The sequence below is a fragment of the Actinoallomurus acanthiterrae genome (assembly GCF_054775715.1).
On record NZ_BAAHCO010000001.1, the window covers coordinates 3,498,295 to 3,611,956 of the forward strand.

General features: G+C 71.0%; 107 protein-coding genes and 1 pseudogene (2 of these 108 running past the window's edge). 66 read left to right on the forward strand and 42 right to left on the reverse strand.

What is annotated here, in order from left to right; all coding sequences use genetic code 11:
- A protein-coding gene (locus ACYVF7_RS17060) for a sensor histidine kinase (protein WP_460340959.1) crosses the window boundary here: on the forward strand, positions 1-682 show its 3' portion. Its footprint begins 452 nt before the window's first position; 682 of the gene's 1,134 nt are visible here — the last part of the coding sequence; its start codon lies beyond the left edge, outside the window; the stop codon is at positions 680-682.
- 36 nt (positions 683-718) lie between these two features.
- Here the strand turns inward: ACYVF7_RS17060 and ACYVF7_RS17065 are convergent, their stop codons facing one another.
- Positions 719-3,520 (reverse strand): ABC transporter substrate-binding protein, encoded by a 2,802-nt coding sequence (locus ACYVF7_RS17065; protein ID WP_460340962.1) that lies wholly within the window; start codon positions 3,518-3,520, stop codon positions 719-721.
- A gap of 31 nt (positions 3,521-3,551) precedes the next feature.
- On the reverse strand, positions 3,552-5,138 hold the full coding sequence (locus ACYVF7_RS17070; RefSeq protein ID WP_460340965.1) for a serine/threonine-protein kinase: 1,587 nt from the start codon (positions 5,136-5,138) through the stop codon (positions 3,552-3,554).
- A 331-nt stretch (positions 5,139-5,469) separates the two neighbouring features.
- Here ACYVF7_RS17070 and ACYVF7_RS17075 point away from each other — a divergent pair, with 331 nt between their 5' ends.
- Positions 5,470-5,766 (forward strand): DUF4193 domain-containing protein, encoded by a 297-nt coding sequence (locus tag ACYVF7_RS17075; protein ID WP_460340967.1) that lies wholly within the window; start codon positions 5,470-5,472, stop codon positions 5,764-5,766.
- A gap of 16 nt (positions 5,767-5,782) precedes the next feature.
- On the forward strand, positions 5,783-6,583 hold the full coding sequence (locus tag ACYVF7_RS17080; RefSeq protein ID WP_460340970.1) for a hypothetical protein: 801 nt from the start codon (positions 5,783-5,785) through the stop codon (positions 6,581-6,583).
- A 333-nt stretch (positions 6,584-6,916) separates the two neighbouring features.
- On the opposite strand, the gene ACYVF7_RS17085 is transcribed toward ACYVF7_RS17080, so the two are convergent.
- A complete protein-coding gene (locus tag ACYVF7_RS17085; RefSeq protein ID WP_460340972.1) occupies positions 6,917-7,228 on the reverse strand; it encodes a DUF4235 domain-containing protein in 312 nt (103 codons plus the stop codon).
- A gap of 119 nt (positions 7,229-7,347) precedes the next feature.
- On the opposite strand from ACYVF7_RS17085, the gene valS reads away from it, so the two are divergent.
- The gene (valS, locus tag ACYVF7_RS17090) at positions 7,348-9,873 is read left to right on the forward strand and encodes a valine--tRNA ligase (RefSeq protein WP_460340974.1); all 2,526 of its coding nucleotides are present in this window, start codon (positions 7,348-7,350) and stop codon (positions 9,871-9,873) included.
- On the opposite strand, the gene ACYVF7_RS17095 is transcribed toward valS, so the two are convergent.
- Genes ACYVF7_RS17095 through ACYVF7_RS17120 form a run of 6 tightly spaced genes read right to left on the reverse strand, consistent with a single transcriptional unit; the run spans position 9,870 to position 12,837 of the window.
- Positions 9,870-10,424: a hypothetical protein gene (locus ACYVF7_RS17095; RefSeq protein WP_460340976.1), complete on the reverse strand. Its 555-nt coding sequence runs from the start codon at positions 10,422-10,424 to the stop codon at positions 9,870-9,872. The genes valS and ACYVF7_RS17095 overlap by 4 nt on opposite strands.
- An 18-nt stretch (positions 10,425-10,442) precedes the next feature.
- Positions 10,443-10,622 carry a hypothetical protein gene (locus ACYVF7_RS17100; protein WP_360890454.1) on the reverse strand — a complete coding sequence of 60 codons (180 nt, stop codon included), beginning with the start codon at positions 10,620-10,622 and terminating at the stop codon, positions 10,443-10,445.
- On the reverse strand, positions 10,606-11,160 hold the full coding sequence (locus tag ACYVF7_RS17105) for a hypothetical protein (RefSeq protein ID WP_460340979.1): 555 nt from the start codon (positions 11,158-11,160) through the stop codon (positions 10,606-10,608). Before ACYVF7_RS17105 ends, ACYVF7_RS17100 begins: the two co-directional genes overlap by 17 nt.
- A 29-nt stretch (positions 11,161-11,189) precedes the next feature.
- Positions 11,190-11,708, reverse strand: a complete 519-nt coding sequence (locus tag ACYVF7_RS17110) for a hypothetical protein (RefSeq protein WP_460340982.1) — start codon at positions 11,706-11,708, stop codon at positions 11,190-11,192.
- Complete coding sequence (locus ACYVF7_RS17115; RefSeq protein WP_460340985.1) at positions 11,705-12,241, reverse strand: MauE/DoxX family redox-associated membrane protein; 537 nt, start codon at positions 12,239-12,241, stop codon at positions 11,705-11,707. The genes ACYVF7_RS17110 and ACYVF7_RS17115 overlap by 4 nt, the downstream gene beginning before the upstream one ends.
- Positions 12,241-12,837 (reverse strand): hypothetical protein, encoded by a 597-nt coding sequence (locus ACYVF7_RS17120; protein WP_460340988.1) that lies wholly within the window; start codon positions 12,835-12,837, stop codon positions 12,241-12,243. Before ACYVF7_RS17120 ends, ACYVF7_RS17115 begins: the two co-directional genes overlap by 1 nt.
- Positions 12,838-13,155: 318 nt before the next feature.
- Here ACYVF7_RS17120 and ACYVF7_RS17125 point away from each other — a divergent pair, with 318 nt between their 5' ends.
- From ACYVF7_RS17125 to ACYVF7_RS17145, 5 genes are all read left to right on the forward strand, one after another.
- Positions 13,156-14,493: an AI-2E family transporter gene (locus ACYVF7_RS17125; protein ID WP_460340990.1), complete on the forward strand. Its 1,338-nt coding sequence runs from the start codon at positions 13,156-13,158 to the stop codon at positions 14,491-14,493.
- 110 nt (positions 14,494-14,603) lie between these two features.
- On the forward strand, positions 14,604-15,101 hold the full coding sequence (gene dut, locus ACYVF7_RS17130) for a dUTP diphosphatase (protein WP_460340993.1): 498 nt from the start codon (positions 14,604-14,606) through the stop codon (positions 15,099-15,101).
- A gap of 3 nt (positions 15,102-15,104) precedes the next feature.
- A complete protein-coding gene (locus ACYVF7_RS17135) occupies positions 15,105-15,929 on the forward strand; it encodes a DUF3710 domain-containing protein (RefSeq protein WP_460340996.1) in 825 nt (274 codons plus the stop codon).
- Between the two features lie 117 nt (positions 15,930-16,046).
- Complete coding sequence (locus ACYVF7_RS17140) at positions 16,047-16,649, forward strand: Uma2 family endonuclease (RefSeq protein ID WP_460340999.1); 603 nt, start codon at positions 16,047-16,049, stop codon at positions 16,647-16,649.
- A 45-nt stretch (positions 16,650-16,694) separates the two neighbouring features.
- On the forward strand, positions 16,695-17,147 hold the full coding sequence (locus tag ACYVF7_RS17145) for a VOC family protein (protein WP_460341002.1): 453 nt from the start codon (positions 16,695-16,697) through the stop codon (positions 17,145-17,147).
- A gap of 38 nt (positions 17,148-17,185) precedes the next feature.
- On the opposite strand, the gene sigJ is transcribed toward ACYVF7_RS17145, so the two are convergent.
- Positions 17,186-18,079 carry an RNA polymerase sigma factor SigJ gene (gene sigJ / locus ACYVF7_RS17150; protein WP_460341005.1) on the reverse strand — a complete coding sequence of 298 codons (894 nt, stop codon included), beginning with the start codon at positions 18,077-18,079 and terminating at the stop codon, positions 17,186-17,188.
- Between the two features lie 133 nt (positions 18,080-18,212).
- Here sigJ and ACYVF7_RS17155 point away from each other — a divergent pair, with 133 nt between their 5' ends.
- The 12 genes and pseudogenes from ACYVF7_RS17155 (at position 18,213) to ACYVF7_RS17210 (ending at position 34,428) form a co-directional block, all read left to right on the forward strand.
- Positions 18,213-20,384: an MMPL family transporter gene (locus ACYVF7_RS17155; protein ID WP_460341008.1), complete on the forward strand. Its 2,172-nt coding sequence runs from the start codon at positions 18,213-18,215 to the stop codon at positions 20,382-20,384.
- Positions 20,385-20,524: 140 nt separating this feature from the next.
- Positions 20,525-21,426 (forward strand): annotated as a pseudogene (locus ACYVF7_RS17160) (dihydroxy-acid dehydratase domain-containing protein); the annotation flags it as partial.
- A gap of 147 nt (positions 21,427-21,573) precedes the next feature.
- On the forward strand, positions 21,574-22,167 hold the full coding sequence (locus ACYVF7_RS17165; RefSeq protein WP_460357961.1) for a hypothetical protein: 594 nt from the start codon (positions 21,574-21,576) through the stop codon (positions 22,165-22,167).
- A 602-nt stretch (positions 22,168-22,769) separates the two neighbouring features.
- Positions 22,770-23,180, forward strand: coding sequence for a hypothetical protein (locus ACYVF7_RS17170; RefSeq protein WP_460341011.1), 411 nt, complete (start codon positions 22,770-22,772; stop codon positions 23,178-23,180).
- A gap of 153 nt (positions 23,181-23,333) precedes the next feature.
- A complete protein-coding gene (gene kdpF / locus ACYVF7_RS17175; RefSeq protein WP_460341014.1) occupies positions 23,334-23,423 on the forward strand; it encodes a K(+)-transporting ATPase subunit F in 90 nt (29 codons plus the stop codon).
- Positions 23,423-25,084, forward strand: a complete 1,662-nt coding sequence (kdpA, locus tag ACYVF7_RS17180; protein WP_460341017.1) for a potassium-transporting ATPase subunit KdpA — start codon at positions 23,423-23,425, stop codon at positions 25,082-25,084. The genes kdpF and kdpA overlap by 1 nt, the downstream gene beginning before the upstream one ends.
- Positions 25,084-27,267, forward strand: a complete 2,184-nt coding sequence (gene kdpB, locus ACYVF7_RS17185) for a potassium-transporting ATPase subunit KdpB (RefSeq protein ID WP_460341020.1) — start codon at positions 25,084-25,086, stop codon at positions 27,265-27,267. The genes kdpA and kdpB overlap by 1 nt, the downstream gene beginning before the upstream one ends.
- Position 27,268: 1 nt before the next feature.
- Complete coding sequence (locus ACYVF7_RS17190) at positions 27,269-28,192, forward strand: potassium-transporting ATPase subunit C (RefSeq protein WP_460341023.1); 924 nt, start codon at positions 27,269-27,271, stop codon at positions 28,190-28,192.
- Between the two features lie 75 nt (positions 28,193-28,267).
- A complete protein-coding gene (locus tag ACYVF7_RS17195) occupies positions 28,268-30,874 on the forward strand; it encodes an ATP-binding protein (protein WP_460341026.1) in 2,607 nt (868 codons plus the stop codon).
- Positions 30,871-31,536, forward strand: coding sequence for a response regulator (locus ACYVF7_RS17200; RefSeq protein WP_460341029.1), 666 nt, complete (start codon positions 30,871-30,873; stop codon positions 31,534-31,536). The genes ACYVF7_RS17195 and ACYVF7_RS17200 overlap by 4 nt, the downstream gene beginning before the upstream one ends.
- Positions 31,537-31,547: 11 nt before the next feature.
- Complete coding sequence (locus ACYVF7_RS17205; RefSeq protein ID WP_460341032.1) at positions 31,548-33,383, forward strand: APC family permease; 1,836 nt, start codon at positions 31,548-31,550, stop codon at positions 33,381-33,383.
- Between the two features lie 49 nt (positions 33,384-33,432).
- Complete coding sequence (locus ACYVF7_RS17210; RefSeq protein WP_460341035.1) at positions 33,433-34,428, forward strand: sodium:calcium antiporter; 996 nt, start codon at positions 33,433-33,435, stop codon at positions 34,426-34,428.
- Positions 34,429-34,438: 10 nt separating this feature from the next.
- On the opposite strand, the gene ACYVF7_RS17215 is transcribed toward ACYVF7_RS17210, so the two are convergent.
- The 3 genes from ACYVF7_RS17215 to ACYVF7_RS17225 all read right to left on the reverse strand — a co-directional run bounded on the left by ACYVF7_RS17215 (position 34,439) and on the right by ACYVF7_RS17225 (position 36,930).
- Positions 34,439-35,185: a DUF4118 domain-containing protein gene (locus tag ACYVF7_RS17215; protein WP_460341038.1), complete on the reverse strand. Its 747-nt coding sequence runs from the start codon at positions 35,183-35,185 to the stop codon at positions 34,439-34,441.
- A 195-nt stretch (positions 35,186-35,380) separates the two neighbouring features.
- The gene (locus ACYVF7_RS17220) at positions 35,381-36,088 is read right to left on the reverse strand and encodes a MerR family transcriptional regulator (protein WP_460341041.1); all 708 of its coding nucleotides are present in this window, start codon (positions 36,086-36,088) and stop codon (positions 35,381-35,383) included.
- Positions 36,089-36,111: 23 nt separating this feature from the next.
- Entirely contained in the window at positions 36,112-36,930 is an 819-nt protein-coding gene (locus ACYVF7_RS17225; RefSeq protein WP_460341044.1) for an alpha/beta fold hydrolase, read from the reverse strand.
- Positions 36,931-37,119: 189 nt separating this feature from the next.
- Between ACYVF7_RS17225 and ACYVF7_RS17230 the strand changes: the two genes are divergently transcribed.
- The 3 genes from ACYVF7_RS17230 to lysA all read left to right on the forward strand — a co-directional run bounded on the left by ACYVF7_RS17230 (position 37,120) and on the right by lysA (position 39,037).
- On the forward strand, positions 37,120-37,443 hold the full coding sequence (locus ACYVF7_RS17230; protein WP_460341047.1) for an SAV_915 family protein: 324 nt from the start codon (positions 37,120-37,122) through the stop codon (positions 37,441-37,443).
- On the forward strand, positions 37,440-37,700 hold the full coding sequence (locus ACYVF7_RS17235; RefSeq protein ID WP_460341049.1) for an Lrp/AsnC ligand binding domain-containing protein: 261 nt from the start codon (positions 37,440-37,442) through the stop codon (positions 37,698-37,700). Before ACYVF7_RS17230 ends, ACYVF7_RS17235 begins: the two co-directional genes overlap by 4 nt.
- A 251-nt stretch (positions 37,701-37,951) precedes the next feature.
- Positions 37,952-39,037: a diaminopimelate decarboxylase gene (lysA, locus tag ACYVF7_RS17240; protein WP_460341052.1), complete on the forward strand. Its 1,086-nt coding sequence runs from the start codon at positions 37,952-37,954 to the stop codon at positions 39,035-39,037.
- A gap of 88 nt (positions 39,038-39,125) precedes the next feature.
- On the opposite strand, the gene ACYVF7_RS17245 is transcribed toward lysA, so the two are convergent.
- The 4 genes from ACYVF7_RS17245 to ACYVF7_RS17260 form a co-directional block, all read right to left on the reverse strand.
- A complete protein-coding gene (locus ACYVF7_RS17245) occupies positions 39,126-39,260 on the reverse strand; it encodes a hypothetical protein (RefSeq protein ID WP_460341055.1) in 135 nt (44 codons plus the stop codon).
- A gap of 72 nt (positions 39,261-39,332) precedes the next feature.
- Positions 39,333-39,929, reverse strand: coding sequence for an alpha/beta fold hydrolase (locus ACYVF7_RS17250; protein ID WP_460341058.1), 597 nt, complete (start codon positions 39,927-39,929; stop codon positions 39,333-39,335).
- Positions 39,930-40,190: 261 nt separating this feature from the next.
- Entirely contained in the window at positions 40,191-40,403 is a 213-nt protein-coding gene (locus ACYVF7_RS17255; RefSeq protein ID WP_460341061.1) for a hypothetical protein, read from the reverse strand.
- Positions 40,404-40,557: 154 nt separating this feature from the next.
- Positions 40,558-40,887: a PadR family transcriptional regulator gene (locus ACYVF7_RS17260; protein ID WP_460341064.1), complete on the reverse strand. Its 330-nt coding sequence runs from the start codon at positions 40,885-40,887 to the stop codon at positions 40,558-40,560.
- 511 nt (positions 40,888-41,398) lie between these two features.
- Between ACYVF7_RS17260 and ACYVF7_RS17265 the strand changes: the two genes are divergently transcribed.
- Both ACYVF7_RS17265 and ACYVF7_RS17270 read left to right on the forward strand, forming a co-directional pair.
- A complete protein-coding gene (locus ACYVF7_RS17265) occupies positions 41,399-41,851 on the forward strand; it encodes a YbaB/EbfC family nucleoid-associated protein (protein ID WP_460341067.1) in 453 nt (150 codons plus the stop codon).
- Positions 41,852-41,886: 35 nt separating this feature from the next.
- The gene (locus ACYVF7_RS17270) at positions 41,887-42,483 is read left to right on the forward strand and encodes a hypothetical protein (RefSeq protein WP_460341070.1); all 597 of its coding nucleotides are present in this window, start codon (positions 41,887-41,889) and stop codon (positions 42,481-42,483) included.
- A 24-nt stretch (positions 42,484-42,507) separates the two neighbouring features.
- On the opposite strand, the gene ACYVF7_RS17275 is transcribed toward ACYVF7_RS17270, so the two are convergent.
- The 4 genes from ACYVF7_RS17275 to ACYVF7_RS17290 all read right to left on the reverse strand — a co-directional run bounded on the left by ACYVF7_RS17275 (position 42,508) and on the right by ACYVF7_RS17290 (position 46,699).
- Positions 42,508-43,386 carry a hypothetical protein gene (locus tag ACYVF7_RS17275; RefSeq protein ID WP_460341073.1) on the reverse strand — a complete coding sequence of 293 codons (879 nt, stop codon included), beginning with the start codon at positions 43,384-43,386 and terminating at the stop codon, positions 42,508-42,510.
- Positions 43,387-43,408: 22 nt separating this feature from the next.
- Complete coding sequence (locus tag ACYVF7_RS17280; RefSeq protein WP_460341076.1) at positions 43,409-43,735, reverse strand: hypothetical protein; 327 nt, start codon at positions 43,733-43,735, stop codon at positions 43,409-43,411.
- A gap of 153 nt (positions 43,736-43,888) precedes the next feature.
- The gene (locus ACYVF7_RS17285) at positions 43,889-45,376 is read right to left on the reverse strand and encodes a hypothetical protein (RefSeq protein ID WP_460341079.1); all 1,488 of its coding nucleotides are present in this window, start codon (positions 45,374-45,376) and stop codon (positions 43,889-43,891) included.
- A 141-nt stretch (positions 45,377-45,517) separates the two neighbouring features.
- Positions 45,518-46,699, reverse strand: a complete 1,182-nt coding sequence (locus ACYVF7_RS17290) for a YeiH family protein (protein ID WP_460341082.1) — start codon at positions 46,697-46,699, stop codon at positions 45,518-45,520.
- A gap of 71 nt (positions 46,700-46,770) precedes the next feature.
- On the opposite strand from ACYVF7_RS17290, the gene ACYVF7_RS17295 reads away from it, so the two are divergent.
- The 3 genes from ACYVF7_RS17295 to ACYVF7_RS17305 all read left to right on the forward strand — a co-directional run bounded on the left by ACYVF7_RS17295 (position 46,771) and on the right by ACYVF7_RS17305 (position 51,024).
- Positions 46,771-47,661: a LysR substrate-binding domain-containing protein gene (locus tag ACYVF7_RS17295; RefSeq protein WP_460341085.1), complete on the forward strand. Its 891-nt coding sequence runs from the start codon at positions 46,771-46,773 to the stop codon at positions 47,659-47,661.
- A 160-nt stretch (positions 47,662-47,821) separates the two neighbouring features.
- Positions 47,822-50,353: a DUF4118 domain-containing protein gene (locus ACYVF7_RS17300; protein WP_460341088.1), complete on the forward strand. Its 2,532-nt coding sequence runs from the start codon at positions 47,822-47,824 to the stop codon at positions 50,351-50,353.
- Positions 50,350-51,024 (forward strand): response regulator, encoded by a 675-nt coding sequence (locus ACYVF7_RS17305; RefSeq protein ID WP_460341090.1) that lies wholly within the window; start codon positions 50,350-50,352, stop codon positions 51,022-51,024. The genes ACYVF7_RS17300 and ACYVF7_RS17305 overlap by 4 nt, the downstream gene beginning before the upstream one ends.
- Before the next feature lie 20 nt (positions 51,025-51,044).
- Here the strand turns inward: ACYVF7_RS17305 and ACYVF7_RS17310 are convergent, their stop codons facing one another.
- Positions 51,045-51,551: a GNAT family N-acetyltransferase gene (locus ACYVF7_RS17310; RefSeq protein WP_460341092.1), complete on the reverse strand. Its 507-nt coding sequence runs from the start codon at positions 51,549-51,551 to the stop codon at positions 51,045-51,047.
- Between the two features lie 144 nt (positions 51,552-51,695).
- On the opposite strand from ACYVF7_RS17310, the gene ACYVF7_RS17315 reads away from it, so the two are divergent.
- From ACYVF7_RS17315 to ACYVF7_RS17325, 3 genes are read left to right on the forward strand one after another with little or no spacing between them, the layout of a single operon-like run.
- Complete coding sequence (locus ACYVF7_RS17315; RefSeq protein WP_460341095.1) at positions 51,696-53,684, forward strand: APC family permease; 1,989 nt, start codon at positions 51,696-51,698, stop codon at positions 53,682-53,684.
- Positions 53,685-53,739: 55 nt separating this feature from the next.
- A complete protein-coding gene (locus tag ACYVF7_RS17320) occupies positions 53,740-54,147 on the forward strand; it encodes an OB-fold nucleic acid binding domain-containing protein (RefSeq protein ID WP_460341098.1) in 408 nt (135 codons plus the stop codon).
- A complete protein-coding gene (locus tag ACYVF7_RS17325; protein WP_460341100.1) occupies positions 54,144-54,920 on the forward strand; it encodes a DUF3159 domain-containing protein in 777 nt (258 codons plus the stop codon). The genes ACYVF7_RS17320 and ACYVF7_RS17325 overlap by 4 nt, the downstream gene beginning before the upstream one ends.
- Positions 54,921-55,173: 253 nt before the next feature.
- On the opposite strand, the gene ACYVF7_RS17330 is transcribed toward ACYVF7_RS17325, so the two are convergent.
- Together ACYVF7_RS17330 and ACYVF7_RS17335 are read right to left on the reverse strand one after the other, a co-directional pair.
- Positions 55,174-55,833 (reverse strand): potassium channel family protein, encoded by a 660-nt coding sequence (locus ACYVF7_RS17330; RefSeq protein ID WP_460341103.1) that lies wholly within the window; start codon positions 55,831-55,833, stop codon positions 55,174-55,176.
- A complete protein-coding gene (locus tag ACYVF7_RS17335; RefSeq protein ID WP_460341106.1) occupies positions 55,833-56,501 on the reverse strand; it encodes a potassium channel family protein in 669 nt (222 codons plus the stop codon). Before ACYVF7_RS17335 ends, ACYVF7_RS17330 begins: the two co-directional genes overlap by 1 nt.
- Positions 56,502-56,672: 171 nt before the next feature.
- Between ACYVF7_RS17335 and ACYVF7_RS17340 the strand changes: the two genes are divergently transcribed.
- Together ACYVF7_RS17340 and ACYVF7_RS17345 are read left to right on the forward strand one after the other, a co-directional pair.
- A complete protein-coding gene (locus tag ACYVF7_RS17340) occupies positions 56,673-58,712 on the forward strand; it encodes an APC family permease (protein ID WP_460341108.1) in 2,040 nt (679 codons plus the stop codon).
- The gene (locus ACYVF7_RS17345) at positions 58,699-60,003 is read left to right on the forward strand and encodes a class I SAM-dependent RNA methyltransferase (protein ID WP_460341111.1); all 1,305 of its coding nucleotides are present in this window, start codon (positions 58,699-58,701) and stop codon (positions 60,001-60,003) included. Before ACYVF7_RS17340 ends, ACYVF7_RS17345 begins: the two co-directional genes overlap by 14 nt.
- Before the next feature lie 81 nt (positions 60,004-60,084).
- Here the strand turns inward: ACYVF7_RS17345 and ACYVF7_RS17350 are convergent, their stop codons facing one another.
- A complete protein-coding gene (locus ACYVF7_RS17350) occupies positions 60,085-60,198 on the reverse strand; it encodes a DUF397 domain-containing protein (protein ID WP_460341114.1) in 114 nt (37 codons plus the stop codon).
- 446 nt (positions 60,199-60,644) lie between these two features.
- On the opposite strand from ACYVF7_RS17350, the gene ACYVF7_RS17355 reads away from it, so the two are divergent.
- The 4 genes from ACYVF7_RS17355 (at position 60,645) to ACYVF7_RS17370 (ending at position 62,511) form a co-directional block, all read left to right on the forward strand.
- Positions 60,645-60,878 carry a hypothetical protein gene (locus ACYVF7_RS17355; protein ID WP_460341117.1) on the forward strand — a complete coding sequence of 78 codons (234 nt, stop codon included), beginning with the start codon at positions 60,645-60,647 and terminating at the stop codon, positions 60,876-60,878.
- Between the two features lie 201 nt (positions 60,879-61,079).
- Complete coding sequence (locus ACYVF7_RS17360; protein ID WP_460341120.1) at positions 61,080-61,352, forward strand: hypothetical protein; 273 nt, start codon at positions 61,080-61,082, stop codon at positions 61,350-61,352.
- Positions 61,353-61,512: 160 nt separating this feature from the next.
- Complete coding sequence (locus ACYVF7_RS17365; RefSeq protein WP_460341123.1) at positions 61,513-61,923, forward strand: PaaI family thioesterase; 411 nt, start codon at positions 61,513-61,515, stop codon at positions 61,921-61,923.
- 216 nt (positions 61,924-62,139) lie between these two features.
- Positions 62,140-62,511 (forward strand): hypothetical protein, encoded by a 372-nt coding sequence (locus tag ACYVF7_RS17370; RefSeq protein ID WP_460341125.1) that lies wholly within the window; start codon positions 62,140-62,142, stop codon positions 62,509-62,511.
- 376 nt (positions 62,512-62,887) lie between these two features.
- Here ACYVF7_RS17370 and ACYVF7_RS17375 read toward each other — a convergent pair whose 3' ends face one another.
- The gene (locus tag ACYVF7_RS17375) at positions 62,888-63,106 is read right to left on the reverse strand and encodes a hypothetical protein (protein ID WP_460341128.1); all 219 of its coding nucleotides are present in this window, start codon (positions 63,104-63,106) and stop codon (positions 62,888-62,890) included.
- A gap of 195 nt (positions 63,107-63,301) precedes the next feature.
- On the opposite strand from ACYVF7_RS17375, the gene ACYVF7_RS17380 reads away from it, so the two are divergent.
- The 6 genes from ACYVF7_RS17380 to ACYVF7_RS17405 all read left to right on the forward strand — a co-directional run bounded on the left by ACYVF7_RS17380 (position 63,302) and on the right by ACYVF7_RS17405 (position 72,560).
- Positions 63,302-65,296 (forward strand): hypothetical protein, encoded by a 1,995-nt coding sequence (locus tag ACYVF7_RS17380; protein WP_460341130.1) that lies wholly within the window; start codon positions 63,302-63,304, stop codon positions 65,294-65,296.
- Positions 65,297-65,332: 36 nt separating this feature from the next.
- Positions 65,333-66,262, forward strand: coding sequence for an LLM class F420-dependent oxidoreductase (locus ACYVF7_RS17385; protein ID WP_460357963.1), 930 nt, complete (start codon positions 65,333-65,335; stop codon positions 66,260-66,262).
- A 67-nt stretch (positions 66,263-66,329) separates the two neighbouring features.
- Positions 66,330-68,024: a serine/threonine-protein kinase gene (locus ACYVF7_RS17390; RefSeq protein WP_460341133.1), complete on the forward strand. Its 1,695-nt coding sequence runs from the start codon at positions 66,330-66,332 to the stop codon at positions 68,022-68,024.
- A gap of 77 nt (positions 68,025-68,101) precedes the next feature.
- On the forward strand, positions 68,102-68,449 hold the full coding sequence (locus ACYVF7_RS17395; protein ID WP_460341136.1) for a hypothetical protein: 348 nt from the start codon (positions 68,102-68,104) through the stop codon (positions 68,447-68,449).
- On the forward strand, positions 68,440-69,873 hold the full coding sequence (locus tag ACYVF7_RS17400) for a 3' terminal RNA ribose 2'-O-methyltransferase Hen1 (protein WP_460341139.1): 1,434 nt from the start codon (positions 68,440-68,442) through the stop codon (positions 69,871-69,873). The genes ACYVF7_RS17395 and ACYVF7_RS17400 overlap by 10 nt, the downstream gene beginning before the upstream one ends.
- Entirely contained in the window at positions 69,870-72,560 is a 2,691-nt protein-coding gene (locus tag ACYVF7_RS17405; RefSeq protein ID WP_460341141.1) for a polynucleotide kinase-phosphatase, read from the forward strand. The genes ACYVF7_RS17400 and ACYVF7_RS17405 overlap by 4 nt, the downstream gene beginning before the upstream one ends.
- 93 nt (positions 72,561-72,653) lie before the next feature.
- Here the strand turns inward: ACYVF7_RS17405 and ACYVF7_RS17410 are convergent, their stop codons facing one another.
- Positions 72,654-72,902 carry a helix-turn-helix domain-containing protein gene (locus ACYVF7_RS17410; protein WP_460357966.1) on the reverse strand — a complete coding sequence of 83 codons (249 nt, stop codon included), beginning with the start codon at positions 72,900-72,902 and terminating at the stop codon, positions 72,654-72,656.
- On the opposite strand from ACYVF7_RS17410, the gene ACYVF7_RS17415 reads away from it, so the two are divergent.
- Entirely contained in the window at positions 72,792-73,115 is a 324-nt protein-coding gene (locus tag ACYVF7_RS17415) for a zinc-binding dehydrogenase (RefSeq protein ID WP_460357969.1), read from the forward strand. The two genes, ACYVF7_RS17410 and ACYVF7_RS17415, sit on opposite strands and share 111 nt — an antisense overlap.
- A gap of 325 nt (positions 73,116-73,440) precedes the next feature.
- On the forward strand, positions 73,441-74,601 hold the full coding sequence (locus ACYVF7_RS17420) for a GDSL-type esterase/lipase family protein (protein ID WP_460341144.1): 1,161 nt from the start codon (positions 73,441-73,443) through the stop codon (positions 74,599-74,601).
- Positions 74,602-74,653: 52 nt separating this feature from the next.
- Here ACYVF7_RS17420 and gndA read toward each other — a convergent pair whose 3' ends face one another.
- Positions 74,654-76,078 (reverse strand): NADP-dependent phosphogluconate dehydrogenase, encoded by a 1,425-nt coding sequence (gene gndA, locus ACYVF7_RS17425; RefSeq protein ID WP_460341146.1) that lies wholly within the window; start codon positions 76,076-76,078, stop codon positions 74,654-74,656.
- A gap of 865 nt (positions 76,079-76,943) precedes the next feature.
- Between gndA and ACYVF7_RS17430 the strand changes: the two genes are divergently transcribed.
- The 4 genes from ACYVF7_RS17430 to ACYVF7_RS17445 all read left to right on the forward strand — a co-directional run bounded on the left by ACYVF7_RS17430 (position 76,944) and on the right by ACYVF7_RS17445 (position 81,432).
- Positions 76,944-78,035: a sugar ABC transporter substrate-binding protein gene (locus tag ACYVF7_RS17430; protein WP_460341149.1), complete on the forward strand. Its 1,092-nt coding sequence runs from the start codon at positions 76,944-76,946 to the stop codon at positions 78,033-78,035.
- A 63-nt stretch (positions 78,036-78,098) separates the two neighbouring features.
- The gene (locus tag ACYVF7_RS17435; RefSeq protein ID WP_460341152.1) at positions 78,099-78,884 is read left to right on the forward strand and encodes an ATP-binding cassette domain-containing protein; all 786 of its coding nucleotides are present in this window, start codon (positions 78,099-78,101) and stop codon (positions 78,882-78,884) included.
- A 9-nt stretch (positions 78,885-78,893) separates the two neighbouring features.
- Entirely contained in the window at positions 78,894-80,213 is a 1,320-nt protein-coding gene (locus tag ACYVF7_RS17440) for a sugar ABC transporter permease (RefSeq protein WP_460341154.1), read from the forward strand.
- A gap of 16 nt (positions 80,214-80,229) precedes the next feature.
- Positions 80,230-81,432, forward strand: a complete 1,203-nt coding sequence (locus ACYVF7_RS17445) for an ROK family protein (protein WP_460341157.1) — start codon at positions 80,230-80,232, stop codon at positions 81,430-81,432.
- Position 81,433: 1 nt separating this feature from the next.
- On the opposite strand, the gene ACYVF7_RS17450 is transcribed toward ACYVF7_RS17445, so the two are convergent.
- Positions 81,434-83,281 carry a serine/threonine-protein kinase gene (locus tag ACYVF7_RS17450; RefSeq protein ID WP_460341159.1) on the reverse strand — a complete coding sequence of 616 codons (1,848 nt, stop codon included), beginning with the start codon at positions 83,279-83,281 and terminating at the stop codon, positions 81,434-81,436.
- 366 nt (positions 83,282-83,647) lie between these two features.
- On the opposite strand from ACYVF7_RS17450, the gene ACYVF7_RS17455 reads away from it, so the two are divergent.
- From ACYVF7_RS17455 to ACYVF7_RS17465, 3 genes are all read left to right on the forward strand, one after another.
- Complete coding sequence (locus ACYVF7_RS17455; RefSeq protein WP_460341162.1) at positions 83,648-83,788, forward strand: hypothetical protein; 141 nt, start codon at positions 83,648-83,650, stop codon at positions 83,786-83,788.
- Positions 83,785-84,141 carry a hypothetical protein gene (locus ACYVF7_RS17460; RefSeq protein WP_460341165.1) on the forward strand — a complete coding sequence of 119 codons (357 nt, stop codon included), beginning with the start codon at positions 83,785-83,787 and terminating at the stop codon, positions 84,139-84,141. The genes ACYVF7_RS17455 and ACYVF7_RS17460 overlap by 4 nt, the downstream gene beginning before the upstream one ends.
- Before the next feature lie 124 nt (positions 84,142-84,265).
- Positions 84,266-86,260, forward strand: coding sequence for a hypothetical protein (locus ACYVF7_RS17465; RefSeq protein ID WP_460341167.1), 1,995 nt, complete (start codon positions 84,266-84,268; stop codon positions 86,258-86,260).
- A 188-nt stretch (positions 86,261-86,448) separates the two neighbouring features.
- Here the strand turns inward: ACYVF7_RS17465 and ACYVF7_RS17470 are convergent, their stop codons facing one another.
- Complete coding sequence (locus ACYVF7_RS17470) at positions 86,449-86,835, reverse strand: DUF1707 SHOCT-like domain-containing protein (RefSeq protein WP_460341170.1); 387 nt, start codon at positions 86,833-86,835, stop codon at positions 86,449-86,451.
- A 28-nt stretch (positions 86,836-86,863) separates the two neighbouring features.
- Positions 86,864-87,463 (reverse strand): PadR family transcriptional regulator, encoded by a 600-nt coding sequence (locus ACYVF7_RS17475; RefSeq protein WP_460341173.1) that lies wholly within the window; start codon positions 87,461-87,463, stop codon positions 86,864-86,866.
- Between the two features lie 275 nt (positions 87,464-87,738).
- Here ACYVF7_RS17475 and acnA point away from each other — a divergent pair, with 275 nt between their 5' ends.
- Complete coding sequence (acnA, locus tag ACYVF7_RS17480; protein WP_460341176.1) at positions 87,739-90,453, forward strand: aconitate hydratase AcnA; 2,715 nt, start codon at positions 87,739-87,741, stop codon at positions 90,451-90,453.
- Between the two features lie 46 nt (positions 90,454-90,499).
- Here the strand turns inward: acnA and ACYVF7_RS17485 are convergent, their stop codons facing one another.
- Both ACYVF7_RS17485 and ACYVF7_RS17490 read right to left on the reverse strand, forming a co-directional pair.
- Positions 90,500-90,841: a type II toxin-antitoxin system PemK/MazF family toxin gene (locus ACYVF7_RS17485; protein WP_460341178.1), complete on the reverse strand. Its 342-nt coding sequence runs from the start codon at positions 90,839-90,841 to the stop codon at positions 90,500-90,502.
- Positions 90,835-91,107 carry a ribbon-helix-helix protein, CopG family gene (locus tag ACYVF7_RS17490; protein WP_460341181.1) on the reverse strand — a complete coding sequence of 91 codons (273 nt, stop codon included), beginning with the start codon at positions 91,105-91,107 and terminating at the stop codon, positions 90,835-90,837. The genes ACYVF7_RS17485 and ACYVF7_RS17490 overlap by 7 nt, the downstream gene beginning before the upstream one ends.
- Positions 91,108-91,124: 17 nt before the next feature.
- Here ACYVF7_RS17490 and ACYVF7_RS17495 point away from each other — a divergent pair, with 17 nt between their 5' ends.
- Both ACYVF7_RS17495 and mug read left to right on the forward strand, forming a co-directional pair.
- Complete coding sequence (locus ACYVF7_RS17495; protein ID WP_460341184.1) at positions 91,125-91,406, forward strand: alpha/beta fold hydrolase; 282 nt, start codon at positions 91,125-91,127, stop codon at positions 91,404-91,406.
- Positions 91,407-91,462: 56 nt separating this feature from the next.
- Positions 91,463-91,999, forward strand: coding sequence for a G/U mismatch-specific DNA glycosylase (gene mug, locus ACYVF7_RS17500; protein ID WP_460341187.1), 537 nt, complete (start codon positions 91,463-91,465; stop codon positions 91,997-91,999).
- 10 nt (positions 92,000-92,009) lie between these two features.
- Here mug and ACYVF7_RS17505 read toward each other — a convergent pair whose 3' ends face one another.
- Positions 92,010-92,654, reverse strand: coding sequence for an SDR family NAD(P)-dependent oxidoreductase (locus tag ACYVF7_RS17505; RefSeq protein ID WP_460341189.1), 645 nt, complete (start codon positions 92,652-92,654; stop codon positions 92,010-92,012).
- A gap of 86 nt (positions 92,655-92,740) precedes the next feature.
- On the opposite strand from ACYVF7_RS17505, the gene ACYVF7_RS17510 reads away from it, so the two are divergent.
- Positions 92,741-93,145: a MerR family transcriptional regulator gene (locus tag ACYVF7_RS17510; RefSeq protein WP_460341192.1), complete on the forward strand. Its 405-nt coding sequence runs from the start codon at positions 92,741-92,743 to the stop codon at positions 93,143-93,145.
- Positions 93,146-93,209: 64 nt separating this feature from the next.
- On the opposite strand, the gene idi is transcribed toward ACYVF7_RS17510, so the two are convergent.
- Positions 93,210-93,782, reverse strand: coding sequence for an isopentenyl-diphosphate Delta-isomerase (idi, locus tag ACYVF7_RS17515; protein ID WP_460341195.1), 573 nt, complete (start codon positions 93,780-93,782; stop codon positions 93,210-93,212).
- A 121-nt stretch (positions 93,783-93,903) separates the two neighbouring features.
- Between idi and dxs the strand changes: the two genes are divergently transcribed.
- The 4 genes from dxs to ACYVF7_RS17535 all read left to right on the forward strand — a co-directional run bounded on the left by dxs (position 93,904) and on the right by ACYVF7_RS17535 (position 99,880).
- Positions 93,904-95,805 carry a 1-deoxy-D-xylulose-5-phosphate synthase gene (gene dxs, locus ACYVF7_RS17520; protein WP_460341198.1) on the forward strand — a complete coding sequence of 634 codons (1,902 nt, stop codon included), beginning with the start codon at positions 93,904-93,906 and terminating at the stop codon, positions 95,803-95,805.
- A gap of 66 nt (positions 95,806-95,871) precedes the next feature.
- On the forward strand, positions 95,872-97,353 hold the full coding sequence (locus tag ACYVF7_RS17525; protein WP_460341201.1) for an amino acid permease: 1,482 nt from the start codon (positions 95,872-95,874) through the stop codon (positions 97,351-97,353).
- A 126-nt stretch (positions 97,354-97,479) separates the two neighbouring features.
- A complete protein-coding gene (locus ACYVF7_RS17530) occupies positions 97,480-98,760 on the forward strand; it encodes a ferredoxin--NADP reductase domain-containing protein (protein ID WP_460341203.1) in 1,281 nt (426 codons plus the stop codon).
- A 304-nt stretch (positions 98,761-99,064) separates the two neighbouring features.
- Complete coding sequence (locus tag ACYVF7_RS17535; protein ID WP_460341206.1) at positions 99,065-99,880, forward strand: glycoside hydrolase family 16 protein; 816 nt, start codon at positions 99,065-99,067, stop codon at positions 99,878-99,880.
- A 182-nt stretch (positions 99,881-100,062) separates the two neighbouring features.
- On the opposite strand, the gene ACYVF7_RS17540 is transcribed toward ACYVF7_RS17535, so the two are convergent.
- Positions 100,063-100,377: an ATP-binding protein gene (locus tag ACYVF7_RS17540; protein ID WP_460358630.1), complete on the reverse strand. Its 315-nt coding sequence runs from the start codon at positions 100,375-100,377 to the stop codon at positions 100,063-100,065.
- Between ACYVF7_RS17540 and ACYVF7_RS17545 the strand changes: the two genes are divergently transcribed.
- Positions 100,279-100,974: a DUF5753 domain-containing protein gene (locus tag ACYVF7_RS17545; RefSeq protein ID WP_460357971.1), complete on the forward strand. Its 696-nt coding sequence runs from the start codon at positions 100,279-100,281 to the stop codon at positions 100,972-100,974. The genes ACYVF7_RS17540 and ACYVF7_RS17545 overlap by 99 nt on opposite strands.
- 90 nt (positions 100,975-101,064) lie before the next feature.
- Here ACYVF7_RS17545 and ACYVF7_RS17550 read toward each other — a convergent pair whose 3' ends face one another.
- From ACYVF7_RS17550 to efeU, 5 genes are all read right to left on the reverse strand, one after another.
- Complete coding sequence (locus tag ACYVF7_RS17550; RefSeq protein ID WP_460341209.1) at positions 101,065-101,514, reverse strand: hypothetical protein; 450 nt, start codon at positions 101,512-101,514, stop codon at positions 101,065-101,067.
- A 96-nt stretch (positions 101,515-101,610) separates the two neighbouring features.
- Positions 101,611-103,701, reverse strand: a complete 2,091-nt coding sequence (locus ACYVF7_RS17555) for a 3-hydroxyacyl-CoA dehydrogenase NAD-binding domain-containing protein (protein WP_460341212.1) — start codon at positions 103,699-103,701, stop codon at positions 101,611-101,613.
- Positions 103,698-104,900 (reverse strand): thiolase family protein, encoded by a 1,203-nt coding sequence (locus tag ACYVF7_RS17560; RefSeq protein ID WP_460341215.1) that lies wholly within the window; start codon positions 104,898-104,900, stop codon positions 103,698-103,700. Before ACYVF7_RS17560 ends, ACYVF7_RS17555 begins: the two co-directional genes overlap by 4 nt.
- 148 nt (positions 104,901-105,048) lie before the next feature.
- On the reverse strand, positions 105,049-106,251 hold the full coding sequence (locus tag ACYVF7_RS17565; protein ID WP_460341218.1) for an FAD-dependent oxidoreductase: 1,203 nt from the start codon (positions 106,249-106,251) through the stop codon (positions 105,049-105,051).
- Between the two features lie 153 nt (positions 106,252-106,404).
- Complete coding sequence (gene efeU / locus ACYVF7_RS17570) at positions 106,405-107,262, reverse strand: iron uptake transporter permease EfeU (protein ID WP_460341221.1); 858 nt, start codon at positions 107,260-107,262, stop codon at positions 106,405-106,407.
- A 202-nt stretch (positions 107,263-107,464) separates the two neighbouring features.
- Here efeU and ACYVF7_RS17575 point away from each other — a divergent pair, with 202 nt between their 5' ends.
- The 4 genes from ACYVF7_RS17575 (at position 107,465) to ACYVF7_RS17590 (ending at position 113,509) form a co-directional block, all read left to right on the forward strand.
- Positions 107,465-108,280: a polysaccharide deacetylase family protein gene (locus tag ACYVF7_RS17575; RefSeq protein ID WP_460341223.1), complete on the forward strand. Its 816-nt coding sequence runs from the start codon at positions 107,465-107,467 to the stop codon at positions 108,278-108,280.
- Positions 108,281-108,960: 680 nt separating this feature from the next.
- Positions 108,961-111,156 (forward strand): S53 family peptidase, encoded by a 2,196-nt coding sequence (locus ACYVF7_RS17580; protein WP_460341225.1) that lies wholly within the window; start codon positions 108,961-108,963, stop codon positions 111,154-111,156.
- 243 nt (positions 111,157-111,399) lie between these two features.
- Positions 111,400-112,824: a sensor histidine kinase gene (locus ACYVF7_RS17585; protein ID WP_460341227.1), complete on the forward strand. Its 1,425-nt coding sequence runs from the start codon at positions 111,400-111,402 to the stop codon at positions 112,822-112,824.
- Between the two features lie 40 nt (positions 112,825-112,864).
- Entirely contained in the window at positions 112,865-113,509 is a 645-nt protein-coding gene (locus ACYVF7_RS17590; RefSeq protein WP_460341230.1) for a LuxR C-terminal-related transcriptional regulator, read from the forward strand.
- Positions 113,510-113,587: 78 nt separating this feature from the next.
- Here ACYVF7_RS17590 and ACYVF7_RS17595 read toward each other — a convergent pair whose 3' ends face one another.
- Positions 113,588-113,662, reverse strand: the final stretch of a protein-coding gene (locus ACYVF7_RS17595; RefSeq protein WP_460341232.1) for a GNAT family N-acetyltransferase. Its footprint extends 414 nt past the window's final position; the window shows 75 of its 489 coding nt (coding positions 415-489); its start codon lies off the right edge, out of view; it ends in the stop codon at positions 113,588-113,590.

The following is a 113,662-nucleotide window of genomic DNA, read 5'->3' on the forward strand; positions in this document are numbered from 1 at the left end:
CCGGCTCAGCCAGGCGTTCGACACGCAGCGGCGGTTCGTCAGCAACGCCTCGCACGAGCTGCGCACACCGCTCGCCATCAACCGGACCCTCCTCGAGGTCGCCGTCACCGACCCCGAGGCGTCGGACGACATGAAGACGGTCGGCAAGACCCTCCTGGCCAACAACGCCCGGCACGAGCGGCTGATCGAGGGACTGCTCCTGCTGGCGCGCAGCGAGCGGGAGCTGACCACCCGCACGCCGGTCGACCTGGGCGAGGTCGCCTCGACCGTGCTGAAGACGTCGGTCCGGGGGGACCGGCCCGACATCGAGGTCAAGTCGGAGCTGACGGACGCGCCCACGATCGGCGATCCGGTCCTGCTCGAGCACCTGGTGTCGAACCTCGTGGACAACGCGATCCGCCACAACGTCGACGACGGCACGGTGGTCATCCGCACGGGGGTCCTGGACGGCTGGCCCACCTGCCAGGTGGAGAACACCGGTCCGGTGGTGCCGGCGTACGACGTGCAGAGCCTGTTCGAGCCGTTCCGCCGGCTCAACACCGACCGGATCGAGTCGTCCAAGGGCTCCGGACTGGGCCTGTCCATCGTGCGCTCGGTGGTCTCCGCGCACGGCGGGACGGTCATCGCCACGCCGCGCGAGGACGGCGGCCTCATCGTGACCGTCCGCCTCCCGCACGCCTGACCTGATCTCCGTCCCTGGGGCCCGTACGCGGGGTCCTCACTTATGGGCCGTCGCGGTGAGCACCGGGAACCCGGTGTAGTCGAGGTCCATGCCGACGAAGGCCGTGGTGTCGGCGACCCGGTACTGCGTGTGGGAGTACAGCGGGATGACGGCCATGTCGTCGAGCGCGACCTTCTCGGCCGCCTGGAGCCGCTGGGTCCGCTGGGTCGGGTCGTTGGTGGCCCGGGCGGTGTTCAGGGCCGAGTCGAACGCCTGACTGCTGTACCGGGCGTAGTTGGTGCCCGAGATGTCGCCGTTGTTCTTGCGCTGGATGTTGTCGCTGGACAGCAGCGCGTCGAGGACGCTCTCGGCCGAGGGGTAGTCGGCGGCCCAGGAGAGCCGGTACAGGCCCGCGGCGTCCTTGCTGGACATGTCCGGGTAGAACTTGGTCGAGTTCAGCCTCTTCACCTGAACGTTCCACCCGAGCACCTGCTTCAGCTGGTTCTGCACGAGCGTCACCAGCTGGGTGTAGGTGGGCAGGTCGGTGGAGGTGAAGGTGACATTCGAGCCCGGGGGCAGGCCCGCCTGCTGCGCCAGCTGCTTGGCCTTTGTGGGGTCGTAGGCGCAGGCGGTGCAGCCGTTGACGTAGGCGCCGGGGACCGCGGGCGGCACCAGGGACGTCGCGGGTTCGTAGCCCTGGTTGAGGGCGGTGGCCAGGGCCTTCCGGTCGAGGGCGTAGGAGACGGCGAGCCGCGCCTCCTTCTTGTTCATCGGTGCCTTGTCCGTGATCGGCGTGAGGTACGTCATCGTGCTGGATGCGGCGGTGACGAGCTTGTGATCCGCGGAGTGCAGGGAGCGCGCCGTGTTGATCGTCGAGCCCTCGACCTCGACCCAGTCGTACACCCCGCGGCCGAAGTCCGTGAGCGACTGGTCGAGGCTGGAGACGAAGGTGGCGTCGACCCGGTCGAGCTTCGGCTTGGTGAAGGCGTAGGAGTCGTTCCGTACGAGGGACAGCCGGGAGTTCGCGGTGTACTGGCTCACCTTGAACGGGCCGTTGCCGATCGGCTGGTTGTTGTACGTGGTGTTCTTCACGTCCCCGGCGGAGGCCGGGACCGGCGCGAACGGAGGGGTGGCCACCCGCATGGCGAAGTCGCAGTCGGCCTTGCTCAGGGTCACCCGGAGCCCGTAGGTCCCCTGCTGCACGACGCCGGACATGGAGGTGCTCTTGCCCGACGCCACGTCCGAGTAGCCCTGGATCACCGTCATCAGGTAGCCCATGCCCTGGCCGCGCGCGGCGCGGTTCCAGCCGCGGACGAAGGCGGCGGCGTCGACGGGCGAACCGTCGCTGAACGTCGTGCCCTGCTTGATCGCGAAGTCCCACTGCGTGCAGCCGGAGTTGGGCGTCATCTTCGTGGCCAGCGCCTGCGCGACCGAGCCGTTCGGCTGGATCGTGGTGAGGCCGGTGAAGAGGTTCTCGGCCGCGAACACGTCTGAGGTGAGCACGGCGTTCGACGGATCGATGGCCGCCGGGGAGAACATCGCCATCCGGAAGGTGCCGCCCACCCGGCCGGTCGGGCTCGGCGTCGGCTTCTGGTGGTGCCGGTTGAGCAGCTCGGTCGTCGCCACGGCGCCCGTCGCGATGAGCAGCACCGCGCCCGCGGCGATCGAGGCCACGACGCCGGGCCGGGTCCGCCGCCGCCCGGCGGGCACCGTCTGCTGCGGGTACGGCAGGGACGCCGGGTTCGTCCCGTAGGGGTCGTACGGCGTCGGAGGGCCGTACGGGCCGGGCGGAGGCGTGTCGCCCCCCGGAGCGCGGCCGTACGGTGGCGTGTCGCCTCCGTACGGGTTCGACGGCACGTCGTTCCGGTACGCCTCAGGCGGTGGCGTGTCGCCCCCGTAGGGATTCGAGGGCATGTCGTTGCGGTAGGTCCCGGGCGGCGGCGTGTCGCCCGCCGGGGCGTACGGGGCCAGGGAAGCGCCCTCGGCCGCCACCTGGGCGCCTTCCTGCAGGATCGTCGTCGGCGCGGGCGTCCCCGCGCCCGGCAGGACGACGCCCTCGTGGCTGAGCAGGCGCAGGAGGATCTGCTGGGCGGTGGGCCGCCGGTTCGGGTCCTTCCACAGGCACGCCGTGACGATCTCCCGCAGCGGGCCCATGAGCATCCCGAGGTACGGCTCCTGGTGCAGGATCCGGTGCATCACGGCGGGGATGGAGTCCTGGCCGAACGCCGGATTGCCGGTCGCGGCGAACACGATCGTGCAGCCCCACGCGAACACGTCCGTCGCCGGGCCGACGACGTGCCCGGAGATCTGCTCGGGCGACATGTACGACGGCGTGCCCACGGCCGTGCTCGACAGCGTGCCGGTGGCGTCGAGGGCCCGGGCGATACCGAAGTCGATCACCCGCGGCCCGTCCGCGGCGATCAGCACGTTGGACGGCTTGAAATCACGGTGGACGATGCCGGCCTCGTGGATGGCGGCGAGCGCGGTGACCGTGCCGATGGCCAGGCGCTGCAGGGCCTCGCCCGTACGCGGCCCCTCGCGGTCGACGACCTGGCGCAGCGACGGGCCGTCGATGAACTCGCTCACGAGGTAGGGCGTGTCGCCCTCGACGTCGGCGTCGAGGATGCGCGCCGTGCAGAACGGCGCGACCCGCTTGGCGCTGGCCAGCTCACCGGCGAACCGGGCCCGCACCTTCGCGTCCCCGCTGAACTGCGCGTGCAGGAGCTTGACGGCGACCTGTTCGCCGTCCGGCGCCTGGCCGAGATAGACGACCCCCTGACCGCCCTCGCCGAGGCGGCCGGTGAGGGCGTACGAGCCCACGCGCTCTGGGTCGTTCGCCCGAAGGGGGCTTCCGGGCATGGGCGTCCTCCCTGGGACTGGTCAGGGGTCGTTAATCCTTGGTAAGGGTTCCGGAGGCGAGTACGGCTCCGCCGGCGGTCTGGCTCATCTGCCACGTCATCGACGAGCCGTTGAGGGTCAGGGTCACGTACGACGGGGACAGGCACTGGCTCGACCCGTACGACGTCAGCGTCTGCTGGAACGTCACCTGCTTCTTGTCGTCCGAGATCTGGGCGCTGTTGAGCTCACCCGAGCAGGTGTCGTACTTGACGTTGCCCTCCTTGAGGATCTGATAGAGGGTCAGGTCGATGCCGCGCGACTGGCTGGTGCCGAACGCCACGGTGCTGGTGGGCGCGGCCCTGCCGGACCAGCCGCCTTCGAAGCCCTCCGGCAGACGGTCGCTCTTGGCCTTGTTGAGGAGACCCGCGCCGATCGCGATCGGCAGGCCGACCACCAGGATGAGCGCCACGACACAGCCGAGGCCGATGAAGATCGGGGCGTTGGTGTTCTTCTTCTGCGGCGCGGGCGGGACGTACCGCGCGCCCTGCGGATGCGTCGGCCGCCCCTGGTTCTGCCACGGGGGCGGGGTCTGCGGACCCGGCCGCATCATCGGGTTCGGCGACGCGGGGCCCGGGTGCATCATCGGGTTGGGTGTGTTCGGGCCCGGCGGCATCATCGGCGGCGGCGTGGAGGGGCCGGGATGCATCGGCGGCATCGCGGGCGGCGGGGTGATGATCTGCGGGGGAGGGGGCAGCTGCGCGGCGATCTGGGTGCCCTTGTCGAGCAGGTCCTGCCGGTCGGCGGCCGGGCCCGGCGTCGCGCCGACCTGGCCCAGCAGGCGCAGCAGGAGTTGGTGCGCGGCCGGGCGGCGGCGAGGGTTCTTGTCCAGGGCGGCGCCGACCAGCTCGCGCATGATCCCCTGCAGCCGGGACAGGTCCGGCTCCTGGTTGAGGATCCGGTTGATGATCACCGGGAGCGTCTCCGCCTCGAACGGCGATCGCCCCGTCGCGGCGAAGACCATCGTCGCGCCCCACGCGAAGATGTCCACCGAAGGGGTCAGCGGCTCACCGGTGAGCTGCTCCGGGGCGAGGTATCCCGGCGTGCCCACGACCATGCCGGTCGCCGTGACCGAGCTCTGCTGGGAGTCGACGGACCGGGCGATGCCGAAGTCGACCACGCGCGGGCCGTCGGAGGCCAGCAGCACGTTGTTCGGCTTGAAATCACGGTGGACGATGCCGGCCTCGTGGATGGCCGCGAGCGCCGTCGCGGTCCCGATGGCCAGGCGCTCGAGAGCGGCCCCCTCGAAGGGCCCCTCCTGGAGCACCACGTCGTACAGCGGCGGCCCGTCGATGAACTCGCTGATGATGTACGGCGGCCGGCCGGTCAGGTCGTAGTCCAGGACCTGCGCCGTGCAGAACGGCGAGACCTTCTGCGCCGCCTCCGCCTCGCGGGCGAACCGCGTTCGGGCGGAGGTGTCGGAGTTCATCTGCTCGTGCAGAAGCTTGATCGCCACGGAGTCACCCGAGGGCGACCGGCCGAGAAAGACCGCGCCCTGACCGCCCTCCCCGAGCCGTCCGACGACCTGGTACCGCCCCAGTGTTGTCGGATCGCCCGGCTCCAGAGGAGCGGCATCCGGCATGTGTGACCCCATCAGAAACCCTTATCCTGTGCACCCGCCAGGTCCGTACAGGCGGGAAACCATATCGCGTTACCTGTGACGTTCGTCGTCAACATCCGGTTCAGGGCAAAGACCATCACCGCTTCACCGGTAGGCGGTGTGATTTATGCCACATCGGACAACTCGGATGAGCGGTGAGAGGAGTCACGGTGTGATGCGACGCGCCTTGCGTGTTCGGGGTGAAAACCCGTGACAGAATTTCCCGCCCGGATCGGGCACAAGATGGGCCTCCCGAGCGTTAGACCCGCGCGACGGGGCGCATAACAAGGACCGAGGGGGATGGAGACAGAAGATGGCCACCGACTACGACAGCCCACGCAAGACTGACGACGACCTCAACGAGGACAGCCTGCAGGAACTTCAGGCACGTCGGGCGGACAAGAGCACGGGCGTCATCGACGAGGACCTGGACGCCGGTGAGGTCACCGAGCTGCCGGGCGCGGACCTGTCGAACGAGGAGCTCAGCCTCCGCGTTCTGCCGCGCCAGGCGGACGAGTTCACCTGCGCCCGCTGCTTCCTCGTGCACCACCGCAGTCAACTGGCGGAGGAGAGGAAAGGCCAGTTGATCTGCCGCGAGTGCGCCGCCTGACGCCGGGTCGTCACCCGTGTCCGAGGGAGAGCTCGCCCGCTGGAATGACGGTGACGACCGGCTCGGCCAGGAGATGGCGGAGCTGGTCGGCCGGTTGTCCGACGACGACGTCGACCGCGAGACCCGCGGCCGTCTGCTCGGTCGGCTCGCCCGCCTTTTGGCGGCGAGCGCGCGCCGGGCAGGGGCCGCGGGCGTCGCGCGGGGACGTTGGCTCACCGACGTGGTCGCGGACATCGCGCCCCGCATTCCCGTCCGTGACCTTGAGACCCTGCGCGCCCACCACAACGGTCTGACGGGGGAGGCACTCGCCGACTCCGTGATGCGCGCGGCACAGCGCGCCACGACCGGGGTCGGCGCGGCCGGTGGCGCACTTGCCGCCATCGAGTTCACCGCGCCGCCGCTCCTGCTGTCCGCGCCCGCCCAGATCGTCGCCGAGACCGTCGTCGTCGCGACGATCGAGGTCAAGCTGATCGCCGAGCTGCACGAGGTGTACGGCGTTCAGGTCCCCGGCAGCGGCACGGCGCGCGGCGCCGTGTTCCTCCAGCTGTGGGCCCAGCAGCGCGGCTTCGACCCGCTCAAGCCCGGCAGCGTCACCGCGGCGCTCGGCGTGGCCGCCAAGACCGGCCTGCGCAAGCGCCTCATGCGCACGCTCGGCCGACATCTCACCACGATGGGCCCCTTCCTGACCGGCGCCGTCGCCGGCGGCGCCCTCAACCGCGCAGCCACCAAGCGGCTGTCCGACAGCGTCCGCAAGGACCTGCGCCGCACCGTCGGCGAGCCCTCACCCCGGCCGCCGATCGACGAGCCTCCGGCCTGACGACTCGCCCGACGGACCGCGAAGGCGGTAGCGGGCACCCCCTCGGACCCCCTCGGCCCCTCGCCTTCACCGCTCGCGAAGGCGGGAGCGGGCACCCCCTCGGCCCCGCGCCTTCACCGCTCGTGCATCTCTGCCTTGGCCTCTTCGCGCGCCGGTATCCGCCCAGGTCTCCCACGCCCGTGGCCGGTTCCGGTCTCGCGCCAACGGCGAGGCATCGCCATGGATCGCCCGCCGTCGCGGCGCTCAGCGTCCGGTCTGACGCCCTTCCACGTCCTGGAACGTAATCAGGCGCCCCCGGGAGAGTCCGTGGGGCGCCGGACCGGCCTTACGGCTTCAGGAAGTGGCGCTCTTGGCCTTGTCGACCGCCGAGCGCAGCGCGGACGGCAGCTCGCCCGTGCTCTTGTGCCAGCGGTTGGCCGCCGCGCGGGTGGCCAGCAGCCGTGCGACCTCCATGCCGACGCCCATGACGACGGCCCAGCCGATCGCCTCCGTCAGCGCGACCTCCGGGGACTCCGGGTTGGTCGGGGGCTCCTTGCCGGTGGCCCGCTTCCACCCGACCGTGATGGCCTTGCGGGCCACGAACCCGGCCCCGAAGGCCGCCGCGCCGGCGACCAGCCGCCAGCCCAGCTCTCCCTTGTCCGGCATGCGTTCTTCCTTTCCAGCGTTACCCGTGTGATTTCCGGGGCGTACGTAGTTGAGACCCTCTCACAGGCGATCACCTGACATGGATCGACTCCGCCGTCGTGCCCAATACCATTGGCGCCATGACAGAGCAGCCACGCCCGCCGGAGAAGCCCACCCTCGACGGTCTCGAGGAAAAATGGGCCGTACTCTGGGCCGAGCGCGGCACTTATCGCTTCGACCGGTCGAAGGCGCGTTCGGAGATCTACTCGATCGACACGCCGCCGCCGACGGTCAGCGGCTCCCTGCACGTCGGTCACGTCTTCTCCTACACCCACACCGACACGATCGCCCGCTTTCAGCGCATGCGCGGCCGCGAGGTCTTCTATCCCATCGGCTGGGACGACAACGGCCTGCCCACCGAGCGCCGCGTGCAGAACTACTTCGGCGTCCGATGTGACCCCTCTCTGCCCTACGATCCGGACTTCGAACCGCCGGAGAAGCCCGGCCGGCAGATTCCCGTCTCGCGGCGCAACTTCGTCGAGCTGTGCGACCGGCTGACCGAGATCGACGAGAAGGCCTTCGAGGACGTCTGGCGCCGTGTCGGGCTGTCGGTCGACTGGTCCCTGCTCTACACCACGATCGGCGCGCCGGCCCGCGCCGCCGCGCAGCGGGCGTTCCTGCGCAACCTGGCGCGCGGCGAGGCGTACGTCTCGGAGGCCCCGACCCTGTGGGACGTCACGTTCCGCACGGCCGTGGCCCAGGCCGAGCTGGAGGACCGCGAGCAGCCCGGCGCCTTCCACCGGATCCGCTTTCACGGCTCCGGCGGGCGCCCGATCTACATCGAGACCACCCGGCCGGAGCTGCTGCCCGCCTGCGTCGCGCTGGTCGCCCACCCGGACGACGAGCGCTACCGCGAGCTGTTCGGCACGACCGCGCGGACCCCGCTGTTCGGCGTCGAGGTGCCGATCGTCGCGCACCACCTCGCCGAGCCCGACAAGGGGTCCGGCATCGCGATGATCTGTACGTTCGGCGACCTCACCGACGTCATCTGGTGGCGTGAGCTCGACCTCCCGACGCGGGCCATCATCGACTGGAACGGCCGGATCCTGCCCGACGCGCCCGCCGGCGTCGCCCCGGAGCCGTACGCCGAGCTCGCCGGGCTGACCGCCCAGGCCGCCCGCGAGCGCGTCGTCGAGCTGCTGCGCGAGTCCGGCGACCTCGACGGCGAGCCGCGGCCGATCACCCGCCCGGTGAAGTTCTACGAGAAGGGCAGCAAGCCCCTCGAGATCGTCACCACCCGGCAGTGGTACATCCGCAACGGCGGGCGCGACCCGGAGCTGCGCGAGCGGCTGCTCGCCCGCGGCGCCGAGCTGTCCTGGCACCCCGCGTACATGAAGGCGCGGTACGACAACTGGGTCGAGGGGCTGGCCGGAGACTGGCTGATCTCCCGGCAGCGGTTCTTCGGCGTGCCGATCCCGGTCTGGTACCCCCTCGACGACGAGGGGGAGCCGATCCACGACCGGCCGATCACGCCCGCCGAGGACGCCCTTCCGGTCGACCCGTCCTCCGACACCCCGCCGGGCTTCACCGAGGACCAGCGCAGCAAGCCGCAGGGCTTCGTCGCCGACCCCGACGTCATGGACACCTGGGCCACATCGTCCCTAACCCCGCAGATCGCCGGTGGCTGGGAGCGCGACCCGGACCTCTTCGCCCGGGTGTTCCCGTTCGACCTGCGGCCGCAGGCGCACGACATCATCCGCACCTGGCTGTTCTCCACCGTCGTACGGTCCCACCTGGAGCACGACTCCCTCCCGTGGACCGACACCGCGCTGTCCGGGTGGATCCTCGACCCGGACCGCAAGAAGATGTCCAAGTCCAAGGGCAACGTCGTCACGCCGATGGACCTGCTGGTCCAGCACGGCTCCGACGCGGTGCGCTACTGGGCGGCCAACGGCCGGCTCGGCACGGACACCGCGTTCGACGTCGGCCAGATCAAGGTCGGCCGCCGGCTCGCCATCAAGATCCTCAACGCCTCGAAGTTCGTGCTCGGCCTCGGCGACGTGCCGTCCGGCGCGGCGGTGACCGAGCCGCTGGACCTGTCGATGCTGGCGACGCTGGCCGAGACCGTCCGCGAGGCCACGGCCGCGTTCGAGGCGTACGACTACACCCGTGCCCTCGAGCGCACCGAGCGGTTCTTCTGGGACCTGTGCGACGACTACCTCGAGCTGGTCAAGGCGCGGGCGTACGGCGCGTCGGACGGCGAGCCGGACCAGGGGGCGATCTCGGCGCGGGCGGCGCTGCGCGAGGCGCTGTCGGCCGTGCTGCGGCTGTTCGCGCCGATCCTGCCCTACGTCACCGAAGAGGTCTGGTCGTGGTGGCAGGACGGCTCGGTGCACCGCGCGGCGTGGCCCTTCGCCGACGCGCTGCCCGCCGGCGGTGACGCGACGGTGCTCGCGGCCACCTCCGACGTCCTCCGGCAGGTCCGCAAGGCCAAGTCGACGGCGAAGGTCTCGATGCGCGCCGACGTCGAGCGGGCCGCGGTCCGCGGCGCGGACGTCGGGCACCTGGCAGTGGCCGACCTGCGCGCGGCCGGGCGCATCGCAGACCTCGCGCTGGAGGCGGCGCCCCAGGAGGGCTTCACCGTCGACGTGAGCCTGGCGTCCTAGAAGAAGAGCAGTACCAGGGCGACCAGGACCACGACGCCGATCGCGTTGGTCAGGATCGGCATCCGGGTGATCCGGCGGTCGTCCCACTCGTCGTTCCGGCTGGCGTAGCGGGCGGTCGCGGTGACCGCCCGCCCCACGCCGAAGCCCGTGCCGGTGAGGATCGTCGCGAGCGGTCCCTGGTGCGCGAGCACGAGCCCCAGCGCGACGACGTACGGCGCGCTCGCGGAGACGTACGTGCGCACCCCGGTGCCCAGTTCGAAGCCGAACTGCAGGGAGCCCAGCCTGATCCGGCGCTGCAGGACCTCCCGGGGGATCTGCCGGGCGTTCTGCGGGAGCGGAACACGGATCCAGCCCGCCTCGCGCGCGACACCCGCCACCGCGATCGCCATGATCGCTGCGATCCGGACGGCCCGGGGCAGCGGCTCCGCGAAGCCGGACAGGAGCCACAGCACGGTCGCGCTGAGCGTGCCCCCGAGGAGGAGACCGAGGGAGAAGACGGCGAGGACCTCGCCCTGCCGTACGTGGGCCCGCCAACCTGGCGAGAACAGCACGAAATCGCTGTTGCGCGTTCAAACGGAGCCGGACAGGGAGTATCCGGCCAGCGCGCCGACCGACGCCCAGCTCAGCACCGTGTGCTGCGCGGCCGCCGCCGCGACGGCCAGGAGGGCCAGCGCGGCGAACGGCAGCAGCGGCTCGGTCAGCCCCCGGCGCAGGCGGCCGGCGGGCCGGGTCTCAGCTGTTGCAGGCAAGGGCCCACCGGCAGACCGACTTGTACCAGTGCCCGGCGGCGCTCTTCTTCCAGCCGTCGTGGCAGCGCCAGGTGACGGACTTCGCGCAGTTGCCGCACTTGTGGGCGTACGCCCAGATCCAGCCGTCGTACTTGCCCGCGTAGCACTGGTTGGGCCGCAGCTTGAACTTGCCCGGATCGGAGACGCCGGAGCGGTGGAACCCCTTGTACGTGCCGCTCGTGCGGCACGCGCTGGCCACCACGACGCTCGGTCCGCAGCCGGGTGAGCAGTCGAACGGCCCGGCATAGGCCGGGCACTTGCCGTAGATGTCGTAGTAGCCGCTGGACTTGAGGGTGTAACCGTCGGCGAGCGCCTTGCGCGCCGGGGTGAACACCCCGAGCGCGGACAGGCCGACGGTCGTGCCGGCGGCCAGCGCGCCGCCCAGCATGGACCGGCGCGCCACACCTTCGGCCGTCGCGTGCGGCACCCGCCGGACGGCCCGTGGGGCGCCTTCGGGCCGCGGCCCGCTCAGCGTGGGAATCTCGTCGAGTTCGAACATCGGGCATCCTCCCCGTTTCATCTCACCCGCTAAGCCGGCGACGGCGTCGGCTCATCGAGGCCGGCGACGCGGCCGCCGGCCTGCACGATCAGCGCGTGCAGCGTGCGCACCGAGCCGACCGGCTCGGCGGTGCGGATCCGCCCGTCCGAGCCGACGAGCACGGCGTACGGCGTCGCGGGGACCTGGTACTCCTGGAACAACTCGCCCTGGCCGGCGAAGACCAGCATGTGGTCCGGCGGCGCGACGGCCGGTGCGCCGCCACGGAACAGCGCGCGGATCGGCGGTGCGCCGGTCAGGCCGCAGGCTTCCTCGAAGACGTCCTGGCAGGCCGGGCACTCGTCGCTGAGGAACAGCAGCAGGGCCGGTCGGCCCGGCTCTGCCGCGAGCCGGTCGATGCCCGGCGCTGGCATCCCCGTGGTCGGGCCGACTTCGGGGGTCCGCGGTCCGCGGGTCAGGTGGTGCACCTGGCGGACCAGGCCGGCCACCACCAGGGCGAGCAGTGCGAGGGCCGCCCAGGTCACCAGGAGCGCGGTGGTCTCGAAGCTCATCCGGCGGGGCTCCTCTCGGGATCGGACAGGGCCGGCGGCAGCGACCACAGCAGGGCCGCGAACACGACGGACGACAGGCCCACGATCGTGACGTGGACACCGTGGGAGGCGACGGCCGAGCCCGCACCGGCCGACGCCGTCACGGACGCCAGTGCGAGGGCCGCGGCACGCCCCGCCACCCACCCGCTCATCGGGGTGTCGTCGGCCGCGCAACCGCACGGCACGTTCGGCCTTGTACGCAGGACGTACAACCCGTAGACCGCGTACGCCGCGAACAGCAGGCCGCTGCCGGTCGCCCCGAGCTCCAGCGCCCGGGGCCGCCCGGCCAGCAGCGCGTAGCCGGTGACCGCCCCGAGCATGCCCTCCAGGGCGCCGACCGCGATGGCCGCCGGCCACACCAGCGGGCCCGGCACGGTGCGGTGCGCCGTCAGCGCCGTGGGCAGGGCGCGCGGATGCAGCAGGTGCCCGGCGAACCCCGCCAGCAGGATGAGCGCGACCGTCCCGGCCGCCACGCCGGCCAGCATCTCGGCCATCAGGCGACGGTCTCGACGCGCAGACCGCCGAGACGGTTCGCCACCTTCACGGCGTGCTCGGCCTCGTGCGGCAGCACGGTGACCATGGCGGACGGGGTGGCGAGCAGGAAGTACGTCGTGTCGTCGTCGAGCGTGTCCCGGAACAGCTCACCGCTCGGCACGCGAGCGCCGGACCACGCCGGGAGCCGCCGCGCCGTCGTCTTGGTGAGCGCGGTGATCTCCAGCAGGCCGAGCCCCGGGATCTCCTTGGCCACGTCGGCCGGCTCGGCGATGCCCGCCCGTTTCGGATTACGGGAGGCGACGGTGATGCCATCGCCGTGCTCGGTGATCTTTAGAAGCTGGAAAAGACGCACGGCGTCGGCGGCCCGGGCGCTGTACATCGGAATGAACATTGAGAAATTGCGGCCCTGCCATATCGCGGCGAGGAGATGGTCTTCGAGACCGACGCGCTCGTCATAATGAGTCACGCGCGTGGCCCGGAGGGTGCCGCCCTGAACGGAGAATTCATCGTCGAAGTGTCGGATGCCGAGATCTTGGGCCCACGAGGCCGCAGCGCCGTGGTCGCCGGAGGTCAGCTCGTAGATCCTCCCGTCCACGGCGAACCGTGATACCGACGTGAAAGGGAGGGTAAGGTCCAGATCGCCCGAGATCTGGAATCGATAGCCGTCCAATGCTCTATGCACTACGTCGTGCGCCATGCCGCAAACCTTCCCCGTTCGACCTTCCCACCCAAACGAAGGTCGTGACGGAAAACAAACTAAGCTCATTCCGGCCCGTTGGCGAGATACCGGAGCCGGGATGCCCGAATGTGGCCAAGCCCTCGTGCTTGCGAACGCATCGGGTCATGAAGACGTCGTGTGGGTGACGAGTCGAGGACTACCGTCCGGGTAGGGCGTCGTCGTCGGAGGAGAACAGTGAGCGATCGGGATCCGGGAATGCCAGGGGCGCTGGCGACCGCCGCGGCGTTCTGCTGGCGGCTGATCGTCGTCGGGGTCGTGGTGTACGCGGTCGTGCGCATCCTCGACATGCTGCGGCTGGTCGTACTGCCGTGCGCGATCGCCATTCTGCTGTGCGCCCTGCTGTACCCGGTCACCCACCGGCTGCGGCGGTGGATGCCGTCACTCGCCGCGACCTGGCTCACGATGCTGCTCGCGCTGGGCGTGCTCGGCGGCGTGGGCACCTTCGTCGGCATCCAGGCCAACGACCAGTTCCCGCACCTGGTCAACCGGATCCAGCGGACGGCCACCGACGTCCAGCACTGGCTCGTCACCGGGCCGCTGCACCTGAAGAACTCCCAGCTCCAGTCGGCCGTGGACCAGATCCTCGAACAGATCCAGCAGCAGCGCGGCAAGCTGGTGAGCACGGCCTTCACCGGCGCCACCGTCGCGGGAGAGCTGCTGGCGTCGATCGTCTTCCTGTTCTTCGTCACGTTCTTCCTGCTGAAGGACGGCCCCGGGATCTGGCGGTGGCTCATCAGCGGGACCGGACGCCACCGCGAGCGCCTCGACCGGGCCGGCCGCGCGGCGTGGGAGACGCTGTCGCAGTACGTCCACGGCACGGTGATCGTCGCCCTCATCCACTCGATCGTCATCGCCGTCACCCTGGTGATCATGGGTGTGCCGCTCGTCGCGCCGCTCGCCGTGATCGTGTTCTTCGGGAGCTTCATCCCGATCGTCGGCATCCTGGTCGCCGGGGCGCTGGCCGTGCTCGTCGTCTTCAGCTTCAAGGGCTTCGTCGCTGCGCTGATCTTCCTCGGCATCCTGGTCCTCGAGCAGCAGCTCGAGGGCCACGTCCTCCAGCCGCTCGTCGTCGGCCGGTGGGTGCGCTTCCACCCGCTGGGCATCATCATCGCCATCTCGGTCGGTGCGGTCGTCGGCGGCATCCCCGGCGCCGCCGTGGCCGTGCCCACGGCGGCGGTGATCTACCGGGCCTGGCAGGCGCTCCGCGGCTCGGACGAGCCCGCCCCGGCCGAGGAGCCCGCCCGCGCCCCGCTCCTGGCCGGCCGCCGGAAGGACGCCACACCGGACAGCACGTCCTCCGACGGCGCGCCGCCGGACGGATCGCCGGCGGGGTCCGGGTCGGCGATGCCGGACGGCGGAGCCGCGGCGGAGGACCCGGGGCCGGTGACGCCGGATGGCGGAGCGGCGGGGGACGACCCGTCCGCGGGGCCGGGGCCGGCGGTGCGGGGCGGCGGAGCCTCGGAGGACGATCCGCCGGCGGAGCGGACGCCGGACGGCGACCGGCCGGACTAAGCCGCCTCCGGGCCGTGCTCACCGGCGTGAGGCCGTGCAGGCGGTAGTGTCACGCCCTGTGACGCGCGCCGAGGCGCGCGCCGCCATCAGATCGTGACGAGGTGGAGCACTTGACTGTGGACGTTCTCATCCAGCGGCTGGATCCCGGCCTGCCCGCGCCGTCGTACGCCCACCCCGGTGACGCGGGCGCGGATCTGGTCACCACCGTGGACGTCGAGCTGCCGCCGGGTGCCCGCGCGATGGTGCCGACCGGGGTCGCGATCGCCCTTCCCGACGGCTACGCGGCCTTCGTGCACCCGCGCTCCGGTCTGGCGGCTAGATTGGGATTGACGATCGTCAATGCGCCCGGCACCGTCGACGCGGGCTACCGGGGAGAGATCAAGGTCACCCTGCTGAACACCGACACCGAGCACACCGTGCGGCTCACGCGCGGCGACCGCATCGCGCAGCTGGTCATCCAGCGCGTCGAGCGGGCCGTCTTCCATGAGGTCCAGGCACTGCCCGGATCCGCGCGCGGAGACGGTGGTTTCGGGTCCACGGGCGGGTACGCAGGAGCCGTGGAGGGTCGCGCCGCGAACGCGGCCGTACAGCACAGCGAAGGAGCGTGAGTCGTGTTTCGACGCCGTCGTCGGGACGAGGAGCCCGAGAAGAACCTCGAGCCGACCGACGAGGAGACCGTCGCGGCCGAGGAATCCGAGGAGTCCGGATCCGAGGAGGAGCAGGAGGAGCGCGCGGCAGTGTCCCACGGCGGCCCCTGGGACGCCGAGGCGGACGGGATCCCCGAGGTGGAGCGTGTCGACTTCGGCGCGATCCAGGTGCCCATCGGGGAGAACATCGAGATCCAGCTGAACATCGACGGGGTGGAGGAGGACGCCGAGGGCAACCCCGTCGGCGGCCAGTTCGTCGCCGTCACCGTCGTCTACGGTGAGAGCGGCCTGCAGGTCCAGCCGTTCGCCGCGCCGAAGAAGAGCGGGATCTGGGACGAGCTCCGCCAGGAGATCGCCGAGGAGATCAAGCAGGCCCAGGGCGAGACCCAGGAGGCCGAGGGGCCGTTCGGCACCGAGCTGCACGCCATGGTCCCGGTCGCCATCCCGGAGGAGATGCTCGACCAGGTGCCGCCGGAGATCGCCGAGCAGGGCTTCGGCTGGCAGCCGGTGCGGTTCCTGGGCGTGGACGGCCCTCGCTGGTTCCTGCGCGGTGTCCTGCAGGGCGCCGCTCTTCAGGACGAGGAGCAGGCCCGGCTCATGGAGGAGATCTTCTCCAACATCGTGGTCGTACGCGGTGACTCCCCGATGCCGCCCCGCGAGCTGCTCGAGCTGACCCTGCCCGCCGAGGCGCAGCAGGCGATGGCCGAGCAGGCCGGCGAGGAGGAGGGGGACGAAAGGTCCCCGTTCAACCCTTTTGAGCGCGGGCCAGAGATCACCGAGGTCCGCTGACCGACCTCGAATCCCGCCCCTGGCACACGGCCCGGGGCGGGATTTCGTGTTTTCCGCACTGTGAACACTTCAATGCATAGAGTGACGCTTCGTGACGTGTACGGAGGTGATCCACCGATGACTGAGGCACCTGCCAGGCCGCCCGCTCACTACCGGACGAGCTGGACGATCGAAGAGCTGCTCGCCCTGCCGGAGAACGGCATGCGCCAAGAGCTCATCGCCGGGAGACGCGTGGAATCCCCCAACCCCCCGAACCCGCACCAGTGGGCCGCCAAGCAGCTGATGTTCATTCTCGACGACGCAGTGCCTCGCGAGTATGAGGCGGTCCACGCGACGGATGTGCGGATCGGGCCGGACCTTCTCGTCCCGGATGTGCTCGTGGCGACGTCGGAGGAGCTCTGCGCCCCGGACGGCCGGTACCTCGAGCCCAAGGACATTCTTCTGGTCGCGGAGATCCTCGATTCGGGCGACGCCGGCTTCGAACGGGCGTGGAAGCCGCAGCGCTACGCCGACGGCGGCATTCCGTACTACATGGAGCTGGAGCTTTCCCGCCTTCCACGGGTACGGGTCTACGAACTGCGCGGCCGAGGGTACGCCGAGGTGGCCGACGCCCACGCGGGGGAGACGCTCAAGCTGCCGGAGCCGTTCGCACTGAGCTTCGACCCCGCCCGGCTGGTCGGAGGGAGGCGCGGCGTGGACCGGGAACGGACGGGTTCGTAGCCTGAGGGGGACGGTCACGTTCGCCACGGTGCTCGGGAGGACCCTATGGGGACGGCTCTGACGCAGGCTCGCTGGACGCATGTCGCGCTGCCGACGGGGGATCTCGACAAGGCGATCGAGTTCTACACGGCGCTGACGCCTCTCGTGGTGGTCGAGCGGTTCAGGGACGACGTCGGCGAGAGCGCGTGGCTGTCCAACGACAAGCAGGTCGAGACGCCGTTCGTGCTCGTGCTCGTGTCGTTCAATGCGGACAAGGGCTCCAGACTGGGGCTGCTGGCCCCGTTCGCGCACCTGGGCATCGAGGTGCCCCGGCGGGAGGACGTCGACGCGCTCGCCGACCGTGCCCGCGAGCTCGGATGCCTGCACTGGGAGCCGCGCGACATGCCCGGCCCGGTCGGCTACATCTGCGCCCTCAAGGACCCCGACGGCAACGTCGTCGAGATCTCCCACAACCAGAAGGTCTTCGAGACCGTACGACGGCTGTGGGGCGACGCCTGACCGGGGACGATCCCCGTCCGGGCCGGTGGACGTAGCCGCTAACGCGCCTCCGTGGCCAACCCCAGGGCGTCGGCCACGCCCGTCAGCTTCGCCGGATTGATCAGGCCGTAGATGTTCCGTACCAGGCCGTCCTCGGGACTCACCTCGATGACCCCGACGGCGAACAGCCGGTCGCCGTCGACCAGCGCCACCGCAGGCTCGCCGTTCAGGGTGAGATGGCGGATGTCGAGGTCGGCGGGGAGCTCCGAGGCGACCGCCGCGAGCAGCCGGCCGACCTTGTCGCGTCCCAGGACGGGGCGGTGCGCCGCCCGGTGCGTGCCGCCGCCGTCGGTCCACAGCGTGACGTCGGGGGCGAGCACCTCCAGCAGCGCGGTCAGGTCCCCGCCGGCCGCGGCGGCCAGGAACCGCTCGGTCACCTTCCGCCGTACGGCGGGTGCGGGCGAGTAGCGGGGGCGGCGGGCGTGTACGTGCTCGCGGGCGCGGTGCGCGAGCTGGCGTACGGCGGCCGGGCTGCGGCCGAGCATCTCGGCGATCTCGGCGTGTTCGTAGCCGAACGACTCCCGGAGCACGAAGACGGCCCGTTCCAGGGGAGAGAGCGTCTCCAGGACGACGAGCAGCCCAAGAGACACGGTGTCGGCCCGTACGACGTCGTCGGCGGTGTCCGTGACCACCGGCTCGGGCAGCCACGGTCCCACGTACGCCTCGTGCCGGGCCCGCCGCAGCCGGGACAGCGCCGCGTTGACGGCGATGCGCGCGAGGTAGGCCCGTACGTCACCGATGTGCTCTCCCCGCGCCGAGCTCCACGACAGCCACGTCTCCTGCAGCACGTCCTCCGTGTCGGAGACGGTGCCGAGCAGGTTGTAGACGATCGCGAAGAGCATCTCCCGATGCCGGGCGAACTCGGCCGTCGCCGCGTCGAGCGGGTCGCTCATCCGCGCACCTCCTTTCGGTCCAGCCTGTAGGACGCGCGGGACGGCCTGGATGTGACATCGGTCTCCCCATGTCACATCGGCAGCCCCTTCTTTCTCCTACGTGCGGACCGCATCACCAGAGGAGAAAGAACAGATGCTGAAGAGACTCGCGGGCACGGTCCTGCGGCGGCGCCGGGCGGTGCTCGTCGTGGCACTGGTGCTGGCACTGATCGGCGGGGTGGCGGCGGCCACGCTGTTCGAGCGGACGAAGGGCGGCGGGTTCGACGATCCGGGCGCCGAGTCGGGCCGTGCGGCGACGGCGCTGCGCGACGTGTTCGGGCAGGGGCGGCCGAACCTCGTGCTGCTGGTGACCGCCGCGGGTGGCGTCGACGCACGGGACGCCGCCGGCGCGGCGCTCGGCCGGCGGCTCGCGGCCGAGCCGGGGGTCGCGAACGTCACCTCCTACTGGAACTCCGGGCACGCGCCGCAGCTGCGCGGCGCCAAGGGCGACAAGGCGCTCGTCCTGGCGACGATCAACGGTGACGACACGGCCGTCGACAAGCGCGTGGCCCGGCTGGCGGAGCGTTACGCGGGCACCAGCGACGGGCTGGAGGTGAAGGTCGGCGGGTACGCGATGCTTCAGCACGAGATGAACCGGCAGAGCCAGAAGGACGCCGAGACCGGCGAGATGATCGTCTTCCCGGTGACGCTCGTGGCGCTCGTGCTCGTCTTCGGCAGCGTCGTGGCCGCGCTGCTGCCGTTGGCCGTCGCGTTCGTGACCATGCTGCTCGGTATGGGGCTGATGTGGGCGCTGGCGAGCGTCACCGATCTGTCGGTCCTGGCGGTGAACGCAGTGACGCTGCTCGGCCTCGGTCTGGCGATCGACTACAGCCTGCTGATCGTCAGCCGGTACCGGGAGGAACTGGGGCGGGGGCGCGAACCCCGTGAGGCCATCCGCGCGACGATGACCTCCGCCGGGCGGACCGTGGCGTTCTCGGCGATCACGGTCGCCGTCGCTCTGGGCGGCCTGGCGCTGTTCCCGCTGATGGCGGTGCGGTCGCTGGCGTACGCCGGCGTGACGACGGCGCTGCTCGCCGCGGCCGTCTCGCTCACCGTCCTGCCCGCGCTGCTGGCGGTCTTCGGGGCGCGCGTCGGCCCGGGTCGTGGTCCGGTCCGGGCCGACGGGGCGGGCTTCTGGCATCGTCTGGCCTCGTTCGTCATGCGGCGTCCGGTGCCGATCGCGACGGCCGTCACGGCGGCCCTGCTGCTGCTCGGCTCCCCGTTCCTCGGCATCAAGCTCGGCTTCCCGGACGAACGGGTCATGCCGGCCTCGTCGTCGGCCCGTCAGGTCGCGACCGCGGTGCGGAGCGAGTTCGGGTCGGCCGAGCAGGACGCCCTCCAGGTCGTCGTGGCGCGTCCGTCCCGCGACCGGACCGCGCTCGCCTCGTACGCCGTCAGGCTGTCGCGGCTGCCGAACGTGGTCCGGGTGGACACGCTCACCGGGGGGTACGCCCGCGGTGCCCAGGTCTCTCCGGGGCGCCCGGGGTTCGCCGCCGGCGGGTCCGTCTACCTGTCCGTGGTGCCGGGGTCCGGCGACGCCGGTCGTCTCGTGCGGGACGTTCGCGCGGTCCCGGCGCCGTTCGGCGTCATGGTCGGCGGAACCGCGGCGGTGAACGTCGACGCCACGGCCGCGCTGCGGGACCGCCTGCCGTACGCGGTCGGTGCGGTGGCGCTGGTCATGGTCGTGCTGCTGTTCCTCCTGACGGGGAGCCTCGTGCTGCCGCTGCTCGCCCTCGTCCTCAGCGCGCTGAGCATGACCGCGACCTTCGGGGCGCTGGTCTGGATCTTCCAGGACGGCCACCTGAACGGGCTGCTGGGCGGGTTCGTCGTCACCGGCGACATCGCGGCGACGATTCCGGTGATGCTCTTCGCGCTCGCCTTCGGCCTGGCGATGGACTATCAGGTGTTCCTGCTCTCGCGGATCCGGGAGGAGTACGAGCGCGGCGGCTCGGCCACCGCGGCCGTCGCCGTCGGCCTCGAGCGCATCGGCCGCATCGTGACCGCCGCGGCGGTGCTGATCTCGCTCGTGTTCCTCGCCTTCACCGCGTCGGGCATCACGTACATGAAGGCGTTCGGGGTGGGGCTGCCGCTGGCGGTGCTGATGGACGCCACGCTCATCCGGGGTGCGCTGCTCCCCGCCGCCATGCGCCTCGGCGGGCGCGCCACCTGGTGGGCCCCCGGTCCGCTGCGCCGCCTGCACGCCCGGTTCGGCCTCCGGGAGGAGGCGGAGCGGCCCGTACCCCGGATTCCCGTGTCCGCCGAGTGAGATGGCCCACGGCGGTGGCGGCGGGACATGTGATTCCCTTCACTGGAGACACTCGTTCGAAGGATGGAATCTTGTCCGATCTGCGCAGCTCCCAGTGGTATTCGGGTCAGGACCGCAACGCCTACATCCACCGGGCCTGGATGCGCCGGGGCCTGCCGGGCCATGCCTTCGAGGGACGCCCGCAGATCGCCATCGCCAACACCGCCTCGGACCTGACCCCCTGCAACAGCCACCTGGACGAGGTGGCCGAGAGCGTCAAGCAGGGGGTGTGGGAGGCCGGGGGCGTCCCGCTGAACCTGCCCGTCGTCTCCCTCGGCGAGACACAGCTGCGGCCGACCGCGATGCTGTGGCGCAACATGGCCGCGATGGCCACCGAGGAGATGCTGCGCGGCAACCCCGTCGACGGCGTGGTCCTGCTCGGCGGGTGCGACAAGACGATCCCGTCCCTGCTGATGGCGGCGGCGTCGGTCGGCCTGCCCGCCGTGGTCGTGCCAGGTGGGCCGATGCTGTCCGGCACGTTCCGCGGGGTGCCGCTGGGCTGCGGCACCGACGTCTGGCGGCTCAGCGAGGAGGTACGCGCCGGGGAGCTGTCCGAGCGGGACTTCCTGGAGTCCGAGTCCTGCATGATCCGCAGCCGGGGTCACTGCAACACGATGGGCACCGCGTCCACGATGGGCCTGCTCGCCGAGGCGCTCGGCACCACCGTGCCCGGCACGGCGGGCCTGCCCGCCCCGGACAGCCGCCTGCTCGCCCGGTCGCACGAGACCGGCCGGCTGGCCGTGGAGATGGTCCGCGAGGGACGCCTGCCCGGCGACGTGCTGTCGGCCGGATCGTTCCGCAACGCGATCGTCGCGCTCGCCGCCCTCGGCGGGTCCACCAACGCGGTCGTCCACCTGCTGGCGATCGCCGGCTCGGCGTCCCGCTCACCCTGGACGACTTCGACCGGATCGGCGCGGAGGTGCCGCTGCTCGTCGACCTCCAGCCCGCCGGCCGGTTCCTGATGGAGGACTTCCACCGCGCGGGCGGGCTGCACGCCGTCCTCCGTCAGGTCCAGGACCTCCTCGACCCGGCCGCGCTCACCGTCACCGGCCGCCCGCTCGTCGATCACCTCGACGGCGCCGACATCTGGGACCCGGAGGTCATCCGCACCAGGGAGGCGCCCCTGCAGGCCGCCGCCGGGATCGCCGTCCTGCGCGGCAACCTCGCGCCCGACGGCGCCATCATCAAGCCCGCGGCGGCCTCCCCGCACCTGATGCGCCACCGTGGGCGTGCCGTGGTGTTCGACTCGATCGAGAATCTGCACGCCCGCCTCGACGACCCGGACCTGGACGTCGACGCCGACTCCGTGCTCGTGCTGCGCGGCTGCGGCCCGAAGGGCTACCCCGGCATGCCGGAGGTCTCGAACATGCCGCTGCCCGAGAAGCTGCTCAAGCAGGGCGTCCGCGACATGGTCCGCGTCTGCGACGGCCGCATGAGCGGCACGGCGTACGGCACGGTCGTCCTGCACGTCGCGCCCGAGGCGGCGGCGGGCGGCCCGCTGGACCGGGTCCGGACCGGCGACCCGATCGTCCTGGACGTCGAGAACCGCCGCATCGACGTCGACATCCCGCACGAGGAGCTCGACCGGCGGGAACCCTCGAAAGCCCTGCTGGACGGGCTGGCCCGGCCGCGCCGTGGCTGGGAGCGGCTGTACGTCGACACCGTGATGGGCGCGGACACCGGCGCCGATCTCGACTTCCTCGTCGGCTCTTCGGGCGACGCCGTCGCCCGCGAGTCGCACTGACGGGTTCCCCGGATTCCGTCGCCCAGGCCGATGGGAGGAGGCCTCCGACCGCAGGCTTTCCGGAGGGGAGAACCTGTGGCCGGAGGCCTTTTCGGGGAAGGGGCGCCTACGGCCGTCCCCGTCATCCGACGCGCATGACGCGTTTCCGGGCGGGCAGGGAGCGGCGGGTCGGGAACGGTGCGGCCGGCGACGCCCCCGCAGTGGTCGACCACGGACGTGTCGATTGAGGCGTCTCCGAGTCCAATACCGGTCGGGCTGGAAGACAAGCCCCTTGACGTCGCCGTAACGGGGACACGGCGGCTCTTAACGCCTTCCTAACGCGGCCACCGCCGTACGACCGGTCGCGCGTCCGCATGACGCGAGGATCGTCGGACCTGCCCTGCGGCCGGTGCCGCGACGGCGGCGGTGGACCGGAGAAGACACGCGCCGAACTCGCCGTTCCGGCGGGTCGTTAGGGATGCGTTAAGGCGCGGAGGGGGCGCGCTAAGGCTCCGTCAATGAGGGCCGAAACCCCTCAAACGAGGCGTTTACTCCTGCCGTAAGCCCCCTGACACAGGGGGGAACCGGCGGGCATGCCGCCGGGCATGCCTGAGGAGGATGCGATGACGCGCCTGGAGATCTCCGCCTGGTCACTGGCCGGCGGGAGCGCCTGCGTCTTCGCGTTGGCCGTCGTGCTGGCCGGTCTGCCGTGGCAGGCCGCGTGCGCGGCGGTCGCCGTGGTCGTCGCGGCCTGGGCGTGGCGCAGCCGGATCATCGTCGGCACCGCGATCGGCGCAATCGCATGGCTGTGCGTCACCGGCTTCGACGTCGACCGGCTCGGACACATCGAGGTCACGGGAAGTGACGACCTCCTCCGGGCCGCGGTGCTCGTCTTCACCGGAGCCCTGGCGGCCATCGTCCACGCGGTGGTCGATGCCAGACGCCGTTATCGGCGAGCCGACCCGGTCTGGGTCGACTTCCACTTCCACGATTCCGGCCTTGAGCGAACGGACCGCGGGGGACCGACGGCCTGATCGAGTCCGCGCCCCCGGCGGCGCCCGGCGAGACGGGGTCGTCCCCGTAGATCGAATAGAGGAACCGAAACAAATGGCTGACCTGGTGTACATCCTGCTGACAGTGGCGATCTTCGCCCTGTTCGGCCTGGTCGTGAAGGCGGTCGAGCGGCTTTGAGCCTGGAGAACGTGGTCGGACTGATCCTGTCCGTCCTCCTGATCGTCTTCCTCGCGGCCGCCCTACTGTTCCCGGAGCGTTTTTGATGAGCATGACGGTCGCGGGGGTCCTGTTCACGGGATCCCTCGTGCTCGCTCTGGCCCTGGCCTACCGGCCGCTGGGCGACTACATGTACCGGGTGTACTCCGGTACGAAGCACTCGAGGGTCGAACGCGTCGTCTACCGGCTGATCGGGGCCCACCCGGAGGCCGAGCAGACGTGGGGCTCCTACGCCCGGAGCGTGCTGGCGTTCTCCGCGGTGTCCGTGCTGTTCCTGTACGGATTCCAGCGGTTGCAGAACCACCTCATGCTCAGCCTGGGTTTCAAGCCGGTGATGACGCACCAGGCGTGGAACACCGCGATCAGCTTCACCACCAACACCAACTGGCAGTCGTACTCGGGTGAGTCGACGATGGGCCACCTGGTGCAGATGGCCGGCCTGGCCGTGCAGAACTTCGTCTCCGCGGCCGTCGGCATCGCCGTCGCGATCGCGCTCGTCCGCGGCTTCGCCCGCAAGAAGACCGAGCACCTCGGCAACTTCTGGGTGGACCTGGTCCGCGGCACCCTGCGGATCCTGCTGCCCGTCGCCTTCGTCGGCGCGATCATCCTGATCATCGGCGGTGCGGTGCAGAACTTCCACGACCCGCACACGATCCAGACCCTGGCCGGCGCGAAGCAGTCGATCACCGGCGGTCCGGTGGCCAGCCAGGAGGTCATCAAGGAGTTCGGCACCAACGGCGGCGGGTTCTACAACGCGAATTCGTCGCACCCGTTCGAGAACCCGACGGTGTGGACCAACTGGCTGGAGATCTTCCTCCTGCTGGTGGTCAGCTTCAGCCTCCCCCGGACGTTCGGCCGGATGGTCGGCAACAACAAGCAGGGCTACGCGATCGTCGCGGTGATGGCCTCCCTCGCCATCATCAGCGTGACGCTGCTGTCCTTCTTCCAGCTCGCCCACCACGGCACGGTGCCGACCGCCATCGGCTCCTCCATGGAGGGCGTGGAGACGCGGTTCGGCGTGGCGAACTCCGCGACGTTCGCGGACGCCACGACCCTGACCTCGACCGGCGCGGTGGATTCGTTCCACGACAGCTACACCAGCCTCGGCGGCATGATGACGATGTTCAACATGATGCTCGGCGAGGTCGCGCCCGGCGGGACGGGCTCCGGCCTGTACGGCATGCTGGTCCTCGCGGTGATCACGGTGTTCGTCGCCGGGCTGATGGTCGGCCGTACGCCCGAGTACCTGGGCAAGAAGATCAGCAGCCGTGAAATCAAGTTCGCGGCGACCTACTTCCTGATCACCCCGATCTGCGTGCTCGTGGGCACCGCTTTCGCGATGGCACTGCCCGGTGAGCGGGCGGGCATGGCGAACAGCGGCCCGCACGGGCTCGGCGAGGTGCTGTACGCGTTCACGTCGGCGTCCAACAACAACGGGTCGGCGTTCGGCGGGATCACGGTCAACACGACCTGGTACGACACCGCGTTGGGCCTCGCGATGGTGTTCGGGCGGTTCCTGCCGATGATCTTCGTGTTGGGTCTGGCCGGGTCTCTCGCCCGCCAGGGGCACACCCCCGCGTCGGAGGGCACCCTGCCCACCCACCGTCCGCAGTTCGTCGGCATGGTCGCCGGCGTGACGGTGGTCCTCGTCGCCCTGACGTTCCTCCCGGCGCTCGCGCTCGGGCCGTTGGCCGAAGGAATCCACTGATGTCCGCACAGGTCACTGAAGCTCCCTCCAAGGCTCCGGAGCCGCCGAAGCCATCGGGCGGCCGTGTCCAGGGCGGTCTCCTGGATCCCAAGCAGCTGCTCACGTCGCTGCCGGACGCCGCCAAGAAGCTGGATCCGCGCACGATGTGGCGCAACCCGGTCATGTTCATCGTCGAGATCGGCGCCGTATGGTCGACGATCCTGGCGTTCGCCGAGCCCAGCTGGTTCGCCTGGCTGATCGTGGCCTGGCTCTGGTTGACCGTGATCTTCGCCAACCTGGCGGAGGCGGTCGCCGAGGGCCGGGGCAAGGCCCAGGCCGACACGCTGCGTAAGGCCAAGACCGACACGATGGCCCGCCGCCTGATCGACTGGACGGCCGGGAGCCCGATCCGGGAGGAGTCGGTGCCCGCGCCGCAGCTCCAGCAGGGCGACCACGTGATCGTCGAGGCCGGGCAGATCATCCCCGGCGACGGGGACGTCGTCGAGGGCATCGCCAGCGTCGACGAGTCGGCCATCACCGGGGAGTCGGCACCGGTCATCCGCGAGTCCGGTGGTGACCGGTCCGCGGTCACCGGCGGCACCAAGGTGCTGTCCGACCAGATCATCGTCAAGATCACCCAGAAGCCCGGCGAGAGCTTCATCGACAAGATGATCGCGTTGGTCGAGGGCGCCAACCGGCAGAAGACCCCGAATGAGATCGCCCTCAACATCCTGCTCGCCTCGCTGACGATCATCTTCGTGATGGCGGTCGCGACGCTGCAGCCGCTGGCGATCTTCTCCAAGGCGAACCAGCCCGGCGTGGCGGACTCGCTCGCGCTGAACATGCACGGCGTCACCGGCATCGTCATGGTCTCGCTGCTGGTCTGCCTCATCCCGACGACGATCGGCGCGCTGCTGAGCGCGATCGGCATCGCCGGCATGGACCGGCTCGTCCAGCGCAACGTCCTCGCGATGAGCGGCCGTGCCGTCGAGGCGGCCGGCGACGTCAACACCCTGCTGCTCGACAAGACCGGCACCATCACGCTGGGCAACCGGCAGGCCGCCGAGTTCACCCCGGTGGACGGCGTGAGCGAGCAGACGCTCGCCGACGCGGCCCAGCTGTCCAGCCTCGCCGACGAGACGCCGGAGGGCCGCTCGATCGTCGTGTTCGCCAAGACCACGTACGGCCTGCGGGAGCGCACGCCGGGCGAACTGTCCCACGCGACCTGGATCGAGTTCACCGCCCAGACCCGGATGTCCGGGGTCGACCTGGACGGCGACGGTACGCCGGGCCGGGACCGGATGCTGCGCAAGGGCGCGGCGACCGCGGTGATGAAGTGGGTCCGCGACAACGGCGGTCACCCGACGGACGAGGTCGGCCACATCGTGGACGGGATCTCGGCCAGTGGTGGCACGCCCCTCGTGGTCGGCGAGGTCGTCCGTGACAACGGCGCGACGACGGCCCACGTCCTCGGCGTCATCCACCTGAAGGACGTCGTCAAGGAAGGCATGCGCGAGCGCTTCGACGAGATGCGCCGCATGGGCATCCGCACCGTCATGATCACGGGTGACAACCCGCTGACGGCCAAGGCCATCGCGGACGAGGCCGGCGTGGACGACTTCCTCGCCGAGGCCAAGCCCGAGGACAAGATGGCGCTGATCAAGAAGGAGCAGGCGGGCGGCAAGCTCGTCGCGATGACCGGCGACGGCACCAACGACGCGCCCGCGCTCGCCCAGGCCGACGTCGGCGTCGCCATGAACACCGGTACGTCGGCCGCCAAGGAGGCCGGCAACATGGTCGACCTCGATTCCAACCCGACGAAGCTCATCGAGATCGTCGAGATCGGCAAGCAGCTGCTGATCACCCGAGGCGCGCTGACGACCTTCTCGATCGCCAACGACATCGCCAAGTACTTCGCGATCATCCCCGCGATGTTCGCGGCGGTGTACCCCGGGCTCGACAAGCTCAACATCATGCGGCTGCACAGCCCGCAGTCCGCGATCCTGTCGGCCGTCATCTTCAACGCGATCATCATCATCGCGTTGATCCCGCTCGCCCTGCGTGGCGTGAAGTACCGCCCGAGCAGCGCGTCCAAGCTGCTGTCCCGCAACCTGTACGTCTACGGGCTCGGCGGCATCATCGCGCCGTTCATCGGCATCAAGCTCATCGATCTACTCATCATGTTCCTTCCGGGGATGTCCTGACATGCGCCTGCCCATCTGGATCCGCCAGCATCTCGCCGCGGTCCGCGCCCTGCTCGTCCTGACGGTGATCACAGGGGTGATCTATCCGCTCGCGGTCTGGGCCGTCGCCTTCATCCCCGGCCTGCACGACCGGGCCGAAGGATCGATGATCAAGGGCGCGGACGGCAAGGTCGTCGGCAGCCGGCTCATCGGCCAGGCCTTCACCGACAAGGACGGCAACCCGCTCAAGCAGTACGTCCAGAGCCGCCCGTCCAACGCCGGGACCGGCTACGACCCGACCTCCACGGCCGCGAGCAACCTCGGCCCGGAGGACATCGTCGACACCCTCCCGAAGAACCCGGCCAAGAAGGCGGACGAGATCACCGCCAAGACCGCCCGGGACAGCCTGCTCACCCAGGTCTGCTCTCGCAGCAACGCGGTCGGCGAACTCGAGGGCGTCAGCGGCGCCCGCCCGTTCTGCACACCGGGCGGCGTCGGCGCGGTCCTGTCGGTCATCGGCCCCCGCGACCGCTCGGGCCACGTGACCCGGCCCACCCGCGTCGTCAGCGTCAACGAACAGTGCGGCGTCGTGACCAAGCCGTTCCTCGCCACGTACAAGGGCGTCGCCGTCGAGTGCGCCAAGGCCGGAGCGGACTACTCCGCGGGCGAGATCACGCCGATCCGGGGCAGAGCACCGGCGCAGCCGGAGGTGCCCGCGGACGCGGTCACCGCCAGCGGCAGCGGGCTCGACCCGAACATCTCCCCGGCCTACGCCCGGCTGCAGGCCCCCCGGATCGCGAAGGCCCGCCGCATCGCCGTGGCGCAGGTCCTGTCCGCGATCAAGGACAACGAGGACGGCCGGACGCTCGGCTTCATCGGCGAGGCCCGCGTCAACGTCCTGCAGCTCAACGTCGAGCTCGACAAGAAGTACCCGTTCCGTGGATGACGGAGGGTCTTCCGGCGTGCCGTGCGTGGGAGCGCACGGCACGCCGTCCCCCCGCAGACGAGGAGGTGAGGCGAGATGACCCGGGGGCGCTTGCGCGTCTACCTCGGCGCCGCGCCGGGTGTCGGTAAGACCTACGCCATGCTGTCCGAGGCGCACCGGCGGCGCGATCGCGGCACCGACGTGGTCGTCGGCTACGTCGAGTGCCACGGCCGGCCCCGCACCGTCGAGCTCCTCGACGGCCTGGAGACCGTTCCTCGCAAGACCATGGAGTACCGGGAGACGACGTTCACCGAGCTCGACGCCGACGCCGTCATCGCCCGCGCCCCCAGGGTCGCGCTGATCGACGAGCTCGCGCACACGAACATCCCGGGATCCCGCAACGAGAAGCGATGGCAGGACATCGAGGAGATCCTCGAGGCCGGCATCGACGTGATCACCACGGTCAACGTCCAGCACCTCGACTCGGTCAACGACGTCGTCGAGCAGATCACCGGCATCCCCCAGCGGGAGACCGTGCCCGACGAGGTCGTCCGGCGCGCCGACCAGGTCGAGCTGGTCGACATGGCGCCCGAGGCGCTGCGCCGCCGGATGGCGCACGGCAACGTCTACCAGCCGGAGAAGATCGACGCCGCGCTCGCCAACTACTTCCGCGTCGGCAACCTCACCGCGCTGCGCGAACTGGCCCTGCTGTGGCTGGCCGACAAGGTCGACGACCAGCTCGACCGGTACCGCGCCGACCACGACATCCACACGACGTGGGAGGCGCGGGAACGCGTCGTCGTCGCACTCACCGGCGGCCCCGAGGGCGACACCCTCGTCCGGCGGGCCGCCCGCATCGCCGACCGGGCCAAGGGCGCCGACCTGTTCGCCGTCCACGTCACCACCGGCGACGGGCTGACCGGCGCGAACCCCGCCAACCTGGCCCGCCAGCGGGCGCTCGTCGAGAGCCTGGGCGGCACCTACCACCAGGTCGTCGGCGACGACGTCCCGAACGCCCTGCTCGACTTCGCCCGCGGCGTCAACGCCACCCAGCTCGTCCTCGGCGCGTCCCGGCGCGGCCGGTTCGCGCAGCTGTTCTCCCGCGGCGTCGGCGTCACCACCACGGCGCTGTCCGGGCCGATCGACGTCCACTTGGTCACCCACGAAGAGGTGAACAAGCCCCGGCTCCGCACCCGTCGCGCCGGCGGGCTCACCCGGCGCCGTCAGGCCGCCGGGTTCGTCCTGGCAGGCGCCGGCCTGCCGCTTCTCACGCTGCTGCTGGCGAGTCTGCGCGGGCAGCTCTCCCTGCCCAGCGACATCCTGCTCTTCCTCGTCGCGGTGGTCGGCGTCGCCCTCGCCGGCGGCATCTACCCGGCGCTGTTCGCCGCCGTCCTCGGCTCAATGCTGCTCAACTACTACTTCACCCCGCCGCTCTACAAGTTCACGATCAACCAGCATGAGAACGTCCTCGCGCTCGTCGCGTACGTCCTCGTGGGAATCGCGGTCAGCGTCGTGGTGGAGATCGCGGCCCGGCGGACCCGCGAGGCGGCGCGGGCGAGCGCGGACGCCGAACTGCTGTCCGACCTGGCCGGCAGTGTCCTGCGCGGCTGGGACGCCGACGGACGCCACCACGGCGCACTGAACGACCTGCTGGAACACCTCCGGGTCACCTTCGCCCTCACGTCGGTGACGCTGCTGGAACGCCGCCCGGAGGCGCCGCTGACCCCGAACCGCCAGCGCGACCCGGACTGCTGGCGGATCATCGCCACCGTCGGCGGCGAACCGACCTGCACGCCCGACGACGGGGACGCCGACATTCCGGTCGACGACGACCTGGCACTCGTCCTGCGCGGCCGGACCCCGTCGGCGACCGACCGGCGCGTGCTCGAGGCGTTCGCCGCCCAGGCCGCCGTCGCGCTGCGCCAGCAGCGCCTCAGCGAGGAGGCCGAGCAGGCCCGCCCGCTGGCCGAGGCCGACCGGCTCCGGACCGCGCTGCTCACGGCGGTCAGCCACGACCTGCGCTCCCCGCTGGCCTCCGCCAAGGCCGCAGTCGAGAGCCTGCGCGCCGACGACGTCTCCTGGTCCGACGAGGAACAAGACGAACTGCTCGAAACCGCCGACGAATCCCTCGTACGGCTCGACCGCCTCGTCGCCAACCTCCTCGACATGAGCCGCCTGCAGGCCGGAGCCCTCGGCGTGTCCGCCCAGCCCGTCGCCGTCCAGGAGATCGTCCCGTACGCCGTCGACGAGCTCGACGCCCCCGACGTACGGCTTCAGATCCCCGACGACCTGACCGAGGCACTGGCCGACCCGGTCCTGCTGGAGCGGGTCCTGGTCAACCTCATCTCCAACGCGGTGCACCACAGCCCACCCGGCGAGCCGGTGCTCATCACGGCCAGCGCCCACGCCGGCCACCTCGAACTCCGGGTCATCGACCGAGGACCCGGGATCCCGCCGGCCGACCGCGACCGCGTCTTCCAGCCCTTCCAACGGCTCGGCGACCGGGACAACGGAACCGGCGTCGGGCTCGGCCTGGCGCTGTCCCGCGGCCTGGTGGAGGCGATGGACGGCACCGTGACCCCCGAAGAGACGCCCGGAGGAGGCCTCACCATGATCGTCACACTGCCCGTCGCCCCTCCCGACCTGGCCGATCCGGTCCTCACCTCGCATGTCGACGCGCTACGGGAAAGGCGGAGCCGGTGACGCGTGTCCTCGTCGTCGACGACGAACCACAGATCGCCCGTGCGCTCACGCTCAACCTGCGTGCCCGCCAGTACGAGGTGGCGACCGCCGCCGACGGCAGCGACGCGCTGCGACGGGCCACCGACTGGCATCCCGACGTCGTGGTCCTGGACCTGGGACTGCCGGACCTGGACGGCGTCGACGTCATCCACGGGCTGCGCGGCTGGAGCCGGGTGCCGATCATCGTGCTGTCCGGGCGCAGCGGCGCCGACGACAAGATCACGGCATTGGACGCCGGAGCCGACGACTACGTCACCAAGCCCTTCGGCATGGACGAACTGCTCGCCCGCATCCGCGCCGTCAGCCGCCGTACGGGCTCCGCGGCCCCGGTGCCGACCGTCCAGATCGGCGACCACCTCGTCGATCTGGCCGCCAAGACGATCACGCCCGACGTCCATCTCACGCCCACCCAGTGGCGGCTGGTGGAGATCCTGCTGTGCAACCCGGGCAAACTGATCAGCCAGCGCTGGCTCCTGACCGAGGTATGGGGACCCTCGTACGAGCGCAAGACGAACTACCTGCGCCAGTACATGGCCCAGCTGCGCCGCAAGCTGGAGTCCGATCCGGCGCATCCGCGGCACCTGCTCACCGAGCCCGGAATGGGCTACCGCTTCCAGCCTTAAAGGGTTCTGCCATGTCACTGCTGTCCGAGCGCCAACGCAGCGACCGGCCCGGGTCTCCGGGAGAGGACGACCGGCATCGGTTGTCGGTCGTCGGCGGGCTCGCCGCGCTGTCGCTGGACGCCATGGCGTCGGTCGCGTACGGCCCGGAGGCCATCGTCATCGTCCTGGCCGTCGCGGGCGGCGCCGGCCTCGGCTACACGGTCCCCGTCACCCTGGCCATCGCGGGGCTGCTGGGCGTGCTCACCCTGTCCTACCGGCAGGTGATCGCGGCCTTTCCGGAGGGCGGCGGGGCGTACGGGGTTTCCAAGGCCTACCTCGGCCGCAGGCCGGCGCTGGTGGCGGCCGCCTCCCTGGTCGTCGACTACGTGCTGAACGTGGCGGTGTCGATCGCGGCGGGCGTCGCGGCCCTCACCTCGGCGGTGCCCGCGCTACTGCCGTACACGGTGTGGCTGTGCCTGGCGGTCCTGGCCCTCGTCACCGCGATCAACCTGCGGGGCATCGCGCACAGCGCCCGTCTCTTCATCGCGCCGACCGCGGTCTTCGTCCTCTCCATCGTCGCGGTGATCGTCGTCGGGATCTTCCGGGACCACCCCGTGTCGGTCGAGCACGCCACCACGCAGGCGCACACCCTGCAGACCGTCGGGGTGCTGTTGCTGCTGCGGGCGTTCGCCAACGGATGCGCGGCGCTGACGGGCGTCGAGGCCATCGCCAACGCGGTGCCCACCTTCCGCAGGCCCCGGGTCAAACGGGCCCAGCGCGCGGAGGTCGCGCTCGGCGCGATCCTCGGCCTGATGCTGATCGGTATCGCCGCGCTCATCGTGCGGTTCCACATCCGCCCGGTCCACGGCGTCACGATCCTGTCCCAGGTCACCGCCGGCTCCCTCGGGCACGGGATCGGGTACTACGTCGTCCAGTTCGCCACGGTCGTGCTCCTCGCCCTCGCCGCCAACACCTCGTTCGGCGGCATGCCCGTCCTCGCCCAGCTCCTGGCCAAGGACAACAACCTGCCGCACCTGTTCGCCCTGCGGGCCGAGCGGCAGGTCCATCGCTACGGCATCGCCTTCCTGACCGCCACCGCCGCCCTGCTGCTCATCGGCACCGGCGGCGACATGAACACGCTGGTGCCGCTGTTCGCCATCGGCGTCTTCGTCGGCTTCACCCTGTCGCAGGCGGGCATGGTCCGGCACTGGTGGACCAAGCGGCCCGCCGGGTGGCGCCCGCGCGCCGCGCTGAACGGCTTCGGCGCCCTGCTCACCGCGCTCGCCGCAATCATCGTGACCGCCACCAAGTTCAGCGAGGGCGGCTGGCTGATCGTCGCCACTATGCCGCTGATGGTCGCGCTCATGGCGGCCATCCACCGCACGTACGACCGCATCGGGGAGCGGCTCGAGATGAACCGGGTCCCCGCGCGTCCGCGCCCCCGCCGCGCCCTCGTGATCGTCCCCGTCGGAGCGGTCAACCGGCTCACCCAAGAGGCGATGTCGGCCGCGCTGTCCATCGGCGACCGGGTCGTCGCCGTGCGCGTCACCCACCCCGACGAGCCCGAGGACACCAAGAACTTCATCGAGGCGTGGGAACGCTGGGCCCCGGACGTCAACCTGACCCTCGTCAACGACAACCGGCGTCGCCTGGTCGAACCGATCGTCGAGTACGTCCGCGGCGTCGACGAGTCGCACGTGTTCGTCCTGATCCCCGAGGTCGAACCGGCGCACGCCTGGCAGCGGATCCTGCAGAACCAGCGCGGGGCCGTGCTCGCGCACGCGCTGCGCCGCGACACCGACGCGGTCGTCTGCCGGCTGCGCTTCCGCCTCACCCCGATCGAGGATCCTCGACACGCCGTGCCCTGACCGGCGATTGCGACTCGCCTCAGGTACGGACAGTGGAAAGGTGTCTCTCGTGCTCGACGGTGTGCTGCTCGTGGCCGGCTTCGCCCTGCTGGTGGCCGGTGCGCTCGTGTTCACCAACGCGGTGGAATGGGCGGGGATACGCCTCGACCTCGGTCATGGCGCGGTCGGCAGTGTGCTGGCGGCCGTGGCGACGGCCATGCCCGAATCCCTCGTCCCGATCGTCGCGATCATCCGAGGAGAGCAGGGTGGCCCGATCGCGATCGGCGCGATCGTCGGCGCGCCGTTCCTGCTCGGCACCCTGGCCATGGCGCTGTGCGGCGCGGCCGCGCTGTTCTACCGGGTGCGACGTCAGGGGAGCGGCCTGCGGCTGGACCGGAAGGCGATGAGCCGGGACCTGCTCGTCTTCCTCGGCACGCTGTCGATCGCCATCGTGATCGGCAACGTCCGATCCCGCCCGCTGCACGTCATCGGCGCGGTGCTGCTGGTCGCCGCATACGGGGCGTACCTGGCCACGACGATCGCCCGGGCCAGGCGGCAGGGCGGCGAGGAGGAGCTGCCCGGCCCGTTGTACTTCAGCCGCGACAGGGCCGCCCCACCGCGCACCTACCAGATCCTGGCGCAGACCGTCGCGGGCGTCGCCCTGCTGGTCGGCGGCGCGGAACTGTTCGTCACCGTGATCGAGCGTCTCGCCCACGCCCTCGACGTCAACCCCCTGGTCCTGACGCTCCTGGTCGCCCCACTGGCGACCGAGCTCCCGGAGAAGATCAACAGCGTGGTGTGGATCAGGCAGGGCAAGGACACACTCGCCCTGGGCAACATCACCGGCGCCATGGTCTTTCAGTCGATGCTGCCGGTCGCGGTCGGGATGGCGTTCACCGACTGGCACCTGGCCGCCCCCGCCCGGACCGCAGCGCTCGCCGCACTCGGTGGTGCGATCCTCGCCGTGATTGCCGTACGTCGTACCGGCCGGTTCTCCGGGCCCTTCATCGGCTGCTGGGCCGGGCTGTACGCCGGGACGGTCGCCTCGATCATCGTGCTGACCTGAACCACGCCCTTCATTCCCTGGTCGTCTCGGCGGTGTCGAGGGCACGTCCGGCCTGGTCGGCGAGCGTGACGGCGACGAGACGGGCCTGGAGCGTCGGAGCGGCCCCGGGCGCCGGCCGGAGCATGAACCGGCCGTAGAAGTGACCATTGCCGAAGGTGCGTAGCTCGATCTCCTCGTCCGGCAGGCCACGCCGTTCGACGTCCCAGTGTCTGCGGCCGACGGTCACCGTGCCGTCCTGTTCCAGGCGCGGCGGATGGCCGAGCAGGGACCCGTACTCGAACCGGCAGTCACGCAGGGTCAGTAGGTCGGCGAGCTGCTTCTTCACGAGGTCGACCACGGCATCGGCCGACTTGGCCGACTGCGTCAGCTCGGCGGCGTCGTGGACCCGGGACAGGTAATCGGCGTCGGTCACGGCTATCACCTGCAGGCGGCGGGCCCGGGCGGCCAACTGGGATACCACCAGCCCCACCACGAGCAGCAACGCCGCCGTCTTCACGTCGGCGGCCTTGTCGATAGTGAACCGCTCGTACGGCCGGGTGAAGAAGAAGTCGAACCACGCGGCGGCCGACAGCGCCGCCACCGCCCCCGCCAGGCGGTTTCCGCTCGCGGCCACCGCGACGACGACCACGACCAGGATGAGGGCCACGTCGGCGTTGGCCAGCCCCGACCTGGCGGGCAGGAGCACCGCCGAGAGGACCAATGGGGCGATCAATCCGGCGACCACCGCCCAAACCGGGCTGCTCAGGTAGCGAGGCATCGGTCACACCCCCTCTTCCTGTGTAGCAGGCATCGCCACAGGTCGGCCGGACACGTGGTGCTCACGGTCCTCGAGGGGATCGAGTGACGGATCGCACCGCCCGCGGTCACCGATAACGTCGCGGTGTTCTGGTCATCGGGTCCGCGCGCTCGAGCTTGGTCCAGCCGGTCCAGCCTCGCTCCTTCAGCAGCTCGATCAGCCGGCGGCTGGCGGCAAGGCGTCGAACGCCAGTGTGTCCATCAGCGTGACCAACGGTGGCGCGATGTCGGTGTCGTCGACGTAGTCCTCGCCCTGCTCGTCGGCCAGCTGCGTTATGTAGGCGGCCAGCTCGTCGGCCAGCTCGACCAGCCGTGGGTCGTCGTCGGCCCGATCGAGAGCCCGGCCCAGGGCGAGGTAGAAGCCAATGAGTTGCCGGTCGGCGAGCTGCTCTCGCTTGCGCGCCGTCCACTCCGGGACTCGCTCGGGCGAGCGCGCGGCCAGCGGGATCCAGCCGTCGCGTTCGACCTGGACGATCCGTTCGTCGACTCCGAGCGCCCGCAGCCGGTCGAGATATTCGACCACCTCCGGTGGCAGTACCAGGCTGTCCCCGGCGGCGAGCCGGGCGATCCGCTCTCGGTGCCGCTGCCGTTGGCGGATCTCGGCTCGCAGCCGTTCGTCGATGTCCGCGACCGCTGCGGCGAACTCCTCCTCGTCGGCCTGCAGCAGCTCCCGCACCCGCGCCAGCGGGACGCCTGCCTCGGCTAGGGTCCGGATCTTGATCAGCTCGATCACGGCGCCGGCGTCGTATCTCCGATAGCCGGAGTGATCCCGCTCCGGCTCCGGCAGCAGTCCCTTGGCGTGATAGTGCCGTACCGCGCGCACCGTCACACCGGCGTACGACGCCAGCTCGCCGATGGTCAGCATCAGACCACTCTCCCAGGAGCCGTTCAGGAGCCGGCTGGGCCTTGTGTGCTCCGGATGATCTGGGCGATCTCCGGGGCGTGGGTGAAGACCAGCCCGTGATCGGCGTCGAGCCAGTAAGTGGAGATGTGCGGCTGCTCGTGGACGAGCCACTCGACGCCGGCACGCCAGTTCTGGTTGTACCGCGCCGCACGCCGATCGCCGCTGTCGCCGGCCATCGAGGTCGACATGATCATGCTGATCGGACGGTCGATCTTCCGATAACGGTCGAGGACGCCGGACCGGACCACATCGATCTCGACATTCAGGTCGAGGATCTCCTGGGCGGTGAGCAACACCTGACGCGCGGTGCCCCACTCGGCCTTCTGCCGCCGCGCCAGGTCCTCCCACATCGCGCGGAACTCCGGCAGGTCGGCCTCGGTGATGAACGGCTCGGGCACCGGGTTCGCCCCGTCGATGAGAACGAGTTCGGCGACGGTGCCGGGATGCTCGGAGGCATAGTGCACGGCCAGGTCCGCACCCAGCGAGTAGCCCACGAGCACGGGAGGCGAGGGCAGCGCCGGCTCCGCCAGCACGGCGACGAGATCGCTGAGGAACGCCTCGAAGGTGTACCGGTCGGCGGCCGAGGCGAGGCCATGACCCCTGAGGTCGAAGGTCACCACGTCGTGGTCGCGCCGCAGCAGCTCGGTCAGCTCGCGCAGGTAGGCCTGGGTCGAGTTCAGCCCGGGACACAGGACCAGCGGCCGTCCCCGGCCGCCGTGGGACACCGGGATCGTGACGCCGTCGTGGTGGACCGTGTAGTGCCGCATCGTCGCGTCGCCGCTCTCATCGGCTTTCGTGGTCATGCCGACGATGGTGAAAGGTTGCCCCTGCGTCAGGGTCAACCGCCGCGCGATACGACCTCCGCCCTCGGGCATTAAGGCGATGTTAGGGATGGCGTTCCCCCTGTGCGGATGCCGTGGCGGGACCGCATATCGCCTCTTCCTGGGCCTACCGTGAGGTCGTCGGCTGCTTGTGAAAGGAAGCACAAGGTCATGGAAGAGTTCGATGACCCCCCTGATCCGCTCTTCGTCCCGGTCCGCCGTTCCTCGGCGGGCACGCTGACGCCGCTGACCGCGCGGCTTCCCACGGGCCCACGTGTCGGGGTGGCCTTCACCGGCCTCGCGGCCCTGCGAGCCGCTTCCGGACCCGGGCAGGTATGGATCCGGCTGAGCGAGCACGCTCTGCGCGGCCTCCTGTCCCCACTGGGCGTCGACCGGATCCAGATCGATCCGGTGCTGGTCGCCGCCGACGTCAACCGGCCGACGCCGGTGCGGAACGTCCCCAGGCCGGCGACGGCGCAGACGGTGGACCGATGACCGCCCCGCTGCAGGCCGTGGCGGTGATCGCCCTCGTCCGGGTCCGGATGGCGGACCAGGTGCCGCCGGAATCGTTCGAGACCTGGCTGCGCGACCGGCCGGCCGTACGGGGGGTCTGGTCGCTCAGCGGCGACTGCGACTACGAGATCCGCCTCACCACCGCGGGTCTCGACGAGCTCACCGCCGAACTGCGCGCCCTGCGCCACCAGGGTGCCGAGCAGACCAACACCTGCCTGCTGCTGCGCGAAATTCTCTAGGAGGGGACTCCCATGGTTCTGACCCGGGAACGGAACACGCTCGACCACGCGATCTGGCCGGCGACGGCACGGGCCACCCCGGACGGCGACGTCATGGTCGGCGGCGTGCGGCTGAGCGACATCGCCGAGCGATACGGCAGCCCGGTCCATGTCATGGACGAGCTCGACGTACGGCAACGCTGCCGGGACTTCCGCCGCGGTTCCCGGACGCCGAGATCGCCTACGCCGGCAAGGCCTTCCTGTGCCGCGCCATGGCGCGGTGGATCGCCGAGGAAGGGCTCGAGCTCGACGTCTGTTCGGCCGGTGAACTCGCCGTGGCGCGATCGGTGCGGTTCCCGGCGGAGCGGATCCTCATGCACGGCAACGGTAAGACCCCGGAGGACCTGCGAGCCGCCCTGTCCTACGGCGTGAGCCGCATCGTCGTCGACTGTCTCTCCGAGATCACCCGGCTGGCCGCCCTCACCGGCCGGGACGGGCCCGCCCAGCAGGTGCTGATCCGTGTGACGCCCGGTGTGGACGGGCACACCCACCGGGCAGTGGCGACCGGCGTCGAGGAACAGAAATTCGGCTTCTCCCTGGCGTCCGGTGCTGCCGCCGAAGCCGTACGCCGGGTCCTCGCCCAGCCCGCACTCGCCCTGATCGGCCTGCACTGCCACATCGGATCGCAGATCACTGGCATCACCGCCTACCAGCAGGCTGCCCGCCGGATGGCCGGCCTGCTCGCGGCCATCCGGGACGAACACGGCGTGGTGTTGCCCCACCTCGACCTGGGCGGCGGCTTCGCCGTACCGTACCTGCAGGGCGAACACGGCCTCGACCCGTGCACCCTGGCCGAACCCCTGATCGCCGCGCTCCGGTCGGCCTGCGACTCCCACCGGATCCCCATGCCACGGGTCACCCTCGAACCGGGCCGTACCATCAGCGCCCGCGCCGGCGTCACCCTCTACCGGGTCCTCGGGGTCAAGCACACCGCGGCCGGCCGTGTCTTCGTCACCGTCAACGGGGGCATGAGTGACAATCCGCGGCCGAGCCTGTACGGCGCCCGGTACTCGATACGGCTGGTCGGTCGGCACGCCGCTCCAGGGCAGCGATTCGTCACCGTCGCCGGACGGCACTGCGAGGCGGGCGACGTGCTCGTCGAGGACGCGGAGCTACCGGCGGACCTGCGCCCGGGAGACCTGCTCGCCAGCGCCTCCACCGGCGCCTACCACCATTCCATGGCCTCCAACTACAACCTGGTCCCCAGGCCACCCGTCGTCGGCGTGCGGGCGGGAGAGAGCCGCCTGCTGATCCGCCGCGAGACCGAGACGGATCTCCTTATCCGCGACGTCGGCTGAGAGCGAGGCGCCGAACGTTTGCGTATTGCCGGTTGCCGGAGGCGTCGCGGTCGTGGTTCGTCGGTCAGCCGGTGTGATGGTCGTGTCGTCAGCGCCTGCCGCGGTCGAGGGCGGCGACCTCGCGTACGGCCTCGGCGATGGCCGGGAAGTCCTTTTTGAGGATCGCGCCGTGGTTGCTGGCGACCTTCGCGCTGATTTCGATGTTCGGGTTGCGGGCGATCACCCCATCGAGGCTGGCACGGATCCGTTCTTGCCCATCACCCTTGCTTCCGAAGGAGTTCCCCGAAGCGACCACCTACCGCGCCGGGACGGTGATGTCGTCCAGCACGGGACCCAGCTCCGCCTTGCGGGCGAGCCGGCCGAGCTCGATGTTGCTGTTCGCCATCTGTTCGGCATTCATCCGCGGGGTCAGGCCCGTCGGGCGCAGCAGCGGCATGAACCAGCCCATCCGCCGGAACAGCTTCCGGATCCGCTGCTCCATGGACTCGTCGAGCCAGTCGTAGGGTTGTGCGCCGTCGACCAGGACCGCGCCCAGGCAACGGTCGGGATTCCGGCTGGCCCAGTGCGCCGCGACGAACGCCCCGTAGGACCAGCCCACCACCAGCGCCTGATCCACACCCCGGGCCGCCAGAACGGCATCGACATCCCGGACGACGGCCTCGAAGGAATAGTCCGCCGAACGCTTCGATTTCTTGCCGCGGCCCCGCTCGTCGTAGGTGATGTGCCGGTAGTCGCTGCCGAGTTCGGCGATGACCCGCAACCAGTACCCCTGAGTGGCGAACTGGCCGTTGAGATACACCACAGGGATACCGGGGCCGCCGGTATCGGTGACGGCCAGGGCGGTGTCGTCGACCGGCACCATTCCGGTCCAGGCGGACTGCGTGTTGGCCATTGGTTTGCCTTTCTTCAGGCCCTGATCGGCTCTGGCGTGGCGAATGAAGGCATGACAAAACTCCCCTTGTTGCGTGCGTGATTATTGAGTGGACGTGTGTTGCTGAGCGCGTGATTGCCGGACGCGCGGCTCAGCCGGTCCCGGCGACCGGAAGTTGATCCTGGCTACCGCGCCGTTCGGCGGAGATCGGTACCCGTTGCCGAGCGGGGGCGCGAAGGCCTCGTCTGCAAACCAGGATCGCCTGGACTTGCGGTGTCGTCCTCAGACTGTCCGCTCTTGATTTCCGGTGCCTTCGCCGGCGGCGCGCTCGATGGCGCTGATGAACCGTTCCCGCTCCCGGGCTCGCCATCGCCCCTCCGGGTAGTTCGCAACGAACGTCTCCACGAACTCCACGGGGTCCTCCCCGAAGATCTCGCGGATCGGGGTTCCGTCCCTCGCGCTCTGCTCGAACAGATCGGCAAGGTCCTCCAACATCGAAGCCCAGCCGGCGCCGTCCCCCCACCTGCATAGTTCAGGTACCGCTCCAGCGCTTCGATCGCCTCGCGATAGTCCTCGGGAAGCCTTCTGGTGCGCGCCTTGTACTGTCGCCATTGCCGCTTGTCGCCGATCACCTTTGAGATGAACATGGTCATCGGTCTCCTTTCCGGAGTTGTTCGAGCCGTTCTGCGAGGAAACTCCAGGTCCTCCAGAACTCTTCGAGCTGTTGTCGTCCCTGCGCGTTGAGGGAGAACACCTTGCGTGGCGGCCCCTTCTCCGACGGGACCTTCTCCACGTCGACGAGGCCGCGCTGCTCGATCCTGACCAGTAGCGCGTAGACGGTGCCCTCGGCGATGTCGGAGAAGCCCTGATCACGCAACCACGCCGTGATCTCGTAGCCATACGCGGGCCGGCCGGACAGGATCGCCAGGACGATGCCCTCCAGCACGCCCTTGAGCATCTCCGTCATCTGCTTACCCACGGAACATGCCTCCTCGGACTACTTGGCATCACTGACTACTGGTACATAGTAACGCTGAATAGCTGAGGTGCAAGCTCGATCCGCGAACGTGTGAGCGCGAGCGCCCTGATCGCTGCTCGTGAGCGAGCCCGCCGCCGCCCTGTTGAAGGAGAAGACGGCAGGAAGTCGACCGGGACCGCGGTCTCGTTGGTCACTGTCGCTGGCCGTCCGCCACGCGGATGCCCGCAGCCCAGCGCCCGGCCGGGGTGTGCCGCGGCGTGTGCCCTGCGGGCGAACTCGGAAATCGGGAGCGTCAGCGGTGCACATCACCATTGATGTTAGGAAGCTGTCAAGGATCTCGTTACCCGCGTCATGGCCGCGTAGCAGCGCCTTTTGCGGCGACCGGACGGCCCATAGTCTTTGTCGTCCACCCTGGATTTCCGGTGGCGAACGGTCGACGCACGACAGGCGCGTGAAGGGTCACAGCCGTACTGTCCGTGCAGCCGCTCGACGAACGTGGACAGGAGGCGTCGTGGAACTGCCCGACGTGGGCAAGGTGTTCGGCCTGGACATTGCCGGCCTGGCCGACCAGGCTCAGGAGCAGGCGTCGAAAGCGGCTGAGCTGCAGCGCCGGGTTTCCGGTCTGGTCGGACACGCCGAGACCGCCGACGGCAGGATACGACTTTCGTTCTCTCCTGACGAAGGGCTTTCGGAGCTGCACATCGACCCGCGTGCGATGAGGCTCGGTTCGGAAGAACTGGCCGAGACCATCCGGGAGCTCACACGGCAGGCCATGCGCGACCTCGCGAGGCGAAAGCAGGAAGCGGCCCGTGAGCTGTTCGGCACCGAGTTCGAGCCCGAGGCGGCCAAGCCGGATCCGGAGGCGATGCGGCGCGCGCTGCAGGGAATGTCCGAGGTCGTCGAGTCCACCGGACAGGAGATGCTGACCCTCGTGGACCGGCTGCGTCGCGGCGTCGAGCGCTGATCCGTCCCACATCGAACCGGCCCCCGGGAGGCTCTGTGAGTGAGCTGCTGACCAGCGCTGTCGTGGACGTGAACGGGTCCAACCGCGCCTCGGAGCTGGAGGGGACCTTGTTAGACGGAAACGGCACGGTGCTGGCCACCGTTGACGAGCCGGGGCTGTCGCGATGGCAGCGGCTGTACCGCGCCGGCTACACGTTCGCCAATCGGAAGCGGGGGGTACGGCCGCTGGGACATCGGCTGGAGGTTCGGGGGGTGGCCGGCGAGCCGCTGTTCTCGATCGCAGACGCCCGCCGGATCGGTCTGTCCCGGCGGCGGATCCGCGTCCTCGGGCCGGACGGTTCGCCGGTGGGAGCGGCCGAGCAGACGTGGCGTAACCCCGTCCGAGGCCGCTTCCGGCTGGTCGACGCGCATCGAGGCGCGCTCGGCGAGCTGCGGCCGTTGGGACGGTTGGCGCTGCGATACTCCGTCGTCGACTCCGGCGGTGTCGAACTCGCGTGGATCAGCCGGATCCCGGTCACCACGCCGCAGGGCGGTGGCGCGCCCAGCCGATGCCGTGTCACGTTCGGCGATGTGGCCGACCCGCTGCGCATCGTCGTCCTGGGCTGCGCCGTCGCCCTACAGCTGATGGTGTGAATCAGCTGCTCTCAGGCGCAGGTGTCATCGATTCCATCGACCGTCGTCGTAGTCGCCAAGTCGATCGCGGAGATTGTCGCTGATGTTTCCGGGGGTCAATGACAGGTCGCCGCCCCACGTTGTCGCGTTGCCCCAGGCTCCCGCCGTTCGCGGGAGCGCGCGGGGCGTGAAGCCGAATTTCTCGAAGGGCCACTTGGTGCCGTTCATGAGCGCCTTGTTGAGGTCGCGCTCCAGGCGGGAGAGGGTCCCCGACAGGAGGTTGTCGACACTGTCGAGGGCGCCGTGCAGGAGGTCGCCCAGCACCTTGTCGTTGCCCTTGAACAGCTGTCCGCCGACGTCCACGGCCATGACCGCGCCGACGAGGCCGGCGAGCCCCTTGGCGATGCGCTCTTCGAGCGTGTCGAGCCGGTCCAGGTAGGTGAAGCACGTCACGGCGGCCTGGGACGCGGTCGCCTCGGCGGCGGCGACGGTGAACAGGCCGGCCATCGCCAGGAGAACGTACGCCATGTTCCAAAGCATGACGGCCGCGATGATCACCATGAGCGCGATGAGGATGAAGAGCATCGCCGCGAGGATGAACATGGCCACTGCTACGACCGTCGCCATGGCCATCTCGAATGCGATCTGCGCCTCGTAGTCTTCCATCTTGCGCTCGAAGGCGGCTCGGTCCTCGCCCTTCCACTCCTCGGGCGTGAGTCCGGCCACCGTGCTGCGCACGGTGTTCCTGGCATCGCTGAGGTCATCGCGTATGCCCCACCACTTCTTCGCGCTGTCGAGAATCGCCTCCGGATCGCACTGGTCCTCGAACATCTCGGCCACCAGCGGCCATGCTGCGGGGATGACGAAGGCCGCGGCCGTGACGGCGCTCAGCGCGCTCCCGGCGGCCAGCGAACTCGTACTCACCGGCGATTCCCCTCGTTCCCCGTCATATCGATCTGATGGTGCTCTTGTCCTCGGCGGCGGCCCAGGCGGTCCCCGACAGGCAGAGCCTCTCGTGGATCTGCGCCAGGTAACTCCTTTTCGTCCTGAGCTCCTCCGCCATGAACTCGACCGCCTCCACATAGGCCACCGCGAACTCGTAGCAGGTCGAGGTGAACAGGCCCTGTTCGGTGCCTCGCACAACCGGGATGGCGGCCGTCGCATGCTCGAAATAGGAGTCGGTATTCCGCTCCAGGTCCCGGCCCAGCCGACACAGCCGCTCTGGAGCGGCGGCGACGTCGTACCCGCCTCCCGAATTCGGATCCGGACTCATGACGCACCCCTTAAGTCGAAAACAACACGCAGCGAACACGAGAGTTCGCGTACCAATGGAACGATATTGCAATTGCGTGTTAAGAGTGCGTCGTGCGGCGCTAAGAATCCGTGAAATCCGCGCGGTCGGCTGTCAATATTCCGTTCGATCCGATCACCGGTATTCGGCGAGACGCGGGCGTACGCCGGCGAGCGCGAGGGCGGCCACGCCGAGCGCGGCCGCCCAGGGGATGAGGCTCCAGCCGCTCAGGTCCTTCTCTCCGGCACGGATCGACGTGGCGAAGTGGGACCGGTTGAGGTCGATCAGCGCGGTCAGGTTCTTGTCGTACTGGTCGAAGTCGTAGTTGGAGTTGCCGGGTGTGTAGGCGGTGTTGAACCGGATCGCGTCGTGGAGCCTGCCCCGGCGGGCCAGCGCCCGCATCGTCGAGTCGTCCTGCTGGTAGGTGAGGAACGTGGACAGGGTTCGCTCGGCGTGGTCTCGTTCACCGGGGAAGGTGATGTTGTGGAACTCGGTCCCCAGGTACCCGCCCCAGCCGATGTCCGTGTGATCGGTGCCGTAGGCGTTCCACGCCTGGCGCAGCGCGGCCGGGTAGCCGGCCAGTGTGGTCACCGAGGGCAGCGCCGCGAGTTGCTGGGTCTTGGCCAGGAACGCCCCTTCGTATTCCGGTCGGCGCGAGGGGTCGACCAGGTAACGGCTCTCGTCGGCGTTGGCGTCGTACGCGACCGCGCGCGCCTGCGAGAGCGCCAGAACGGAGTCGAAGGCGTCCTTCTTGGCGGTCCGCAGCTGCCCGGCCTCGCCGGTGAGCGTGCTCGCCCCCGCGACCAGTGTCATTCCGGTGACCAGGGTGGCGAGCAGCAAGAACGGATTGAACCGGCGGCGGAAGCGACGGGCGAGCATGATCTGCAACCCGATCAGCACGCCGATCAGGGCGGCACCGGTCAGTGCGGTCACGACCGCGGTCCGCACCGCTTGCGCGTGCTTCGCCTGGTAGGCGCGTTCCAGTGCGCCGGAGTTCGCCTCGGTCAGGCCGGCCGCGGCCGGCAGCAGCTGCTTCTTGAGCAGATCGGTGGCCTGCCGGTACAGCCCCAACGCGGTCGGTGACGGCCGGCCCGCCGCGTGGTGGGCGTCGCCGTCCACGAGGATGGCCTGGGCGGTCAGGCCCTCGTACCGGCCGAGGGCGTCCAGCACCGTGCGGATCGCCCGCTGCGCCGCGGGATCTCCGGCGCCGACGGCCGCGGCCTGCTGCAGGTCCGCGTCGGCCTGCCGGCGACGCTGCTCGTAGATGCCCAGCGCCTTGTCCCGGCCGACGCCGAGATTCTGCTCGTCGCCGACCAGCAGCACGTTGGCGACCTGGGCGTCCATGTCGTTCAGCGCGAAGTAGGCGTCCGACGTCGCGACCACCTGCGGACCGGAGCGGTGCCCGATGTCCCGCAGCCCGCCGCGTACCCCGGCGATCCCCTGCGCGACCACGGCGGTCAGGACCACGGCGAGGACCGCCACGGTGATGGTCAGCGCCCAGATCCGCTGCGGTGTCGTAGCCCGCGACCGGCGGCGCACGGCCGGGTCGGAGCCTGCTTCCCGGGCATTGATCAGTGCCGAACCGCCCGACGCCACCACGCTCATCGCCTCATCACCCGTCATGCCTGTGCTGCGGATATGAAGCGATCTTCGTTCCGGGCGTTCCTCGCGGATCTCGTCTTAACGCGCTGGTGCCGTGGGCGGCCGGTTTCTTAACGTTCCCTTAGCGCGTCGGCGTTTCCGGGGACTTCGATCGATATCCCGTTACCTGGAGGTGAGCAGGACGCCCGCGTACGAGATGCCGGCGATCAGCGCCCAGGACGTCAGTCCGAGCAGGAGGGCGCGGCGGCCGGTTCGGGCGAGCTCCCGGAGGCGTACGGCGCTGCCGAGACCGAACAGGGCGGCCGCGAACAGCACGTCGCGGGCGACGGTCGCGGCGGACAGGGCGCCGTGCGGGACGGTCACCGTCGAGCGGAGCGCCATCGTGGCCAGGAACCCGATCACGAACAGCGGCAGCACCGCGGGCCGACCTCGCCCGTCGGCGCGGGCGCCCCGGCGGGTGCGCAGCGCGACCCCGGCGGCGATCGGCGCGAGCATGACCACCCGGACCAGTTTGACCGCGACCGCCGGGACGAGCGCCGCCGAACCCGCGATGGCCGCCGTGGCGACGACCTGGCCGACGTCGTGCACGCTGGCGCCGATCCAGCGGCCCGCGTCGTACGGCGACAGGCCCAGCAGGTGGGCAATGGGCGGCAGGACGGCGATGGCCAGGCTGCCGCACAGCGTGACGAGGCCGACGGCGGTGGCGGTCTCGCGTTCCGCCTCGGGATCGCCGGGACGGGTGCCGAGCGCGCCGTCCACCGCCGCGACGGCCGACGCGCCGCAGATCGAGAAGCCCGCGGCCACGAGGAGGGAGAGGCGATCGGACAGGCCCAGCCGGCGGCCCATCCACCGCGTGCCGGTGAACGTCACCACGAGCACCGTCACCACCATGACGATCGTCTGCGCGCCCAGGGCGAGGATGTCCCCGAACGACACCTGCAGCCCCAGCAGCACCACTCCCAGGCGCATGAACCTGGTCGCGGCGAAGCGCAGGCCCGGTCGTGTCGCCGCGGGCAGCAGCCCGAGATTGGCGGCGAGCACGCCGAGGATGAGCGCCGCGGTGAGCATCGGCACCGCCCCGGCCACCCGGTGCACGCCGTACGCCGCCGCCACGGCGAGGGCACTGGCCGCGATGCCCGGCGCCAGCGTCCGCCCACGCCGGAGCAGGGGTGATCCGGCGGCCGGCGGCGTGGCGCCGCCGACCGGCTCGGCCCGCCGGTCGGGGGACGCTCCGACCGGCTCGGCCCGCCGGTCGGGGGACGCTCCGACCGGCTCCGCCCGCCGGTCGGGGGACGCTCCGCTCGGCCACCCGGCTGCGGGTCGCTGCGGCGTGGAGATCGACATGACTTCCAGCATCGACCCTGGACGACGCCCGCAGTAGCAGCCATTTCCCTGTCAGGTCATAGAGTTCCCCTATGACCTCACGGCTGCCGGACCTGGAAGCGCTGGAGCTGTTGGTGGCCGTCGCCGAGACCGGCAGCCTGGGCCAGGCCGCCGCCCGGCAGGGCATCAGCCAGCCCTCGGCCAGCGCCCGGATGTCCACGTTGGAGCGGCGACTGGGCGTGCGGCTCCTCATGCGCTCGACCAGCGGGTCCCGGCTGACCTCGGCCGGGGCGGTGGTCACCGACTGGGCGCGCGCCGTCCTCGTCCAGGCGAACGCGCTCGTCGAGGGCGTCGCCGCGTTGCGCTCCCGCCAGGAGGACCGCCTCCGGGTGTCGGCCAGCCTCACGATCGCCGAGCACCTCGTCCCCGGCTGGCTCGTGGCGCTGCGCGAGGCCGCGCCCGGCGTCCACGTCGAGCTGAACGTCGCCAACAGCACCCACGTGATCGAGCGCCTGCGGGCGGACGAGGCGGACCTGGGCTTCATCGAGGGGCGCGGCGCACCGCGCGACCTGCACAGCCGCGCCGTCGGCCGGGACCGTCTCGTGGTCGTCGTCGTGCCGGGGCACCCGTGGGCGCGCAAGCGCCGGCCGCTGCGCCCGGTCGAGCTGGCGAGCACGCCGCTGCTCCTGCGGGAGGCCGGGTCGGGCACCCGCGAGACCTTCGAGGCCGCGCTGGCGTCGTACGGGGGACCGGCCGAGCCCGCCCTGGAGCTCGGCGCGAGCGCTCCCCTGCGCGCCGCCGCCGTGGCGGGCACCGCGCCGGCCGTCCTCAGCGCCTTGGTCGTCGCGGACGACATCGCCGCGGAGCGGCTCGTCGAGGTGCCCAGCGAGCTGCGGCTCGACCGGGTGCTGCGGGCGGTGTGGCCGCGCGGCCGCGAGCTTCCCGAGCCCGCCCTCCACCTCCTGCGCGTCGCCCGCTCATGAGCCGCGCCCTGGCCGGCGTTAGAACGGCGTTAAGGCGGTGCCGGGTGCTGCCATGGGGCCGTCAAGGACGCCGGAAACGGGCGTATTCAGGTGTTAACTGCCTGCGGACCGGGACCGTCCGTCTCGAATACCGTCATCGGGGACACAATTCAGGAAGGGGGTGAATCAGATAGCGACGCGAGGCAGGCTCAAGATCTACTTCGGTGCCGCGCCGGGGGTCGGCAAGACGTACGCCATGCTCGACGAGGCCCAGCGGCGGGTGGAGCGCGGCGTCGATCTCGTCGTGGGCTACGTCGAGACGTACGGCCGGGCGCGTACCACGGCGCTGCTCGACGGCCTGGAGACGGTGCCGGTCCGCGAGATCGCCCACCGCGACCGGGTCTTCACCGAGATGGACGTCGACGCGATCCTCGCCCGCCGCCCCGAGGTGGCGCTGGTCGACGAGCTCGCGCACACCAACATCGCCGGGTCCCGCAACCACAAGCGGTGGCAGGACGTCGAGGAACTCCTCGACACGGGCATCGACGTCGTCACCACCGTCAACGTCCAGCACCTGGAGTCCCTCGCCGACGTCGTCGAGCGGATCACGGGGATACGGCCCCGGGAGACCGTGCCCGACGAGGTCGCCCGGCGCGCCGACCAGATCGAGCTGGTCGACATGGCGCCGGAGTCGCTGCGCCGCCGCCTCGCCCACGGCAACGTCTACGAGCCGGAGAAGATCGACGCGGCGCTGTCCAACTACTTCCGCATCGGCAACCTCACCGCGCTGCGCGAGCTGGCCCTGCTCTGGGTCGCCGACCGTGTCGACGACGCGCTCGCCCGCTATCGGGATGAGAAGGGCATCACCGACACCTGGGAGGCGCGGGAACGGATCGTCATCGCGCTGACCGGCGGCCCCGAGGGAGACACGCTCATCCGCCGCGCCGCCCGCATCGCCGCCCGGGCCGGCCGGGCCGACCTGGTCGCCGTGCACGTCGCCAGGGGAGATGGCCTCGCCGACGGGTCGCCGGAGGCGCTCGCCCGCCAGCGCGCGCTCGTGGAGAGCCTGGGCGGCTCCTACCACCAGGTCACGGGCGGCGACGTGCCCAAGGCCCTCATGGAGTTCGCCCGGGCCGTGAACGCCACGCAGATCGTGCTCGGGTCGAGCCGGCGGAGCAGCTGGCAGTCAGCCTTCGGGCCGGGCGTCGGCGCGACCGTCGCCCGCCTGTCCGGCGACGTGGACGTGCACATCGTCACCCACGACTACGCCGGCAAGGGCAGGGGACGGGCGGCCATACCGCCCACGTCGCTGGGCCGTGGACGGCGGACGGCCGGGTGGCTCCTCGCGCTGTTCGGCCCGCCGGGGCTGACCGCACTGCTGTCGGCGTTCGGGCGGCACTTCGGGCTCCCCACGGAACTGCTGTTCTTCCTCGCGCTGACCGTCGGTGTGGCGCTCGTCGGCGGGCTGTGGTCCGCGATCGTCGCCGCCGTCGCCGGGTTCCTGCTCGTCAACTGGTTCTTCACCCCCCCGCTGCACACCCTCACCGTGGCCGAGCTCGAGAACGCCATGGCCCTCGCGGTGTTCGTGACCGTGGCCGTCGCCGTATCCACCGTCGTGGACCTTGCGGCGCGGCGCAGCTCCCAGGCGGCGCAGGCGCGCGCGGAGGCGACCACGCTCAGCATGCTCGCGACGAGCGTGCTGCGCGGCGAGGACGCCCTGCCCGAGCTGCTCGAGCGTGTCAGGGAGACGTTCGGGCTGTCCTCGGTGACGCTGCTCGAACGCTCCGGCGACGACTGGGCGCCCGTCGCGTCGGTCGGCCCGGGGACCTGCGCGCGGCCCGGTGACGCGGACGTCACCGTGCAGGTCAGCGGCACATTGGCGCTCGCGCTGGACGGCCGGGTGCTGCCGGCCGCCGACCGCCGCGTCGTGGCCGCCTTCGCCTACCAGGCGGCGGCCGCCCTCGACCGCCGGCGGCTGGCCGAGGAGGCGAAGGAGGCCCGGCGGCTCGCCGAGGGCAACCGGATCCGTACGGCCCTCCTCGCGGCGGTCTCCCACGACCTGCGGACGCCGCTGGCCTCCATCAAGGCGAGCGTCAGCAGCCTCCGCTCACCGGACGTGCGCTGGGACCCCGAGGACGAGGCCGAGCTCCTGGCCACGATCGAGGAGTCGGCCGACCGCCTCGACGGCCTCGTCGCCAACCTGCTCGACATGAGCCGCCTGCAGACCGGCGTCGTCAACCCGCTCGCCCGTACGGTCTCCCTCGACGAGGTGATCCAGCCGGCCCTGGCGAACGTTCCGGGCGACCAGGTCAAGGTCGAGGTGCCGGACACCCTGCCGCCCGTCGTCGCCGACCCGGGACTCCTGGAGCGCTCTTTGGCCAACGTCATCGAGAACGCCGTACGGCACGGCGGCCCCGAGCCGGTCCGGGTCACCGCGAGCGAGCACGGCGGCATGGTCGAGCTGCGGATCGCCGACCGCGGGCCGGGCGTCCCGGACTCTTCCAAGACCCGGATGTTCGAGCCGTTCCAGCGGCTCGGCGACCGGCCGCGCGGCAGCGGGGTCGGCCTGGGCCTCGCGGTGGCGCGCGGCTTCGCCGAGGCCGTCGGCGGCGACCTCCGCGCCGAGGACACCCCCGGCGGCGGACTGACCATGGTGTTCTCACTGCCGACCGGGACGAACGGTACGGTGCGGGCAGGCAAGGGGGAAACGTGACACGAGTACTCGTCGTCGACGACGAGCCGCAGATCGTCCGCGCGCTGCGCATCAACCTGCGGGCCCGCGGCTACGAGGTCGACGCCGCCCCCGACGGCCGCACCGCCCTCGACCTGGCGGCGCGCCGCCACCCCGACGTCATCGTCCTCGACCTGGGCCTGCCCGACATGGAGGGCGCTGAGGTGATCAGGGGTCTGCGCGGCTGGACGAGCGTGCCGATCATCGTCCTGTCCGCCCGGCACGCCTCTGAGGAGAAGGTTGAGACGCTCGACGTCGGCGCCGACGACTACGTGACCAAGCCGTTCGGCATGGACGAACTGCTGGCCCGGCTGCGCGCCGCCGTACGACGGGCCGCCCCGCCCGAAGAGGACGCCGTGATCGTCACCGACGACTTCACCGTCGACCTGGCGGCCAAGAAGGCCGTCCGCGACGGCGCCGACGTACGCCTCACCCCGACCGAGTGGCACGTCCTCGAGGTACTCGTGCGCAACGCCGGGCGCCTCGTCAGCCAGCAGCAACTGCTCCGCGAGGTCTGGGGCCCGTCATACGAGAACGAGACCGGCTACCTCCGCGTCTACCTCGCCCAGCTGCGCCGCAAACTGGAGAAGGACCCGTCCCGCCCCCGCCACCTGATCACCGAACCGGGCATGGGCTACCGCTTCGAACGCTGATCCGTGTCCCCGCTTGATCCCTACGAACGGGGCTTGACGAGGCGCAGTTCGGTCACGCTGATGTCATCGTCGAGGCGTGTGACGCCGTCAGCGGCGAACCCCGCTCGTTCGTAGAACCGTAGGGCGCGGTCGTTCGGGACGTACGCGTACACGCACAGGGGCCGGTGGCCGCGCTCTTCGAGGTCGGCGACCGCGTGGCCGAAGAGTTCCCGGCCCAGGCCGCTGCCGATGCGGTCCGGGGCGACGTAGAGGCCGTAGATCTCCGCGGCGCGCGGACCCAGGTTGGGATCCCCGTCCGCCGGCCCGGTGCGGCAGTAGCCGAGCACGGACCCGGCCTCCTCGGCGACCCACAGCCGGTCCGTGTCCGGAATCGCGGCCAGGTACTCGGCCCAGTCCCCGGCTTCCCGGTCCGGGTCGAGTCCGTCGAGGAAACCCCGGCTCATGAACCCGGCGTACGCCGCCCGCCATGCGCGGACCTTGAGGGCGCCGATCGCGGGCGCGTCCTCCACTGCGGCTGCGCGAATCACCGGCGCAGTCTAAATGATCAAGAAGCCGAGTCGATCTTCCAGCGTCGGTGGGGTGTTAAGGACGCGTTAAGAAGGAGGGTGGGGGCGTTAGGGCGGCGTTAGGGAACGCCGATTGACCTGACTCCGGCCGGTTTGCTGGCAATCGTGAAGCAAGCCGTCTTGCAGATGCCCAAGCGTTTCCTCGTCGGCCGGCCGCTCCGGACCGGGCAGATGGGGGAGACGCTGCTGCCGAAGAAGCTGGCCCTCCCCGTCTTCTGCAGCGACCCGCTCTCCTCCGTCGCGTACGCGACCGAGGAGATCCTCCTCGCGCTCAGCCTCGGCGGCCTGGCGATGTTCTACCTGTCCTGGTGGGTGGGGGCGGGGGTCGTCTTCCTGCTCCTGGTGGTCACCGCGTCCTACCGGCAGACCTGTCACGCCTACCCCAACGGCGGCGGCGCGTACGCCGTCAGCCGGGCCAACCTCGGTGAGAGCGCCTCTCTGGTCGCGGCGAGCGCGCTGCTGATCGACTACGTCATGACCGTCGCCGTCTCCGTCGCGGCGGGCGTCGCCAACATCGTCTCCGCCTTCCCCTCGCTCGGCCCGCACGCCGTCGGCATCTCCCTCGTGCTGATCGTCGTGCTCGCGGTCATGAACCTGCGCGGGGTCAAGGAGTCGGGCACCGCCTTCGCGATCCCCACGTACGGCTTCGTGGTGTGCATCTTCGTCATGCTGATCGTCGGTCTCGTCCGCATCCTGTTCGGGAACGCGCCGACCGCCGAGTCGGCCACCCTGGGGGTGCACGCGACGCACAGCACGGTGGGGGCGGCGGCCGTCCTGCTCGCTCTGCGGGCCTTCGCCCAGGGGTGTACGGCGCTGACCGGGGTCGAGGCCGTCAGCAACGGCGTGCCGAACTTCAAGCCGCCGAAGAGCCGGAACGCCGCCGCCACGCTGACGATCATGGGCCTGCTCGCCGTGACCATGTTCGGCGGCATCACGGTCCTCGCGCTCGCGGCGCATGTGCACATTGCAGACAATCCGGCGCAACTGATCGGCGCGCCGTCGGGCTACGAGCAGAAGACGGTCATCGCCCAGCTCAGCGCGGCGGTGTTCGGGCACGGGTCGGTCTTCTTCTTCCTGGTGCAGGCGTTCACCGCCGCGATCCTCGTGCTGGCGGCCAACACCGCGTTCAACGGCTTCCCGATTCTCGCCTCGATCCTCGGCGGTGACGGGTACCTGCCCCGGCAGTTCGCCCGGCGCGGCGACCGGCTCGTCTTCAGCAACGGCATCGTGATCCTGTCCCTGCTGGCGGGCGCGCTGATCTGGGCGTTCGATGCCAGCACCACGCGCCTCATCCAGCTCTACATCATCGGCGTCTTCGTCTCCTTCACCCTCAGCCAGTCCGGCATGGTCAAGCACTGGGGCGACGAACTGCGCCGGCTCGCCGATCCGGCCGCCCGGCGTACCGTCCACCGGGCTCGGGCGATCAACCTCGTGGGGGCGCTCCTCACCGGACTGGTCCTGGTGATCGTGCTGCTGACCAAGTTCATGCACGGCGCCTGGATCGTCGTGGTGACGATGCCCTTGGTGTTCCTGATGATGAAGGGGATCCATCGGCACTACCGGCGGATCGCCGCCGAGCTCGAACCGGGCGAGAAGGACGTGCCGCTGCCCAGCCGCATCCACGCCGTCGTGCTCGTCTCCAGGGTGCACACCCCGACGCTGCGGGCGCTGGCCTTCGCCCGCGCGACCCGGCCGAACACGCTGACCGCGCTGAGCGTGGCGACGAGTCAGGAGGACGCCGACCGGCTCGAGCGCGCCTGGGCCGAACGCGACATCCCCGTGCCGCTGACCATCCTCGACTCGCCGTACCGTGACATCACCGGACCGGTCCTGGACTACGTGACCAGGATCCGGCTCAAGAGCCCACGGGACGTCGTCTGCGTCTTCATCCCCGAGTACGTCGTCGGCCGATGGTGGGAGCACATCCTGCACAACCAGAGCGCCTTCCGGCTCAAGGCACGTCTGCTGTTCCGCCCGGGCGTGATGGTCACCAGCGTGCCGTGGCAGCTGGGATCGGCCGAGGCGGCCCTCGCCCGGCACCCCGATGAGGCCGAATTCGCGGCCCGTAAGCGCGTTCGCCCGGGTGCAGCATGATTTAACCCTTGCGTGGTGGTCTGTTGCACCAGGCGATGGCATACGCTTGCGAATCATGGACGAAGTGCCGGCCGGTACGGCGCAGGAGAGCCCTCAGGGCCCTCGAGGTCTGCGCGGCTTTCTGCGCCGCCTGACGTCGAGCAAGGCGGAGCTCGAGGCCGAGGAACTGCAGAAGACCACCGGCGAGGAGGGCGCCACCCCGATCAAGGAGTGCGCTGCGCGGCGACGCGCCTGCGTGGCGGGTACGCTACGTACCGTGACACTCCGACCGCGCGGTGGGGCCCCGGCCCTGGAGGCCGAGCTCTACGACGGATCCGACGTGATCAGCCTGGTCTGGCTCGGGAGGCGGCGCATCGCCGGGATCGAGCCCGGCCGTCTCGTGCGCGCCGAGGGCCTGGTGAGCGTCCAGGACGGCCGGAAGGTGATGTTCAACCCGCGGTACGAACTGCGGGGAGGATCATGACCGAGCGGAGCCGTCCCGAGGCCACGGACGGCGAGGCGCCGGCAGCGGCCTCCGAGGCCCGGCCGGCCGAGGACGACGCCGACGCCGCGAGTCCGGCCGACGGCGCGAGCCCGGCGGAGGGTGAGCGCGCCGCGTACGACACCGTCGAGGAGGCGGTGCGCAAGCAGCTGACCAAGGCGCTCGGCGGCCCGCGCGGCGTGGTCGAGGCGGCGATCCCGACGATCGGCTTCACCGTCTCCTGGATCGTCAGTCACAAGCTCCAGCTGTCCCTGGGCATCGGGGCCGGTCTCGCCGTCGTGCTGCTGGCCGTCCGGCTCGCGCAGCGCTCGACCGTCCAGTTCGTGCTCAACAGCATCTTCGGCATCGCGATCGCGGCGTTCTTCGCCCTCCGCTCGGGCAAGGCCGCGGACGCCTTCCTGCCCGGCATCCTCTACAACGCCGGCTACGCCGCGGCGATGCTCCTGTCGATCGTCGTGCGCTGGCCCGTCGTCGGGTTCCTCATCGGGTCGGTCACCGGCGATCCGACCGCCTGGCACCGGGACCGCGACATCGTCCGGCTCTGCTCCCGCCTCACCTGGCTGCTGCTGCTCCCCTGTCTGGTGCGGGTGGCCGTGCAGTACCCCCTCTACCTCGCGGGGCACGTGGGCTGGCTCGGGGCGGCCAAGGTCGTGATGGGCTGGCCGCTGCAGGTCGCGGCGCTGGCCGCCATGGCCTGGCTGCTGGCCCGTGGCCGTACCCCCATGGAGACGGCCACGAGCGCGCCGAAGTCCTGACACGACGCGTCCACCGGAGCCCGCCCGGCGGGCGTCGGCCCGCCCTGAGGGAGCGTCCAGTGGCGTACGCGCCGATGCTGCGCCGCCGGAGAGCTCCAGCGGATGTCGGCTCGTCCTCAGGGAGTGTCCGGCGGCCTACACGCCGATGCCGGCCCGCCGGAGAGCTCCAGCGGGCGTCGGCTCGCCCTCGGCGAGTGTCCGGTGGCGTACGCGCCGACGTCGCGCCGCCGGAGAGCGTCCGGCGGCGCGCGCGTCAGTGCGCCGAGAGTAGATCGCCGAGCTCGTCCTCGACGTCCTGGCTGGCGACGAACATCAGCTCGTCCCCGGCCTCCAGGGTGTCGTCCGAGCTCGGCACCAGCACCCGGCCCTCGCGCAGGATCGCCACCAGTGCCGTGTCACGCGGCCAGATCACCGAGCCGACCAGCTGACCGGCCAGCGGCGCGTCCTCGGGCAGGGTCAGCTCGACGAGGTTCGCCTCGCCCTGCCGGAAGGTCATCAGCCGGACCAGGTCGCCGACGCTGACCGCCTCCTCGACCAGCGCGGACAGCAGGCGTGGCGTGGAGACCGCGACATCGACGCCCCAGGACTCGTTGAAGAGCCATTCGTTCTTGGGGTGGTTGATCCGCGCGACGACGCGGGGCACGCCGTACTCGGTCTTGGCCAGCAGCGACACGACGAGGTTGACCTTGTCGTCGCCGCTCGCCGCGACGACGACGTGGCAGCGCTCCAGCCCGGCGTCGTCGAGCGAGGCGATCTCGCAGGCGTCGGCGAGCAGCCACTCGGCACGCGGCACCGCCTCGACCTTGATCGACCGAGGGTTCTTGTCGATGAGCAGGACCTCGTGGCCGTTCTCCAGGAGCTCCTGGGCGATCGAGCGGCCCACGGCACCCGCTCCGGCGATGGCGACCCGCATTACTCCACCCTCTGCTCGGGCCGCTGGGACACGGCGTCGTTGATGCGTTCGATGTCGCCGGAGGCCGCCATCACGTGGACGACGTCGCCGTCCTGGATGACGGAGTCACCGGTGGGCACCAGCGCCTCGCCCATGCGGGACAGGTACGCCACGCGGGTCTTCGCGGCCTCCTCCAGTGCCGAGACCTTGGCGCCGATCCACTTGGGGTCCGTCTGCACCTCGGCGAGCACGACCTCGCCGGTCGGGTCGCGCCACAGCGACGACACGCCCTCGGGCAGCAGTCGCCGGATCATCTGGTCGGCGGTCCAGCGGACGGTCGCCACGGTCGGGATGCCGAGCCGCTGGTAGACCTCTGCCCGCCGGGGGTCGTAGATGCGCGCGACGACGTTCTCCACGCCGAAGGTCTCGCGGGCGACCCGGGCCGAGATGATGTTGGAGTTGTCACCGCTGCTGACGGCGACGAAAGCGGAGGCCTGCTCGATCCCGGCCTCGACGAGCACGTCGCGGTCGAACCCGAACCCGGTGATCCGGCGCCCCTTGAAGCCCCCGCGCAGGCGGCGGAAGGCCTCGGGGCTCTGATCGATGATGGCCACCGTATGGCCTTTGTCCTCCAGGATGTGGGCGAGGGTCGAACCCACTCGCCCGCAACCCATGATCACGATATGCACGGTCGTCCTTCCCGGCGCCGGTGCCGTCCGCTTGGCTCCGCTTGACCTGATGAAACCTACACAGGCCAGGGTGTCCAGAGCACTTCCTGACCCGTCTTAAGGGCGGCACTTGCATTCATCCCCCGGGCTGGGTGGATCTCACGGCTCTGAGAGCGACTAGCCTTACCTGTCGTGTCGAAGGCTCCCGACCTCGTCAAGAGGCTCCTGCTCGGCCGGGCGCTGCGCAGCGCCCAGGCCCACGAGCAGACACTCCCTAAGACGATCGCCCTCCCGGTGTTCGCCAGTGACGCGCTGTCGTCCGTGGCCTACGCGCCCCAGGAGATCCTGATCGCCCTCGGCCTCGCGGGGCTCGCGACGTACCACTTCACGCCCTGGGTGGCGGGGGCGGTCATCGTCATCCTGCTCACCGTCGTGGCCTCCTACCGGCAGAACGTCCGGGCCTACACCAGCGGCGGCGGCGACTTCGAGGTCGCCACCACCAACCTCGGCAGCAACTCCGGCATCGTGGTGGCCAGCGCGCTGCTGGTCGACTACGTGCTGACCGTCGCGGTCTCCGTCTCCTCCGGGATCGAGAACCTCGGGGCGCTGATCCACTTCATCCAGCCCCACCAGGTCCTCGCGGCCATCACGGTCGTCGCCATCTTGACGATCATGAACCTGCGGGGCATCCGGGAGTCCGGCGTCGCCTTCGCGATCCCGACGTACTTGTTCATGCTCGGCGTCTTCGGCATGCTGATCTGGGGCTTCACGCGGCTGGCGTTCGGCGCGCACCTGGAGGCCGAGACCGCCCATCTGACGATCAAGGGGCCCGATCTCGGCATCGGCGGCTTCGCGCTCGTCTTCCTGCTGCTGCGCGCGTTCTCCTCGGGCTGCGCCGCGCTGACCGGCGTCGAGGCGATCAGCAACGGCGTGCCGGCCTTCCGGCCGCCTAAGGGCAAGAACGCCGCGACCACGCTGCTGCTGCTCGGCACCGTCGCCGCCTCGATGTTCGGCGGCATCGTCGCGCTCGCCTACATCACCAAGGCCAAGTTCGCCGATCCCGGGGTGAACACCCACCTGGTCAACGCCGCGGGCAAGGACGTCTCCGACCAGGACCCGGTGATCGCGCAGGTCGCCCACACGGTGTTCAGCAACTTCAAGCCCGGGTTCGCCTACGTCACGGTGATGACCGCCCTCATCCTGGTCCTCGCGGCCAACACCGCGTTCAACGGCTTCCCGGTGCTCGGCTCGGTACTCGCCCAGAACCGCTACCTGCCCCGCCAGTTGCACACCCGCGGCGACCGGCTCGCCTTCAGCAACGGCATCATCATCCTCGGCGCGATGGCGGGCCTGCTGATCTACGCGTACGACGCCTCGGTGACGTCGCTGATCCAGCTCTACATCGTCGGCGTGTTCGTGTCCTTCACGGTCAGCCAGACCGGCATGGTGCGTCACTGGAACCGCCTGTTGCGGACCGAGACCGACCCCGGCGCGCGCCGCCGGATGAAGACCTCCCGGGCCATCAACACCTTCGGCGGGTGCGTCACCGGCATCGTGCTCGTCGTGGTGCTCGTCACGAAGTTCCTGCTCGGCGCGTGGATCGCCTGCGTCGCGATGGGTGTCCTGTTCGTCATGATGCGGGGCATCCGGCGGCACTACGACCGCGTCGCCGCCGAGCTCGAGATCAGCGGCGAGGACGTCGCCCTGCCCTCCCGCAACCACGCCATCGTCCTCGTGTCCAAGATCCACCGCCCGACGATGCGGGCGCTGGCGTACGCGCGGGCCACCCGCCCCTCGACCCTCGAGGCGATCACCGTCGCGGTCGACCCCGAGGAGTCGCAGAAGCTCCAGGAGGAGTGGGACACGCGCGCGGTTCCGGTGCCGCTGAAGATCCTCGACTCGCCGTACCGCGAGATCACCCGGCCCATCCTGGAGTACGTCAAGAGCGTCCGCCGGCGCAGCCCGCGCGACGTCGTGACCGTCTTCCTGCCGGAGTACGTCGTGGGCCGCTGGTGGGAGCATCTGCTGCACAACCAGAGCGCGCTGCGGCTCAAGACGCGCCTGTTGTTCCAGCCCGGCGTGATGGTCGTGAGCGTGCCCTGGCAGCTCGCCTCGTCCGACCGCCTCAAGGGCCGGCAGGAGCCGCCGGCCCCCGGTTCCGTGCGCCGACCGTACGGCCCAGAGCAAGAAGTCGAATCGGAGGGGTCCCGTGCCGCCGGTGGAATCGTCTGAGTTGATCGAACTCCAGATCGGAGCGGTCGCCAACGGCGGCTGGTGCGTGGCCCGGCACGAAGGGCGCGTCGTGTTCGTCCGGCACACCCTGCCGGGCGAGCGCGTGCTGGCCCGCGTGACCCAGGAGACCAAGCACTTCCTGCGCGCCGACGCCGTGGAGATCCTCGAGGCGTCTCCCGACCGGGTGCAGGCGCCCTGCCCGTTCGCCGGCCCCGGCCGCTGCGGGGGCTGCGACTGGCAGCACGCCTCCCTGCCCGCCCAGCGCCTCCTCAAGGCCGAGGTCGTCAAGGAGCAGCTCCGCCGGCTGGCCGGCGTCGAACGCGACGTCGTCGTCGAGGAGGTGCCCGGCGCCCCCGACGGGCTCGGCTGGCGCACGCGCGTGCAGTTCGCGGTCCGCAGGGACGGCGTCGTCGGCCTGCGCAAGCACCGCTCGCACCAGGTCGAGCCGATCGACGAGTGCCTGATCGCGCACCCGCAGGTCGAGGCGCTCGGCATCGAACGCAAGCGCTGGCCCGGCGCGACCGGCGTCGAGGCCATCGCGTCCGCGGGCACCGCCGACCGCCTCGCGGTCCTGTCCTCCAAGGGCCGGGCCCGCGTTCCCCGCATGGACGCACCGGTACGCCTCGTCGGCGGCAGGCCGGACCGGTCCGGTCGGTCGGACCGGCCGGGTCGGCCGGACCGGCCCGGTAAGCCGGAGCGGCCGCCCTTCGTCCGCGAGGACGTCGCCGGACGGCTGTGGCAGGTCAGCGGCAGCGGATTTTGGCAGGTCCATCCCGGCGCCGCCGCGATCCTCGCCGAGGCGGTCGTCGAGGCCCTGGAGCCACGGAAGACCGACATCGCCGTCGACCTGTACTGCGGCGCGGGCCTGTTCGCGGGCGTGCTCGGAGAGGCCATCGGCCCGGGCGGCCTCGTGGTCGGGATCGAGTCGGACGCCCAGGCCGTGCACGACGCCCGGTTCAACCTCCGCGACCTCCCGCACGTCTCCGTGGAACGGGGCGACGTCGAGACCGTCCTGCAGGAGATCAAGTTCGGCCGCGGCGAATCCACCCTGAACCGCGCCGACCTCGTCGTCCTCGACCCGCCGCGCACCGGCGCCGGCCGCGACGTCGTCAAGCGCGTCGCCGAACTCGCCGGCCGCCGGATCGCCTACGTCTCGTGCGACCCCGCCACGCTGGCCCGTGACCTGGCCTTCTTCTCCGAACACGGCTGGACGCTGTCCGGACTGCGCGCCTTCGACGCCTTCCCCATGACCCACCACGTGGAGTGTGTCGCGACCCTGGTCAGAGGCTGAGAGATCCGCTGCCGCGCACCGCGGCCAAGGTACGGAAAGGGGCCGTCGGCGAGCGCCGGGGCCCCTTCTTCCTTCTCTGGACTACTCCTCGTCGGAGCGGATGGACAGCGTCGCAACTTCGACACATGAGCCCTTCGCGCTGCTGCGAATGCTCTTCCTCCAGGCAGCATCGGACAGGTCTTGGGGCGTTGGCATCGGTACGGCTTCCTATTCGGTAGACCTCACCGATCGGTGAGCATGTTCTCGCTGGGCTCGCGGCAGCGCCGACCAGATTCAGGAACGCCGCGGCCGAGGAACTGCGGCAGATCGGGGCGCCGACGTGACGGAGCCGCAGCGGCAGAGCGCCGCGTTCCGGTTGGTGCGCACCAACGTCAGTGTCGTCGGCCACCCGCCGCGAGTGTCAGACGTCCCGGCACACCATCGACCGCTGCGCGTGCCGGGGCAGGCGACAGCCGGGCGCGGGGCTGGGAATCCCACCCGGCGGTCTCCAAGACGCTGCGGCACCGGGGAGCAGACGCGAGCACCTGGGGTCATGGCCCTCGCCCGGGGTTGCAGGCCGAGAAACCGAAGAAAGAGAAGGACGGCAGCGTCTCGTGGTACAAGACAACCGTTAAGTGCTCCACCTGCAACGAGACCGGGAAATGCAGCTGACGACCAAGAACGAACGGTGCAATCTCGACCCATGCTCCTGGTGCGACCGCGACGACTGGGACTGCCGCTGGTGCCGCGGCACACGCCAGTGGCGTCCGGAGAAGCCCAGCCTGACCGCGACCGGCGCGATCGAGTGGATTCGCATCGAGGAGCCGTGCCGGATGTGCTGGGGCACCGGCAAGGAGCACGGCCCGCTGCCCGGAATGAAGCCCACGCGCTACTGACCCACAGCACGACGAAAGCCCCCGCCCTCTCCGAGATAGGGCAGGCGCGGGCTTCGCGCTGGACTGGGCGGCAGACGGCCGAGGCGCCACGACCCCGGCGCGGATGTCCGGGGCCGTGGCCACAGCCGGACACCCGGAACTCACCGTCCGGCGACCCGGCGCAGCACCGACCCGGCAGGGGGAGGTGTGAGAATGCCGACCATGGAGCGTGTCCGACTCGACGACGGAGTCGTCGTCCATAACTGCCTGATCTTCCAGGGCGGAGACGACTCGTGGTGGGCGACCCACGACCGATCGATCATGTGCTCCAAGGATCGGGACGAACTGCTCCTCCAGGTGGCCGCCGCCACCGGCAGGCGGCCGGACATCGACGACCTGCGTGGTCGTCTCGACCGGGCCATCGAACGTGCCGCACGTCAGCGCGCGGAGGATGAGATCCTGGAGGCTCGCCGAAATGGGCAAGGACAAGCGTGAGGACGGCGGAAGTAAGCCGCCGGGCACGCGCCGATGCTCCAGATGCGGCGGCCTGGGCGCGGTCACCGACGGGGCCGGACGGTCCACGTGCCCCGTATGCGAGGGCGCGGGCATCGTGCGGAATCCCTGAGCACGACGGCCGCCGGGAGATGATGGCGCCATGACGCTGAGCGCCACTGACGGCAACGCGATCCTCAAGGACAGCTTCGCCCCGTGGGTGCAGGACCTCGGTCTGGTCGTCGAGGAGATCGGCGACCTGCGGGCGGTGCTGCGCCTGCCCTGGTCGCCGCGGCTGGCCCGGGAGGGCGGCGCGCTGTCGGGCCAGGCGCTGATGGCCGCGGCCGACACGGCGACCGTGATCGCGGTGTCGGCGGCGCGCGGGGCGTACGTGCCCATGACCACGGTGCAGCAGTCCAGCACCTTCCAGCGCCCGGTGGTGGACATGGACGTGCTCGTCACGGCGCGGATCACCAAGATCGGTCGCACGCTGGCCTTCGCGGACATCGAGATGACCGCGGACGGAGCCGTCGCCGCCCGCGCGAGCACCGTGTACGCCCTCCTCGACCGATGACCTCCTGGCGCGCCGACCGCCGAGGATCATGAAATTCCGCGATCCATTTCGCCGGTTATTGCCGAGTTGTTGCTGTTCGGGGGTGCGGTGAGCTCGGAGAAAGGCCAGTGCGAACGCCCCGGTTGGAGGAAGCTGGCAGAGGGAGACCTGGCCGGTCACCGCCCGTCTCGGACCGGCGGCGACCGGGGGACCGGGTGGTGCGGAAGGGGGGATCCGGTGAACGACGAGACCGTCGGGGACGGGGCGTTCCAGGGCATCGTGATGCCCTGTCAGATGTGCCTCGGCAGCGGCGAGCTGGTCACCCTGCAGAAGGACCCCGCCCTGCTCCGGAGAGGCGACTGCCCGCAGTGCGACGGGACCGGGCACATTCGCATCCGCTGCACCCGCGACGAGGTCGACGAGGTCATCCGCAGCCTGCCGCCCAGCCGCCTGCTGGTCGCCGTCCGGCAGGCCCTCACCGGCGTCGGACTGTGCCCCGTGTGCTTCGGATGCGGAGTCCTCGCGTCGGTCGAGTGGGACGAGGACCAGATCCCCGTGCGCTACCTCGAGGCCGCCTGCCCGGCCTGCGAGGACCGCATGGGGCTTTGAGCCGGTACGCGACGTCCGTCCCGTCGGCCCCGGCCTCGCCGCCCGACGGCTGACCGCGTCGCACGACGGTCGGGCTCGTCGCTCGGCGGCCGATCCGCGTTGCTCGACGGTCGGGCTCGTCGCTCGGCGGCCGATCCGCGTTGCTCGGCGGCCGATCCGCGTTGCTCGGCGGCCGATCCGCGTTGCTCGGCGGCCGATCCGCGTCGCTCGGCGGCTGACCGCGTCGCTCAACGGTCGGGCTCGTCGCTCGGCGGTCGGGCTCGCCGTCAGACGCGGTGGGGCTCGTCGCCCGCCGTACCGGGTGGGTCGTCGGTGTCTCAGGGGCGACCGCGGCGCGGTGGCGCCAGGGTCATGATGTCCACGCCCCGCCCCCTTCTCAGGGCGCGGCGGGCGGGTTCTGTGCCGTCGTCGCCGGGGGTGCCAGGTCCGGGCGGTGAGTGTGCGGGGCGAGGTAGCCGGCGACGGCGGACAGGAGCGTGGTCGCCGCCGCGACGACCTCCGGGGGGACGTCGACGTGGGAGAGGTGCAGGATCCAGACGACGATCGTCACGAGGGCACCGGCGATCGCGGCCGCGGTCACCTTCTTCTCGGGCACGGTCGGCTCCTTCACGTGGGGGGCTGATCGAAAACTATCGCCGTGTGTCCCGGCCGTTCAGGATCTCTACGTGATCGCCCAGGTTTTTACCATCACGCTTTGTGACGACACGCCGACAGGCTGCTAGAAGCCCTCCCGGGGGTCGGTTACAACGGGTCGTTGTCAAATCATCCGAGCACGTCACGGGGGACAACGATGATCGACTTCTCTGGCCGCACCACGCGTGCCGGAACCCGGGGCATCGCGGCGGCGGCGGTCGTTTCGTGCTTTACGGTCATGCCGCAGCTCGCGTCTCACGGAACCGCGAACGCCGATGGGCCGGGGGGCTCGGCGTCGCGTACGCACGACCACCGGCAGGCGGGCCGGGAGCACGACACCCGGCAGGGCGGGCGGGAGCACGACGCCAGGCAGGGCGGGCGGGAGGACGTCCGGCCCGGCGCGCGGGAGCACGACGTGCGCACCGGCGGCAAAGAGAACGACGGCCGGCCCGGCGGGGGAGCCCAGGCCGACCACCGGACGGCGCCGGATGGGGATCAGGGCGCCTCGGGCCGGGAACACCGGTCGGCGGGCGTGGAGCGCGACCGCAAGGGGCGGCGCCTCCCACCGCGTACGCGGATCATCTTCGACACGCAGGCTCCGCAGGGGCCCGTCGTGCCCGGCCGGACCTACAGCTGGCCGTACTCCGTCACCAACACCGGATCCGCGCCGGCGAAGAACGTCACGTTCACCACGAGACCGAACCGCCACCTCAAGGTGGTCGGCACGCCGGAGAAGTGCCACTGGCGAGGCGGCCGGGACCTGATCTGCGACATCGGAGTCGTTCCCGGCGGGGGGACGAAGCGCGGCACGCTGACCGCGACGGTCGACCCGGACGCGCCGAACGGGCGGCCGCTGTCCAGCCCGGCCAAGATCTCGTGGCAGGGGCGTCCCGGGTCCACGGCGCGGGAGGCGGCGTTTCCGCCCGTGAAGGCGTCACGGGCCACCGACCTGGCGGTCACCGACAGCGCTCTGCCGGAGGTCGTACAGCCCGGGAGCGAGGTGCCGTACGAGATCTCGGTGACCAATGAAGGCCCCGTGACCGCTGAGGCCGTCGTGGTCCGGAGCTCCGTGGCGGGCGACCTGCTCGGCTCGCCCTGCGGTTCCCCGTTCGGTCCCCTGCAGACGCTCGCGGGGAAGATCGCGCCGCTGAAGCCCGCCGTCCCGGCGTGCGGGATCACGCAGGACAAGCCGCTGCGGACCGCGGGGGAGACGCCCGCGGACTCGCCATGCGCGGCTCAGACGGCGCATGCCGCGCCTCCCTGCTCCGCGCCGAACTCCGCCGGGCACGCCTGCGGCGCGTGCGCGGGCACCCAGGCTCCGGCGACCGGGCAGGCCTGTCATGCGTGCGGGGGCGCACAGGCGCCGGCGGCGGGGCAGGCCTGCCAAGCGTGCGGGGGTGCGCAGACGTCGGCGGCGGGGCAGGCCTGCCATGCGTGTGCGGGCGCGCAGCCTCCCGCGGCGGGGCAGTCCTGTGGCGCCTGCGCGGGACAGCACGAGACCGCCGCGCCGGCGTGCGGCGCCGCCGCTCAGGGCGCGTCGTGCGCTTCGTCGCCGGCGCGGGTCGCGGTCCAGCCCGGTAAGACCGACGCGGTCGGGGCCGAGAGCGGGATCCACCGCACCGGTCCGGCCGAGTCGCCGGTGGGCCCCGGGACCAAGGTCGACTCACCGACCCGGTCTGAGGGCACGGTGGAGATCCCGACCGGGCCTGGAAACAAGGCGGAGACCCCGGGCGGCGACACGCCCGTCGTCATCGGCAAGGACCGGAACCACTGCGTCACCCAGGGCGCCGGCTTCATCTGCCCGCTCGGTTCGATCCCGCCGGGGAAGACCCGTACGCTCCGGCTGGCCGTCCGCGCCCGGCCGCACGCTCACCCCGGCAGGTTCCGCTGCGTGAGCACGGTGGGCTCCGGAACGCCCGACGAGAACCCGGGGAACAACAGCGTGGCGTGCCACACGCGCAACGCCCGGCCGATCCCCGCACTGCCGCACCACGGGCGGCCGATCCACGCGCGGCCGGTGGGTGGCCACCGCCTGCCCCACACCGGCTTCCCGTACGGGACGGTCGCGCTGGGCGGTCTCGGGCTGGCCGGCGCGGGGCTGCTCCTTCTCCGGATCGGTCGCCGGCGGAGCGAAGAAGGTTCGATCCGGTAGTGCGCGAGGCGGCGGCGGAGTAGCAGGATGGAAGACATGCTTCTGCGGATCTTCACAGAGCCCCAGCAGGGGGCGAGCTACGACACCCTGCTTCGCGTCGCCACGGCCACGGAGGAGTACGGCTTCGACGCGTTCTTCCGCTCGGATCACTACGTGAAGATGGGGGATGTCAGCGGTCTTCCGGGCCCGTCGGACGCCTGGATCACGCTGGCCGGGCTGGCCCGGGAGACCCGGCGGATCCGTCTCGGCACGCTTGTGACCGCGGCGACCTTCCGGCAGCCCGGTCCGCTGGCCATCTCCGTCGCGAACGTCGACCAGATGAGCGGAGGACGCGTCGAGCTGGGGCTGGGCACGGGGTGGTTCGAGGAGGAGCACACCGCGTACGGCATCCCGTTCCCCAGCCTGGCCGAGCGGTTCGACCGGCTGGAGGAGCAGCTGCGGATCGTGACGGGTCTGTGGGAGACCCCCACCGGCAAGACCTTCTCGTTCGAGGGAGAGCACTACCGGCTGGCGGAGTCGCCCGCGCTGCCGAAGCCGGCGCAGCAGCCCCGCCCGCCGGTGATCATCGGTGGGGCCGGCGCCAAGCGCACGCCACGGCTGGCCGCGCGCTACGCCGACGAGTACAACGTGCCGTTCCACGGGCTGGAGGACACCCGCTCGGCGTACGAGCGCGTGCGCGCGGCGTGTGAGCAGGGCGGCCGGTCCTGCCAGTCGATGAGCTTCTCGGCCGCGCAGGTCGTGTGCTGCGGCCGGGACGAGGCGGAGCTCGCGCGGCGGGCCGACGCGATCGGCCGGAAGGTCGACGAACTGCGGGAGAACGGCCTGGCGGGCACGCCCGCCGAGCTGGTCGACAAGATCGGGAAGTTCGGGGAGATCGGCGCCGAGCGGCTGTACCTCCAGGTGCTGGACCTCGACGACCTGGACCACCTCGAGCTGATCGCGAACGAGGTCCTTCCGCAGGTCTGATCGCCTCGGCGCGTTGATCGTCCGGGATCCGCGATCCCGGACGATCATCCTGCGGCAGAATCCCGGCATGCCCTCCGCACAGCCGTTGAACTCCCTTGATCCCGCCGCCGTCGGCGGATACCGGCTGATCGGCCGCCTGGGCGCCGGAGGTCAGGGAGTGGTCTACCTCGGCGAGTCGCCGTCGGGCGAGCGGGTGGCGGTCAAGCTCCTGCGGTTCGGCGGCGACGCGCGCGAGCGCCGTTACTTCGCCAAGGAACTGGCCGCCGCGCGAAAGGTCGACCCGTTCTGTACGGCGCGGATCCTCGACGCCGACGTCGAGGGCGACCTTCCGTACATCGTCAGCGAGTTCATCGACGGGCCGTCGCTGCGCCAGGTCGTCCGCGAGGACGGGCCGCTGCGCGGCTCGGTGCTGCACCGCCTCGCGATCGGCACGGCGACCGCCCTCGTCGCCATCCACCAGGCGGACGTCGTCCACCGTGATTTCAAGCCCGCCAACGTCCTGCTGGGCCCCGACGGGCCACGGGTGATCGACTTCGGGGTGGCGCACGTCGTCGACGCCACCATCAGCGGCCACGTGATCGGCACACCCGCCTTCATGGCCCCCGAACAGCTGCGGAACGAGCCGCCGGGACGGGCGACGGACATGTTCGCCTGGGGCGGGACACTCGTGTACGCCGCGACGGGCCGGCCGCCGTTCGGCGAGGACCACCTCGGCGCGGTGGTCAGCCGGATCCAGCACATGCCGCCGGACCTCGGCGACTTCAACGGGCCGCTGCGGGAGATCGCGGCGGCCTGCCTGGACAAGGACCCCGCCCGGCGGCCGTCGGCGCGGCAGGCCCTGTCCTGGCTGCTCGGCGAGGAAGGCCCGAGGTCGTACGGCGGCGAGGCCCTGAGATCGTCCGGCGAGCAGGGGCAGCGGGCGTCCGGCAAAGGGGGCGGGCGATCGTCCGGCGAGGACGACCGGCGTTCGCCCGGCGGCGAGCGTAGGGCGGGGGACGAGCCCCTCCCAGGGGACTCGGGCATGGCGGCCCTCGGCGCCACGATGTCCGTCACGGTTCCGGGCTCTGCCCCGGCCCATCGGTCCGGGCCGGAGGAGGGCGGGTGGTCGACCGTCCTGGGGGCGACGCCACCACGTCGGGCGCGGACGCTGCTCGCCGTCGGTGGCGTCGTGGTCTGCGTGGCGGCTCTGGCGGTCGCCGCCGCGACCCTTCTTCCGGGGAGGTCCCGTCGCGGCCACGCCCCGATCTCGCCATCACCGACGCCCGCGGCGAACCTCACGTGGTTGGACACGCTCGGCCTGCCGCTGCGCACCGGCTGGACCGTCGCCGACACCGGGACCGGACGGCACGTGCTGACCCGACCGTGCGCGAAGCCGAAGGCGGACTTCTTCGAGACGACGTGCACCGGGTTCTGGGTCATGGGCCCGAAGCAGATCAGCCTCGCGTCGGAAGGCTTCGGCAGTTACCGGGCGGGACGCCAGATGTACTACCCGTCCTCCGGTGCCGAGCCGTGCCCGGGCCTGCCGAGCGCCTTCATCGTGACGCCGCAGAAGCCGAGCTTCACCGAATCGCGGCAGATCGGTGGGCACCCGGCGACGTACAGCGAGTACGTCGTCGACTGCGTCGACCAGGCGGATCCCAAAAAGACGGTCAACGGATACACCGAACGTGAGTGGTACGTCGCCGATCGGCAGGTCCTCATCGTCGACGTCGCCTCCGACCCGGACGTTCCGGACGTCCTCGCCAAGGCGTCCTGGCGCTGAACGGGACCCAGGCTGTTCATTCTGATCGGACGGTCAAGATCGGTAAACGTCACTGATGAGTCGCGCGTCGATCAGCCGTGATCAGAATCGATGTACGACGAGGAAACGCCGCCATCGCCGGGGCGCTGCTCCTGAGCGCCGCCGCCTGCGGAGGCTCCGGCGGGTCGCACCCGTCCCAGCCCGACACGACACGGCCGGCGGCCGGGGACATCGCGGCGAAATCAGGGGCCGAGATCCTCGCCGCGGCGAAGGACGCGCTGGTCCACGCCCGCTCCGTCCGTATCAAGGGAACGATGAACCTGGACCAGGGCTCCATGTCCATGAACATGCGGGTCGGGCACCCGCCCGTCTCGGCGGAGCCGGGACCGGGAAAACCGGTGGGGGATATGCCGCGACATCCGGAACACTGTGCCGTGTGCTGCTGACGATCACGACGACCGCGCGCCCGGCCACCGACCTCGGGTACCTGCTGGTCAAGCATCCCGAGCGCGTTCAGGCGTTCGAGCAGTCCTTCGGCACGGCGCACGTGTTCTACCCCGACGCGTCGCCGGACACGTGCACGGCGGCGCTGCTCCTGGACGTCGACCCGATCAAGCTGGCGAAGGCCCGCAAGACGCCCGATCTCTCGCTCGGCCAGTACGTCAACGACCGGCCGTACGCCGCGTCCTCCCTCCTGGCCTCGGCGATGGCGAACGTCTTCCGGACCGCGATGCGGGGCACGAGCCGGGACCACCAGGAGCTGGCGGAGACGCCGATCCCACTGACGATCACCCTCCCGGCGCTGCCGTGCCGCGGCGGTCCGGACGCCGCGCGCCGGCTGTTCGAGCCGCTCGGCTGGCGGGTGGAGGCTCGGTCGGTCCCGCTCGACCCGGAGTTCCCGCAGTGGGGTGACTCGCGCTACGTGACGCTGACGCTCGAGGGCGAGCTGCGGCTCTGTGACGCGCTCAACCAGGTGTACGTCCTGCTGCCCGTCCTCGACGAAGCGAAGCACTACTGGGTCGCCTCCGACGAGGTCGACAAGCTGATCCGGGCGGGGGAGGGCTGGCTGGCGGCACACCCGGAGCGCGGCCGCATCACCCGCCGCTACCTGGCGAACCGGCGGGGCCTCGTCCGTACGGCCCTGGCCCGGCTCGCCGACGCCGACGACGCGCCGGAGGACGCGCTCGACCGCGACCCGATCGACGAGGAGCCGCCCCCGGCCGATCCCACGGCCGCCGAGCCGGGTGCCGCCGAGCCGGAGACGGAGGCGGCCGTCCCGCCGGTGCCGCTCGCCGAGCGCCGGATCCAGACGGTGCTCGACGTCCTGCGGGCCGAGGGGGCGCACACGGTCATCGACCTCGGCTGCGGCTCCGGAAGGCTGCTGTCCCGCCTGCTGCAGGACCCGCACTTCCAGTTCGTGACCGGCACGGACGTCTCACCGCGGGCGATCACGATGGCCCAGCGGCGGCTCGCCCGCCTGCCGCGTCCGCAGGAGGAGCGCCTCAACCTGTTCACCGGTGCGCTCACGTACGCCGACGACCGCTTCCACGGCCACGACGCGGGGGTGCTGATGGAGGTCATCGAGCACGTCGACGTGCCGCGGCTGCCCGCCGTCGAACGCGTCGTGTTCGGCGACGCGCGGCTCCGCGTCGTGGTCGTCACGACCCCGAACGCCGAGTACAACGTGCGCTACGAGGGGCTCACCGGCTTCCGGCACCCGGACCACCGGTTCGAGTGGACCCGGGCGGAGTTCCGGGAGTGGGCGGAGAAGGTCGCCCGGACGTACGGCTACCAGGTTCGGTACGTCCCGGTCGGCGACGAGGATGGTGAGGTCGGCCCGCCGACCCAGATGGGGGTGTTCAGCCGATGACGGAGCTCAGGATCCCGGAGATGGCGCTCGTCGTGCTGGTCGGCGTGTCGGGCTCCGGCAAGTCGTACTTCGCGCGCCGCCACTTCGCCCCGACGCAGGTCGTCTCGTCCGATTACTGCCGGGCGGTCGTCTCCGACGACGAGAACGACCAGTCGGCCACCGTCGACGCCTTCGACCTGCTGCACCACATCGTGCGGACCCGCCTGCGGCGTGGCCTGCTCACGGTCGTCGACGCGACGAACGTCCAGCCGCGCTCTCGCGAGCAGCTCGTGCGGATCGCCAAGGAGCACGACGTGCTCACCGTCGCGATCGTCCTGGACGTCCCCGAGTCCGTCGCGATGGAGCGCAACGCCGCCCGGACCGACCGCGACCTGCCGGACCACGTCGTCCCCCGGCAGCGCCGGGAGCTGCGCCGTGGCCTGCGCGCGCTGAACCGGGAGTTCAAGCGCGCGTACGTGCTGGGCGGCGAGGAGATCGACCAGGCGGTCGTCACGTACGAGAAGCCGTGGCCGGACCGGCGGCACCTGACCGGCCCGTTCGACCTGATCGGTGACGTCCACGGCTGCCGGGCCGAGCTGGAGGACCTCCTCACCGCGCTCGGCTACGCCGTCGAGCGCGACCCGCTCGGCCGTCCCGTGGGCGCCGCGCACCCCGAGGGCCGTACCGCCGTGTTCCTCGGCGACCTCGTCGACCGAGGGCCGGACACTCCCGGCGTGCTCCGCCTGGCCATGGGCATGGTCGCCGCCGGGACCGCGCTGTGCGTCCCCGGCAACCACGAGAACAAGCTCGTCCGCGCCCTCAAGGGCCGGCGGGTCACGGTCGGCCACGGGCTCGCGGAGTCCCTCGATCAGCTCGCGAACGAGCCGGAGGAGTTCCGCGCGGAGGCTCTGGCCTTCATGGACGGCCTGGTCAGCCACCTCGTCCTCGACGGAGGACGCCTCGTCGTCGCGCACGCGGGGCTGAAGGAGGCCTACCACGGGCGGGCGTCGGGCCGCGTACGGTCGTTCGCCCTGTACGGGGAGACGACGGGGGAGACCGACGAGTACGGGCTGCCGGTCCGCTACCCCTGGGCGAACGACTACCGGGGCGCGGCCATGGTCGTGTACGGGCACACGCCCGTGCCCGAGCCGGAGTGGATCAACAACACGCTCTGCGTCGACACCGGCTGTGTCTTCGGCGGCCGGCTGACCGCGCTGCGCTACCCGGAGAAGGAGCTCGTCGCGGTCCCGGCCCGTCAGGTCTGGTACGAGCCGGTCCGCCCGCTCGCGGACGAGGCCACGGTCCCCGGGACGCACCGGGAGTCCGGCGTGCTGCGCGTCACCGACGTCCAGGAGGCGGTCGAGACCCGGCTGATGGGACGCGTCAACGTCCGGGACGACAACGTCTGGCCGGCGTTGGAGGTCATGAGCCGGTTCGGGGTCGACCCCCGCTGGCTGGTGTACCTGCCGCCGACGATGGCGCCCACGCCCACCTCCGCGCTCGACGGCTTCCTCGAGCACCCGGCCGAGGCGTTCGAGGCGTACCGGAGGCAGGGCGTCACGCGCGTGGTGTGCGAGGAGAAGCACATGGGCTCGCGGGCCGTCGTGGTCGTCGCCCGCGACGCCGCGACCGCCGCCGCCCGCTTCGGCGTCGACGACGGCACCACCGGGGCGGTCTACACGCGGACCGGCCGGCCCTTCTTCCCGGACCCGGCGACGACGGAGGAGTTCCTGGAGCGGGTCCGTACGGCCGCCGGGGGCCTGTTCGAGGAGCTCGAGACCGGGTGGCTCGTGCTCGACTGCGAGCTCATGCCGTGGTCGGCCAAGGCCGTCGAACTGCTGCGCACGCAGTACGCCGCGACCGGCGCCGCCGCCCGCGCCGCCCTGCCGATGGCCGCCGACGTCCTGGACCGGGCCGCCGCGCGCGGCCTGGACGTGGGAGCGCTGCGCGACCGCGTCACGCGCCGCTCCGTGAACGCGGAGCTGTTCCGGGACGCGTACGCCCGCTACTGCTGGCCCACGGAGGGGCTGAAGGGGCTGCGTCTGGCGCCGTTCCAGGTGCTGGCCGCGGAGGGCCGCGCCCACGCCGAACGGGACCACCTCTGGCACCTGGCGATCGCCGACCGGCTGGCCGCCGCCGACGGGGAGCTGTTCGCGGCGACGCGGTCGTACGTCCTCGACCTGTCCGGCGACGAGTCCGCCGCGATCGCCTGGTGGACGGAGCTGACCGCGGCCGGCGGCGAGGGCATGGTCGTCAAGCCACTGCCGCCGGACGGAGACGGCGGGTCTGGGCCGACCGGCCGGGGCGCGGACGGCGGCTCGGTGCAGGCCGGCCCGGACGGGCACGGCGGATCCGGGCCGACCGGCCGAGGCGCGGACGGCGGGTCTGGGCCGACCGGCCGCGGCATGGACGGCGGCTCGGTGCAGGCAGGCCTGGACGGGCAGCGCCGTCTCGTACAGCCCGGCCTGAAGTGCCGCGGGCGGGAGTACCTGCGGATCATCTACGGGCCGGACTACACCGAGCCGGAGCACCTGGACCGGCTGCGGCAGCGGTCACTGGGCCGCAAGCGGTCGCTCGCCATGCGGGAGTACGCCCTCGGCCTGGAGGCCCTCGACCGCCTGGCCGCCGGAGAGCCCCTGTGGCGGGTGCACCAGGCGGTGTTCGGCGTGCTCGCCCTCGAGTCCGAGCCGGTCGACCCACGCCTGTGATCAGGGCTCGATGGTGGCCTGCCACCATCGAGCGGCGGGGGCGGTCCGGTGGGTGGCCGTGCCGCGTGGACCGCCTGGGTCGGCCCCGGACTCCTACTCTCTGACCGCAGCCGAAAAGTGCCGACCCGCATCCTGGGCGGACGCGGCGACCAGGGCAGGGAGCAGGCCGGGGAATCGGTCTTCCATCTCGTTGGCGCGGAGCGCGTTCATCTTGGTCGTTCCGACGTAGTACTGCCGGATCACCCCCGCTTCGCGCAGCACGTTGAAGTGGTGAGTCAGGGTCGATCGCGACACGGGGGTGTCGAAGGTGCCGCAGCTCTTGTCCTCGCCGGCGTCGGCCAACTGGGCTACCACCTCGCGCCTACCGACGGTCGGCGGCGCGTCGCCGCGGTCGAGTTCGTCCGCGATGGGCTCGCGAAGGGCGAGCTGACCCCGATCATCGACCGGACCTTCCCCTTGGACGCGATCGCGGACGCGTACCGCTACCTGGAGGCCGGCGGGCAGGTCGGCAAGATCGTTGTCACTGTCACGCAAGAGGACGGGGCGTCGTCGTGAAGTACGGCTTCATCATGTTCCCCACCCGCGAGGCTCGGCCCTGCCCACGCCCGGCGTTGCGCCCTCACGGGGCTGGCCGGCGCCGGCGTCGCATCCTCCGCAGCCGCCCGGCGTCGCGATGTCGACCTCGGCGCCGACCCGGCCCTCGCCGAGGCTCGCGACCACCTCATCGCACGGGCCGCGGACTGGGGCGGCCTCTGACCCCTGGCGGCCCTGCTCTGGCGGCGGACCGCACGGGAGACCGCTGGCGATCTTCCGCGTGGCCCTAGGAGGTCGTACGTTCGACACGGCCGCTGTCCGCGGCCCGGAGACGAAAGGTGGATCCATGGCCCCTGCCGACGTCCCTCTGCTCGACGGCCCCGTTGACATCCGAGGCGCGCTCGACCTGGAACGCACCAAGGCCGGGCTGCGGCCCTGGCGGCTGCCGAGCTGGACGAGGCCGCAGTTCCCCACCCCCTTCTGCGAGAACGTGGTGGCCCAGCCGTCCGGCGTGCGCATGGTCTTCGCAACCGAGGCGACGGCGCTGGAACTCGACGTGCTCATCACCAGGTCGATGAACGAGGCCGTCGGCGAGGCGTGGCCGGGCGGTGTGTTCGAGCTCGTCGTCGACGGCACGCCGGCCCAGCGGGTCGCCACTCCGGACGGCAACGTGCTGATCCTCGACCCGGCCGGGGTGAAGCCGCCCGAGATCGTGCCGGGAGAGCCCGCCACCGTACGCTTCGGGCCGCTGCCGCCCGGCCGCAAGCAGGTGGAGATCTGGCTGCCGCAGAGCGCCCAGGTCGAGCTGATCGCGCTGCGCGCCGACGGGCCGGTGGAGCCGCCGGAGCCGGACACCCGGCCGCGCTGGTTGCACCACGGGAGCTCGATCAGCCACTGCGGGGAGGCCGACAGCCCGCTGGGCACCTGGCCCGTCGTGGCCGCGCACGCCGCCGACGTGAACGTCCTGAACCTCGGGTTCAGCGGGAACGCGATGCTCGACCCGTTCACGGCCCGGACGATCCGTGACCAGCCCGCCGACTGGATCAGCCTCAAGCTCGGCATCAACGTCGTCAACGCCGACGCGATGCGGCTGCGGGCCTTCGAACCGGCGGTCCACGGTTTCATCGACACCGTACGGGAGGGGCACCCGGACACCCCGCTGCTGGTGGTCTCGCCGATCCTGTGCCCGATGGTCGAGGACCGGCCGGGCCCGACCTTCCCCGTCATGGAGGACGGAGTCCTGCGCTTCGACACGGCGGGCGACCCGGCGCAGCTGGCCGAGGGCGCGCTGAGCCTCTCGGTGATCCGGGACGCCCTGCGCCGGATCGTCGCCCAGCGCTCGGCCACGGACCCGAACCTGCACTACCTGGACGGCCGGGAGCTGTTCGGTGAGTCGGACGTCGCCGACCTGCCCGACGCGCTGCATCCCAACGCCGCCGGGTACCGCCGGATGGGGGAGCGCTTCGCCGCGTTCGCCTTCGCCGACGACGGACCGTTCGCCCGCTGACGCGCGACCGCCGCCGGCGTCCGTACGGAACGCCGGCGGCCGGTCGACCCGCTCAGTCGGCGGACACCTCGCGGCCGTCCTCCGACCAGAGGGTGTGGAAGACGCCGTCCCGGTCGGTGCGCCGGTAGGTGTGCGCGCCGAAGTAGTCGCGCAGACCCTGGATCAGCGAGGCCGGGCCTTTTTCACGGCGGAAGCCGTCGTAGTAGGCCAGCGCCGAGGAGAACGCGGGTGTGGGCACGCCGAGCTCCACGGCCGTGCGCACGACCCGGCGCCAGGCGTCCTGGGCGCCCGCGACGGCGTCCCGGAAGTAGTCGTCGAGCAGGAGGTTCGACAGATCCGGGTCGCGGTCGTACGCGTCCTTGATCCGGTTGAGGAAACGCGCCCGGATGATGCAGCCGCCCCGCCAGATCGTCGCGAGCGTGCCCGGCTCGACGTCCCAGCCGTACTCGTTGGACGCGGCGCGGATCTGCTCGAAGCCTTGGGCGTAGGCGACGACCTTCGAGGCGTACAGCGCGTCGCGCACCGCGTCCACGAAGTCCGGGTCGACCTGCCCGCCGGCCGGGCCCGGCAGGATCTTCGACGCCTTGGTCCGCTCGTCCTTGCGCGCGGACAGCGCCCGCGCGAACACCGCCTCGGTGATCGCGGTGACGGGAACGCCGAGCTCCAGTGCCGACTGGGCGGTCCAGCGGCCGGTGCCCTTCTGCTCCGCCTGGTCGAGGATGACGTCCACGAGCGGCTTGCCGGTCGCCGCGTCGGTCTGCGCGAGCACCTTCGCGGTGATCTCGATGAGGAACGACTCCAGGTCGCCTTCGTTCCACTGCTCGAAGACCTGCCCGATCTCCGGGGCGCTCAGCCCGGCGGCGTGCGTGAGCAGGTCGTACGCCTCGGCGATCAGCTGCATGTCGGCGTACTCGATGCCGTTGTGCGCCATCTTGACGTAGTGTCCGGCGCCGTCCGGGCCGATGTAGGCGCAGCAGGGAGTGCCGTCGACCTGCGCCGCGATCGCGGTGAGGATCTGCTCGACGGGCTCGTACGCCTCGCGCGGGCCGCCCGGCATGATGCTGGGCCCCAGCAGGGCGCCCTCCTCGCCGCCGGAGATCCCGGCGCCGACGAAGTGGAGGTCGTGCTCGGCGAGCTCGGCGACGCGCCGCCGGGTGTCCGCGTAGTGCGAGTTGCCACCGTCGATGATGATGTCACCGGCTTCGAGCAGCGGGATGAGGTCCTTGATCACGGCGTCGACGGGCGCGCCCGCCTTGACCATGATGATGATCCGGCGGGGCCGGTCGAGCGCGGCGACGAACTCCTCGAGGGAGTAGGCGGGCGTGAAGTCGCCCTCGTCTCCGTGGTGTTCGATGAGCTGCTTGGTACGGCTCTCGGTCCGATTGTGCACGGCCACCGGGAACCCGTGGCGCGCGATGTTGCGTGCGAGGTTCTGGCCCATGACGGCGAGCCCGGTGACACCGATCTGGCTACCCATGAAGACGACACTAGCCAGCACGGCCCACCGGGGGTCCCGCCGGGCTCGGCCCCGTGTCGGCGGCGGGCGCGGCCGCCGGTGATCCGGTGGGGCGCCGCCCTCATCTCGATTTCCGGGCGATGTTTCGATTCGGCGTTCCCTTATTCGGTATGAATCGGCCACCCGAATTGCCGGATGTCGTCCCCCTTTGGGGAGAAGTCGACCCTGGTTTGGACCGCTTTCAATGGGCGTCCTCGTTGTCGCGGCCGCGGTTCGCTGCGCTTTCTCGGCAATCCTTTTCCCGGCATCGCGCCGACGCGGCGTTCTTGACCGATAAAGCCCTTGGTGGCGGCCGTGGAGGCACCGCTCCCCGTGCCCGCTCCCGCCCGCCGATTCCGGGCCTGGCCATTTGTTTTCGGTCCTTTTCGGCGCCGCGGGTCCCGTTCGCGATCATGAAACACCTTTCGGTATCCGTGTTGCGACCGTGTGACGGCTCCGTGAACGGCCCGTGACGGCACCGGTCGAGCACATTCGATGTCGCGTCCGGTAGGGACCAGATGCTCAATTTCGACCGCGCGACCCGGGACCCTGGGCCCATCGTCCCGCCGGGCCCGCGAGGGTCGCCGGTGATCGCCCGCCGGGGCGGTGGCCGCCGTACGAGGGTCAAGATCATCTTTTCGGCTGCCGCTGGGGCTTGCGCGAGTTAGTGATGATCAAGATGCCTATGTGTAGCTTTGTGGCTTCTTAGCGTTATGTGACGACCAGATATCGATGTCGTAACCGTCATATTTCTCCGGCTTCCTCCCTCTATACGAACTGATGGGCGCGGAATACGTTGTGCGCCCAAACAAACCGTTCCTGGGGACCCACCGAAGAAGGTGTCGACGTGATCTTGAAGCGCACGGCATGTATCGCTGCGATCGCGGCCATGGCGACCGCCGGCCTGGCTGCCTGCGGTAGCAACAGCGACGACGGAAAGAAGTCCGGCGGCACGAGCAAGTCGAAGGTCGGCAAGATCGGCGTGATCCTGCCGGACACGAAGTCCTCCGTCCGCTGGGAGAGCTTCGACAAGCCGCTGCTGGACCAGGCGTTCACGCAGGCCGGCATTCCTCACATCATTCAGAACGCCCAGGGCGACAAGCAGCAGATGCAGTCCATCGCGGACCAGATGCTGACGCAGGGCGTGACGATGCTCGCGATCGTCAACCTCGACTCCAACTCCGGCGCGGCGATCGAGAGCAAGGCCAAGCAGCAGGGCGTCCAGACGATCGACTACGACCGTCTCACGCTCGGCGGCTCCGCCGACTACTACGTGTCCTTCGACGGCGTCGAGGTCGGCCGGGTCCAGGGCCAGGGCCTGCAGAAGTGCCTGGGCAACAAGAAGGCGAACATCGCCTACCTCAACGGCTCGCCGACCGACAACAACGCCACCCTCTTCAAGCAGGGCGCGCACGAGGTGCTCGACAAGGTGACCGACTACAAGAAGGTCGCCGAGCAGGACGTGCCGGACTGGGACAACCAGCAGGCCGTCACCATCTTCGAGCAGATGTACACCCAGCAGAACGGCAAGATCGACGGCGTGCTCGCCGCCAACGACGGCCTCGGCAACGCCGCGGTGTCCGTCCTGAAGAAGAACAACGTCGCGGGCAAGGTGCCCGTGACGGGTCAGGACGCCACCCCGCAGGGCCTGCAGAACGTCCTCGACGGCACGCAGTGCATGACCGTCTACAAGCCGATCAAGCAGGAGGCCGACGGCCTCATCCAGGTCGTGACCGCCCTGTCCAAGGGCCAGAAGCCGCAGACCAACGGCACCTCCAACGACCCGCAGGGCAAGCGGCAGGTGCCGTCGATCCTGCTCAAGCCGATCGGCATCTACAAGGACAACGTGAAGCAGGTCGTCAGCGACGGCTTCGTCAAGATGGCCGAGCTGTGCAAGGGCGCCTACGCCGCGAAGTGCAAGGCGGCCGGAATCCAGTGAGTGCGGAGGGGCGCCCGGGTCTCGCCCGGGCGCCCCTTTCCGCCTCCCGAGGGAGTGCGAGCGTTGTCTGAGAACGGAAACCCCACCCTCGAACTGGTGGGGATCAACAAGAGCTTCGGAGCCGTACACGTGCTCCACGACGTCGACTTCGCGGTCTATCCGGGACAGGTGACCGCGCTCGTCGGCGACAACGGCGCCGGCAAGTCGACCCTGATCAAGTGCATCGCCGGCATCCACCCGACCGACTCCGGCCGGTTCATGTTCGACGGCCGGCCGGTGACCATCCACAGTCCCAAGGACGCCGCCGGACTCGGGATCGAGATCGTCTACCAGGACCTCGCGTTGGCCGACAATCTGGACATCGCCCAGAACATGTTCCTCGGCCGCGAGCGCAAGAGGGGCATCGTCCTGGACGAGGCGTCCATGGAGCAGGCGGCCCGCGAGACGCTGGCCAAGCTGTCGGTGCGCACCGTCAAGTCGGTCCGCCAGCAGGTCGCGAGCCTGTCCGGCGGTCAGCGGCAGACCGTGGCGATCGCCAAGGCCGTGCTGTGGGAGTCCAAGGTCGTGATCCTGGACGAGCCGACCGCGGCGCTCGGCGTCGCGCAGACCCGGCAGGTCCTCGACCTCGTCCGCCGGCTCGCCGAGACCGGGCACGGGGTCGTGCTGATCTCGCACAACATGAACGACGTGTTCGAGGTGGCGGACCGGATCACCGCCCTCTACCTGGGCCGCGTCGCCGCCGATGTCAAACGGTCCGACGTCACGCACAGCCAGGTGGTCGAGCTCATCACCACCGGGCGATCCGGCGATCTGGGCCTGGCGCCCTCGACCGCCGCAGAGAGCATCTGAGGTTCCACGATGTCCACCGATACACCCGAGCCGAACATCGTCGAGCCGGCGCCGGGCTCCGCGCGGACCGCGGTGCCCACGCTCGCCGACTCCGACTTCTCCGTCGACATCCGCGAAAAGACGGTCTCGTCCGCGGTCAACGACTACTTCGTCAAACTGCGCACCGGTGACCTCGGGGCCCTGCCCGCCATCCTGGGGCTGGCCGTCCTGATCATCTTCTTCTACGTCCTGCGCCCGGAGACCTTCCTCAGCGCCCGGAACATCGCGAACCTCCTCGTCCAGGCCATGCCGGTGACGATCCTCGCGATGGGCCTGATCTTCGTGCTGCTGCTGGGCGAGATCGACCTGTCGGCCGGTGTGGCCAGCGGCGCGTGCGCGGCGGTCATGGCCAAGCTGCTGATCGACGGCGGCCAGAACTGGGCCGTCGCCGTGCTCGCCGCGGCGGTCACCGGCGTCGCCATCGGCGCCTTCATCGGCGCGCTCGTCGCCGTGGTCCGCATCCCGTCCTTCGTCGTGACGCTGGCGCTGTTCCTGGGCCTCCAGGGCATCGCGCTGAAGCTGATCGGCCAGGGTGGAACGGTCCCCGTCCACGACAAGGTCATCTACGCGGTGGCCAACAAGTACATGCCGGTGTGGCTGGGCTGGACCGTCGCGGCGGTGTGCGTCGTCGGGTACGCCGCGATCCAGCTGCTGCGGCATCAGCGGCAGACGGCCAAGGGACTGTCCCGGCGCCCGTTCGCCCTGGTCGCCGTCCAGGTGATCCTGGTCGCGATCGCGCTGCTCGGCGGCGCGTACGTGCTCAACCTGAACCGGGCCGCCAACCCGAACGGCGCCCTGTTCTTCGGCGGCGTCCCGTGGGGCGTGCCGCTCGTGGCCGTCCTGCTGATCATCTGCACGTTCGTCCTCGCCCGTACGCGCTACGGACGGCACGTGTACGCGGTCGGCGGCAACGCCGAGGCGGCGCGACGCGCGGGCATCAACGTCAACGCGATCCGGCTGTCGGTGTTCGTCATCGGCTCGGTGCTGGCGGCAATCAGCGGCATCGTCGCGGCCTCCCGCCTGAACTCCGTCACCCCGGACGCCGGTGCGGGCAACACCCTGCTGTACGCCGTGGGTGCCGCGGTCATCGGAGGCACGAGCCTGTTCGGCGGAAGGGGCAAGGCGCAGGACGCGGTCCTCGGCGGCCTCGTCATCGCGACCATCATCAACGGCCTCGGCCTGCTCGGCGCCGACGCCTACCTCAACTACATCGTCACGGGCGGGTTCCTGCTCCTCGCCGCGAGCATCGACGCTCTTGCCAGGCGGCGGCGCTCCGCGACCGGCCGCTGAGCGCCGGAGCGATCTCGTGACACGTCGGCGCATCCGCGGATCGACGCAGGACGACGTACGCCGTCACAACCTGGGCACGATCCTCACCGAGGTGCACCGGCACGGCTGCCGGTCCCGGGCCGAGCTCACCGCCGAGATGGGGCTCAACCGCAGCACGATCGGCGACCTGGTCGCCGAGCTGGTCGAGGCCGGTCTCGTCCTCGAGCGCTCCGCGAGCGCTCGAGGACGCGGCCGGCCCTCGCTGGAGGTCGTGCCCTGTCCCGACGCGGCGTACGTCCTCGCCGTCGACCTGGGCGTGAAACACCTGCTCGTGGCGCGGGTCGGGCTCGGCGGCGACGTGCTCGACCGGGTCGAGGCCGACTCCGGCCGGGACTGGAGCGAGCTCGACGCGACGGTCGACGCGATCGTCGAAGCCTGCCGTCGCCTGCGCGTCGGAGCGCCGGACGGCGCCCGCTGCGTCGGCGTCGGCCTGTCCGTGCCCGGCGTCGTACGCCAGGAGGACGGGCTGCTGAGGTTCGCTCCGAACCTCGGCTGGATCGACCTGCCCCTCGGGGCGCGGCTGGGGGAGCGGCTGGACCTGCCGGCGGTCCTGGCCAACGACGCCGACCTGGGCGCGCTCGCCGAGCACTGGCGCGGCACTGCGGTCGGATACGACCACGTCGTCGTGATCTCCGGCGAGATCGGCATCGGCGGCGGAATCCTCGTCGGCGGGCGGCCCCTGCGTGGCCGCGGCGGGTACGCGGGCGAGATCGGGCACCTGCGCGTCAACCCGGACGGCCGCCCCTGCCGGTGCGGGTCCGTCGGCTGCCTGGAGACCGAGGCCGGCGTCGAGGCGCTGCTGAGCGCCGCCGGCCGCCCGATCGACGGCGGTCTGCGGGCCTACCGTGAGGTGCTCACCCAGGTCACCGCCGGTCAGCCGGCGGCCACCGAGGCCGCAGCCGGGGTCGCCCGGTGGCTCGGAGCCGGCGTCGGCATGCTCGTGAACACCTTCAACCCGGACATCGTCGTCCTCAGCGGTCCGCTCGGCGAGCTGTTCGCCGTCACCGAGGACGTCGTGCGGAAGACCGTCGCCCGATCGTCCCTGGTCGCCCCGCACGAACAGGTACGGCTGGAGGTCTCCGGCCTCGGCTCGAACGCCCAGGTCATCGGCGCCGCCGAACTCGCCTTCGGGCCGCTCCTGGAGGACCCGATCGGCGTCCTCACGAGCCTGGCCGCCTGAGTCAGCGCCCCCCGCGCTCGTAGTAGTCGACGGCGATCTTCGCGCCGTAGTCGCCGTCGTCGGTGTCGATCACCTTGATCACGGCGATCTCGCCGTTGCGGCGGGAGCGGAGACAGAACAGCCGTCCGGGCGGCACCTTGCCGAAGTGCACGACGTGGACGACCTCTTTCTTCCACTGTTCGGCGGGCACGGGAGCACGCGCCACTCCCGCGGCGCACTCGCTCGCGGTCAACGAGGACCCGGACCCGACGAAGGCGTCGGTGTCGTCGGGAAGCTCGAAGGCGCCGTGCCCGTCGTTGCCGCTGTTGGTGCTCATCGTCCAGCCCCCGTGGCCCTCGACGATCGTGCCCGCCTCGAGATCGACGTAGTAGTTGTAGTCGGGGAGCACCAGCCGCCGGTCCCGGTAGACCAGCGCGTACACGGCGGCCGTCGTCGGCGCCGCGGTCGTGCGGACGCGCGCCTGGCCGTCGTGGCCGGACGGGACCGTGAAGGCGAGGACGGCGGCGGCCACGGCGACGAGCGCGGCGGAGGCGCCGAGGCGGAAACGCGTGGTGGCCCGGCGGGCGGCCGTCCGCGTGAGCAACGTGGACAGGTCGTCGCCGCACCGCTTGGCCCAGGCACGGGCGGGAGCCGGCAGCCAGTCCATCCGCAGCCCGTACCCCGCGCAGATGTCGATGATCTCGGCGGGCGTGGGCCGGCGGCCGGGGTCCTTGCGGAGGCAGTTCGCGATGAGTCCGCGCAGCGCGTCGTCGCCGCAGGCGAGTGCGGCCGGGTCCGGGTCGGTGTGGATGATGCGGTAGAGCACCTCGCCGGTCGTGCCGTCGCCGAACGGCAGGACACCCGTGGCGGCGTACGCGAGCACCGCTCCGAGGGCGAAGACGTCCGCGGCCGCGGTGACCCGACGGCCGTCCGCCTGCTCGGGCGCCATGAAGGGCACGGTGCCGACCTGGGCGCCGGTCTGGGGCATGCGGGTGCCGTCGTCGGCCTGGGCCACGCCGAAGTCGATGACCTTCGGCCCGGTGACCTCCAGCAGTACGTTGGCCGGCTTGAGATCACGGTGCAGCACGCCTGCGGCGTGGATGTCGGCGAGCGCCTCCGCGATGCCCGCGGCCAGCCGGAACACCGCCGACGGCGGCAACGGGCCGCCCGCCCGTACGACGTCGGCGAGCGAGGGACCGGGAATGTAGACGGTGGCCATCCAGGGCCGCTCCGCCTCGGTGTCCGCGTCGACGATGGCCGGGGTGTACGGGCTGTCGACGCGGCGTACGGCGGCGACCTCCGCGGCGAACCGCCGCCGGAAATGCGGATCCTCGGCCAGATGCGGGCGCACCACCTTCACCGCCACCGGACGCCCGGTCTTCGACACCCCCAGGTACACCTGGCCCATCGCGCCACCGCCCAGGCGCCCGAGCAGCCGGAACGGCCCGATCCGGGTCGGGTCGGAGCGGGTCAGCGGCAGCATCACGTCGGGACCGTCATCGCCCGCCGGGGGCTGCCGTTCCTCGGGCTCCGGCCGTTCCGTCTCGAGCGCCTCGGCACCGCCCTGTGCCGCGTCGCCGCCGGTGACCAGCTCCGGCCGGGCGGTCCGCAGCAGGGCGTGCAACTCCGTCCACCGGTCACGCCACTGCTCGACATCGCCGCCGCAGGCCGTCACGAAGGCCTGGGTCACATCCCAGGTCGGCAGACGCTGCCCGGCCGCCGCCGCCGAGAGCACGGACGGCGAGTAGTGCGCGCTTCGCTGGAGCTCGCGGTAGGTGGGCGATCCCGGGGCGCGCAGCCGAAGCTCACGAAGGCCCGTGGCGAAGTCGTACAGGGGACCGTCCGGAACCGGCGCCTCTCGCCTGCCCATCGCCACCTCGATCACCGAGTGAGACCCGCCCGTGCCGGAGCCCTATTGAGGGCACGGCCCGGGCAGGCTATTTCGACTTGACCAGAGCGGTCAACCGCCGTGAGACAAGCCCCTCCCGATCCTCGCGGAGCCGACCTGGACGACGGCGTTCCCGCATGTCAACGAGCTGGCGCCTGTTTGTTTGATCGGCCTTTGATCGGCCCGATCGGCGATCTCTTGCGTGTGCCAGAGCCGCCGATGAGTCTGAGCACGCCGGCATCCCGGCCCCTCCCGCCGGCCCGCTGACGCGATGGCGTTCACGCGGACGGCCGCACCCCCGCGGGGGCGGGTGCGATGGGAGGGCTCCCCGACCAGGAAGGAGTCTCCGTGCCTCGTAGGCATCGATCGATCGGCGCGATGGTCGTCGCCGTGGCCACGCTGGCGGCGACGGCCCTCGGCCTCACCGGACCCGGCCGCGCCGCCGCCGCCCAGCCGCCACCGCCGCCGCCGACCCGATCTTCGGCGTGAACATGTCGTTCTACGGCCGCGATGACACGCTGCTGACCAGCCAGAGCACCCAGCGGCTGTTCAGCGGATGGGGCGTCCCGTTCGTCCGGGTGCCGCTGCGCGACCACTTCGGCGACAACGGCCCGCAACTGGCCGACGCCGACTGGCTCGCCGCGATGAACGCGGCCCGGCAGGTCGGCGGGAAACCGGTGCTGATCCTCCGTGGCCCCGGCGGCGGACGCAGCGCGAGCGACATCCTCAGCACCAACCGGCACCTGCTGGACCTGGTCCATCAGGTGTTCGGGGACGCCATGTCCTGGCGGCCACGTGCCGTCGCCCCCGCACGAGGAGATACGGCCTGGATCTTGACGTGATCACATCGCGCGGCTTCCATGGTCACGGCATGGCCGGACGCGGTTCGAAATATCGAACGCATGGCCGGCGCGTCCGCCATGCCGCTGTTCCCCGATTCTCGGGGGCCGAGTGAAGAGGAGTCCGATGGGACGCTGGAAACGATCGGTACGGCGAGCGCCGCTGGCGGCGCTCGCCCTCGCGGCGACACTGGTCACCGGCCTGGCCGTGCCCGCCACCGCGCAGACCGACCCACAGAAGATCACCGTCGACCCGGCGGCGCCGGGCCGTGTGTACGAGGGCGTCGGCGCCATCAGCGGTGGCGGCGGCACCTCACGTTTGATCGTCGACTATCCCGAACGCCAGCGCCGCCAGATCCTCGACTACCTGTTCAAGCCCGGCTACGGGGCCTCGCTCGACATCCTCAAGGTCGAGATCGGCAGCGACACCGACTCCAGCAACGGGGCGGAGCCGAGCCACGCGCGTGTTCCCGGCGAGGTGAACTGCGACCGCGGCTACGAGTGGTGGCTGATGAGCGAGGCGAAGAAGCGCAACCCCGCCATCAAGCTGTACGGCCTCGAGTGGGGCGCGCCCGGATGGTTCCACGGCGGTTTCTGGTCGCAGGACAACATCGCCTATGTGACCGACTGGCTCGGGTGCGCCCGGCGGCACCACCTGAGCATCGACTACCTCGGCGGCTGGAACGAGAAGGGCTGGGACAAGCAGTGGTACGTCGACCTGCGGGCCGCGCTGGACCGCACGGGATACGGCCACGTCAAGCTGGTCGCCGCCGATAACGCGGGCTGGCAGGTCGCCACCGACCTGAAGAACGACGCGGCCTTCAACGCGGCCGTCGACGCCGTCGGCATCCACTACCCGTGCAGCGCGGTGCACTGCTCGAGCTCAGCCGACGCCATCGGCCTCGGCAAGCCGATCTTCGCCAGCGAGTCCGGATGGAACGACTACCTGACCGGCGCGCCACGGCTCGCCTCTGAGATCAACCACGAGTACGTCGACGGGCGCATGACGGCGTTCATCAACTGGCCCGCCGCGTACGGCTGGTACCCGACCGTCCAGTACGCGGGCAGCGGCTTCCTGCGTGCCAACGAACCCTGGTCGGGCCACTACGAGCTCGGCCCGACACTGTGGACGGTCGCCCAGACCTCGCAGTTCGCACGGCCCGGCTGGCGCTACCTCGACTCGGCGAGCGGCTACCTCGACGGCGGCGGCACGTACGTGACGCTGCGCTCGCCCGCCGCGCGGCCCGACCTCACCACGGTCGTCGAGACCACCGCCGCGACCGGACCGCAGACCATCACCGTGAACCCGGCGAGGGGGCTGTCCCGGGGACGGCTGCACGTGTGGTCCACCGAGCTGTCCTCGGCCGATCCCGCGACGTGGCTCGCCCGAGGGGACGACCTGCGGACGGACGCCGACGGCTCGTACAAGATCACTCTGGAGCCCGGTCGCGTCTACACGCTGACGACCCTCGGCGGGGGCGGCAAGGGAGCCGCCGTCTCCCCGGCCGCGGCCGGCCTGTCGCTGCCCTTCACCGAGTCGTTCGACGGGTACCGGCGCGGCGCCACCGCCCGCTACTTCACCGACATGGAGGGCGCGTTCGAGGTGGCGAAGTGCGCCCCCGGATCGCACCGCGGGAAGTGCCTGCGCCAGGTCATCACCACCCAGCCGAACAAGTGGACCAAGGTGCCCGCGCCGCTCACCCTGGTCGGTGACGCCGCCTGGACCGACTACGAGACGGGGACGGACGTCCTGCTCGAGCAGGCCGGCTCCGCGGAGCTGCTCGGCCGGATCGTCGGCCAGCTCGACCCCCGGAAGAAGCCCAACCTCGTCCTGTGGAAGGGCTATCACCTGAAGGTCGCCGACACGGGCGCGTGGTCGCTGTACGTCGTCCAGAACGACGGGACCACGCGGACCCTGGCCGCCGGAACGGTCGACGCCCTCGGCACCGGGCGATGGCACCACCTGGCGCTGCGCTTCGAAGGCACGGCCGTGAGCGCGCTCGTCGACGGCCGGCAGGTCGCCGCCGTCACCGACGCGACGTTCGACCACGGCCAGTCGGGCCTGGCGCTCGACTCGTACGTGCCCGCGCAGTTCGACAGCTTCGCCGTCACGGCCCGCTGACGGCGACGGGCGGCAGGACCCGCGAGGGTCCTGCCGCCCGTTTCTCTTCCGCAGAGTCCCGGACCCTGCCGCCGCTCACCTCGTGAGGCGATGCCACCGGCGGGCGTGCCGGATCCCGACGAACGCCATCGTGAACCAGACGAAGGCGAACAGCGGGAAGACGAACCAGCCGTGCGTCGCGGTCGCGATCACGAACAGCGCGATGAGGAACACGCCGGCGGGCCGAACCGCGGATGCCGCCCCCGATGAGCCATCCGCCCGGCGTGCCGGGCCCACGGCGGGCCACCCCAGTGGGGTCCGCCCCAAGGGGGCCCGGCCCAGGGTGGTCCGCCCCGCCATGGCCCGCGCGGGCCGGGCAGGTCGGGCCCGGACAGGTGCGCGAGCGCGTCCGGGCTCACGGGCAGGTCCCGGGTGACCTCCCGCAGGTCGCCGACGGTCTTGGCCGACAGCGCGGCCGAGAGTCGCTCGTCGAGCTCCTCCCGGGTCAGCCGGCCCTGCGCGAAGTGCTCGTGCAGGGCCGACGCCACCTCGTCCCGCTCCGCGTCCCCGACCCGCAGGTCGTCGCGTGCCATCATCACCCTCCTCACTCGTTCGGCGGCCGGGTCACTCGTCCTCGGCGAGGAGGTGGTAGAGGCGGCGTCGGGTCTCGGCCAGGATCTCGTTGGCCTGGGCGACCTGGGCCTCCGATCCGGTACGGACGATCTGCATCACGGCCCCGCCGGCTCCGGCGGCGGTCTTGAACAGATCCCGTACGTCGTCGCGGACGTCGGAGGTCATCGCCTCCCACGGCGCGTTCACCTCGTCGGTGTGCTGCTCGACGTACGCGCGGCCGGCCTCGGTGAGGCGGAAGGTCTTGCGGCCGTCCCCCTCGGTGCCCTCGATCAGGCCTTCGTCGGTGAGCTGCTGCAGCGCCGGGTAGACCGCGCCGGGGCTCGGCCGCCACTCGCCGCCGCTGCGCTCCTCGATCGCCTGGATGAGCTGGTAGCCGTTGCGCGGCTCCTCGGCCAGCAGGGCCAGGATCGCGGCGCGGACGTCGCCGCGCCGGGCCTTCGACCGGCCTTCCGCCCAGGGCGGTGGACCGCCGAACGGGCCGAATCCGGGGGGACCCCAGCCCCACGGGCCACCACGCCTGCCACGGCCGCGGCCACCACGTCGGCCGCCGGCCCATGCCTGCCACGGAGCGTCGAATGTCGCGTTGTGCATGTTCGGTTCTCCCTTCTGAGAGCCATCTCAGATCGTTCGCGATACTCAAACGATATATCGGAAACGGTCGTTGTCAAGCGTCGGCCGGATACCTTGACGTCGAGATAAACGTGGTACCTTGATGTCGAGAGAAATTGTGGAGAAGTTAGGCGAGCCTCAGTGCGCAAGGAAGCGGGCGGCTGGGGGAGGATTCCTGACGTATCCACCAACAGAACCCCCGCGCACGCCATGCGAGCGGTAGCCGCGCTCGGGGAGCGCGTAGAGGAGGAGACGACTTGAACAGCTTCGGCAGCCGACAGACCCTGCGCGTCGGCGAGGCGTCCTATGAGATCTTCCGGCTGGATGCCGTCGAGGGTTCGGCGCGCCTCCCGTACAGCCTGAAGGTCCTGCTGGAGAACCTTCTGCGCACCGAGGACGGTGCCAACGTCACCGGCGACCACATCCGCGCGCTGGCCGCCTGGGACCCCAAGGCCCAGCCGAACCAGGAGATCCAGTTCACCCCGGCCCGGGTGATCATGCAGGACTTCACCGGCGTTCCCTGCGTGGTGGACCTCGCGACGATGCGGGAGGCCGTCCGCGACCTCGGCGGCGACCCGGCGAAGATCAACCCGCTGAACCCGGCCGAGATGGTCATCGACCACTCCGTCCAGGTCGACGTCTTCGGCCGCGAGGACGCCTTCGAGCGCAACGTCGAGTTCGAGTACGGCCGCAACAAGGAGCGCTACCAGTTCCTCAAGTGGGGCCAGAACGGCTTCGACAACTTCAAGGTCGTGCCCCCGGGCACCGGCATCGTGCACCAGGTCAACATCGAGCACCTGGCCCGCGTCGTCTTCGACACCGAAGGCGTCGCCTACCCCGACACCTGCGTCGGCACCGACTCCCACACCACGATGCAGAACGGCCTGGGCGTCCTCGGCTGGGGCGTCGGCGGCATCGAGGCCGAGGCCGCCATGCTCGGCCAGCCGATCTCGATGCTCATCCCGCGCGTCGTCGGGTTCAAGCTGAGGGGCGAGCTCCCGGCGGGCACCACGGCCACCGACCTGGTGCTCACCATCACCGAGATGCTGCGCAAGCACGGCGTGGTCGGCAAGTTCGTCGAGTTCTACGGCGAGGGTGTCGCCGCGGTGCCGCTGGCCAACCGCGCCACCATCGGCAACATGAGCCCCGAGTTCGGCTCCACCTGCGCGATCTTCCCGATCGACGACGAGACCGTGAGCTACCTGCGGCTCACCGGCCGCCCGGCCGAGCAGGTCGCCCTGGTCGAGGCGTACGCCAAGGAGCAGGGACTCTGGCACGACCCGTCCCGCGAGGCGGAGTACTCCGAGTACCTCGAGCTGGACCTGTCCACCGTCGTCCCGTCGATCGCGGGCCCGAAGCGCCCGCAGGACCGCATCGCGCTGGCGGAGGCCAAGTCCGCGTGGCGGCACGACGTGCGCAACTACGTCACCGAGACCGACGGCGTCGACGAGGCCGTGGACGAGAGCTTCCCGGCCTCCGACGCGCCGGCCAGCAACTTCCGCGCGAACGGCAGCCGCCCGCACAACCCGACCAAGGTCACCACGGCGGACGGCGCCGAGTTCGAGCTCGACCACGGCGCGGTCGTGATCGCCGCGATCACCTCCTGCACCAACACCTCGAACCCGTCGGTCATGATCGGCGCGGCATTGCTCGCCAAGAAGGCGGTCGAGAAGGGCCTCGCCCGGAAGCCGTGGGTGAAGACCTCGCTCGCCCCGGGTTCCAAGGTCGTCATGGACTACTACGACCGCGCGGGCCTCACGCCGTACCTCGAGAAGCTCGGCTTCAACCTCGTCGGCTACGGCTGCACGACCTGCATCGGCAACTCCGGCCCGCTGCCGGAGGAGATCAGCCAGGCGGTCAACGACAACGACCTGGCCGTTACCTCGGTGCTGTCCGGCAACCGTAACTTCGAGGGCCGGATCAACCCCGACGTCAAGATGAACTACCTGGCCTCGCCGCCGCTCGTCGTCGCGTACGCCCTCGCCGGCTCCATGGACGTCGACATCGTGAACGGCCCGATCGGCACGGGCTCCGACGGGCAGCCGGTGTACCTCAAGGACATCTGGCCGTCGCCGCAGGAGGTCGAGGAGGTCGTCGAGTCGGCCATCGCGCAGGAGATGTTCAGCCGCGACTACGCCGACGTCTTCGCTGGCGAGCAGCGCTGGCAGGCCCTCCCCGTGCCGACCGGCAACACCTTCGAGTGGGACGCCGACTCCACGTACGTCCGCAAGGCCCCGTACTTCGACGGCATGACGGACAAGCCGGAGCCGGTGGAGGACATCCACGGCGCCAAGGTCCTCGCGCTCCTCGGCGACTCGGTCACCACCGACCACATCTCGCCGGCCGGCGCGATCAAGGCGGACAGCCCGGCGGGGAAGTACCTCACCGAGCACGGCGTCGAGCGACGGGACTTCAACTCCTACGGGTCCCGGCGCGGCAACCACGAGGTGATGATCCGCGGCACGTTCGCGAACATCCGGCTGCGCAACCTCCTCGCCCCCGGCACCGAGGGCGGCGTCACCGTCAAGGACGGTGAGCAGATGTTCATCTACGACGCCGCGCAGGCGTACGCCGTGGAGGGCACGCCGCTGATCGTGCTGGGCGGCAAGGAGTACGGCTCCGGCTCCTCGCGCGACTGGGCGGCCAAGGGCACCCGCCTCCTCGGCGTCCGCGCCGTCATCGCCGAGTCGTTCGAGCGCATCCACCGCTCGAACCTCATCGGCATGGGCGTCCTGCCGCTGCAGTTCAAGGACGGCGAGTCGGCCTCCTCACTCGGCCTGACCGGCCAGGAGACCTTCGACATCGTCGGCGTCGAGGCCCTGAACGGCGGCGACACCCCGCGCGAGGTCACGGTGCGGGCGGGCGACAAGGAGTTCCAGGCGATCGTCCGCATCGACACGCCGGGCGAGGCGGACTACTACCGCCACGGCGGCATCATGCAGTACGTCCTCCGCTCCCTCCTGAAGAAGTGAGCCACTGAACGACCGGGCCGCCTCCCAGCCGGGGAGGCGGCCCGTCTCATATCTCCAGGAGCCTCCGGACGATCGCGCAGATGCGCTCCATGGTGAGGGCGTCGGCCTCGCCGATGCGGCGTCTCAACCGATCGGTTGAAGCGCTGCGCATCTGTTCGACCAGCGCCCAGCTCGTCTGCCGGAGTCCGGTGTCGGTTCCGACTTCGACGTGGGTTCGCCACCCACGCTTGGTGGTCGTGGTCGGCACCGTGAAGACGAGGCCTGACCCCGCTCGGGTGAAACCATTGGCGCTCACGATGATGCCGGGCCGGAGGAAGCCCTGCTCGTGCCCGATCGGCTCCCCGAAGTCGGTCAGCCAGATCTCTCCTCGTCGCGGTGTGTTCACCATGTGGAGTAGTCGGTGTCGTCGAGATTCGCGAGTCCGTCGCCAGCGGCCTTGTCGAAGACGGCCGTCTCCGCTTGGTAGTCGGCCCACGCCTCGGGGTCCGCTCTGGTCGCGGCGACTTGTCGGGTGAGGTCTTCAAAGAACCTCTTGCGCTCGTAGTCGCGAATCGCTTCGTCGATGACAGCGGACATCGGCCTGCCGGCTTCTCGCGCCAGCTCGGCGATGCGGTCGCGCGTGTCGGTGCTGACTCTCACGGTCACCGTCCCCATGCTCGTAGTGTACGGATGTGTCGACACAGTCTGTAGACGACCGCGCCGGGCTGGGCGTCGACCGCGCCCATGACGACGCCGACCGGGCCGCTGGCCGCCGGGTCTCCTGCCCGACGCTGGTGCTGTGGGCGACCAAGGACGACATGGAGGAGCTGTACGGCGACCCGTTGGCCGTCTGGCGTCCGTGGACGACCGACCTGCGTGGCGGCGGACTCGACTGCGGCCACCACATGGCGGAGGAGGTGCCGGACGAGCTCGCCGACCAGATCGGCTCCTTCCTCCTCGAGGTCCTGCCCTGACCAGGCATCTCCGAGGTCCTGCCCGGACCGGGCCGGGCGGGCGATATCGTCCGATCGTGACGAGCCGACCGACCGCCGCCGATCTGGAGGCCGCACGCGACCGGACCATCCCCGACGTCGTGCCGCCACCCGGCGGGGTGCTGTTCTGCGGGATCAATCCGGGGCTCTATTCGGCCGCGACCGGATGGCACTTCGCGCGGCCCGGCAACCGGTTCTGGCCCGCGCTGCACCGCTCCGGCTTCACCGACCGGCTGCTGCGTCCCAGCGAGCAGCACCTGCTGCCGTCGTACGGCGCCGGGATCACCAACCTGGCGGCCCGTGCCACGGCGCAGGCGGCCGAGCTGACCGCCGAGGAACTGCGGGAGGGCGGTGCGCTGCTGGAGAAGTTCGTCGCCGGGCACCGGCCCGGGGTCGTCGCGGTGCTCGGCGTGACCGCGTTCCGTACGGCGTTCGGGAGCCCGAAGGTGAAGATCGGTCCCCAGGAGGAGCGGCTGGCCGGAGCGGCGCTGTGGATCCTGCCGAACCCGTCTGGCCTCAACGCCCACTACACGCTGCCGGCCCTGGCCGAGGAATTCCGCCGCCTGAAGAAGTGACGCCGAGCGCTCACGGCGTGCCGTCGTGGAGGATCTCGCGGTCCCACTCCTCGCGGTGCTGGGTGTGCAGCCGCCAGTAGTGCTCGGCGATGTCGTCCGGGTCGAAGGCCGTCCCGGGGGCGACCGGGCCGGCCACGGTGACGCTCGCCACGTGGACGCCCGCGGGCCCGTACTCCTGGTGAAGCAGTTCCACCAGCGTGCGCACCCCCGCCTTGCCGAGGGAGAGGCTGACGTACTCCCGCTTGGGCTCCGGCATGCCCCCGGTGACGAGGAACGATCCGCCACCGCGCGCCGCCATTCCGGGGGCGACGTGGGTGGCCGCCGTAAGTGCGCCGACGACGTTGACCGCCCAGGCGTCCAGGTGCCCGCGTACGGACAGCTCGCCGGGGCGGTCGGCACGGATGATCGCGGCGTTGTAGACGACCACGTCCGGGGGACCGAGCTCGGCGGCGGCCTTGTCGAGTGCCGCGCGCAGCGCCGTCTCGTCGGTCGCGTCGGCCGTGAGGGAGACGGCCCGTACACCCGAGGCGGCGACCGCCTCCAGGGTCACGGCGGTCCGGGCGATCAACGCGACCGGCAGCCCTTCACGCGCGAAGCGACCCGCGACCGCGCGGCCGATGCCCGGACCCGCACCGACGACCACTGCACCCGGCATCACTGCCTCCATTTCGGGGATCACTGGATAATCGGGACGGTAAGCCGTCACATCGATGTGAAGGTCAAGCCGGGACGGGGGCAGGGGTGCGAATCGGCGTTCTGGCGCAGCGGACCGGAGTGAGCCGGCGGTTGCTGCGGTACTACGAGGAGCAGGGCCTCCTCCGGCCGGTACGGCTCGCCAACGGCTACCGCGAGTACGGTGAGGCGGACGTCGAGGCCGTACGTCACATCCGGATCCTGCTCGCCGCGGGGCTGCCCACCGCGGTCATCGCCCGGCTGCTGCACTGCGTGCGCGAGGAGGGCGAGCGTCTCGTACCGTCGGGGTGCCCCGGAATGATCGGCGACCTGCGGCGCGAACGCGGTCGCATCGCTGAATCGATCACGCGGCTCGAGACGTCGCAGCGGGCGATCGACGCCATGCTCACCGACGCACTCCACCGGCAGGGATCCGATGACGCTGAGCGCGGTCATGCGACGAGCTCAGGCTGAGGCCCCAGCAGGACCAGGACGCCGAGCCCGTCGGACAGGCCCTCCCAGACCTCGCGGTATCCGGCTACCAGGCGATGGCGGGCGGCAGGAGCGAGGTCGGTGCGGCCGGCCAGTCGGCCGGCTTGCCCAGCGGCACGAGCTCGGCCATCTGCTCGCGGTACCACGGCGAGGCCGCCGGGTCGTCCACGAGGTCCACGCAGGACTCCCAGTCACGCCAGCCGGCCGCCGCGGTCTCCTCCGGGTGGGGGCGGACGTCGCCGACGGCGACGGCGCGGACCACGGGGCAGAGCTCGTTCTCCACGATGCCGTCGGCGGCGGTCGCGCGGTAGCGGAACTCCGGGAGGATGAGCGTCATGCTCTCGATCTCCAGACCGAGCTCCAGGCGCACCCGGCGGCGGACGGCGTCGCGGAGGCCTTCGCCGGGGCCGGGATGGCCACAGCAACTGTTCGTCCACACCGACGGGAACGTTCGCTTGGCGTGTGCTCGTTGGGTGATCAGGATGCGCCCCGCCGCGTCCGCGAGATAACACGAGAACGCCAGGTGCAACGGCGTGGACCCGTGGTGACTCGACGCCTTCGGGGCCGTGCCGATGGCATGGCCGTCGGCGCCCAGCAGCACGATTCGTTCGTCATCCATCACTGTCTTTATATCCGATCGCTACGCTGCGCCACGTGAACTCGGCCGAGGGGCCCAGCGTCCTCTTGGTTGAGCGGGCACTAAAATCAGCATCCGCAGAAAATACGAGGAGATGACCCGAGTGACCCTTCTTGAGTCGATTCGAGGGCCCGAGGACCTCAAGCGCCTGGCTCCGGAGCAGCTTCCGCAGCTCGCCGGCGAGATACGAGATCTCCTCGTCACCGCGGTGTCGACGTCGAAGAACGGCGGTCACCTCGGCCCGAACCTCGGCGTGGTCGAACTCACCATCGCCCTGCACCGCGTCTTCGACTCGCCGCACGACCGCGTCCTCTTCGACACGGGGCACCAGGCGTACGTGCACAAACTACTGACGGGCCGGCAGGACTTCGGCACGCTGCGGCAGGCGGGCGGCCTGTCCGGCTACCCGTGCCAGTCGGAGTCCGAGCACGATGTGATCGAGAACTCCCACGCCTCCACCGCGCTGTCGTACGCCGACGGGCTGGCCAAGGCGTACCAGCTGCGAGGGGAGGGCGACCGGTACGTCGTGGCGTTCATCGGCGACGGCGCGCTCACCGGCGGCATGGCCTGGGAGGCGCTGAACAACATCGCGGCGGGCCGGGACCGCAGGGTCGTCATCGTCGTGAACGACAACGGCCGGTCGTACTCCCCGACGATCGGCGGGCTGGCCAGCCACCTCGCGGACCTGCGGATGACGCGGGGGTACGAGCACGCCCTCGACCTGATCAAGCGCACGGTGCCGCGCACGCCGGTAGTGGGGCCGATGGCGTACGAGGCGCTGCACGGCATCAAGAAGGGCATCAAGGACATCCTGCAGCCGCAGGCGATGTTCGAGGACCTGGGCCTGAAGTATCTCGGGCCGATCGACGGCCACGACGAGGAGGCCGTGGAGCACGCGCTGCGCAAGGCGAAGGACTTCGGCGAGCCGGTGATCGTGCACTGCATGACGCGGAAGGGCTTCGGCTACGCGCCCGCCGAGAACGACGAGGAGGAGGCCTTCCACGCCCCCGGCCTGTTCGACGCGGCCACCGGGCGGAAGCTGGCCAAGAGCTCGCGGACCTGGACCAAGGCGTTCAGCGAGGAGCTGGTGACGCTGGGCGCCGAGCGCCCGGACGTGGTGGCCATCACCGCGGCGATGCTGCACCCGACCGGGCTGGCGGCGTTCGCCGAGGCCTACCCGGACCGCACGTACGACGTCGGGATCGCCGAGCAGCACGCGGTGACCTCGGCGGCGGGCCTGGCCTTCGGCGGCATGCACCCGGTCGTCGCCGTGTACGCCACGTTCCTCAACCGCGCGTTCGACCAGTTGCTCATGGACGTCGCCCTGCACAAGCTTCCGGTCACCGTCGTCCTCGACCGGGCCGGGGTCACGGGTGACGACGGGCCGAGCCACAACGGCATGTGGGACATGTCGATCCTGCAGGTCGTCCCCGGGCTGCGGGTCGCCGCTCCCCGGGACGAGACCCGGCTGACGGAGCTGCTGCGCGAGGCGGTGGACGTGGGCGACGGCCCGACGGTGGTCCGGTTCCCGAAGGGGCCGGTCGGCGAGGACGTCGCGCCCGTCGACCGGGTCGGCGGGATGGACGTCCTCGTCCGCTCGGGCGAGAAGCAGGACGTGCTCATCGTCGCGGCGGGCCCGATGGCGGGCGTCGCGGTCGAGGCGGCCCGGCTCATCGACGCACACGGCATCGGCGTCACGGTCGTGGACCCGCGCTGGGTGAAGCCGCTGGACCCTGAGCTGCCCGGCCTCGCGGCCGCGCACCGGCTCGTCGCGGTCGTCGAGGACAACAGCCGGGTCGGCGGTGTGGGCGACGCGGTGGCGCGAGCGCTGCGCGACGCCGACGTCGACGTGCCGGTCCGGACGTTCGGCATCCCGGACCGCTTCCTGGACCACGCCAAGCGCGCGAAGATCCTCACCGACATCGGGCTGACGCCGCAGGGCCTGGCCAGGGACATCACGGCGGCCACCGCGCGCGACGACGTGCTTGAACCCACCGAGTCCTGAAATCTAACAATCCGTTAGTTTTGCCATCACCGGGTAGAGGAGGCCATACGTCGTAGAGGGAGTCAGATGAGTGTCTTCCGTACTAAAACGGTTGAGCGATCCATTCAGGACACGGACGAGCCTGGTCACCGACTACGGCGGGACCTGAGTGCACTCGATCTGACGATCTTCGGCGTCGGGGTCATCATCGGCACGGGCATCTTCGTGCTCACCGGCGAGGTCGCCAAGGAGAAGTCCGGACCCGCGGTCGCGCTGTCCTTCGTGGCCGCGGGCATCGCCTGCGCGCTCGCCGCGCTGTGCTACGCGGAGTTCGCCTCCACCGTGCCGGTGGCCGGCTCCGCGTACACCTTCTCCTTCGCCACGCTCGGCGAACTGCCCGCGTGGATCATCGGCTGGGACCTCGTGCTGGAGCTGGCGCTCGCGGCGGCGACCGTCTCGGTGGGCTGGTCCGGCTATGCCAAGAGCCTGCTCGGCGACCTCGGCTGGGACCTGCCCTCCTCCGTGGCCGGAGAACATGCCACCTTCAACATCCCGGCGGCCCTGATCGTCCTGATCGTCACGGGTGTGCTCGTCCTCGGGATCAAGGTCTCCTCGCGGGTCAACGCGGTCATCGTGACGATCAAGATCGCGATCGTGCTGTTCGTGATCTTCGCGGGACTGTTCTTCATCAAGGGCTCGAACTACCACCCGTTCGTCCCGAAGTCGGTCCCGACGCCCTCGGTGCACGGCGGCCAGGAGCCGCTGGTCCAGGTGCTGTTCGGCTACACGCCCTCCACGTACGGGTGGGCGGGGGTCTTCGCGGGCGCCGCGATCGTCTTCTTCGCCTTCATCGGCTTCGACATCGTCGCGACCGCCGCCGAGGAGACCAAGAAGCCGCAGCGCGACCTGCCCGTCGGGATCATCGCCTCGCTCGCCATCTGCACCACCCTGTACGTCGCGGTCTCCCTCGTCGTCGTCGGCATGGAGAACTACCGGCAGCTGAGCGTGGAGGCCCCGCTCGCCGAAGCGTTCAAGGCGGTCGGGCACTCCGGGTTCGCCACGGTCATCGACATCGGGGCGCTCGCCGGCCTGACCACGGTCGTGCTCATCCTCGTGCTCGGCCAGAGCCGGGTGTTCTTCGCGATGAGCCGTGACAGGCTGCTGCCGCAGTGGCTGGCCGAGGTCCACCCGCGGTTCGGCACGCCGGCCCGGATGACCGTCATCATCGGCGTCCTCGTCGCGATCATCGCCGGTCTGATCCCGCTGTCGGCCCTGGCCGACCTGGTCAACATCGGCACGCTGTTCGCCTTCGTGGTCGTCTCGATCGGCGTGATGATCCTGCGCCGGACCCGGCCCGACCTGCCGCGGTCGTTCCGCGTCCCGTGGTCGCCGGTCGTGCCGATCCTGTCCGTCCTGGCCTGCGTGTACCTCATGCTGAACCTGCCGGTCGAGACGTGGATCAGGTTCGTGGTCTGGATGCTCATCGGCTTCGTCATCTACTTCGGGTACGGCCACCGCCACAGTCGGGCGGGTGAACCGTCGGTTAAACCGACGGTCGAATCCCGGTGATGTGGCCCGTCGGGTCCTGACGTCCGGGCGTCTCTGTGCGCACAATGGCGACGTGGCGGACACACATCCGCTCCGCGTCGCGATCATCGGGTCCGGCAGGCGGGCATCTACGCCGCCGAGGCACTGGTGAAGCAGGCGGACGGGAACGTACAGGCCGACGTCTTCGACCGGCTGCCGACGCCGTACGGCCTCGTACGGTACGGCGTAGCCCCGGACCACACATCGATCAAATCCATCGCGGGCTACCTGCAGCGGGTGCTGGAGCATCCGGGAGTGCGGTTCCTCGGCGGCGTGGAGCTCGGCGGCGACATCACGCGCGACGACCTGCTCGACTGCTACGACGCGGTGATCTACGCGACCGGCGCCATGGTCGACCGGCACCTCGGCGTGCCGGGGGAGGACCTGCCCGGCAGTGTCGCCGCCACCGACTTCGTCAACTGGTACTGCGGCCATCCCGACGCGTTCGACCTCGACGTCGACCTGTCCGCCGACGAGGTCGCGGTGATCGGGGTCGGCAACGTCGCCGTCGACGTCGCGCGGATCCTCGCCAAGACCGCCGACGAGCTGCGCGCCACCGACGTGCCGGAGCCGGTGCTCGACCTGCTCGGCGGCAGCGCCGTACGCCACATCCACATGATCGGCAGGCGGGGGCCCGCGCAGGCCAAGTTCACCACCAAGGAGCTGCGCGAGCTCGGCCGGCTGCCGCACACCGAGGTGCACATCCGCGCCGAGGACATGGAGCTCGACCCGGCGAGCGCCGCGCTGGCCGAGTCCGACCGGCACGTGCGCGCCAACGTCGCGGTCATGAACGAGTGGACCGGGCGGCCGGTCGAGGGCCGCCCGCGCCGGCTCGACCTGCGCTTCTGGCTGCGGCCCGTGGAGATCCTCGGCACCGAGCGGGTCGAGGGCCTGCGCCTGGAGCACACGACGCTGAACGACGAGGGCCGGGTCGTCGGCACCGGCGCGTACGAGACCCTGCCGGTCGGGATGGTGCTGCGCTCGGTCGGATACCAGAGCGTGCCCCTGCCCGGCGTGCCCTTCGACCCACGGGCGTACGTCGTGCCGAACGACGCCGGGCGGGTGCTCGGCGAGGACGGCCGGCCGCGGCCGGGGGAGTACGTCGCCGGCTGGCTCAAGCGGGGCCCGACCGGCGTCATCGGCACGAACAAGGCCGACGCCGCCGAGACCGTCCGCGCACTGCTCGCCGACCTGGACGGCCGGGCCCGCGAGCACCCGTCCATCGAGGCACTGCTGGAGGCGCGGAACGTCCGCGCCGTGACGTACGACGACTGGCTCGGCATCGACGCCGAGGAGATCGAGCTCGCCCGGGCCCTCTCCCGTGGCGAACGGGTCAAGCTCGCCGGCTGGGACGCCCTCCGCCGCGCCTGCCGCCCACGCACCTCCTGACTCCGTCGCACCTGTCGCCCGCGCACCTCCTGACCGCACGGCGCCTGTCGCCCGCGCACCTCCTGGCTCCGCCCCGCCTGCCGTCCGCGTACGCCTGACTCCGCCGCGTACCGGGACTTCGAGCGCATCGGGACTTCGGGCTCTCTCCGTACGGGACCGGAGTCTCATCTTGGCGCGCGAGGCGTTCGACGCTGAATGAAACCCCCGACATGTGTCTGAGACGTCCGTATGCTCTTCGACGGCTTCGGGGGGAGTGGCCGTACGGCCCTCGCCGTGTCCTGTTCCCCCTCGAAGGAGTCGTTCCATGCGCCAATCCCGCCGTCTCGCCGTCGCCGCGGCCGGGACCGCCGTCGCCGTCGGTGCGGTCGTCACCGGCATCGCCGTCTCGGATGGTTCGTCGTCGAAGGCCTCCAAGGTCGGCTACTCGGACAACGCCGCACGGCAGGCCACGCCCGTGACCGGGCAGGCGACGGACGGCACCGCCGCCGCCCGGTACAAGTGGGGCAAGCCGCTCCGGGTGGAGAACTTCAGCGGCAAGGCCGTCAACAAGAAGGACTGGGAGCTGTACGAGGACCCGGGCAAGGACAAGCCGGGCGGCGAGAAGACCAAGCGGCGCCCGTCGCAGGCCAAGGTCAAGAACGGCATCCTGACGATCACGGGCCTGGCCAACGGCTGGTCCGAGGGCATGGCCTGGCACAAGGGCATCCGGAAGTACGGCCGCTGGGAGACCCGCGTCCGCGCGGCCAAGGGCTGCGGCTGCTACCACCCCGTACTGCTGCTCTGGGGTGAGAGCAAGCCCGCCGAGGTCGACTACATGGAGGACATCCAGGACCCGAACCGTACGCACCCCAACTTCTTCCTGCACTACGGGAACGACCAGCAGCTGCAGCAGCAGGTCAAGGTCGACCTGACCAAGTGGCACACCTTCGCCGTGGAGGTCACCTCCACGCAGGTCAACGGCTACGTCGACGGAAAGCGGTGGTTCCACACCACCAAGAGCGCCGCGATCCCGCGCGGCACGCTCGCGCCGACGATCCAGCTGGACTGGTTCCCCGGCGACAGCCGCACCCACACCGGTGGCAACATGCAGGTCGACTGGATCAAGCTGTACAAGGCCTGACCAACAAGGCTCTGGGACGTCGACCGCCGGCGGTCACCGCGAACGGAACGCGGTGACCGCCGGCGGTCCCATTCCGGTGTCAGGACCCTGTACGGATGCAGGTGCCGCTGACCTCCTCGGGGGCCGGTCCGGTCGAGGTACGAACGCGGCGAGCTCCTGTGCGAGCGTCGAGTCTTTGCCGCTCACTCCGGCGCTTCCAGCGCGGCCAGTTCTGCAGCCGTCAGCTCGATGCCCGGCGCGGCGATGACCACGTTCATGACCTTGGCCCGCTCGCGATAGACGACCCATCGCGCGACGGCGACTTGGTCGACGATCGAAAGACCCCGGCCGTGCTCGGCTAACTGGCCGCCTTTGTCGGAGGCCGGAAGGGGCCGGTGATCGGGGTCGGTGACGGCGATGTGGGTCCACTGGTTGCAGGCGACGACGTCCAGGCGCAGCGGCCAGGCGCCATCCGGCCAGACCCGCAGCGCGGCGGTGGCGTTGACGGCGTTCGTCACCCCAACTCGCAATACCAGGCCGAAGCTACCGGCGTGCTGGTGTTCGAGCCGCTGACCGTTCCTGGTCTGCTACAGACCGAGGACTACGCCCGCGCCGTCATCCGTGACGGTACGTCGAAGCTCTCCGAGGAGCGGATCCAGGCTCGCATCGATCTCCGGATGCGCAGACAACAGGCGCTGTACGACGATCCGCCGCTGGAAGTCATCGCGGTCATCGATGAGTCAGTACTCCACCGGGTCGTCGGCGGACGGGAGGTCATGCGGGCACAGTTCGAACGCCTGCAGAAGGTCGCGCAGCTCCCGAATGTCACCGTCCAGCTCGTCCCGTTCGACGCAGGGGCGCATGCAGGCATGTCTGGATCGTTCAATAACGCTCCAAGATCTGTCCGACGCCTCGTGGAGAAAAAGCATCAGAAGCCAGAACGGCTCCTCGTGCGTCGAAGTCACAGTGTTGATCGAGCGTTCCAACAAGTAGGACCTGCTCTTCCTGCGTCGTCCCGTCAGGAGGGAATTTTCCCGGCTGAGGGCACGGTGCCGAGAAGGGCATGGCCACCCGTAGCGACGAGAGGCCGATCGCCGTCGTCCGAAGACCGATGATCCCCGGCGACAGGCGCACCCATATCGGCGACACCATGCAGGTCGACTGGATCAAGCTGTACAAGGCCTAATGCGGAGACGCGTTCGCCCTCACCAGCTGCGGAGTCCGCGGAGCTCCTGGATCAACCCGCTCAGCCAGGGGCTCTGCGGCCCGGGCAGCCGGTCAAGCGGTCCCCCGTCCGCGGCGGCGAGGATCCGCGCCGCGCACGACGTCAGCGTGTCGAACCACAGCCAGTCCGGCAGCTCGGCGTTCGGCTCGTAGGCCGGCGTAACGCCGAGCCGTTCCTCTTCGGCGGTCTCCCACGGGAACGGGTCTGTGCCCTCGGCGACTGGGCCGGACGTCGTGCCGACTGTGACCGCCGCCGGCTCGAGCCGTACCTCCAGCCAGCGATTACAGTCGTCGATCCGCGTCGCCACCCGGGCCCCGCAGGAGTCACAGGCGAGGTTGGGACCGGCGCCTCCGTCCAGGGACCAGCATCCGGTGTGGCAACGCTCGATGATCAGCCGGGTGTTGCGGGTGTTCCCCGGGCGCCAGCACATAGGTGTTTCGCCCCGTGTTCGGCGCGGGCGGACGGAGACGTGCCGGCGTCCGGGAACGCGCGCCCCGGCACATCGTGCCGGGGCGCACGCCGGACGTCAGGAGTGGAAGCGCACGCCGTTGACCTTCTCGGCGATGCCGGTGCGGTCGAGGTACGGCGTGATGCCGCCCAGGTGGAACGGCCAGCCCGCGCCGAGGATCAGGCACAGGTCGATGTCCTCGGGCGCCGCGACGACGCCTTCGTCCAGCATGATCTTGATCTCTTCGGCGAGCGCGTCGAGCGCCCGGGCGAGGACCTGCTCCTCGGTGGACGGCGAGGCGCCGCCCTCGAACAGGGCGACGGCCTCCGGGTCGAGCGTGAAGTCGGGGCGGTAGACCCCGGGCTTGCCCGCCGCGACCAGCTTGGCCAGGCCCTCCGAGAGCGGGAACCGGTCCGGGAACGCCGCGTGCAGCGTCTCACCGACGTGCAGGGCGATGGCCGGGCCGACCAGGCCCATGAGCACGAACGGCGACATCGGCAGGCCGAGCGGGTTGGTGGAGCGCTCGACGACCTCGATCGGCGTGCCCTCCTCCACCGTCGTGAGGATCGCCGCCTGCAGCCGCAGCAGGATGCGGTTGACCACGAACGCGGGCGCGTCTTTGACCAGCACGCAGGACTTCTTCAGCGCCTTTCCGGTGGCGAACGCCGTGGCGAGGGCGGCGTCGTCGGTCCGCTCGCCCCGGACGATCTCCAGCAGCGGCAGCACCGCGACCGGGTTGAAGAAGTGGAACCCGACGACCCGCTCCGGGTGCTTCAGCTTGGCGGCCATCTCGCTCACCGACAGCGACGAGGTGTTGGTGGCCAGCACGCACTCCGGCGAGACGACCGCCTCGACCTCGGCGAAGACCTTCTGCTTGACGCCCATCTCCTCGAAGACGGCCTCGATCACGAAGTCGGCGTCGGCGAAGGCGTCCTTGGTCAGCGAGCCGGTGACCAGGCCCTTGAGCCGCGATGCCTCGTCCGCCGAGACGCGGCCCTTGCCGAGCAGCTTGTCGATCTCGGCGTGGACGTAGCCGACGCCCTTGTCGAGGCGCTCCTGGTCCAGGTCGGTGAGCACGACGGGGACGTTCAGCCGCCGGGCGAACAGCAGGGCCAGCTGCGAGGCCATCAGCCCGGCGCCGACCACACCGACCTTGGTCACCGGCCGGGCGAGGGCCTTGTCGGGCGCGCCGGCGGGCCGCTTGGCGCGCTTCTGCACCAGGTCGAAGGAGTACAGGCCGGACTTGAGCTCGGGGCTCATGATCAGGTCGGCCAGGGCGTCGTCCTCCGCGGCGAAGCCCTCGTCGCGGGTGCGGTCCTTGGCCGCCGCGACCAGGTCCAGCGCCCGCAGCGGCGCGGGGGCCGCGCCGTGCAGCTTGCCCTCGGCGAACCATCGCGCCTGCGCGACGGCGTCGTCCCAGGCCTTGCCGGTGTCGACCTCGGCGCGCGCGACCGCCACCTCGCCGGTCAGCACCCGGGCGGCCCAGCGCAGCGACTCCTCCAGGAAGTCCGCCGGCTCGAACATCGCGTCCGCGACGCCCAGCTCGAAGGCCTGCGGCCCGCGGAGCATCTTGTTCTGGTTGAGGGGGTTCTCGATGATGACCTTGAGGGCCTTCTCCGCGCCGATCAGCCGGGGCAGCAGGTACGTCCCGCCCCAGCCGGGGACCAGGCCGAGGAAGCACTCGGGCAGCGCGAGCGCGGGCACGCCGGAGGAGATCGTCCGGTACGTGCAGTGCAGCGCCACCTCGACGCCGCCGCCCATCGCCGCGCCGTTCACGAACGCGAAGGACGGCACGTTCAGCTCGCCGAGCCGCCGGAACACGTCGTGCCCGAGCCGCGCGACCAGCTTGGCCTGCTCGCGGTCGCCCAGCGCCGACACGCCCTTGAGGTCCGCGCCGACCGCGAAGATGAACGGTTTGCCGGTGACGCCGACCGCCGCGACGTCGTCACGCGCCGCCACCTGGTCGAGGGCGTCGTTCAGCGCCAGCAGGCCGTGCGGCCCGAAGGTGTTCGGCTTGGTGTGGTCGAACCCGTTGTCGAGCGTGATCAGCGCCATGGTGCCCGCGCCGTACGGCAACTCGACGTCGCGTACGCGCGCGTGCGTCACGACCTCGTCATGGTCGACATTGCCGGCGTCCAGCCGGGAACGCCACGTCTGCACCGTGCTCACTTGCCCCCCTCGAAGTTCGGGTTCTCCCAGAGCACGGTGCCGCCCATGCCCATCCCGACACACATGGTCGTCAGGCCGAAGCGAACGTCCGGCCGCTCGGCGAACTGGCGGGCCAGCTGCATCATCAGCCGCACGCCGGAGGACGCCAGGGGGTGGCCCAGCGCGATGGCGCCGCCCCAGGGGTTCACGCGCGGATCGTCGTCGGCGACCTTGAAGTGGTCGAGGAAGGCGATCACCTGCACCGCGAACGCCTCGTTGATCTCGATCAGGCCGATGTCGTCCATCGTGATCGCGTTGCGGGCCAGGAGCTTCTCGGTGGCCGGCACCGGGCCGACGCCCATGACCTCCGGCTCGACCCCCGCGAAGGCGTAGTCGACCAGCCGCATCCGGACCGGAAGGCCCAGCTCGGCGGCGACGTCCTCGGCGGCGACGATGCAGCCGGTGGCGCCGTCGTTGAGCCCGGCGGCGTTGCCCGCTGTGACGTGGCCGTGCGGCCGGAACGGCGTCTTCAGGCCGGCCAGCCCCTCCAGCGTCGTGCCTGGGCGCGGCGGCTCGTCCGCGGTCGCCAGGCCGTAGCCCTTCTCCTGCGAACGGATCGCCATCGGCACCAGGTCCGGCTGGATCTTCCCGGCCTCGTACGCGGCGGCCACCTTCTGCTGGCTGCGCAGGGCGTACGCGTCGGCGCGCTCACGGGTGATGTGCGGGAACCGGTCGTGAAGGTTCTCCGCCGTCGACCCCATCACCAGGGCGGAGGGGTCGACGAGCTTCTCGGCCAGGAACCGCGGGTTCGGGTCGACGCCCTCGCCCATCGGGTGCCGGCCCATGTGCTCGACGCCGCCGGCGATGGCGACGTCGTACGCGCCGAAGGCGATGCCGCCCGCCACGGTCGTCACGGCGGTCATCGCGCCGGCGCACATGCGGTCGATGGCGTACCCGGGGACGCTCTTCGGCAGCCCGGCCAGGACGGCGGCCGAGCGGCCGATCGTGAGGCCCTGGTCGCCGATCTGGGTGGTCGCGGCGATGGCGACCTCGTCGACCCGGTCCGCAGGCAGGGAGGGGTTGCGCCTCCGCAGCTCGCGGATCACCCGGACGATGAGATCATCAGCGCGGGTCTCGGCGTACAGCCCCTTGGGGCCCGCCTTGCCGAACGGCGTGCGAACGCCGTCGACGAAGACCACGTCACGTGCGGTACGGGGCACGGTCGGTTCTCCTTCTGACAGAGCCTGCGGAGCACTGCTGGGTACTCCTACCCATAGGTTACTCATCAGTAACGACTGACGGGTAACCCGGGGTCGCCCGTCGCGCGGGCCCGGCCTGTCCGTGTCCGCGGGCGTGCGCACCGGGCGGTCAGAACGCGACGGGCGCGTCCCAGTCGATGTGGTGCTCGAACAGCCACGCCATCTTCGCCATCGACTTGGGGCCGGCGGCGTTCCGCAGGATGAACGGGAGGGCCAGGTCTCGCAGGACGCGGCCGGTCAGGCCCTGCTTCTTGGTGTTGTTCATCCCCGAGCCCCAGGCCACCACCCGCTCCACACGCTCGCGACGGAGCCTCTCGTACGCGCCCAGCGCCCGCGGGATGTCCGGGGCGTCGCGCAGGCAGCGGGCGAGTGTGACGGCGTCCTCGGCGGCCTGGGAGGCGCCCTGGCCGGAGGAGGGGGAGACGGCGTGGGCCGCGTCGCCGATGACGACCATCCGGCCGGTGTGCCAGGTCGGCACGTTCGGCAGGTCGTACTGGTTGGTCAGCGGGAAGTCGCCGGACATCGACCGTACGATGCGCGCCCCCGGCGTCCGGTCCGTCGACAGCATGCCCACGAGCTCCTCGCGGAGGCGGTCGGTCGTCAGTGTGCGGAGCTCCTCGCGCGACCGTTCTTTGGCCCGGGGCGGGTTGGCGAACCACCAGATCTCACCGTCGGGGCTCACGGTGTACCCGAAGAAGCAGTTCTTCCCCCAGATCATGACGTAGTCGCCCGGCTCGGCGTCGATGCCCGTGTCGCGGGTGAAGCCGCCGGTGTTGCCGAGGCCGGTGTAGCGCGGGGCCGGATTGGCCGGGTCGATGAGGGAGCGGGTCGCCGAGTGCACGCCGTCGGCGCCGACCAGGAGGTCTCCTTCGGCGGTGCTCCCGTCGGCGAACCGCGCCACCACGCGCCCGCCGGCCGTCGTCGCGCCGACCAGGCGCTTGCCGTGCTCGATCGGGACTCCGCGCCGCTCGGCCTCCGCGTACAGGCCGCCGTACAGGTCCGCCCGCCGGATGGTGTGGGTGGCCGTGCCGTCGGTGAGCGTCGGCCCGAGGGGCATGACCCCGAGCTGCTTGCCGGTGCCGCTGAGGAAGCGCATGTGGCCGGAGGGGAAGCCGGCCGAGGTGACGACCTTGTCGGCGTCGACCGCCCGCAGCGCGTCCAGCCCGTTCACCGCCACGGTCAGGTAGACGCCGTGGGCGAGGCCGGAGCTGTGCTCGTACGCCTCGTAGATCATCGGGTCCAGTCCCGCCTTCTTCGCGGCGATGCCCGCCACCGCGCCGGCCACGCCGCCGCCCACGATCAGTACTCGCATCACGACACCTCTGTTCGCTCGGAGATAGGTCTTCTCTTGATGAGAGCATCTTGATATTAGAGTATCTTGTTAGTCAAGAGAGATTCGCTCCGGGAACGCGAAAGCCCCCGGCCGGGACGGCCGGGGGCGAGAGGTCGGGCTGGGCGGTCGGAGTCAGCCTTGGGCGGGCGCCGGTTGCCGCTGCGGCTTGGGAGCGGCCGGCTTGGCCGGGCGGAGGAACAGGATCATGACCGGTACGAGGTAGAGCACCCACATCACGGCCTGGACCACGGTCACCTGGGGCGTGAGGTTGAAGACGCCCTGCAGGGCGGTCTGCAGCCACTGACCGGCGGTGCCCATGCCCTGGAACCAGGTGTGCGGCTGGAACGCGTACGACGTGAGCCCCGGCAGGATCCCGGCCTCCTGGAGGTCGTGGAAGCCGTAGCCGAAGACGCCGGCGGCCACCACGATGAGCGCCGCGCCGGTGATGGTGAAGAAGCGCTTGAGGTTGAGCTTCAGCCCGCCGCGGTACAGCAGGTAGCCCAGCAGGGCGGCGGTGAGCAGGCCGAGCACGGCGCCGATGATCGGCTCGGTGGTGTTGTTGGCGGCGTTGATGTTGGTCCACAGGAAGAGGGCCGTCTCCAGGCCCTCCCGTCCGACCGCCAGGAGCGCCACGGCGAACAGCGCGCCGGTGCCGAGGGACAACGCGCCCTCGAGCTTGCCCTCGAGCTCGGCCTTCATGAACCGCGCGGCCCGGCGCATCCAGAAGACCATCCACGTCACGAGGCCGACCGCGATGAGCGAGAGGGTGCCGCCGAATGCCTCCTGCGTCTTGAACTGCATCTCGCCCGAGGCGAAGCTCAGCAGCACGCAGAACGCGACGCTGATCCCGATCGCGGTGCCGATGCCGGCCCAGACCGGAGCGAGTGCCCGTCGGTTGCCCGACTTCACCAGGTACGCGATGAGGATGCTGACGACCAGCGACGCTTCGAGCCCTTCGCGCAGGCCGATGAGGAAGTTGCCGAGCAGCAAGGGGACGCGCTCCTTTGAACCGGGGAGTCTTAGGCAAACCTAACCTAACCGAGTGTGCGGGAGGGGGTCGTCGAACGCAAGCCCGGATTGTCACTCAAAGCCCGATTACGGTGTCTAATGCGTCACGTCCCTGTAGTGGTTCCTCTGTTGCGATCAGGTCACGTGTGTCCAGCGGTACCAGTTAGGGCATAGCGTTTGACACGTGGAGTTTCGGGATGTCGTGACGCGCCGTCGCATGATCACTCTCGGTGCCGCCAGCGCCGCTCTTCTGCTCGCCGGAGACAGAGTCAAGGGGATCCCCGCGGCGAACCGGCATACCCTCGCCCGGGGCCGGGCCGTCATCCCGCCCGCGAACACCTCCCCGACGCCCACCCCCAAGCCTCCGACGCCGACGCCGTTGCCGCCGCTGCCGCGCCGCAAGGAGGCCATCCATCAGGTGCACGACGTCATCCCGACCGCACCGCCCAACGCGATCTCGCTCACCATCGACGACGGCCCGCACCCGGAGTGGACGCCGAAGATGCTCGACCTGCTGGCCGAGCACGAGGTGAAGGCGACGTTCTCGCTCATCGGCATCCAGGTGAAGCAGTTCCCGAAGCTGGCGCAGCAGATCGCCGCGGCGGGCCACCAGATCTGCAACCACACGATGAACCACCCGCTGGACATCGCCTCGTTGTCGTCCCGGAAGGTCGACAAGGAGATCACCGAGGCGCACGACCGCATCTGCGACGCCACCGGGGTCGTGCCGAAGTTCTTCCGCTCGCCGGGCGGGGCGTGGTCGCGCGCGGTGTTCGGCTCGGCGGCGCGGCACGGGATGCTGCCGATCGACTGGGACATCGACCCGCGCGACTGGGCCCGCCCGGGCACCCGCCGCATCAAGCGGAGCCTGCTGGAGGCCAAGGGCGGGGACATCCTCCTGTGCCACGACGGCGGAGGCGACCGCTCCGAGACGATCAAAGCCCTGGGCCAGGTCATCCCGAAGCTGAAGGCCCGCGGACTGTCCTTCGTCCTGCTCTGACCGCCCGCTCCGCCAGTGTCGTACGGCCTGACCGTGCCGTAGGTTCGGCCGCGCTGTGGGTCCGGCCGAGTTGTACGGGGCAGCCAAGGTAGCCGAAAAGGGGCAGCGGTCAGCGTCGTCGGTTGGGGGTCGCGTTGGTGCTGCCGGCGGGTGAGGGCGTCGGCTGAGACGCGGGCGTAGCGGGCGACGTTGGTGTGCCCGGAGAACGCGAGCAGGGTGAAGGTGTTCGCGCCGTCCTCGGCGGCACGCGTCAAGGCGCTGTGACGGAGCTGATGCAGCGTCCACGGCCCGCTGGGGCAGGTCGCGGTCGCCGCGATGAACAACTCGGCGGCGCGAGTAGGACAGGCGCGCCCGCCCGGTGCCGGGGTCTGGATCGGCGGTGGCGAGCTGGACGCGTGCCTTGCGGTCGGTGAGGAACAGCCGGCGCCGGGCAGCTCGCCCAGGGCGGTCTCGGCGACGAGGGTGGCGAGCCTCGGCGGCGTCCTGCGAGGGGATGAAGCCCGCACCGAACTGGGCGGTCTGCGGCGGGGTCTGCGTACGGGTGCAGGGCCCGGCCGGCGCACGGGTTGGGGGAAATCCCCCAGGCGAAGACGGAGGTCAGCCGCATTCCGGGCGGAGGACTGCGTGGATAGCTTCGAGACCTTGGTTCGAGACACCCTTCCCCCATCGAGGTGAGATCAATGCGCGTTTCGCCGCCGGTCGGCCGCCGTCCGCGGGGCGGTGGCTTCCTGGGCGTCGTGGTGGCCGGCGTCGCGATCGCGTGCGCCGGAGTGCCGTCCACCGCGTTCGCGGCCGGGCATGGCCCCGTCGGCGGACGGCACGGGCTGCCGGGCTACGTGCCGCTGTGGACGCTGCCGCCGAAGGTCGGGGGCACCGACTCCGCGGATCTGGGGCCGGCGCTGGCCGGTGCGCCGATCGCCGCCCGGGTGTACCTGGCCGGGCGCGACCCGCGTGGGCTCGCGGCCTACGCGGCGGCGGTCGCCGACCCACACGGCGCGCTGTTCCATCGCTACCTGACGCCCGCCGAGGTGCGGCGGCGGTTCGATCCAGCGCGCGGCCAGGTCGCGGCGGTACGGTCCTGGCTGGCCGCCGCCGGGCTGAGCGTCACCGCGGAGAACCCGCATTACCTGTCGGTGCGCGGGAGTGCGGCCGAGGCCGCGCGCGCGTTCGGCGTCGCCTGGCATGGCTACCGGGTCGGTGCGCTCACCGAGCAGGCGCCCCCGCCGGGGGCACGGCTCAGCGTCCCGGCGCGGGTCGCCGGGGCCGTGCTGACCATGGCGCCGACCGAGATCGGCCTGCCCGGCTCCGACGGCGAACCCGCGGCGGCCGGCACGCCCGCCGCGCCGGGCCGCGCCGAGACTGCTTCGGTCTCACCGGGCCGCGCCGGGACCGCTTCGGTCTCACCGGGCCGCGCAGGCACCGCCACCCCGGCCTCGCGCGCGGCCGGATCGGCACCGGCCGGGTCCGTTGCGGCCGCGGCGTTGCCCTGCTCGGAGTATTACGGGCAACGGCGGGCGACGAATCTGCCGCCCGCCTACGGCCGGACGGCGCCCTACGCGGGGTGCGGCTACACCCCGCAGCAACTCCGCGGCGCCTACGGGGTTCCGGCCGGCCTGACCGGCAAGGGCGTGCGAGTCGCCGTGGTCGGCCCCGGGCGCAACGCCGCGACTCCGGGTGATGTGGCGCGATTCGCGAGCGACCGCGGTGTGCCGCTGCGGCCCGGCCAGTTCACCGAGATCATCCCGCCCGGGCTGGACGCCTCGTGCGGCGGCCGGGAGTTCCCGTTCGCCGAGGACTACATGGCCATCGAGGCCGTGCACGGGATGGCGCCCGACGCGGACATCGTCTACCTCGGCGCGAAATGCGACGACGACGATCAGGCCCTGTCGATGCTCGACGAGCTCGGCACCGTCACCGACCGGCACCTGGCCGGGATCGTCAGCGGGCGGACGATCAGGCACTACGATCCCGACCCCTCGCCCGGGCTGATCGCCGCTTACGAGCAGATCTTCCAGCGGGGCGCGGCCGAGGGGATCGGCTTCTACAACGGCACCGCGGACCACGGTGACGGATCGAACTGCCAGATCACCGGGGAATGCCATCCCATCCCTTCCAAGCCCGCGATCAGCTACCCCGCCGGCGACCCGTGGGTGACGGCGGTGGGCGGCACCAGCCTGGCGATCGGGGCGCGCCGCCAGTACCTGTGGGAGACCGGCTGGGGTGACCACATCGCCGGGCTGACCCCGGACGGGAAGAGCTGGGCGCAGCCGCCGGGCGCGTTCGCCTTCGGCGGGGGTGGCGGCCCCAGCGACGTGCTCGGGCAGCCGTCCTACCAGCGCGAGACGGTGCCCGAGGCGCTCAGCCAGGCACACGGATCCGGCGTGCCGATGCGCGTCGTGCCCGATGTCGCGGCCGACGCCGGCAGCGGCACCGGCGTCCGCGCCGGCCTCACTGTGCCGCCGGGCCAGGGACTGCCGCCCGGCTACCGGGAGATCGCCGTCGGCGGGACCAGCGTCGCGACGCCGGAGTTCGTGGGCATGCAGGCCGACGCCCAGCAGGCCGCGGGCGAGCCGATCGGGTTCGCCAACCCGGTCATCTACGCGCGCTACGGCACCTCGGCCTACCACGACGTCACCGACCACCCGTTCGGCCAGGGCGTTCCCCTATTCGCCGCGGGACCGGTCGCCAACCAGATCCCGGGACTCCCCACCGAGCCCTACCTCGACACCTTCGGCCTCGACCAGAGCCTGGCCGCAACCCCCGGCTACGACGACGTGACCGGCGTCGGCACGCTCACCACCGGCTACTTCGACTCCTTTCGGCCATGTCACCAGCGCAGCATCGGGAGCGGGCGGACCGGGTGCCGCATTCCGTAGCCGAGCAGGCAGCGGGCAGGAAGCGCTGAGAGCCCAGATACGGGAGTTCGGCGACGACCGTTCGGATCGTGGTGCGGCCGATCCGGCCGCGGAGCAGTCCCCGGCCGACGTCGACCAGGTCCGCCCGGCGGAACGTGGCGGCCAACCGGTCGCCGGCCGGCCTGACCGAGTACGCCGCCGCGAACGACGTCCCGCGCTCGCGCATCGGCGAGGTGCCGACCACCGCTCAGGAGACTGGAGACCATGCGAGACCGACCAGCGGAAGCGACCCTGGAGCCTGCGGGCGACCCCTCGGGCGAGACCCCTGGCAAGCCCGCGGGTAAGGCCCTGGGCCGGCCGGGCGCACTGCGCGCCGTCCTCACCGCCCCCTTCACCCGCCGCGCCTGGGCCGAGACCGCGTACTGCCTCCTCGGTTTTCCGGTCGCGCTGGTCGGATTCGTTCTCGTGCTGACCCTCCTCACCTACGGCGTCGGGCTCACCGCCTCGCTGGTCGGTGCCGTCCTGGGACTGACCCTCACCGTCCTCGCCCTCGGCCTCTCCCGCGTCCTCGCGGCATTCCACCGGGCCCTGGCCGCAGGCCTGTTGGGGGAGCGGGTCACCGCGCCGGCGCGGCCCCGCCCCTCCGGCGGGTTCTTCGCCCGGCTGGACGCTCGGCTGCGGGACGAGGCGGGCTGGCGCGCGGCCGCGTACCTGCTGGTGAAGCTGCCGGTCGCGGTCTTCGAACTGTACGCGGCGGCCTGGTGGCTGATCGGAGGGTTCGATCTCATCACGCCGTTGCGCTGGGTGGTCTTCTATCAGCAGGTGGGCACCGCCGGCGGCTCGGTCATGCGGACGATCTCGCCGTTCCCGGGCGGCGCAGGGGCCCCGCACGCCGGCAGTTTCGCCGGCACCTTCCTCACCGCCGGCATCGGCGCGCTGACACTGCTCGCCGCCCCCTGGTTCACCCGCGGGGTGGTCGCGGTGGACCGCTGGCTGTTGCGTGCCCTGCTCGGGCCGGGCGAACTCGCCCAGCGGGTACGCGACTTGGAGGAGACCCGGGCGCTGGCCGTGGACGACTCGGCGGCGCTGCTGCGCAGGCTGGAGCGGGACCTCCACGACGGGGCGCAGGTCCGACTGGTCGCGTTGGCGATGAGCCTGGACATGGCCAAGGAGCGGCTCGGCCCCGCGGGCGGACCGGTGACCGACCCCGAGGGGGCGCGCGAGCTGGTCGAGACCGCCCACCGCAACGCCGGCGAGGTCCTCTCCGAACTCCGCGACCTCTCCCGCGGCATCCACCCCCCGGTGCTGGACGAGGGCCTGCCGGACGCGCTGGCCACCCTCGCCGCGCGCAGCTCCGTACCGGTCGAGCTCTCGGCGGACCTGCCGCAGGACGAGTCTCAGCGCCCGACGCCGGCCATCGAGACCATCGCCTACTTCTGCGCGGCCGAGCTGCTGACCAATGTGATCAAGCACAGCGGTGCCGGGCACGCGGTACTGCGCGCCGAGCAGCGGGACGAGCGGCTGCGGCTGTGGGTGACCGACGACGGCCGCGGCGGCGCCGCGCTCGGCGCGGGCACGGGTCTGCCGGGCCTCGCCCAGCGCGTCCGTACGGTCGACGGCAGCATTCGGATCAGCAGCCCTGCGGGCGGCCCGACCGCGGTGGAGATCGAACTCCCCCTGCACGCGTGAAACCCCGTCGGGAGCCGGACGCCGTGAGAGCATGCGGGCCATGCGCATCGTGATCGCCGAGGATGCCGCCGTACTGCGGGAGCTGCTCGCCCAGATGCTCACCGAGCGCGGGAACGAGGTCTGCGCCGCCGTCGCGGACGCCGACGCGCTGCGCTCCGCCGTCGCCGAGCACCGGCCCGACGTCACCGTCGTCGATATCCGGATGCCGCCCACCCACAGCGACGAAGGCCTGCGGGCCGCGATCGACATTCGCCGGGAGCACCCCGGCACCGGCGTGCTGCTCTTCTCCCAGTACATCGAGACCAGGTTCGCGACCCGGCTGCTGGCCGCGGGCTCCGCGGGCGTCGGCTATCTGCTCAAGGACCGGGTCGCCGACACCGCTGAGTTCACCGAGGCGCTGGCCCGGGTCGCCGCCGGCGGCACCGCCCTCGACCCCGAGGTGGTCACCCAGCTGGCGGGCGGCGGTCGGCGGACCGCGGAAATCGAGTCGCTCACCGCGCGCGAGCGCGAGGTGCTGGCGCTGATGGCGGAGGGCAGGTCCAACGCGGCCATCGCGCAGACCCTGGTGGTGTCCACGGGCACGGTGGAGAAGCATGTGGCGGCGATCTTCGGCAAGCTCGGCCTGCCCTCCTCGGAGGACGCCAACCGGCGGGTGCTGGCAGTACTGCGCTATCTGGAAGCGTGAAGGGGGCCGGCGAGCGGCGAGGTGCCCGGCCCTCTACGGCGGCCCCCTACGGCGGGCCGCCGTACGGCGGGGCCGCCGTCATCCCAGGGCGCGGGTGTACCAGACGTACGGCGGCGTGAGGTCGTCGACGGTGAATCCGAGCCGTTCCAGGAG

Excerpts from the sequence above, each read along its gene's own strand:
- ACYVF7_RS17065 (WP_460340962.1), bottom strand. The coding sequence starts at position 3,520 with ATGCCCGGAAGCCCCCTTCGGGCGAACGACCCAGAGCGCGTGGGCTCG.
- ACYVF7_RS17070 (WP_460340965.1), bottom strand. The coding sequence starts at position 5,138 with ATGCCGGATGCCGCTCCTCTGGAGCCGGGCGATCCGACAACACTGGGG.
- ACYVF7_RS17075 (WP_460340967.1), top strand. The coding sequence starts at position 5,470 with ATGGCCACCGACTACGACAGCCCACGCAAGACTGACGACGACCTCAAC.
- ACYVF7_RS17085 (WP_460340972.1), bottom strand. The coding sequence starts at position 7,228 with ATGCCGGACAAGGGAGAGCTGGGCTGGCGGCTGGTCGCCGGCGCGGCG.
- valS (WP_460340974.1), top strand. The coding sequence starts at position 7,348 with ATGACAGAGCAGCCACGCCCGCCGGAGAAGCCCACCCTCGACGGTCTC.
- ACYVF7_RS17105 (WP_460340979.1), bottom strand. The coding sequence starts at position 11,160 with ATGTTCGAACTCGACGAGATTCCCACGCTGAGCGGGCCGCGGCCCGAA.
- ACYVF7_RS17110 (WP_460340982.1), bottom strand. The coding sequence starts at position 11,708 with ATGAGCTTCGAGACCACCGCGCTCCTGGTGACCTGGGCGGCCCTCGCA.
- ACYVF7_RS17115 (WP_460340985.1), bottom strand. The coding sequence starts at position 12,241 with ATGGCCGAGATGCTGGCCGGCGTGGCGGCCGGGACGGTCGCGCTCATC.
- ACYVF7_RS17140 (WP_460340999.1), top strand. The coding sequence starts at position 16,047 with ATGACTGAGGCACCTGCCAGGCCGCCCGCTCACTACCGGACGAGCTGG.
- ACYVF7_RS17145 (WP_460341002.1), top strand. The coding sequence starts at position 16,695 with ATGGGGACGGCTCTGACGCAGGCTCGCTGGACGCATGTCGCGCTGCCG.
- sigJ (WP_460341005.1), bottom strand. The coding sequence starts at position 18,079 with ATGAGCGACCCGCTCGACGCGGCGACGGCCGAGTTCGCCCGGCATCGG.
- ACYVF7_RS17155 (WP_460341008.1), top strand. The coding sequence starts at position 18,213 with ATGCTGAAGAGACTCGCGGGCACGGTCCTGCGGCGGCGCCGGGCGGTG.
- ACYVF7_RS17170 (WP_460341011.1), top strand. The coding sequence starts at position 22,770 with ATGACGCGCCTGGAGATCTCCGCCTGGTCACTGGCCGGCGGGAGCGCC.
- kdpA (WP_460341017.1), top strand. The coding sequence starts at position 23,423 with ATGAGCATGACGGTCGCGGGGGTCCTGTTCACGGGATCCCTCGTGCTC.
- kdpB (WP_460341020.1), top strand. The coding sequence starts at position 25,084 with ATGTCCGCACAGGTCACTGAAGCTCCCTCCAAGGCTCCGGAGCCGCCG.
- ACYVF7_RS17190 (WP_460341023.1), top strand. The coding sequence starts at position 27,269 with ATGCGCCTGCCCATCTGGATCCGCCAGCATCTCGCCGCGGTCCGCGCC.
- ACYVF7_RS17195 (WP_460341026.1), top strand. The coding sequence starts at position 28,268 with ATGACCCGGGGGCGCTTGCGCGTCTACCTCGGCGCCGCGCCGGGTGTC.
- ACYVF7_RS17205 (WP_460341032.1), top strand. The coding sequence starts at position 31,548 with ATGTCACTGCTGTCCGAGCGCCAACGCAGCGACCGGCCCGGGTCTCCG.
- ACYVF7_RS17215 (WP_460341038.1), bottom strand. The coding sequence starts at position 35,185 with ATGCCTCGCTACCTGAGCAGCCCGGTTTGGGCGGTGGTCGCCGGATTG.
- ACYVF7_RS17220 (WP_460341041.1), bottom strand. The coding sequence starts at position 36,088 with ATGCTGACCATCGGCGAGCTGGCGTCGTACGCCGGTGTGACGGTGCGC.
- ACYVF7_RS17225 (WP_460341044.1), bottom strand. The coding sequence starts at position 36,930 with ATGACCACGAAAGCCGATGAGAGCGGCGACGCGACGATGCGGCACTAC.
- ACYVF7_RS17230 (WP_460341047.1), top strand. The coding sequence starts at position 37,120 with ATGGAAGAGTTCGATGACCCCCCTGATCCGCTCTTCGTCCCGGTCCGC.
- ACYVF7_RS17235 (WP_460341049.1), top strand. The coding sequence starts at position 37,440 with ATGACCGCCCCGCTGCAGGCCGTGGCGGTGATCGCCCTCGTCCGGGTC.
- lysA (WP_460341052.1), top strand. The coding sequence starts at position 37,952 with ATGGCGCGGTGGATCGCCGAGGAAGGGCTCGAGCTCGACGTCTGTTCG.
- ACYVF7_RS17250 (WP_460341058.1), bottom strand. The coding sequence starts at position 39,929 with ATGGCCAACACGCAGTCCGCCTGGACCGGAATGGTGCCGGTCGACGAC.
- ACYVF7_RS17255 (WP_460341061.1), bottom strand. The coding sequence starts at position 40,403 with ATGTTGGAGGACCTTGCCGATCTGTTCGAGCAGAGCGCGAGGGACGGA.
- ACYVF7_RS17280 (WP_460341076.1), bottom strand. The coding sequence starts at position 43,735 with ATGAGTCCGGATCCGAATTCGGGAGGCGGGTACGACGTCGCCGCCGCT.
- ACYVF7_RS17285 (WP_460341079.1), bottom strand. The coding sequence starts at position 45,376 with ATGACGGGTGATGAGGCGATGAGCGTGGTGGCGTCGGGCGGTTCGGCA.
- ACYVF7_RS17290 (WP_460341082.1), bottom strand. The coding sequence starts at position 46,699 with ATGTCGATCTCCACGCCGCAGCGACCCGCAGCCGGGTGGCCGAGCGGA.
- ACYVF7_RS17295 (WP_460341085.1), top strand. The coding sequence starts at position 46,771 with ATGACCTCACGGCTGCCGGACCTGGAAGCGCTGGAGCTGTTGGTGGCC.
- ACYVF7_RS17320 (WP_460341098.1), top strand. The coding sequence starts at position 53,740 with ATGGACGAAGTGCCGGCCGGTACGGCGCAGGAGAGCCCTCAGGGCCCT.
- ACYVF7_RS17325 (WP_460341100.1), top strand. The coding sequence starts at position 54,144 with ATGACCGAGCGGAGCCGTCCCGAGGCCACGGACGGCGAGGCGCCGGCA.
- ACYVF7_RS17330 (WP_460341103.1), bottom strand. The coding sequence starts at position 55,833 with ATGCGGGTCGCCATCGCCGGAGCGGGTGCCGTGGGCCGCTCGATCGCC.
- ACYVF7_RS17350 (WP_460341114.1), bottom strand. The coding sequence starts at position 60,198 with ATGCCAACGCCCCAAGACCTGTCCGATGCTGCCTGGAGGAAGAGCATT.
- ACYVF7_RS17355 (WP_460341117.1), top strand. The coding sequence starts at position 60,645 with ATGCAGCTGACGACCAAGAACGAACGGTGCAATCTCGACCCATGCTCC.
- ACYVF7_RS17360 (WP_460341120.1), top strand. The coding sequence starts at position 61,080 with ATGGAGCGTGTCCGACTCGACGACGGAGTCGTCGTCCATAACTGCCTG.
- ACYVF7_RS17365 (WP_460341123.1), top strand. The coding sequence starts at position 61,513 with ATGACGCTGAGCGCCACTGACGGCAACGCGATCCTCAAGGACAGCTTC.
- ACYVF7_RS17380 (WP_460341130.1), top strand. The coding sequence starts at position 63,302 with ATGATCGACTTCTCTGGCCGCACCACGCGTGCCGGAACCCGGGGCATC.
- ACYVF7_RS17385 (WP_460357963.1), top strand. The coding sequence starts at position 65,333 with ATGCTTCTGCGGATCTTCACAGAGCCCCAGCAGGGGGCGAGCTACGAC.
- ACYVF7_RS17390 (WP_460341133.1), top strand. The coding sequence starts at position 66,330 with ATGCCCTCCGCACAGCCGTTGAACTCCCTTGATCCCGCCGCCGTCGGC.
- ACYVF7_RS17405 (WP_460341141.1), top strand. The coding sequence starts at position 69,870 with ATGACGGAGCTCAGGATCCCGGAGATGGCGCTCGTCGTGCTGGTCGGC.
- ACYVF7_RS17420 (WP_460341144.1), top strand. The coding sequence starts at position 73,441 with ATGGCCCCTGCCGACGTCCCTCTGCTCGACGGCCCCGTTGACATCCGA.
- gndA (WP_460341146.1), bottom strand. The coding sequence starts at position 76,078 with ATGGGTAGCCAGATCGGTGTCACCGGGCTCGCCGTCATGGGCCAGAAC.
- ACYVF7_RS17440 (WP_460341154.1), top strand. The coding sequence starts at position 78,894 with ATGTCCACCGATACACCCGAGCCGAACATCGTCGAGCCGGCGCCGGGC.
- ACYVF7_RS17450 (WP_460341159.1), bottom strand. The coding sequence starts at position 83,281 with ATGGGCAGGCGAGAGGCGCCGGTTCCGGACGGTCCCCTGTACGACTTC.
- ACYVF7_RS17465 (WP_460341167.1), top strand. The coding sequence starts at position 84,266 with ATGGGACGCTGGAAACGATCGGTACGGCGAGCGCCGCTGGCGGCGCTC.
- ACYVF7_RS17470 (WP_460341170.1), bottom strand. The coding sequence starts at position 86,835 with ATGATGGCACGCGACGACCTGCGGGTCGGGGACGCGGAGCGGGACGAG.
- ACYVF7_RS17475 (WP_460341173.1), bottom strand. The coding sequence starts at position 87,463 with ATGCACAACGCGACATTCGACGCTCCGTGGCAGGCATGGGCCGGCGGC.
- ACYVF7_RS17485 (WP_460341178.1), bottom strand. The coding sequence starts at position 90,841 with ATGGTGAACACACCGCGACGAGGAGAGATCTGGCTGACCGACTTCGGG.
- ACYVF7_RS17490 (WP_460341181.1), bottom strand. The coding sequence starts at position 91,107 with ATGGGGACGGTGACCGTGAGAGTCAGCACCGACACGCGCGACCGCATC.
- ACYVF7_RS17505 (WP_460341189.1), bottom strand. The coding sequence starts at position 92,654 with ATGCCGGGTGCAGTGGTCGTCGGTGCGGGTCCGGGCATCGGCCGCGCG.
- idi (WP_460341195.1), bottom strand. The coding sequence starts at position 93,782 with ATGGATGACGAACGAATCGTGCTGCTGGGCGCCGACGGCCATGCCATC.
- ACYVF7_RS17525 (WP_460341201.1), top strand. The coding sequence starts at position 95,872 with ATGAGTGTCTTCCGTACTAAAACGGTTGAGCGATCCATTCAGGACACG.
- ACYVF7_RS17535 (WP_460341206.1), top strand. The coding sequence starts at position 99,065 with ATGCGCCAATCCCGCCGTCTCGCCGTCGCCGCGGCCGGGACCGCCGTC.
- ACYVF7_RS17550 (WP_460341209.1), bottom strand. The coding sequence starts at position 101,514 with ATGTGCTGGCGCCCGGGGAACACCCGCAACACCCGGCTGATCATCGAG.
- ACYVF7_RS17565 (WP_460341218.1), bottom strand. The coding sequence starts at position 106,251 with ATGCGAGTACTGATCGTGGGCGGCGGCGTGGCCGGCGCGGTGGCGGGC.
- ACYVF7_RS17580 (WP_460341225.1), top strand. The coding sequence starts at position 108,961 with ATGCGCGTTTCGCCGCCGGTCGGCCGCCGTCCGCGGGGCGGTGGCTTC.
- ACYVF7_RS17585 (WP_460341227.1), top strand. The coding sequence starts at position 111,400 with ATGCGAGACCGACCAGCGGAAGCGACCCTGGAGCCTGCGGGCGACCCC.
- ACYVF7_RS17590 (WP_460341230.1), top strand. The coding sequence starts at position 112,865 with ATGCGCATCGTGATCGCCGAGGATGCCGCCGTACTGCGGGAGCTGCTC.